Source organism: Chryseobacterium sp. ERMR1:04 (assembly GCF_001297705.1).
Lineage (GTDB): Bacteria > Bacteroidota > Bacteroidia > Flavobacteriales > Weeksellaceae > Chryseobacterium.
Genome location: NZ_LIRF01000007.1, coordinates 288,358 through 403,700 on the forward strand (window position 1 = coordinate 288,358; position 115,343 = coordinate 403,700).

General features: G+C 33.2%; 100 protein-coding genes, 2 tRNA genes and 4 pseudogenes (2 of these 106 only partly in view). 38 read left to right on the forward strand and 68 right to left on the reverse strand.

The genetic code is table 11. From position 1 onward, the window contains the following. The 37 genes and pseudogenes from AMQ68_RS16045 to AMQ68_RS16230 form a co-directional block, all read right to left on the reverse strand. Positions 1-461 carry the 5' portion of a hypothetical protein gene (locus AMQ68_RS16045; protein ID WP_054511627.1) on the reverse strand. Its footprint begins 148 nt before the window's first position, so 461 of the gene's 609 nt are visible here — the first part of the coding sequence; the start codon lies at positions 459-461; its stop codon lies off the left edge, out of view. A gap of 5 nt (positions 462-466) precedes the next feature. Then, positions 467-1,252 carry a hypothetical protein gene (locus AMQ68_RS16050; RefSeq protein WP_054511628.1) on the reverse strand — a complete coding sequence of 262 codons (786 nt, stop codon included), beginning with the start codon at positions 1,250-1,252 and terminating at the stop codon, positions 467-469. A 317-nt stretch (positions 1,253-1,569) separates the two neighbouring features. Beyond that, positions 1,570-2,424, reverse strand: a complete 855-nt coding sequence (locus AMQ68_RS16055) for a sialate O-acetylesterase (protein WP_054511629.1) — start codon at positions 2,422-2,424, stop codon at positions 1,570-1,572. A 24-nt stretch (positions 2,425-2,448) separates the two neighbouring features. Next, entirely contained in the window at positions 2,449-3,060 is a 612-nt protein-coding gene (locus tag AMQ68_RS16060; RefSeq protein ID WP_054511630.1) for a TetR/AcrR family transcriptional regulator, read from the reverse strand. A gap of 156 nt (positions 3,061-3,216) precedes the next feature. Beyond that, positions 3,217-3,987 (reverse strand): hypothetical protein, encoded by a 771-nt coding sequence (locus AMQ68_RS16065; protein WP_054511631.1) that lies wholly within the window; start codon positions 3,985-3,987, stop codon positions 3,217-3,219. 43 nt (positions 3,988-4,030) lie between these two features. After that, positions 4,031-4,405: a VOC family protein gene (locus tag AMQ68_RS16070; RefSeq protein WP_054511632.1), complete on the reverse strand. Its 375-nt coding sequence runs from the start codon at positions 4,403-4,405 to the stop codon at positions 4,031-4,033. Positions 4,406-4,485: 80 nt separating this feature from the next. Next, a complete protein-coding gene (locus AMQ68_RS16075; RefSeq protein ID WP_054511633.1) occupies positions 4,486-5,148 on the reverse strand; it encodes a DUF2461 domain-containing protein in 663 nt (220 codons plus the stop codon). A 55-nt stretch (positions 5,149-5,203) separates the two neighbouring features. After that, positions 5,204-5,692, reverse strand: coding sequence for a GDYXXLXY domain-containing protein (locus AMQ68_RS16080; RefSeq protein ID WP_054511634.1), 489 nt, complete (start codon positions 5,690-5,692; stop codon positions 5,204-5,206). Next, a complete protein-coding gene (locus AMQ68_RS16085) occupies positions 5,679-6,752 on the reverse strand; it encodes a DUF4401 domain-containing protein (protein ID WP_054511635.1) in 1,074 nt (357 codons plus the stop codon). The genes AMQ68_RS16080 and AMQ68_RS16085 overlap by 14 nt, the downstream gene beginning before the upstream one ends. Then, positions 6,742-7,695, reverse strand: a complete 954-nt coding sequence (locus tag AMQ68_RS16090; protein WP_054511636.1) for a DUF2157 domain-containing protein — start codon at positions 7,693-7,695, stop codon at positions 6,742-6,744. Before AMQ68_RS16090 ends, AMQ68_RS16085 begins: the two co-directional genes overlap by 11 nt. A 215-nt stretch (positions 7,696-7,910) precedes the next feature. After that, complete coding sequence (locus AMQ68_RS16095) at positions 7,911-8,948, reverse strand: RNA ligase family protein (RefSeq protein ID WP_054511855.1); 1,038 nt, start codon at positions 8,946-8,948, stop codon at positions 7,911-7,913. A gap of 10 nt (positions 8,949-8,958) precedes the next feature. After that, a complete protein-coding gene (locus tag AMQ68_RS16100) occupies positions 8,959-9,492 on the reverse strand; it encodes a hypothetical protein (RefSeq protein ID WP_054511637.1) in 534 nt (177 codons plus the stop codon). 36 nt (positions 9,493-9,528) lie between these two features. Next, a complete protein-coding gene (locus AMQ68_RS16105; RefSeq protein ID WP_054511638.1) occupies positions 9,529-9,936 on the reverse strand; it encodes a hypothetical protein in 408 nt (135 codons plus the stop codon). Further along, the gene (locus AMQ68_RS16110) at positions 9,933-10,514 is read right to left on the reverse strand and encodes a bifunctional (p)ppGpp synthetase/guanosine-3',5'-bis(diphosphate) 3'-pyrophosphohydrolase (protein WP_082384125.1); all 582 of its coding nucleotides are present in this window, start codon (positions 10,512-10,514) and stop codon (positions 9,933-9,935) included. The genes AMQ68_RS16105 and AMQ68_RS16110 overlap by 4 nt, the downstream gene beginning before the upstream one ends. 37 nt (positions 10,515-10,551) lie before the next feature. Then, positions 10,552-11,061: a hypothetical protein gene (locus tag AMQ68_RS16115; protein WP_054511639.1), complete on the reverse strand. Its 510-nt coding sequence runs from the start codon at positions 11,059-11,061 to the stop codon at positions 10,552-10,554. A gap of 46 nt (positions 11,062-11,107) precedes the next feature. Beyond that, on the reverse strand, positions 11,108-11,956 hold the full coding sequence (locus tag AMQ68_RS16120) for a metallophosphoesterase (RefSeq protein ID WP_054511640.1): 849 nt from the start codon (positions 11,954-11,956) through the stop codon (positions 11,108-11,110). Positions 11,957-12,193: 237 nt separating this feature from the next. Further along, positions 12,194-12,730 carry a hypothetical protein gene (locus AMQ68_RS16125; RefSeq protein ID WP_054511641.1) on the reverse strand — a complete coding sequence of 179 codons (537 nt, stop codon included), beginning with the start codon at positions 12,728-12,730 and terminating at the stop codon, positions 12,194-12,196. Between the two features lie 392 nt (positions 12,731-13,122). After that, the gene (locus AMQ68_RS16130; RefSeq protein WP_054511642.1) at positions 13,123-13,647 is read right to left on the reverse strand and encodes a hypothetical protein; all 525 of its coding nucleotides are present in this window, start codon (positions 13,645-13,647) and stop codon (positions 13,123-13,125) included. A gap of 68 nt (positions 13,648-13,715) precedes the next feature. Further along, positions 13,716-14,879 carry a leucine-rich repeat domain-containing protein gene (locus AMQ68_RS16135; RefSeq protein ID WP_054511643.1) on the reverse strand — a complete coding sequence of 388 codons (1,164 nt, stop codon included), beginning with the start codon at positions 14,877-14,879 and terminating at the stop codon, positions 13,716-13,718. Between the two features lie 57 nt (positions 14,880-14,936). Then, the gene (locus AMQ68_RS16140; RefSeq protein ID WP_054511644.1) at positions 14,937-15,434 is read right to left on the reverse strand and encodes a hypothetical protein; all 498 of its coding nucleotides are present in this window, start codon (positions 15,432-15,434) and stop codon (positions 14,937-14,939) included. Positions 15,435-15,500: 66 nt separating this feature from the next. Then, positions 15,501-16,235, reverse strand: coding sequence for a hypothetical protein (locus tag AMQ68_RS16145; protein ID WP_054511645.1), 735 nt, complete (start codon positions 16,233-16,235; stop codon positions 15,501-15,503). A gap of 302 nt (positions 16,236-16,537) precedes the next feature. Next, a complete protein-coding gene (locus tag AMQ68_RS16150) occupies positions 16,538-17,410 on the reverse strand; it encodes an aldo/keto reductase family oxidoreductase (RefSeq protein WP_054511646.1) in 873 nt (290 codons plus the stop codon). A 44-nt stretch (positions 17,411-17,454) separates the two neighbouring features. Continuing rightward, positions 17,455-18,045 carry a hypothetical protein gene (locus tag AMQ68_RS16155; RefSeq protein ID WP_054511647.1) on the reverse strand — a complete coding sequence of 197 codons (591 nt, stop codon included), beginning with the start codon at positions 18,043-18,045 and terminating at the stop codon, positions 17,455-17,457. Between the two features lie 126 nt (positions 18,046-18,171). After that, positions 18,172-18,939 (reverse strand): DUF2310 family Zn-ribbon-containing protein, encoded by a 768-nt coding sequence (locus tag AMQ68_RS16160; RefSeq protein ID WP_054511648.1) that lies wholly within the window; start codon positions 18,937-18,939, stop codon positions 18,172-18,174. Between the two features lie 90 nt (positions 18,940-19,029). Then, positions 19,030-19,326 carry a DUF2695 domain-containing protein gene (locus tag AMQ68_RS16165; protein ID WP_054511649.1) on the reverse strand — a complete coding sequence of 99 codons (297 nt, stop codon included), beginning with the start codon at positions 19,324-19,326 and terminating at the stop codon, positions 19,030-19,032. A 17-nt stretch (positions 19,327-19,343) separates the two neighbouring features. After that, positions 19,344-19,979, reverse strand: coding sequence for a hypothetical protein (locus tag AMQ68_RS16170; protein WP_241775155.1), 636 nt, complete (start codon positions 19,977-19,979; stop codon positions 19,344-19,346). A gap of 219 nt (positions 19,980-20,198) precedes the next feature. Next, positions 20,199-20,948 (reverse strand): SDR family oxidoreductase, encoded by a 750-nt coding sequence (locus AMQ68_RS16175; protein ID WP_054511651.1) that lies wholly within the window; start codon positions 20,946-20,948, stop codon positions 20,199-20,201. Between the two features lie 105 nt (positions 20,949-21,053). Continuing rightward, on the reverse strand, positions 21,054-21,638 hold the full coding sequence (locus AMQ68_RS16180) for a Crp/Fnr family transcriptional regulator (RefSeq protein ID WP_071254869.1): 585 nt from the start codon (positions 21,636-21,638) through the stop codon (positions 21,054-21,056). Between the two features lie 213 nt (positions 21,639-21,851). Beyond that, positions 21,852-23,294 carry a DUF6794 domain-containing protein gene (locus tag AMQ68_RS16190; protein WP_054511654.1) on the reverse strand — a complete coding sequence of 481 codons (1,443 nt, stop codon included), beginning with the start codon at positions 23,292-23,294 and terminating at the stop codon, positions 21,852-21,854. Positions 23,295-23,319: 25 nt separating this feature from the next. Then, positions 23,320-24,039, reverse strand: a complete 720-nt coding sequence (locus tag AMQ68_RS16195) for a hypothetical protein (RefSeq protein ID WP_123905723.1) — start codon at positions 24,037-24,039, stop codon at positions 23,320-23,322. A 47-nt stretch (positions 24,040-24,086) separates the two neighbouring features. After that, complete coding sequence (locus tag AMQ68_RS16200; protein WP_054511656.1) at positions 24,087-24,758, reverse strand: hypothetical protein; 672 nt, start codon at positions 24,756-24,758, stop codon at positions 24,087-24,089. 15 nt (positions 24,759-24,773) lie between these two features. After that, positions 24,774-25,022 carry a hypothetical protein gene (locus AMQ68_RS16205; protein ID WP_054511657.1) on the reverse strand — a complete coding sequence of 83 codons (249 nt, stop codon included), beginning with the start codon at positions 25,020-25,022 and terminating at the stop codon, positions 24,774-24,776. An 81-nt stretch (positions 25,023-25,103) separates the two neighbouring features. Beyond that, the gene (locus AMQ68_RS16210) at positions 25,104-26,276 is read right to left on the reverse strand and encodes a T9SS C-terminal target domain-containing protein (RefSeq protein ID WP_054511658.1); all 1,173 of its coding nucleotides are present in this window, start codon (positions 26,274-26,276) and stop codon (positions 25,104-25,106) included. A 62-nt stretch (positions 26,277-26,338) separates the two neighbouring features. Then, positions 26,339-26,923 carry a hypothetical protein gene (locus AMQ68_RS16215; protein WP_054511659.1) on the reverse strand — a complete coding sequence of 195 codons (585 nt, stop codon included), beginning with the start codon at positions 26,921-26,923 and terminating at the stop codon, positions 26,339-26,341. 16 nt (positions 26,924-26,939) lie between these two features. After that, positions 26,940-27,178 (reverse strand): annotated as a pseudogene (locus AMQ68_RS16220) (type II toxin-antitoxin system ParD family antitoxin). Between the two features lie 339 nt (positions 27,179-27,517). After that, positions 27,518-28,123 carry a hypothetical protein gene (locus AMQ68_RS16225; RefSeq protein ID WP_123905724.1) on the reverse strand — a complete coding sequence of 202 codons (606 nt, stop codon included), beginning with the start codon at positions 28,121-28,123 and terminating at the stop codon, positions 27,518-27,520. Positions 28,124-28,319: 196 nt separating this feature from the next. Continuing rightward, positions 28,320-29,180 (reverse strand): GLPGLI family protein, encoded by an 861-nt coding sequence (locus AMQ68_RS16230; RefSeq protein WP_054511661.1) that lies wholly within the window; start codon positions 29,178-29,180, stop codon positions 28,320-28,322. A 269-nt stretch (positions 29,181-29,449) separates the two neighbouring features. On the opposite strand from AMQ68_RS16230, the gene AMQ68_RS16235 reads away from it, so the two are divergent. Next, positions 29,450-32,317, forward strand: coding sequence for an SIR2 family protein (locus AMQ68_RS16235; protein WP_054511662.1), 2,868 nt, complete (start codon positions 29,450-29,452; stop codon positions 32,315-32,317). 199 nt (positions 32,318-32,516) lie between these two features. Here the strand turns inward: AMQ68_RS16235 and groL are convergent, their stop codons facing one another. From groL to AMQ68_RS16260, 5 genes are all read right to left on the reverse strand, one after another. Next, positions 32,517-34,142, reverse strand: a complete 1,626-nt coding sequence (gene groL, locus AMQ68_RS16240; protein ID WP_054511663.1) for a chaperonin GroEL — start codon at positions 34,140-34,142, stop codon at positions 32,517-32,519. Between the two features lie 241 nt (positions 34,143-34,383). Next, a complete protein-coding gene (gene groES, locus AMQ68_RS16245) occupies positions 34,384-34,662 on the reverse strand; it encodes a co-chaperone GroES (protein ID WP_034723531.1) in 279 nt (92 codons plus the stop codon). A 922-nt stretch (positions 34,663-35,584) separates the two neighbouring features. Continuing rightward, positions 35,585-36,790, reverse strand: coding sequence for a cation:dicarboxylate symporter family transporter (locus tag AMQ68_RS16250; protein ID WP_054511664.1), 1,206 nt, complete (start codon positions 36,788-36,790; stop codon positions 35,585-35,587). Between the two features lie 71 nt (positions 36,791-36,861). Further along, positions 36,862-38,148 carry a CitMHS family transporter gene (locus tag AMQ68_RS16255; protein ID WP_054511665.1) on the reverse strand — a complete coding sequence of 429 codons (1,287 nt, stop codon included), beginning with the start codon at positions 38,146-38,148 and terminating at the stop codon, positions 36,862-36,864. 22 nt (positions 38,149-38,170) lie between these two features. Beyond that, positions 38,171-38,863, reverse strand: coding sequence for a DUF2490 domain-containing protein (locus AMQ68_RS16260; protein ID WP_054511666.1), 693 nt, complete (start codon positions 38,861-38,863; stop codon positions 38,171-38,173). Positions 38,864-39,013: 150 nt separating this feature from the next. Here AMQ68_RS16260 and AMQ68_RS16265 point away from each other — a divergent pair, with 150 nt between their 5' ends. Together AMQ68_RS16265 and AMQ68_RS16270 are read left to right on the forward strand one after the other, a co-directional pair. Next, on the forward strand, positions 39,014-40,123 hold the full coding sequence (locus tag AMQ68_RS16265; protein ID WP_241775156.1) for a sensor histidine kinase: 1,110 nt from the start codon (positions 39,014-39,016) through the stop codon (positions 40,121-40,123). Next, entirely contained in the window at positions 40,120-40,818 is a 699-nt protein-coding gene (locus tag AMQ68_RS16270) for a LytTR family DNA-binding domain-containing protein (protein ID WP_054511667.1), read from the forward strand. Before AMQ68_RS16265 ends, AMQ68_RS16270 begins: the two co-directional genes overlap by 4 nt. 372 nt (positions 40,819-41,190) lie before the next feature. Here the strand turns inward: AMQ68_RS16270 and AMQ68_RS16275 are convergent, their stop codons facing one another. The 3 genes and pseudogenes from AMQ68_RS16275 to AMQ68_RS16285 form a co-directional block, all read right to left on the reverse strand. Then, on the reverse strand, positions 41,191-43,566 hold the full coding sequence (locus tag AMQ68_RS16275; protein WP_054511668.1) for a M1 family metallopeptidase: 2,376 nt from the start codon (positions 43,564-43,566) through the stop codon (positions 41,191-41,193). A 210-nt stretch (positions 43,567-43,776) separates the two neighbouring features. Beyond that, positions 43,777-46,155, reverse strand: a pseudogene (locus AMQ68_RS16280) (M1 family metallopeptidase). Positions 46,156-46,369: 214 nt separating this feature from the next. Next, on the reverse strand, positions 46,370-46,948 hold the full coding sequence (locus tag AMQ68_RS16285; protein ID WP_054511669.1) for a HupE/UreJ family protein: 579 nt from the start codon (positions 46,946-46,948) through the stop codon (positions 46,370-46,372). A 128-nt stretch (positions 46,949-47,076) separates the two neighbouring features. On the opposite strand from AMQ68_RS16285, the gene AMQ68_RS16290 reads away from it, so the two are divergent. From AMQ68_RS16290 to AMQ68_RS16315, 6 genes are all read left to right on the forward strand, one after another. Next, the gene (locus AMQ68_RS16290) at positions 47,077-50,328 is read left to right on the forward strand and encodes a S8/S53 family peptidase (protein ID WP_054511670.1); all 3,252 of its coding nucleotides are present in this window, start codon (positions 47,077-47,079) and stop codon (positions 50,326-50,328) included. A gap of 147 nt (positions 50,329-50,475) precedes the next feature. Further along, the gene (locus AMQ68_RS16295; protein WP_241775157.1) at positions 50,476-50,934 is read left to right on the forward strand and encodes a DUF6702 family protein; all 459 of its coding nucleotides are present in this window, start codon (positions 50,476-50,478) and stop codon (positions 50,932-50,934) included. A 441-nt stretch (positions 50,935-51,375) separates the two neighbouring features. Next, positions 51,376-52,191, forward strand: a complete 816-nt coding sequence (locus AMQ68_RS16300) for a hypothetical protein (protein ID WP_054511672.1) — start codon at positions 51,376-51,378, stop codon at positions 52,189-52,191. A gap of 644 nt (positions 52,192-52,835) precedes the next feature. Further along, positions 52,836-53,651, forward strand: a complete 816-nt coding sequence (locus AMQ68_RS16305; RefSeq protein ID WP_054511673.1) for a hypothetical protein — start codon at positions 52,836-52,838, stop codon at positions 53,649-53,651. Positions 53,652-54,156: 505 nt separating this feature from the next. After that, positions 54,157-54,345 carry a hypothetical protein gene (locus AMQ68_RS16310; RefSeq protein ID WP_123905725.1) on the forward strand — a complete coding sequence of 63 codons (189 nt, stop codon included), beginning with the start codon at positions 54,157-54,159 and terminating at the stop codon, positions 54,343-54,345. Further along, positions 54,342-55,385 (forward strand): hypothetical protein, encoded by a 1,044-nt coding sequence (locus AMQ68_RS16315; protein WP_054511675.1) that lies wholly within the window; start codon positions 54,342-54,344, stop codon positions 55,383-55,385. Before AMQ68_RS16310 ends, AMQ68_RS16315 begins: the two co-directional genes overlap by 4 nt. 176 nt (positions 55,386-55,561) lie before the next feature. Here AMQ68_RS16315 and AMQ68_RS16320 read toward each other — a convergent pair whose 3' ends face one another. From AMQ68_RS16320 to radA, 3 genes are all read right to left on the reverse strand, one after another. Further along, positions 55,562-56,161, reverse strand: coding sequence for an ACP phosphodiesterase (locus tag AMQ68_RS16320; RefSeq protein ID WP_054511676.1), 600 nt, complete (start codon positions 56,159-56,161; stop codon positions 55,562-55,564). Between the two features lie 85 nt (positions 56,162-56,246). Then, on the reverse strand, positions 56,247-57,794 hold the full coding sequence (locus AMQ68_RS16325; protein WP_054511677.1) for a zinc-dependent metalloprotease: 1,548 nt from the start codon (positions 57,792-57,794) through the stop codon (positions 56,247-56,249). A 75-nt stretch (positions 57,795-57,869) separates the two neighbouring features. Next, positions 57,870-59,219: a DNA repair protein RadA gene (gene radA / locus AMQ68_RS16330; RefSeq protein WP_054511678.1), complete on the reverse strand. Its 1,350-nt coding sequence runs from the start codon at positions 59,217-59,219 to the stop codon at positions 57,870-57,872. A 61-nt stretch (positions 59,220-59,280) separates the two neighbouring features. Here radA and AMQ68_RS16335 point away from each other — a divergent pair, with 61 nt between their 5' ends. The 4 genes from AMQ68_RS16335 to AMQ68_RS16350 all read left to right on the forward strand — a co-directional run bounded on the left by AMQ68_RS16335 (position 59,281) and on the right by AMQ68_RS16350 (position 62,623). Next, entirely contained in the window at positions 59,281-59,688 is a 408-nt protein-coding gene (locus AMQ68_RS16335) for a hypothetical protein (protein ID WP_054511679.1), read from the forward strand. Positions 59,689-59,751: 63 nt separating this feature from the next. Continuing rightward, a complete protein-coding gene (locus AMQ68_RS16340) occupies positions 59,752-60,324 on the forward strand; it encodes a YceI family protein (protein WP_054511680.1) in 573 nt (190 codons plus the stop codon). Between the two features lie 440 nt (positions 60,325-60,764). After that, positions 60,765-61,109, forward strand: a complete 345-nt coding sequence (locus AMQ68_RS16345; RefSeq protein WP_123905726.1) for a hypothetical protein — start codon at positions 60,765-60,767, stop codon at positions 61,107-61,109. 11 nt (positions 61,110-61,120) lie between these two features. After that, positions 61,121-62,623: a hypothetical protein gene (locus AMQ68_RS16350; protein WP_123905727.1), complete on the forward strand. Its 1,503-nt coding sequence runs from the start codon at positions 61,121-61,123 to the stop codon at positions 62,621-62,623. Between the two features lie 172 nt (positions 62,624-62,795). Here AMQ68_RS16350 and AMQ68_RS16355 read toward each other — a convergent pair whose 3' ends face one another. From AMQ68_RS16355 to AMQ68_RS16380, 6 genes and pseudogenes are all read right to left on the reverse strand, one after another. Beyond that, entirely contained in the window at positions 62,796-64,490 is a 1,695-nt protein-coding gene (locus AMQ68_RS16355) for a bifunctional alpha/beta hydrolase/class I SAM-dependent methyltransferase (protein ID WP_054511683.1), read from the reverse strand. Between the two features lie 3 nt (positions 64,491-64,493). After that, entirely contained in the window at positions 64,494-65,795 is a 1,302-nt protein-coding gene (locus AMQ68_RS16360; protein WP_054511684.1) for a phosphatase PAP2 family protein, read from the reverse strand. Beyond that, complete coding sequence (locus tag AMQ68_RS16365) at positions 65,777-66,529, reverse strand: SDR family oxidoreductase (RefSeq protein ID WP_054511685.1); 753 nt, start codon at positions 66,527-66,529, stop codon at positions 65,777-65,779. Before AMQ68_RS16365 ends, AMQ68_RS16360 begins: the two co-directional genes overlap by 19 nt. A gap of 502 nt (positions 66,530-67,031) precedes the next feature. Beyond that, positions 67,032-68,069, reverse strand: coding sequence for a patatin-like phospholipase family protein (locus tag AMQ68_RS16370; protein ID WP_054511686.1), 1,038 nt, complete (start codon positions 68,067-68,069; stop codon positions 67,032-67,034). 3 nt (positions 68,070-68,072) lie between these two features. Then, complete coding sequence (locus AMQ68_RS16375; protein ID WP_054511687.1) at positions 68,073-68,876, reverse strand: phosphatidate cytidylyltransferase; 804 nt, start codon at positions 68,874-68,876, stop codon at positions 68,073-68,075. Continuing rightward, positions 68,866-69,467 (reverse strand): annotated as a pseudogene (locus tag AMQ68_RS16380) (CDP-alcohol phosphatidyltransferase family protein). The gene AMQ68_RS16375 and the pseudogene AMQ68_RS16380 overlap by 11 nt, the downstream one beginning before the upstream one ends. A gap of 152 nt (positions 69,468-69,619) precedes the next feature. On the opposite strand from AMQ68_RS16380, the gene AMQ68_RS16385 reads away from it, so the two are divergent. Then, a complete protein-coding gene (locus AMQ68_RS16385) occupies positions 69,620-71,227 on the forward strand; it encodes a CTP synthase (RefSeq protein WP_054511688.1) in 1,608 nt (535 codons plus the stop codon). A 412-nt stretch (positions 71,228-71,639) separates the two neighbouring features. Next, positions 71,640-73,439, forward strand: a complete 1,800-nt coding sequence (gene yidC, locus AMQ68_RS16390; protein ID WP_054511689.1) for a membrane protein insertase YidC — start codon at positions 71,640-71,642, stop codon at positions 73,437-73,439. A 438-nt stretch (positions 73,440-73,877) separates the two neighbouring features. Here the strand turns inward: yidC and AMQ68_RS16395 are convergent, their stop codons facing one another. Then, positions 73,878-74,462, reverse strand: a complete 585-nt coding sequence (locus tag AMQ68_RS16395) for a ribonuclease HII (protein ID WP_054511690.1) — start codon at positions 74,460-74,462, stop codon at positions 73,878-73,880. Positions 74,463-74,937: 475 nt separating this feature from the next. On the opposite strand from AMQ68_RS16395, the gene AMQ68_RS25675 reads away from it, so the two are divergent. The 7 genes from AMQ68_RS25675 to argS all read left to right on the forward strand — a co-directional run bounded on the left by AMQ68_RS25675 (position 74,938) and on the right by argS (position 86,655). After that, positions 74,938-76,518, forward strand: coding sequence for a TonB-dependent receptor plug domain-containing protein (locus tag AMQ68_RS25675; protein ID WP_241775158.1), 1,581 nt, complete (start codon positions 74,938-74,940; stop codon positions 76,516-76,518). A gap of 119 nt (positions 76,519-76,637) precedes the next feature. Next, on the forward strand, positions 76,638-78,032 hold the full coding sequence (locus AMQ68_RS25680) for a TonB-dependent receptor (RefSeq protein ID WP_241775168.1): 1,395 nt from the start codon (positions 76,638-76,640) through the stop codon (positions 78,030-78,032). Positions 78,033-78,043: 11 nt separating this feature from the next. After that, a complete protein-coding gene (locus AMQ68_RS16405; RefSeq protein WP_054511691.1) occupies positions 78,044-79,471 on the forward strand; it encodes a SusD/RagB family nutrient-binding outer membrane lipoprotein in 1,428 nt (475 codons plus the stop codon). A 281-nt stretch (positions 79,472-79,752) separates the two neighbouring features. Continuing rightward, positions 79,753-82,752, forward strand: coding sequence for a SusC/RagA family TonB-linked outer membrane protein (locus AMQ68_RS16410; protein WP_054511692.1), 3,000 nt, complete (start codon positions 79,753-79,755; stop codon positions 82,750-82,752). A gap of 10 nt (positions 82,753-82,762) precedes the next feature. Beyond that, a complete protein-coding gene (locus AMQ68_RS16415) occupies positions 82,763-84,187 on the forward strand; it encodes a SusD/RagB family nutrient-binding outer membrane lipoprotein (protein WP_054511693.1) in 1,425 nt (474 codons plus the stop codon). Between the two features lie 124 nt (positions 84,188-84,311). After that, the gene (locus tag AMQ68_RS25125) at positions 84,312-84,446 is read left to right on the forward strand and encodes a bacteriocin (RefSeq protein ID WP_123905728.1); all 135 of its coding nucleotides are present in this window, start codon (positions 84,312-84,314) and stop codon (positions 84,444-84,446) included. A 115-nt stretch (positions 84,447-84,561) separates the two neighbouring features. Beyond that, a complete protein-coding gene (argS, locus tag AMQ68_RS24740) occupies positions 84,562-86,655 on the forward strand; it encodes an arginine--tRNA ligase (RefSeq protein WP_071254871.1) in 2,094 nt (697 codons plus the stop codon). 52 nt (positions 86,656-86,707) lie between these two features. Here argS and AMQ68_RS16425 read toward each other — a convergent pair whose 3' ends face one another. The 5 genes from AMQ68_RS16425 to ccoN all read right to left on the reverse strand — a co-directional run bounded on the left by AMQ68_RS16425 (position 86,708) and on the right by ccoN (position 98,506). Beyond that, the gene (locus AMQ68_RS16425) at positions 86,708-87,637 is read right to left on the reverse strand and encodes a YihY/virulence factor BrkB family protein (protein ID WP_054511694.1); all 930 of its coding nucleotides are present in this window, start codon (positions 87,635-87,637) and stop codon (positions 86,708-86,710) included. 40 nt (positions 87,638-87,677) lie between these two features. Beyond that, positions 87,678-90,002 (reverse strand): BamA/TamA family outer membrane protein, encoded by a 2,325-nt coding sequence (locus AMQ68_RS16430; RefSeq protein WP_054511695.1) that lies wholly within the window; start codon positions 90,000-90,002, stop codon positions 87,678-87,680. Then, entirely contained in the window at positions 90,002-95,026 is a 5,025-nt protein-coding gene (locus tag AMQ68_RS16435) for a translocation/assembly module TamB (RefSeq protein WP_082384137.1), read from the reverse strand. Before AMQ68_RS16435 ends, AMQ68_RS16430 begins: the two co-directional genes overlap by 1 nt. 294 nt (positions 95,027-95,320) lie before the next feature. After that, positions 95,321-96,208, reverse strand: a complete 888-nt coding sequence (locus tag AMQ68_RS16440) for a cbb3-type cytochrome c oxidase N-terminal domain-containing protein (RefSeq protein WP_054511697.1) — start codon at positions 96,206-96,208, stop codon at positions 95,321-95,323. A gap of 18 nt (positions 96,209-96,226) precedes the next feature. Then, the gene (gene ccoN, locus AMQ68_RS16445) at positions 96,227-98,506 is read right to left on the reverse strand and encodes a cytochrome-c oxidase, cbb3-type subunit I (RefSeq protein ID WP_054511698.1); all 2,280 of its coding nucleotides are present in this window, start codon (positions 98,504-98,506) and stop codon (positions 96,227-96,229) included. A 190-nt stretch (positions 98,507-98,696) separates the two neighbouring features. Here ccoN and AMQ68_RS16450 point away from each other — a divergent pair, with 190 nt between their 5' ends. After that, positions 98,697-98,993: a helix-turn-helix domain-containing protein gene (locus AMQ68_RS16450; RefSeq protein WP_241775159.1), complete on the forward strand. Its 297-nt coding sequence runs from the start codon at positions 98,697-98,699 to the stop codon at positions 98,991-98,993. Between the two features lie 202 nt (positions 98,994-99,195). After that, positions 99,196-99,834, forward strand: a complete 639-nt coding sequence (locus AMQ68_RS16455) for an HdeD family acid-resistance protein (RefSeq protein WP_054511700.1) — start codon at positions 99,196-99,198, stop codon at positions 99,832-99,834. Positions 99,835-99,957: 123 nt separating this feature from the next. On the opposite strand, the gene AMQ68_RS16460 is transcribed toward AMQ68_RS16455, so the two are convergent. Continuing rightward, entirely contained in the window at positions 99,958-100,683 is a 726-nt protein-coding gene (locus AMQ68_RS16460) for a polysaccharide lyase family 7 protein (protein ID WP_082384128.1), read from the reverse strand. Positions 100,684-100,980: 297 nt separating this feature from the next. Here AMQ68_RS16460 and AMQ68_RS16465 point away from each other — a divergent pair, with 297 nt between their 5' ends. Then, positions 100,981-102,402 (forward strand): amino acid permease, encoded by a 1,422-nt coding sequence (locus AMQ68_RS16465; RefSeq protein WP_054511702.1) that lies wholly within the window; start codon positions 100,981-100,983, stop codon positions 102,400-102,402. Between the two features lie 108 nt (positions 102,403-102,510). On the opposite strand, the gene AMQ68_RS16470 is transcribed toward AMQ68_RS16465, so the two are convergent. Further along, a tRNA-Gln gene (locus tag AMQ68_RS16470) sits at positions 102,511-102,581 on the reverse strand. 663 nt (positions 102,582-103,244) lie between these two features. Here AMQ68_RS16470 and AMQ68_RS16475 point away from each other — a divergent pair. The 6 genes from AMQ68_RS16475 to AMQ68_RS16500 all read left to right on the forward strand — a co-directional run bounded on the left by AMQ68_RS16475 (position 103,245) and on the right by AMQ68_RS16500 (position 107,166). After that, positions 103,245-103,604: an exonuclease domain-containing protein gene (locus AMQ68_RS16475; RefSeq protein ID WP_123905729.1), complete on the forward strand. Its 360-nt coding sequence runs from the start codon at positions 103,245-103,247 to the stop codon at positions 103,602-103,604. After that, positions 103,573-103,812 carry a hypothetical protein gene (locus tag AMQ68_RS16480; protein WP_054511704.1) on the forward strand — a complete coding sequence of 80 codons (240 nt, stop codon included), beginning with the start codon at positions 103,573-103,575 and terminating at the stop codon, positions 103,810-103,812. The genes AMQ68_RS16475 and AMQ68_RS16480 overlap by 32 nt, the downstream gene beginning before the upstream one ends. Before the next feature lie 373 nt (positions 103,813-104,185). Continuing rightward, positions 104,186-105,004 (forward strand): DUF5694 domain-containing protein, encoded by an 819-nt coding sequence (locus AMQ68_RS16485; protein WP_054511705.1) that lies wholly within the window; start codon positions 104,186-104,188, stop codon positions 105,002-105,004. Between the two features lie 36 nt (positions 105,005-105,040). Further along, positions 105,041-105,748, forward strand: a complete 708-nt coding sequence (locus tag AMQ68_RS16490; RefSeq protein WP_054511706.1) for a DUF6090 family protein — start codon at positions 105,041-105,043, stop codon at positions 105,746-105,748. A gap of 91 nt (positions 105,749-105,839) precedes the next feature. Further along, positions 105,840-106,193 (forward strand): hypothetical protein, encoded by a 354-nt coding sequence (locus AMQ68_RS16495; RefSeq protein WP_054509276.1) that lies wholly within the window; start codon positions 105,840-105,842, stop codon positions 106,191-106,193. 28 nt (positions 106,194-106,221) lie between these two features. Continuing rightward, positions 106,222-107,166, forward strand: coding sequence for a transposase (locus AMQ68_RS16500; protein WP_054509277.1), 945 nt, complete (start codon positions 106,222-106,224; stop codon positions 107,164-107,166). A gap of 153 nt (positions 107,167-107,319) precedes the next feature. Here AMQ68_RS16500 and AMQ68_RS16505 read toward each other — a convergent pair. Continuing rightward, a tRNA-Gln gene (locus tag AMQ68_RS16505) sits at positions 107,320-107,390 on the reverse strand. 98 nt (positions 107,391-107,488) lie between these two features. Between AMQ68_RS16505 and AMQ68_RS16510 the strand changes: the two are divergent. The 5 genes and pseudogenes from AMQ68_RS16510 to AMQ68_RS16530 all read left to right on the forward strand — a co-directional run bounded on the left by AMQ68_RS16510 (position 107,489) and on the right by AMQ68_RS16530 (position 111,467). Continuing rightward, positions 107,489-108,510: pseudogene (locus AMQ68_RS16510) on the forward strand (AMP-binding protein). A gap of 39 nt (positions 108,511-108,549) precedes the next feature. After that, complete coding sequence (gene arfB / locus AMQ68_RS16515) at positions 108,550-108,942, forward strand: alternative ribosome rescue aminoacyl-tRNA hydrolase ArfB (RefSeq protein WP_054511707.1); 393 nt, start codon at positions 108,550-108,552, stop codon at positions 108,940-108,942. A 342-nt stretch (positions 108,943-109,284) separates the two neighbouring features. Continuing rightward, positions 109,285-109,665, forward strand: coding sequence for a GreA/GreB family elongation factor (locus AMQ68_RS16520; protein WP_054511708.1), 381 nt, complete (start codon positions 109,285-109,287; stop codon positions 109,663-109,665). A 135-nt stretch (positions 109,666-109,800) separates the two neighbouring features. Continuing rightward, on the forward strand, positions 109,801-110,466 hold the full coding sequence (locus AMQ68_RS16525) for a hypothetical protein (RefSeq protein WP_054511709.1): 666 nt from the start codon (positions 109,801-109,803) through the stop codon (positions 110,464-110,466). 26 nt (positions 110,467-110,492) lie between these two features. Then, entirely contained in the window at positions 110,493-111,467 is a 975-nt protein-coding gene (locus tag AMQ68_RS16530; protein WP_054511710.1) for a deoxyhypusine synthase family protein, read from the forward strand. A gap of 308 nt (positions 111,468-111,775) precedes the next feature. On the opposite strand, the gene AMQ68_RS25435 is transcribed toward AMQ68_RS16530, so the two are convergent. Continuing rightward, the gene (locus tag AMQ68_RS25435; protein WP_185113406.1) at positions 111,776-111,922 is read right to left on the reverse strand and encodes a hypothetical protein; all 147 of its coding nucleotides are present in this window, start codon (positions 111,920-111,922) and stop codon (positions 111,776-111,778) included. Positions 111,923-112,111: 189 nt separating this feature from the next. Between AMQ68_RS25435 and AMQ68_RS16535 the strand changes: the two genes are divergently transcribed. Next, positions 112,112-112,408 (forward strand): MGMT family protein, encoded by a 297-nt coding sequence (locus tag AMQ68_RS16535; protein WP_054511711.1) that lies wholly within the window; start codon positions 112,112-112,114, stop codon positions 112,406-112,408. A 99-nt stretch (positions 112,409-112,507) separates the two neighbouring features. Further along, a complete protein-coding gene (locus AMQ68_RS16540) occupies positions 112,508-113,302 on the forward strand; it encodes an alpha/beta hydrolase (RefSeq protein ID WP_054511712.1) in 795 nt (264 codons plus the stop codon). A gap of 102 nt (positions 113,303-113,404) precedes the next feature. On the opposite strand, the gene AMQ68_RS16545 is transcribed toward AMQ68_RS16540, so the two are convergent. The 4 genes in view from AMQ68_RS16545 to AMQ68_RS16560 are tightly spaced (at most 12 nt apart) and all read right to left on the reverse strand, a layout consistent with a single transcriptional unit that may run on beyond the window. Then, a complete protein-coding gene (locus AMQ68_RS16545; RefSeq protein ID WP_054511713.1) occupies positions 113,405-114,196 on the reverse strand; it encodes a hypothetical protein in 792 nt (263 codons plus the stop codon). Positions 114,197-114,199: 3 nt separating this feature from the next. Further along, a complete protein-coding gene (locus tag AMQ68_RS16550; RefSeq protein ID WP_054511714.1) occupies positions 114,200-114,562 on the reverse strand; it encodes a hypothetical protein in 363 nt (120 codons plus the stop codon). Between the two features lie 6 nt (positions 114,563-114,568). Then, the gene (locus AMQ68_RS16555) at positions 114,569-115,129 is read right to left on the reverse strand and encodes a LemA family protein (RefSeq protein WP_054511715.1); all 561 of its coding nucleotides are present in this window, start codon (positions 115,127-115,129) and stop codon (positions 114,569-114,571) included. Positions 115,130-115,141: 12 nt separating this feature from the next. Beyond that, positions 115,142-115,343, reverse strand: partial view of a hypothetical protein gene (locus tag AMQ68_RS16560; protein WP_054511716.1) — the final stretch only. It continues 878 nt past the right edge of the window; only the last 202 of its 1,080 coding nucleotides appear in the window; the start codon falls outside the window, past its right edge; the stop codon is at positions 115,142-115,144.

Sequence of the window (115,343 nt, forward strand, 5' to 3'; positions counted from 1 at the left end):
GGATTTTGTATCCACTTTGGAGGTTTAGATTGAAACTTAAAAAGTTCTGAATATCGATTTTTAATCAATTGCTTTTGTTCTGATTTTGATAGCGTTTTATCTGACGGTAAAATATATTTCTCAATAAATTCAGAGTCGGCATCAATGTATTTTGGACTTAGCATTGAGATTAAATTATACTCCTCTGCGTATTTATTTGACGGATTCGCTTCAATTCCTGCTTTTTTTAAAAACAATTCTATGGTACCTTGAGCATTTAAAATGCCTGTCGAACTGTTGTAATCTTGCTCTGCCAAATATAAGAATACGGTTGTGCCTTCAAGGTAGGTTCCTTTCCAGTTGATAACCGCTGCGGAAAGAAATGTTTCAAGAATCGGATTGGTAAAAAGTTGTTCTTCAAATTCTTTTGGGGAAAGATTTCCTTCAATAAACTGAGTGAGGATCTGTATTTCTTTTGCCATAAATTCTATTTCTTTTCAATAACAATGTTTTTGAGTTCAAAAGGAATTCTCTGAATAGATTTTTCATTTTCTATCATCAGCTCAATTCGGATTTGGCCTCTTTCGGTTGGAGTCATTTCTTTTTTTAATTTAACAAATTTATAGGTGATTCCGGTCTTTTTATCATCTATTGATAAGTTGTTGTATCCGGGATCCGGATTGTCGTTGATGAAATAGATCAGTTTTTGTTTATCATTATATCGATAAGCATAGATGAGGTCGTAGGATTTAAAATCAATTTTTTTATACTCTTCGTCATCATTTATTGAATAGCTAAAGTCTGGAAAATTTTTATTAATTACGGTGGAATCTACAATACTAAAATAAAGGTCAGGATTTTTTGCGTTTATTTTTTTATCCACAAGATTGGTATTTCGCTTTATTTCATTGAGGGTGCCCAAATCAAAATAGGAGTCATTGTCTTTTGAAGGCTTAAAATATTTCATGACCCCTTTTATATCTACGGTCTTAAATTGATGAGCCGGAATGTAATAGCGTTTTACCTTAGTATCTCCATTATTATAGTTGTAATTAATGGGATATTCTTTATTTTCTTTAAGTACTTTCTGGGTATTATCAGTAACCGTTAAGGTGTCAAAATTAATCAGATCAAATTTACTGGATGGCTTGTCTATATATAAATTGATTTCAATAAAATTATCATATTGATTAGCATAAGAAAGCTCTATTTTATGTTGAGCGAACAACTGAATATAAGCCAATGCGAAAATTACTAGAAATATTTTATTCATTATTATAGATCTTGATCTAAGGTGTGTTTAAAGATCGTTAAATTAATGAATATAAAATAGGAGAAAGGAGTAGGAGGTTTTTAATGTTTATTAAAGTTATCCACAATTGGAATTAATTGTATAAAATTGTGGATAACTTTTCTGGTGTATCAAAATGTTGTATTTAGCTAATGATACTGTGTGGTTTGTTAATCTAGGATAGATACTTCTGTGTTTATAATGGATGTTGAATTGTTAGTAACTTGTTGATAAAAATTTATAAGATATTAATAAGGTGTTAGTAAAATGTTAGTTATTTTAATTAGAATACGGTTGCTTTATGATCTGTTATTAAGTTCTGCAAACTGAATCTGAAATTCATCAGCATTTATCGTTCCCATAGCAAATTGATATTGAAGCAATTCGGATTTTTCACTTTTGGTTAGAAGGCGGTTATTAATTTGTTCTATGATTTGATCTTCATCCTTCACAGTTCCCAGGATATGAGCCTTTTGCTGAAATGCTTTAAAATATCTGATCCCAAATTTTCTCTGAGAAACTGCATCAAAATGAATGTTATCCGGATTAGCTGTTAAACCTTCAGCAGAAGCAAAGTAGCAGTCATCATGATTTTGGGCAAATTCTAATAATGCTTTATTAATTTCATGATGCTCATTAAAATATTGACCATACATTCCGTCTTGTAAAAAGTCACCCAATCCACCAACGATCAGAGGAATATGTGGGACATGCAGTTCTTCTCTTAAGGTTTTTATAAGTAAGGTAAACTTTTCTGTGTAGGATTGATGCTTTTTCCCACTGCTGTCATTTTCTCCCTGATGCCAGAGGATTCCACTTAATGTACTTATTTTTTGTGCTGCTTTTGCCTGAAAAACAGCATTTTGAAATAACGGACCTTCGATACTCCAATCGTCTAAGCTTGTTCCGCCATCAGCACACGGAATTAAGGCAATATCGTCTTCCTGATTATGGAACAAACGCCACGAAGAAGCGAAAGATGCTGCCAGGCTAATTCCAGAAGTAGATCGGTCACAATTAATGGGTTCCGACATTGTTTGCCATCTTCCGTTTCTCAGCATTTTTATCTTTTCGTCATGAATAGGAGAAACTTCCTGTAGAAAGCCACGACCAGCCATATTAGATTGGCCGATCATTAAAAATGAATGTATCATTGTATTTACGTATTATTCTTTTTTTTACTTTTTTAATGCCTTATAAACCTTGGCGAAGGTGCTCCATAGTATTTCATCGGTTAAAACAAAAGGAAGTCCGTTTACATTTTTTCCCTGTTGATGAAAGCGTAATAGAGTATTTAAGGGAGCGAAAGCAATGGACCAGTAAATTTCAAATGGGGCTTCTTCAATTTCTCCACGTTGTACCGTATTGGAAATAAATTCTAAAAGATTATTCTTGAATTTACTCATAAACAATCCCGGCTTTTCATTAAACATTTTTACAAATTGCTGACTGTAATGTGAATTATTAATTTGCTCAAAGAAAGGCATCAGAAGCGGATTTTTGATGGCATAATGATATCTGTTGGTCCATTGCACACGAAGTCCTTCTTCCAACGAAGAGTTTGGGTCGAATCCTTCATTAATAAGTGCTTCCATTTTGTTTCCTTCTTCAATAACCAGTTGAACAATAAGGTCATCCTTGTCTTTATAATATACATAAGGAGTACCGACAGAAATATTACAGGCTTTTGCTAATTTATTGATCGTAAATCCATCCAATCCATCTTTTACAATGATTTCAATGGCCTTTTGTTTTATTATATGTTCTTTGTGTGGATCTCTGTTTCGCATATTCACTTTATTATGAGTATTTTATAATTAAATGAATATTCATTTAATTATAATTGCAAATGTATATTATTTTTGAATATGTACAAAGAAAGTGGGTGTTAAAATATTTTAATAGAAATAATTATGAAACTTATGAGGCAGTAAAAATCAAATATTTTAATAATCTACAATGATGAAATCTGGGTTTTGGGAAACGAAAAAATATCCATCAATATGATCTTCAGTAGGAGGTTGTGCATATTCTTTTTTTAATTGAGCCATTTCTTTTTTTGACATTTTTTTAATGTTTTCTGGTGATAGCTCTGATTTTTTTTGAGCTTCCCAATTTTTAAGATAATTTTTCAGCTCAATTTTATAGTCTTCTGATTTTTTGTATTCTTTGAATTGAGTAAATCTGAACTTCATAAATTCATCTTTATTTAATTCTTTTTCCTTCACAACATTATCTTTATTGATGGTCATTAATTTATACTGAGTAAATAAATATGAATATCCAAAATCTGCAGTTTCTAGCAGATCACCGGTGGGTATGACAAGTATTCCTGAATAGTCAAGAACTATTTTTTGATCTCCGAAAAGCTTTTTGTATACAGAAATATAGTCTTCGCTTTCTGAATTGAGATCCTGAATTTTAATATCAACGACCTTTAAAATATTTTTTTCAATGGTAAATGTTGCAATGTAATCACGGGAATTTGAGGTAGAAAAAGAAAGCATTCTTTCTCCATTGCTGTATTTTTTGAATTCGGAGAGTTTAGGTCCGTAGATGGGATGATATTCAGGGTGGTTCTGGAAATATTTTTCCAGAGGATTATTCAGCAAATCATATTCCTTGTTATTAATAATAATTTTATCAGGTTCCTGACCTGTCGCAAAAATTTTTAGGATTGAAAAAGTGAATAGAAAGATTATTATTTTGAATCTCATTGGGTACTTGATTTTTTCATTGATTTGCTATGATCAATAGATATTATTTTCTGCTTTTTAATTGAAAAACATTTCCTTCAGGATCCGTTCCGTCGCACAGCCAAAAATCGTAATTGTCGAATGTTTTAACCTCTCTCATCTGAATGTTTTTTGACAGGAATTCTTTTCTTGTCAATTCTATATCTACATCAATGGTAAAAACAAGTTTTGTATTATTATCGAAGGTATGGGCAGCTTCTATTTTATCCAAATACTGATCTCCAATTTTATGCAATCCAATATGTACGGTTCCTGCATTCAATAAAACCCAAATAAAATCTTCTTCAATTACTTTTAAATTAAAGTGTTCAACATAGAAATTTTTAAGTAACTCAACGTTTTTAACGTAAAGAATTAGAGTATCAAATGTTGCGTTCATTGGTTTATTTTAAGGAGCGTAAATATAACAAAAAGCTATTCTTAAAATCGAAAGCTTTTCGATAACAGACTATCATAATTTTAAAACAAGGGTTCTCCATTTAAATCCGTTGTCAGTACTTCACTCATATAATCAAAAAAAGGGCGCATTGCTAATAAGGTAAGAATTACTTCTTTTTGAAAACTTCCGGATAAAACTTCCTTATCGGTAAATTTCCTCATGACTACATATTGCTTTTTTCTGATTAAATCTATGGCAGGATGATTTTTATCAAAACCTCGTGGAGCCGTTTTTACAGCATCACCCTCAATGTTTCTGAAGTATTGTATGAAATTTTCGTTGGATATGATCTTTTCTATTGCTGTTGTATTGAGTTCAAATTCTTTTCGGATGCGGAGTAAATCTTTAGTGTCAGGACCCCAAAATCCGCCTCCCACAAAACTGTTGTTGGGTTCTAGCTGAATATAATATCCACCTCTTAACATGGGTTTTGAACGGGAATATCCAACTCCGAAATTGGTTTTATAAGGCTCAGACTGATCTTTGGAAAAACGAAGATCTCTGTAAATTCTGAAGATATGGAGCCCTTTTAGATGATCGTATTCCTGAAGCTCGGTGTAGATTTTGTTAAAAAAAACTTTGTTTTCTTTGACAATCAAATCATATTCTGCCTTATGCTGAGCAAACCATTCCCGATTGTTGTTTTCTTTTAAATTGTTAAGAAATTCAAAGGCTTTTTTCATGTTACTATGTGCGTATTAGAAGTTTTAATTTTTAATAAGTAGGGTATGATGCTCTTTATTTTATATTTTTCAGTTGCTCATCATAAAGACCAACTAGCAAACTGTTTCCATTTTTATCAATTTTTACGCCACCATATCTAGCGTTTTCATATTTTTTGGCTTGCCCTTCCTGAAAAAAGAAAGATTCTGCACCAATATTAACAGTCCATTGGTCTGGTGATGAGTATTCAATGGCGTATTCACCTTTGTTGAGAGGGGTAGTTTCTTTTTGAAATCTTAGTTTGTGGGCAACTCCATTATGATCAAGCCGAACGATGCAATATCCTCTTTTCGGAATATTTTGTGAATATCTGTCTTCTGATATTTCATACAGTAAATTCATGTAATCACCTTGAATTAAAGAACGCGGATCAACCGGAGCAAGTTTCAAAAGAACCAATTGTCCGTTTCTTAGAAGTTCTTCTTTTTTTATCACGGAATAGTTGAAATACACCAACAAAATAATGAGATTCAATACTATAATAATCCATTTATATTTTTTCATTTGATGTCAGTTTTTTGTGAGTTAATAAGTACAGTCCCAGAAATAATATACCGGATGAAAATAATAGGATTGATTTGGTAAGCAATGTAAAATGAAGGTCATAATAATACTGTGAAACAAAATAAATGAATGCAATAATTCCAATCACCAAACTTGTCTTATAATTTACTAAAAAGCTCAACAGAATAATTAAAATAGCTCCAGAGATTGCAGGAGATAAAACAGTAGGAAGCAGTATCAAAATGCTTGCGATATAAATTCCTATTTTTTGTTTCATTTCGGAAATATGTAAAACCTGAAAAAGATGAGAAAGCACATATAGAATGGCCAGAATAATAACGACGGATGGTACCCAAATATAATCTCTGGATACCTTAATAAATTCGTGGTCTAAGAAAATGAAAACGAATGCTGCCAAAAATGAGAAAACTAACCCGATACGAACTGGATTATATAATTTTGAAAATAGGGGATTCAGTGATATTATTTTTGCTTCTTTCAGAAATACGGCAGTGACAATTAAGGCAAGGAAAGAAATATATGCATGAATGAAATCGAAGTTTTTATTTAATGTGATCAGTGTTATAATGGCCCCATTAATAATCAATACAGAAGCAAAAGCAATGATATAGCTCCGAGCAATTATTAATGAAACCGCTGCAATCAAAATACAAATAAGGCTTACTGCTGTTTCGGTCATTTCCATCTTAAACAACGCGAGTACTAAAATAATAAGCCCAATGATATAAGATGAAACGCTTACAGTATCAAAAATGGTTGTATTATATATTGTATTGATGAATATTCCTCCCAAAATTAAAAGGGTGCCCAATATGAATAAAGCTGTGGTAGAATCATATAATCCTGTGATAAAAAGGAAACCTACAAAAGCAAGACTTGCTAAAACACCACCAAAAATGGACAGGATTTTTACCGCTAAAGATTGATGATCATCATTTTTTTGATAAGCAGAAAATATGGCTTCTCCGTCAAATGTCACTTCTTTATTTTCTGTCTGAAAGTGATTCAAAAGTTCTTTTATTTCTTCTTTATTTCTCATTTTTCCATTTATTTTGAAGGTTAACCAACTTCATAATGACCAACGTAACACTTACGATGATAAACAGGCTTACTGGTAAAAGCATTTCTGCTCCTTCAGAGATTCTGAGGATTGAAGCTGAAATCATGATAATAATACTCAATGGAATCACAGAAAGATAGAATCCGCTTTTTGATTTGATTCCATGCCAGATTCCGAGGCCATACATTAATATAACAATTAAAGCTAAGCCAGGAAATATAGATTGATCCTCATCAAGAATCCCGAAACTCACTCCCGCAGTCGCGAATGTAACAGAGCCTAAAGTCAAAATATAGATAAACCATTTGGGGACGCTTTCAATTTTTTTATCCTTTTCCAGAAAAATGAAGGTAAGGAGTATTGCTGTGTTGAATAGAAAAAGTAAGGTTATGACCAATATGGGTGGCCAATCTTTGGCGACTTGCTCTGTATATAAAATGAAGGTGGTATTAATTAAAACAATATACAGTAACCACAACGGTGCAAAGTTGGAAACAACAACCCACAAGGTGATAAAAAGGGTCCAGGCTAAAAAGAAATCATAGGCATCGGCGCCTGTCTGATAAATTTGTCCGAACACCGCAAATAAAACCCCTACCAAAAAAGATGAACCTGTGAGGATAATATTTCGGGTGCTGCTTTTTATTTTTGGAAGTAATACAATGATGGTCGTTGCAATGATGAGAACTTCTGTTAATCCGAGTTTAATAAATTTGTTCAGATCTGCCCAATTATACGCAAAAAAGAAAATAATTCCCGCAGTAGTAAACCCAATACCAAGAGTAATAAAGAACAGGCGAAGGAATTTTTTCCACATTTCTTTATCATTATAAACATTTTCTTTCAGTACTCTTTCAATTGCCTGCTCTGTCAGATTGCTGTGGCGGCTTATTATGTGGATATCTTCTCGCTGGATTTTCATGGTGGTGTTTTTCTTAATTGTACCGAGTTGAAAATGTTTATTTCGTTCGGTTTCAAGAAAACTAAACTACACAAAATAAGTGGAATTTAAAGAGTTGTGTTTTTGAATGTCATGAGTAGGGAAAAAATGGAAAGCCGCTCCGGAAATGGGAGTGGTTTTGGTGCTTCTTACATCTTATGAACGTAACTTTTTAATTTTTCATCACGTGTCACTGATTACGAATCTGCAATATTTGGAGTTATTATTCTATCTATTTCAGAATTAATTCTTTCAATAATCCATTCTTTTTCATCAGGAGATAAATCGTTTAAAAGATTGTTGTTATTTTCATTAAAATCTGTGATGACATCTTCTGAAAATTCTGTTTTAATATCAGAAACTCGAATTTGATTGTTCATATCTAGCTCACCTATTTTAGAGATGGCACTTTTTAATCTGTTTTGAGTGACGTAGTTTCTCAGTTCATCTATGATAAAAGATAAATCTTCTGTTTTAGATGAAATAGTTGGAATGAATGACCATTTTTCTGCTTCATGAAATTTTTCTTCTTCGTCAAATTCAGGATTTTTTAATTTAACGATTGGTCTTGAAAATAATGTATTATCTGTTTGATTGAAAGGTTTTATAACAACGCCTTCAATTAAATTTTCCTGTAGTTCCGGAAGGTTGAATTCTTTAGGAATACTTGAGTTCATTCTAATATTGAAGTTCATGGCTTCAGTAAATTTTCCAATCAATAACGGCTGTGCATGAAATATTCCAAACTGATTAAAATAATTGACAGAACTTTCATAATCCAGATAATATTTAGAATCTGAACCCTTGGTTTCTATGGCAATATCAAAAGCACAAAATTCGATATTGGGCGTATAATACACTCCGGTTTGTATGGCGTGTAAATCCTTTATAGGACTGACTTCGGGATGAGGATATTTACCTCCGAACAACTCACCATATACCATATATTTTTCTCCAGTTATTTCATTGCTTAATTTTTCGAAAAGGCGCAGTATATGATCTTCTAATTTATTTACCACCAATTGAAAACCGAAAAAATCGTCTGTCCAGTTGAGGTATTCTTTCCTTTTAGCAAATTTCAGAGTACTATTTTCATAGACGAAACTAAAGTTGGCACCATGAACTTTTTCTGTAACTACCCATTTTAATTTTTCCATTTGGGAAAAATCATGCTCATTGAGACCTAACTTTTTTAGGTTGTTGGGCATTTTTTCATACCCTGAAAATTGATTCATTGTTTCATTTTTACTCATAAATTCTACCCATTTCTAATAAATCACCCAAAGTTTGCCAGCTTACTTCAAATTCCTCGTCATCTTCTCCACCATGATCTAAAAAACAGCTCATACCACATTCTAAAATAGAGTCTGGATCAAAATTATACCATCTGTTTCCAGTTTCAGAATCAATTCCAAAATATTTCTCCTTATCATCAAGTTGTTTCCCTTTCATTTTATGCAATTCGGCAATCTGAAACTTCAAAACAGCGATTGAATAATAAACTCCAATATCCTCTGAAGAGTCTTTTCTTGTATGGGGAATGTTCTCATATATCGTTTTTTCGTCAGGTGCTTCTACAATCTTGAGCCATTCGCTTTCAAACTCTTTTGGTTCGGAAGTAAATGCATCCAGTAATAGTTTTGATAATAAATCAGCGGTTAAAGGTTGCTTGATTTCTTGTTCCACCAGCTTTAATAACGCTAAGAGATAAGTTTCCAAATCTCTGTTTTCTATATTATTTCTACGATTGATATTGTTGTAAAATTCGTTATACGTCATATTTTAATGTAATATTATTCACTTTATTTCAGGTGGCTAATCCATAAAAAGATTTAAATAATCTTGTAGAGTAGGATCATTGCCTGTTACCTCGTTTGTGAATTTTTTAATTTCTTCTATTAATTCAAATTCATTTGTGTTTTTTTCAATATCTATTAGATTTAATGAAACTTGTAATTGATCATGATGTAAATTGATTTTTATTAATTTCCCATCATTGATCGTTATTGTTGTGGGTATTGATGGCCTGTTGTAAGATTTTTTTATAAGACTTACAATTTCAAAAAGCCTTTCTGTTTCTATGATTTTTCCACTCCAGACTTTGCCATTTTCTTTGAAATATTGTGATTTGGATACAATAATTAATAGAACATAAAAATTTTCGTTTCTTTTAATTTCAATATCAAGTTGTCCGGTAAGAGTGTGTATTTCTAGCTTTATCATTTATCCTTATAAGCTTCAATTTTTTCTGATAACCTTTTTGCTAAATAGTCATTCCCTTCTTTTAAATATTCGTAAATAATTTTGGCTTCCTCCAGATATTTTTCTTTTTTCGAATCGTTCCAATAATAGGGTGGGGCATATAAATTACAAATTCTATCTGCCATTTTAACGGCCCAGACTTCTTTGGGTTGAGCTTTTATTCGTTCTAAGCTATCAATCATTTGAAGTTTCTTTTCAAGGTCTGTGTTTTTTGTCAATGCAAGAACGCCTTCCTTAACTTCTTGTCCATATTCATTTTCAAGATCTTCTATACTGAAATTTGTATCTTCTATGGTATCGTGCAAAAACGCACATTTTACAGCAAGATCTGCATTAAAATCGGAAGTGTTTTTAGAAGCGTTCATGATTTCAAATACCACGCTGCCAATATGATTGATGTATTCAATTTTCTCGTTCTTCTTTTGTCCTCCGTAGGTTTGCCCGTTATGCAAAATACTTACTTTTTGCCATATATTTTGCAAATCATCAATGGTGAAATTGTTGGACTTATCAAGATTAATTTCGGGGATATTTTTCATGAATTTTTAGTTATTATTTTTTGTCTCTAGGAATTTATCAGATTCTGTCCAAATATTGTTTTCTCATCATTTCAATTATCGGATCGAATAAATTGATAGCTTCTGTTGCTGCTTTCCAATAGTAATCAGCATTTTTATTTGCCAAAATGACTCCGAATTTCCATATGGAACCATCTAAAATGATTGCTTTCTCATCACATATACTTTTAGGCAATTCTATTTGTTCCAATTTTACCAGTTGCTCTTTCAGTATTATTGTATCCGTTTCGGAAAGAATTTTTTCGTCTGTGATGATTCTCAGCCTATCCAGATTGTAAATTCCGCGAGTCCATCGTGTGAAGTTGTATGCGGTGTCCCACTGTCTAAATCTTGAATGGATAATTCTATCAGAGTCTTCAATTATAATTATTTTATATGGAAATCCACTAATTGTTGGTAATTCAGAGAAATAAGCAATGATTTTTTCTCCGTTCTTTAAATCAAAGTTTTCTACTTCAATCTCAGCTTCATTCATCAGAGCTTTTATATTGTTTGAAAATCTTTCCATTTTGTCTGGTTAAATATGTAACTACTGCCTTTATTAACAACAGTATTTATGAGATTTTCCAGTTAAATTTTGTCATTTTATTGGTCAGCTTTTGGTCAGCAATTTCTATGCTTAATTCTCCGTTTTCTTTTGTAAGGATGAGCATACAACCTTTTTCTAAAATTCCGGTTTCATTAAATTCCAGTTCCTTTATTTTTATGGATTGGGTTATTCCGTTAGAATCAGTTTCCTGTTTAAATGGTTCTCCCGTATGTCCGTAAAAATGGTAATGAAAAATCACATTGTCCAGCGCCTCTCTGATTTCGGTCATTCCATACCCTTGATGGCCGCTGCCGTCTTTGTCGTGAGTAATTAAGATATCAAAAGGGTCTTTTGTTTTTAGAAGTTTTTTGATTTCCTTTCTTTCGTAATCCTGAATAAACCTTTTTTCTGTTCTTCCTTTTCTGTCGCCGATTCTACCAATACCTACAAAAGTTAACACTTCATTTTGAGTTTCTAGTTTTTGTGGTAAACCCGATTTGCAGACCAATACTCGACCATAAATATCAATAGGAAACAGGCTGTTTTGTGAATTTTCCTTTTCCAAATTGTCTAAAAAATCGTGATCTTCGTGATTTCCACGAACACAAATCATATTGATATTAAGTTGGTCTAAAAATGCCTTGATTTCCTGATTTGTTTTTGTAAAGTCGTCGTGAAACCCAAGTTCATCTCTATCGTATTGTGCATGTTTTATTGTTGCTTTATCCAGGTTTTCGATGATAGGATAAGCTCCCATATCTCCACATTGTAATATGAAATCAATTGTGTTGCCTGTTTCTTTTTGGTATAAATCAACCAGTTTGAAAGGGAGTAGTATTTTGCCGTGGATGTCGGAAAAAAGGGCGATTTTCATGGTTTTATTTGTTTCAGATGGACACTAATACTTCTTGTTTTATCGGGATAGATTTTCGATTAAAAATCAATTTCTTATTAAAATAAATTAAATTTTCGGGGTTATTCGATTTAGCAATGGCTAATCGGCTTGATAAATACAATATTTTGAAAATAATGAGTACGAATATTTACTTACTTTCATCTATTTTGCTTATAACAAACCGATGTTGCAAGAAGTTTTTATGACTTACAGATTTTAAAAAGCTTCTCCAGAATCTTTCTTTGCGGAATTATATTCAATTAAAGTAGTAAAAGCTTTCTTTAATCTTTCAACCAAGGCTTGTTGAGTCGTAAATATGAATGGTGCTCCATAGTCATTGTAATTTGGACCGCTTATTGAGAGGTATTCTTTGTATTCAACATAACCTGGTGCCTCATTATTACAGTGTATAGATGTCATTTGTTTTCCAAAAATATAAAAATCATCAGAATACTCATTGTTCATTCCTGTTATCTTATTAAAGTCATAGCTGGAATCACAATATCCTCCTCCCGCATAATTCCGCCTAAGAACAAAGATTCCGCTTTTGTAAGAAATGGCTACTCTGTTTTGACCCAAATTTTCTTTCCATTTCTCTGCTATCCAATCCATCGTTTCCTGCTTACTTGGTTTTGCAGTTTTACTTTCAGTATTTGGTTTAGCAGCTTTTGCGGGTGCTTTCTTTTGAGCATTCATATTCATGCTTGCAACTGTTATTAATAATACAATTGCTAACTTTAATTTTTTGGTCATTGTTTTTTATTTAAAAAGTGGTTATTAATATTTTAGGGGTTTTATTCTTTCCTTAGGCTAATTTTTTTGATTTTATTTTTACTGAAAGGTTTCAATAAAATTTCTTATGACGGTATAGTCTTTCGATAATAAACGAGTAAATTTTATTATTGTAATTTAATAATTCAAGTGTTATTAGTTTGTTTTTTTTTGAAAATCCACCCAAATATAGGTTATAACTTAGAGATTTCCAAATTTAAGCAAGCATTCACGCTATTAGTAATAGTTTCTTAATAATTCAATTTTCATTTTTTTGTATGTATAAATTATTGGCTTAGGTTAAATGTTTTTCTTTGTTACAGATTATAAATAGGAAGTGAACTGATATAATTTTTAACATTCCAATATTGATATCATTCCTCAATATTAACGGGGAGACTATTTTTTATTATTGAGATAGCTAAATTTTCTTTGTTTAAAATATTTGAACACCAAAACCCTTTTCCCCAAGTTCCTTTACCAACAAACTTCTCGGGATATTGTAAGCTTAAAAGTGTTGATGTTCTACTTTTGAGTCTTGAAACTTTTTGAGTAATTGATTGTATATCGGAAAATATTAATATTTCGACTTTTGATTCATTAATATTCAGTATTTCGATTTCTAGTCCGTCAATAATTCTGTCATTTTTCTCTTGGCAAAGGTCTTCAATATCAGTCTTTAATTGGTTTATCGATTTTTCATTTAATACAAGCCGTTCACTTTTTGAGTTCTTATTTACAGAGCCGATTGGTAGTTCATGTGATAAGTTATAGCTTATACTATGCTTTTGTAATTCAGTATAAATCTCAACAAGCCTTTGCCAATTACCATTTTTATCCCATACAGGATATTCATTATAGGTTGTCCAGATAATATGAAATAATTGTTTTTTACTCATGGTTTGTAAACTTACCGCTGAAGTTTTTTTATTTAAGTATTTGTATACCTTGTCAGCTTTTCGTTTTGTTAAATTTCATCGACACTGTCCCAGATATAAAAAGGGACATCGCTGGCTGGTCTCCATCCTCTATGTAAAAAACGTGCGATTTCAGGTTTTTGCAATTGTTTATCTACGTCTTCCTGAGTAATATTATTTCCTGCAACATTTACTTCTTTCAATTTGGGAAGTTTGTTCAGAACACTTATGTCAGAAATTTTGTTGTCGTATAAATTTAAGTATTCTAAATTCTTCAGGTTTTCTATCCCATCTATATTTTCAATGGTATGATTTTCATAGAGATTTAGTACTTTCAGATTTGAAAGTTTATCCAGATTATTAATTTCAGTAATTTTACATTCATTAAACTCCAATTGCTCTAAATTAGGTAGATTATCAAAAAATTTTGCATTTTCTAATTCAAATCCCCTTGAGCCGATAGATAAAATTTTAAGTTTTTTTAACACTCCTAAATTAATATTATTACATCCTGTAATATTAAGATTCTCTAAATTGGGAAATTGTTCCAAAGAATAGATTGTATAATTATCTTTAAGAGCTTTGATTTCTAATGTTTTAAGAGATTCTAATCTATCTGTTATCTGAAGCTGAATACTTTCTGTCTTTAAATATCTTAAGTTTTTAAATTTGTTTAATTCATCTATGATGCAGTCACATTCTAATGTTAATCTTTCAAGGGTGGTAAGATATTCGGCGCCTTTGAAGACGAACATCTTATCAGTATTCACATTATAACTGTAGAGTCTCAGGCTTTTAATACTTTTAAGCTTTTTAAAATCAAGGATTAAAGTATTTGTCGGTATTGTTTCATAATCAATAATAAGATGTAATTCTTTAATTGTTTCTAATTGCAAAAATGTTTTAATAGTTGTTACACAGCCTGAATTAATAAATATTGTTTCCAATGCAGTAAACTGTTGTATGCCTTTAACAATATTATGTGTATTAGACGTAGTAAATGTACAATCAAAAAATTGTAACTGTTTTACCATATTGAAGACAGGCTGTAAAGCATCAAAATTTTCAAAATGTAAATCTGTTAATTGTAATGAGATAAATTTTTCATCTGTAACATAGTATTGTGTTTCAGCAGCAGATGCTTTACTCCATTCTTTTATGGAAATTTGTAAATTTTTCTCTATAGCATTTATTGCTTGTTCAATAAGATTCATGGATAAATGTGTTTTTAAAATTTTTGGTTTTCAGCTTTCATTTTATGGCGTTCAGTTTTATATTTCCAATATTTTCGTTTCAGTATTTTGATATTTTGCTTTTAAGGTTTTAATTTTCTCTGCAAAGTACTTATGATTCTCTTCAATTTCTCCGGGATAAAAATGAAGCCAACGACTATGATCTCTATAGGCTTTTTGTCCATCAGCAAGTTGTTGTTGTCTTTTGGATTCGTTGGGTACTAAAATATTGTTGATGATTAATTCGTACGGCTTTAACATTTCAGAGATGGTGTCAAAATCTTCAAGACTTGATCCAGTGTTGTAAATTACAATATTATCTTCCGAATTAATAATCTCTTTAGAGAGGTATTCAAGTTTATTCAGCTCGGAATCTTTTGAAGGATGATAATTATTTTTTAGAAGAACGTCAGAAAAATCCACAATTTTAAAATTTGCAAATTCAGAACTTTTTATATCAGATTCATCAATCCTAAAGGTTAAAACTACGTTTATTTTCTTTTTTGATTCTGATAAATTATTTTTTATGAAATTCATGGTTTTGTTTTTTTATTAAATCGACATCCACATTGGCCATCTTTATTGTAAATGAGACAGATCAGTTTATCTTTTCCATATTAATTCAGAGGAATTTTCCAAGGTCCAGATTTCAGGTTTTACGGTCTTATTATTTGGTAGTAATTCCAATATATTTTCTCTCATATCAACACCTGTAATAAAGCCAAGTTGGTTAGTATGTGCTACTTCAAGAAGTAAAAAGAAATCCTCCGCTAATGAGTCATCATCATGTTTTAAATTCTCCTTGTCCAAATAAAGATACTGAAGATCTTCATGGGTCAGCCAATTGGTAATTCCCATTCCATCATAATGAAAAGAAGGGTTCCAATCATCAAGTTCTCCGATGATTGAATAGGAAAGTGTTTCTGGAGATAGTTTAAACTGTCGCATTACACCACCTTTTCCAAGAGGTAAATGTGGAAAAAAATCGGCACAGGTCTTAAAGATATAAAACTCAAAAAACTTACAAAAATCATAATGTATGTCTGATTTATTTAAAAAATTTATCTGATCATTATAATCTCCTATTTTTTGATGTTCGCTATTTATTTTAAAAGTTTTGTCAAATGAGTTTGATATGGAAACAATATTTCCAATAGTTTCATTAACAAGTTTTTCTAATTCCTGTTTAGACAGATGTAAAGTACTTCCGGTAACATGAGACTTTAAGAATTCCTGACAATCGGCGGTTAAGTCTCCTGTTTCTCCTTTTAACGTAGGAACAATTTCTTTATAAAATTTTTTTTCATCAAATAAATGTAGTGTGCACCAATATCCCATTTGTATTGTTATTTTTTGTGTTTGTATGCAAATTCTCAAAATTAGGGATTACGTAAATAAGATATATATTTACACTTATCCTTTTAGAATTGATGTAAAATTATTAAAGAAAAACCGCTCTACAAAAAGTAAAACGGGTTAATGCTGTATTGTCTACAAAGGCTAGCGCGAAGATTCTCGCTCGTATCCGAGTAAACGATCCGTATCTGTTTTTATACACAAGCTTTCAAGCTTGCGCTAGCAGATAGCTAAATAGAAAATTTACAAATTATATCATAATGATAAAAATAAAAGAATCAAAATTACGGAACCGGAACGCCTGCACTTTCTGACCACAACGCAAACCAATCCTGCAATTCCATATCAACGGTTGTTGCTTTCATTAGGTTAGCCATTCTCGCTGGATCAGCGGTACCACAAACGGGTAAAATTCCGGCTGAGTGTTCTAAGATCCATGCCAGAAGAATAATATCAGCGGGAACATCATATTTTGTCGAAAATTGGGCAATCAACTTTTTTAAACGCTGAGTCTGATCATTGTCTTCTTTGAAAACAGTTCCTAGCGGTGACCAACACATGGGTGTGATATTATGAGTTTGCATATGATCTAAACTTCCGTTAGTCATCGCTTCAAAATCGGTAATAGAAAAACTGATTTGGTTGTAATTAACTTTGGTTTGTGTCTCAATCAAATCCGTTTGCAACGGCGTAAAATTGGAAACTCCGAAATCTTTAATTTTTCCGTCTTGTTTTAGTTTGGTGATGGCTTCTGCAATTTCATCAGCTCTCATTAACGGGCTTGGACGATGCAGCAAAAGTAGGTCTAAATAATCTGTTTGCAGGTTTTTTAGTGACTGTTCTACGGACCATATAATATAGGAAGTAGAATAATCATAATGCTTTACGGAGTTATTTCTTTTGCCAGATTCCATTTGAATGCCGCACTTAGAAATAAACTGTATTTTGCTACGGTCAATTTTACTTTCGTTGAAAGCTTTTCCAAAAGCAGCTTCTGTAGTGTAATCTCCATAAATATCTGCATGATCAAATGTTGTGATTTTATTTTCCAGGGAACAGTGCATCAATTCGATCATCTGTTGAGTGTTGCAGTCTTTCCCCCAAACTCCCCATGTCATGGTGCCGGCAATAATCTTTGAAAATGGTGTTGTATTCATGTTTTTATTAAAATTAATAGTGATTTTTTTATCTGAATATAGTTTTAAATCTCCTTTGTAACAATAAAACCATGAGACTGTAAATATTCATCAACGTCTACATCAAAAGGAACGTCATAGCCATTATCTAGGTCAAATAATCCACCTCCGGCATCTGAAGATTCTAAAAATCCGATCATTTTAGACTGTGTTTTTTCTTTTGCATTTCTCCAGCAATTCATTAAGAAATCACTTTCTAAACCAAACTGATTTTCCCAATAATTAGCAAAATCCAATTGGTTGTCTTCGTCAAGATAGGCGGAATAATCAATGTTGTTTTCATCCAAAACCTTTTTGCATAGCTCTTGAACATCAATGGATGAGTAATCTGCAAATGAATGCTCTTTCAAATGCAGCTCTGCGATCTGAATGGTTTTATCAGGAGAATAATATTCATAATTAGGCAAAGCAAATAAAAAGCTTAAAGGACTTGAAGCATAATAATATAAACTGATGACTTCAATTTTCTTATCATCTTCTCTAAATTGATATTTTGAGTTTAAAACATCAACCAAGAAGTTGGTCACTACTTTTTCTCTGGGAAGTAGAAAAGTATTTCTAAAGGCTTCATCAATTTTCAGTTCTATTTTCTTCATGTCTTATTTACTTTTTTGAGATGGTAAAAATAAAGAAAACCAATGTATAAAAATAGTGAGGTCAAATTATTTTGGAAATCTTCCTATCCCTATTCAAATCAATTAATATAAAGGCTATAAGTTGTATTATAGATTAGGTGATACTGTTGAGAGGATTCTGCACTGATCACATTTGAAATCATAAAAATTGTGTAATTTTTTATCGAGTTTCCATTTTTTTTGACAAGTGGGGCATAACCTATTTTCATCACCTTTTTTATGTTTTCTATAATTGTGTAAATAGTAATAGGTAGGAATGTTAGTAAACTCTTTAATTTTTTCACAAATAGTAATTCCTTGTTTTGATAATTGAGATTTTGTTTGCTGCATTTGGTTTAAAGCCCATCGTTCACCAACTTCACAATTCATTTGTAATCTGTCACAGGATTGGTAGTTTGTTTCCCAACTTAAAATAGGCATATACCCAAAATCATAATATTGAGGTAGTCTGTAAAGGGGAATAGATTTATTACATGATCCACAACTTATCGGAGAATCAATGGAAACGTAATTGGTGATAAGAATATAAAATGCCGGACTCTTGCAAGTGCATGGATTTGTGTAGTCAGCATATAATTTTCCAACAGTTTTGATGGAAATTTTTGAGGTGCTCAATTTTTCAATTTTTTCAATTTGGTTTTCAACATACTTGTTATTGTTAACCTTATCGAGTGAATTTTTTTCAAGAGTAAAAGGAAGACAAACAATTGTATTTTTATCAATATACTGAGTTTCAATTCTTCCTTGAGTTTGTCCATTAGCTCTATAAAATTCTAAAAGTAAGCTGAAATCGTCGATAAGCTCATTTTTATTTATTTTGGATTTAATTTCCAATGAAATTTCTTGAATATACATAATAGGTTAGAATAGTTTTTATCTTTTACATTCTAATTTATACAAAGCATAAAATGAGGCATATAAAATTGAGTATTTATCCAATAGATTTTAATTTTCAAATTTTTCTTCAACATTTGTTAAAATTTCACAGTCACAATACCCTCCGTTTTCAGATAGCCAACTTAAAATATTTTCAATATTCATGATGTTATTCTTTTCTAAAAATTCTATTGTCAATTTGTTAGTATCATCACAGCCAAATTTTTCTAATTGATTATCAAGATCGTCAAATAAATTCTCAAAAAGGATTCTGTTCAGGGGTAAACTTTTTTCAAATTCGTTCTGTTGTTTTTTCCTCAACTCATTCCGTATTTGTCTTCTTCGCTCTTTTTCATTTTTATCCATAGGGTTCTCTTCAGTTTTTAATTAAAATTATGTGAATAACCTATTTCGAGAAGATCAGTTTCCAATTGTTCCCAATCTTCTATTTCTTCAACGATGGTCAGTACCATTTCCTTTGTTAGTGTTTCTCCTGTGTAGATTTTTGCTACAGTTTCTAAAGGTATTCCTGTTTCTTTGTAACTATCTTCAAAATATTCTGTAGCCCAATCAATATAGGTTTGAGGATTTCCATTAAAAATACTTAACATTTCTTTGGAATTGTCTTCGTAGCTTTCAAGTGGTCCTGTTTGCCAGTTTTTTTCTTCAATTGTCCATAAGCAAAATGTTGTCCCTATTGAATTGACAGGTTCTCCGAAAATAAATTCATTAAATATTGAAGGTAGGTTTGTTGTTAATTGTTGTTTGCTTTGTTGTGTATATTCGTGAGCAAAACCATTGATAACACATCCGTTTTGTGGAAATAAAATAAGCATTTGATTTCCAGAACCATCCCGCATTTCGAAAAACTCTTCATGGTCTGACCATTTATTGTTGTAGGAATAATAGCGATATTCCCATTCCTGAGAAAGAATAGCATCTAATGCAGAGATTGCTTTACAAATAGTTTGTAAGATTTTTGTGTTGGGTAGGAGAGTTTGATCTTTGGTTGAAATCATGATTTTATTTAAAAAATCTAATTTAAGTATTATTTGAAACTAAAAAGACTTTTTTTATATATTGATCACAGACGATATACCTGCACCAACATATCTTTCAACATTCTTTCCAAGCTTATTCTTCCCGTAATTACATACGATAATCGAACTTCAAGGATACCTAATTATCCGTGAAGTTCGATTATGAAATTTTAAAAAGAATTTATTGTTAAGAATGTTTTATAAGTCTCTTAAGCCGCCATCAATTAGGATTTCAGTACCTAGCATAAAAGCAGACTCGTCAGAAGCTAAATAAACTGCGCCACTAGCAATTTCATCCGGCACGCCTAGTCTTTTTAAAGGAGTAAAGCTTCCCATAGCTGCTGCCATTGCTTCTGCTTCTTCATTCGTGTTTGTAACGGTGTTGAAAACAGGAGTGTCAATTGGCCCGGGCGATATGGTATTGACTCTAATTTTTCTATCTAATAAGTCAGCCGAAAAGCTACGCGCTAATGAGCGTACCGCCGCCTTACTTGCCGAATAAGCTGAATGGTTAGGAATACCTTTTTCGTTTACCGTTGAGGAAATCAATATAACGGAAGCTCCGTCATTCAATACAGGCAATGCTTTTTGAACTGAAAAAAAGGCCCCTTTAAAATTGATATCACTTACTTTATCGAACATTTCTTCAGTAAAATCTGCTAATGGAGCCATGATGTACACTCCGGCATTGACAACCAAGGTGTCCACTTTGCCCAACTGATTTTCTACTTCTTTATAAATTCGTTCAAGGTCATTGAGATTAGAGCTGTCACCCTGAATAGCTATACCCGATGTGCCCAGTTCTTTGAGCGCTTCATCCAATGTTTTTTGACTGCGTCCTGTAATGGCTACTTTTGCCCCTTCTGCCACAAATCTTTTGGCTGTAGCTAACCCAATACCACTACCACCACCTGTGATAACAGCAACTTTGTCTTTTAATTTTTGCATCTTATTTTTAATTTATGCAAACGGCTACTTCCGATTGCGATACAAAGGTCAGACAATAGGCTAAGGAAAAAAATGAAGTAGTTTAGGAAATTTGGTTGATGTAGTTCAACTTTTTTTAGCGACCCTTTTATTTCTTATGCGGGATAAAAATTCTGTGGTCATTCCTAAATAGGATGCCAAAGCATATTGCGGAACCCGCTGGACAATTTGCGGATATTTACGGGCATAGTTTTCATATCTTTCTTCAGCGGACTGTGTTAAGTTTGAAATTATTCTTCGTTGGTGTGAAGCAAGTCCACGCTCTGCCATAATCCTGAAAAACGTTTCAAACTTGTGATTTGATTTTTTTAAATCATGCTCCTTTTCGTGGTCAATTTGTAAAACAGTAGTATTTTCCAAGGCAACGATAAACATGGTAGCGGGTTGCTGAAAAATATAACTGTTATAATCTGTAATCCACCAGTCGTCTATGGCAAAAGTAATTGTGTGATTATGACCTTCATCCGTCACAACATACGCCATAAGGGTACCCTTTAAAACGTAGTATCTGTTTTTGGCTGTGAAATTGGGCTGGACAATAAATTGACGTTTTTTAATATTGACTTCTTTAAACGCATTACTTAGTTGCTCAGCTTCTTCGTCTGTCAGTTTTATAAGGTTATTTGCGTATTCAATTATTTTGCTTGTCATCATCGATTGTCTGTATTTTGAAATGGGATTATAGGTGTTATATACCTTTTCACGGTTTGACGAGTGCTGGTTTTTATGAATCTATTTCAAAGATATGTAAAAATCAATGTAGTAAATTCGGTTTTCCGATTTCTATTGTTATAGCCGATTTAATAGTGATTTTCGAAACAAATGAAGACACTTGCAACAGTGTGGGGAATTTTTTTATGAATGCTATTTTAATTGGGTAGGATTTTGTTTCTCCCATTCTTTCCAGATATTTTTATCGCCTTTTAACCACTGGATATAGTTGTAAATGATAATCCCTGATATAGAATCATTTTCTCCTCTTTTATTGCCGAGATTTCTATCTTTAAAATATTGTAATAATCTCGAGCCTCCGTTGATTCCCCAATTATTTCTTATCCACATTCCTAACCCACCCATATGACCATTAAAATCACTGTATTGTTTTGGGTTTTCTAATTCTAACCTACTTTCATAGTTTAAAGTTTTATCTAATTCAGACATGCATTCTTTCATATTTTTAGGGATGTAAATGCCATCAATTTCTGAAAGCGATAATCTTTTTTTGAAATCGTCCTCGCGCTTTTGCTTCTGTTTTAGGGTAATGTTTTCCGCAATTTTATCGTCGGGATTTCTATAACCTCCAAAAAAATAGTTGAAATAAAATTGATCAACTTCTTTAGGAAGAAAATCTGATTTAAATTTAGTTTGCCTTATATAATGTAAGATTTTGTCTTTATCAAGATGATCATCTATTTTAAAATTCTCAATATCGAAACTGCCGTTTTTTGTCAAGTACCCTGAGATTTCTATTTTATAAAGATGGTATTTGTAAAATTCAGGGGTATTAATAGGCACAAATTTCAATTGGTGAATTTTACTTATGGTTTCAGATAGTTTTTCCCCATTTATTTCACTTTCAAAATCATTAATATATTTATTGGGTGATTTTATACTTGTTATATAGCTGTTTTTATTCTTTCTTAACAATTTAATTTGAGGATAAATATCATCAAAATTTCTTTTTATAGGAGCTAAATTTACATTATTTAGATCATAAATAATCACTTTTTTTCTTGCATCTATAACATATATAGAATCATTTTTATTAAAAATAAAATTATCTATTAGGTAAGAATCTTCATCACTGGTTCCCTGTTTTAGAGTAAGTAAACTTCCATTGGATTTTTTGTAATCTATTAATTGTTGAGTATTGAAAAATAATCCACATTTCTCTTTTTTAGAATCACAATCAGTAAATTCTTCGAAACTATATTTTTTGTGGAGTTGTCCATTTTCATAAATCATTACAGCTTTATCAGTCGACTTATCATCATAATAATTTGTTGAGGAGAAGTAAGCGATTTTCTTTCCATCTTTACTGATAAACAAAAAGAAATTCTTAGAATTTTCATCCAAATCAAATGATCTTGGAATAGTATACAAAAGGCTGTCTTTGCTGTATGAGATGTTGAAGACTTGAGAAAATCCTCTATCCGTAGGAAACTTGTCATCATAAGAATGAGATATTATTTTAAATTCTCCGTTTGATGAATAGGTTGACGAATGGGTGAAAACACTTGAAGAATATTGTCCTTTTGCAGAAAAAGCAAACAGTAATGCTATAAAGTAGTAGTAATTAATTTTCATTAGTTTTTGTAAATATAAAACATGCTTATACTTTCTTTTTCGTCAAAGGCAGTCGTATTAGGTTTTTATTCCCTTTTTTATTGGGGTAAAATAACGATTTTCCGTCGATTAAAAAGAAATCGTCTTTTATGATGTCATCATCATCTTGAATATCTTCTATATCGAATTCAAAAAAATTGGAATCTTTACTGGTTCTTGTAAAAATAATATAATCATTCAGATGATAGGTCATGAATCCTATTTGAGAAAAATCTTTTTGAGAAATTTTTACTGAATTATCGTTATTAAGTATTTTCTGTTTACGTATGATGGGTGCCCAACCACATTGTCTTATAGAAGGGCTTTTGAGGATATTAATATAACGTCCTTTTTTATCAAAATAGACCGTCGCCATTCTGAAATCCTGATTTTTTGAATGATCAGAATTTTCATTACTAGAGATATAGTTGATCTTAATTGTTATAGAATCTGAAGTAATTCTGGATTCTCTCATTTTTATTTTAGGAAATTGTTTCTTGATCTTTGGGTTTAATAATACTTTATTTTGCGAAAGTTCCCAATTTCCGTAATACTTTTTTCCTAAGTAATTATATATAAATGTGGAGTCAGACTTTAGTTCAAGATAATCTCCTTTCGGATTAAATGTTTCCGTTATTTTTTCTCCATAAATTCCTGAAACATCTTTATTTTGTGCATAAAGAGCTGATGTGACAAAAATTAAAATAATTAAAAATAGCTTTTTCATTGATGATTTTTTTTGGAGTAGGGTAGCGTGCATATTCTTTCATCGTATTACTTCTTTTCATACTTTTTAATAAGCTCGTAATCATAGGGAATCATGATCGATAAATTTTTAGCTTCCCAAATATCTCCTTCAGAGGGTTGATAGAAATCGTAAGAATTATCCAGAAAATTATCACCATCGGGTGCTTCCTGCCAGTCTTTTTTATCTCTGTTGTAAAGCAGAATCATGCAGCTTACGCAATTGTAGTTTCCTTCTGTATTTGGGTTTTCATAACATTGTCCTACTTTTATATTCAATTTCTGATTAATGATCACATCCGTGAGGCGACCTTGAGTTAATCTAATCAGAGCAGCCTGAACATCTTCATCAGAAGGTTTATTTTTTGCTGGGATTAATTTTTCAAAATGCGCATCTTTTATTCTTTTTAATTCCTCTGTCTTTTCATTTCCTGTGAAGAAACCAATGTTATAGGGATGAAAATCTGTCACGGCGGCGCTAGCTACAGATGTCTGAGCGACTTCAGTAGGAGTATTTTCAAGATATTTCTCGTTTGTTTCATAATTTTTCCAGTCTTCTTTACTGTACGTTACATATTGCTGCATTTTATAAAGAAGATTTTCCCTTTCGTTGAGCCAGATAAAATTGCTTGCTATTAGAAATAATAGAATAAGTCCGAAAATGATTCCTGTCCATTTAAATATCTTTTTTGTGTTCATCATAGTTTATTTTAGTTTTTATTGAAGCTGTAGTCTTATCCAATTAAGGATAAAAAGTGAAAATAGTACTCCTGCAATATAGAACTGAATTTTATTGACCTTGCTGGCTCCAAATTTCCAGACACAAATTCTGTCTAGAATCATGATAATGATAACAGGAATTAATCCAAATAATGCATACATTCCGGCTAAACCATCTTGTGCAGAAACACTATTAAATGCAATAATAGAGAAAATAATTATGACAAGAATAGATAATAAACCCAAAATGAAAAAGAAGGTAAGTGTGTTGGTGATTTTATTTGAAGTAGAGTTTTTTATGGTTGGGGTATTTTTACTAATGAAATCTTATCTTATAATTTTAATCTGTTGTAAAAGTCCTTTCTCGTTTTTATACGTAAAAATATACGTTCCACGCGGTACTTTTGACAAATCTATATTTTTGTTGTAATAAGCAAAACTTTTTCCGACTTCTTTTCCATCCATTGTGTAAACAGTGTATTCAAACTGATTGCTGTTATTTTTATTGCTGATGACGAAACCGTCTCTTTGGGCATTCGTATAAACTTTTGATTTAAATACATCTTCATTGGTATTTTCATTGGAAAGTGCCCCTTCGCTAATATCCGCAACTTGAATACTTTTAATGGCTGATTTGGTTAAAGATGTTGTACTTCCACCGATGATGTATAATTTATTGTTATAAATTTCCGCAGCAGCATGTCTTCGCGGGATCATGTTTGAAGATAACTGATGCAATTTATTGGTTTCTGTATCGAAATAGGCTAAAAAAGTTTGATTATTATAACCACCTGCAATAAAAATCTTATTACCGGATACCGCTAATGAATGACCAGATATCCCAGCAGGCATCGTATATTGCTCAGTCCAAAGATTTTTGTTGAGATCGTAAACATTGACCAAACGGGATGATGTACCGTTAAAACCACCAATGACATACAACTTATCATTCACAATTTTGCCCTTTGCTTCTCTGGCTGTGGGCATATTGGGTAATGGATTCCATGTATTTGAAGCAATATCATAATACTGGAATTTATTAGAAAATACAGTGGTTGAGGCACCGTTTAGCCCACTTCCGCCGAACACATATATTTTGCCATTATAGATTGCAGAACCTGCATTGCCTGTATAGGAATGATTAACAGCTCCCTTCGTTATTGTATTGGTGGCAAGGTCTACAATTTCAAGATGGCTATTTCCCCAACCGTTAAAAATATAAATTTTATTATTGTAAGTCTCCGAATTAGCAAATCTTTTGGTAAGTAGATTAGAATTAAAAACACTCCAACGGTTATCTTTAATACTGTATTTCTCCATAAAGTTGGCATTACCATCAGTGTCTTTATATCCATTGCTTACATAGATATTATCATCTACAATGACACTGCTTATAGCTCCTCTACCCATAGACATATCCGCAAGATGTTTAAAATTTAAGGTTTGTGCATTCGCAAAGAATAAGCCCAAAAATGAAAGGAGGAATAATTTTGTTTTCAATGGTGGTGGGATTTGGATTTAAAGATAGGGAAAAAATGATGAGTGTAAATCTGCGATAATTTTTACGTATTAAATTTTGAGCTTTCAAATGCTTTAATAAGCTGCTCTAATTCTGAACTTTGAGAAATATAAAAAATTGTAAAATTAGCTTCAAATCCATTTAATAACGTACGGTATATAATAAAATTATGGAATATATTATTCCCGATATTTTCTTTCAAAACCGTTTTATAGAAATTAACTCCGTCAATTTTTTCTTCGGTAATTTTACTCTCAAATTGAGCTTCATTTTTACCTTTTTTTAGTGACTCAATTAATTCATTATTGTGTTTTTTTATATCAGACTCAGAGAATTGAGTGTTTTTGGAATCATTTTTTTTGAAAAATATCAAAAAGTAAGTGTAGTTTTTTCCCTGAAAGTGAACTTCCTCTGCTATTTCTTTTGTAATATTAGATTTCTCCGTTGTTTGCTTATTTTTTGTTTCTACTACATGAACTTTTTTTGTCTCTTTATTCAGAGTGGTAAAGCTATCTGGAATATTAATAGTCCAACCCAGTTTTTCAATGTTATATAAATTTGATTGTTGTGCCTGACAAAAAGAATTTGTTATGACGAGAGTGATGAAGCTTATAATTTTTATTTTCATGAATATGAGCATTTTTTTACATCTTGGATTTTAATGCTTCCAGATGTTCTGTTGAATTAAAATCTTTTGCGATTCCACTATCAATTCCTTCCTGAATGGCATTTTTCAGAAGCTGAATTTTATTTTCTTCTTCTTCCAATAATCTTAAACCCGCACGAATTACTTCGCTTGCATTCTTATATCTTCCCTCAGAAACTCTATTATCTACAAAGTTTTCAAAGTAGCACCCAAAGAAACTGATGTATTTCGTCCCATTTTAAAAATTTTATTGAAGTTACCAAAAATTGGTAATTATGGCAAGTGGTAATTTTTTTATGAATGTAAATCTATACTATACATTATAGATTTTGTTTTGGAATGGAAAAAATCGGGTGGCTTTATATTTATTGATACGAATACCATCTTGGGATAATATAAAACTACATCGTAGAAAAGTGAAATGATATCCCCGCGCTACCGCACGAATGCTTTCGTGTGGTATTATAAATTAAACATTCCAATAATATAATTTAAAGGCCAAAGCCACACGATACAATCGTGCGGCAGCGAGGGTATTAGTTTAATGGTTGTAAATTTAAATAAAAAATAGGCTTTTTAATTTGCTGATTGATAGCGTTGGGTAATCTTAGTTCTGAAATAACCAGTTGCATTTATTCTTTCTTTATTTTTTTCCATTTTTAAATTTAGATAGCCATAAATTGAATCATTCAGTTGATATTTTTTTTTATTTAGTTTGAGGCTGCTCTCAAATATCTTTATACGATCTCTTTTCTTAGTATTTATAATCATATCACTAGATTGTAAGTATTCAAGTTTAAAATAATTTTTATAAATTTTTAGTGTTATTCCTTCTCCTGAATAACCGTTAAAATTGTCAATTAATACAATAATTGTATCCGTTCTTTTATTGTCAAAGTGAGTATAAAAGAATGATTCTGAATTAAATTCATCATAATGATTTTTAATTCCCCCCAATTCTGTTGTGATTTTAAGATTATTAGATCTTTTTTGATTTTTTTTAATTTTTCTAAAATCATAACCAAAATCAAATTCTTGGGTTTTATTTAGATTTTCGAATATCTTATTGTTTTGGATATTTTCATCAATTTCGTATCGATCAAATCCTTGAATATTTTCATTTTTTGTACAAGAAGATAGGACAGCTAACATTGATAATATTATGAAAATTACTTTTAACATGAATTTTGATAAATACGGTGGATAATAATTAAATCGATGCATTACACTCATATGATGTCTAAATATAATTATTCTTTTTGCTTTAAAATATAAACTTATAGGCAAAAGTAGAACGGATTTATTGTATTTGAAATGAAGGTTTCTTGGGTTTTATAATGAAATACAAGTGAGAAGCGTAAATGTTGGGAACCATAGTTTATTTATAAAGTTCTCTTTCTATATAATTATTATATTTTTTAAAATGTTCTTGTGCTCGCTGTTCTTTTCCTTTAATTAAATCTTGTTTTGTTAGCGGGCTTTTGGTATTTGAATCAAAAAATATTGTATCCGACATTTCTGAAGAATTATGAATGATTTTTATATTTTTTGCAGGATCTTTTTTATATTCATTCCAGAGTTTATTGAATTTTTCATTCGTTATAAAAATTTCTTTCATGTGTGAATCAAGCAATACTATTTGGTCATTGAGTTTTTGACTTCCCACTAAGTTGAAAATATGATCCCCTTTATCGTCTTCGATATATACAATTAAACCGGGGAGACCACAAAATTTATAAGGTCCGTCCTGTATTTGAATTTCATTCGTGAACCAGGCAAGCCAATTTCTTCCGCCAAAAGTAGTGGTTGCTTTTTGAACTTTAAAACCTTCAATATTTTTTGTTTCGGGGGAAATAGTCCAATTTATTTTATGCTGTTCTTTTAAAGCGATCTTACTACCACTGATAGAAGTATGATAAACCGTTTCTAAATTGGGATAGTCCTTAGAAACCTGAAAATTAACTTTTGCCTGTTTAATTTTTCTCATATCAAGAACTATAGATTGCGAAATTTTTCCTTTTGCTATTTCTGTATTAATAAGTGAATCTCTGGTTAGCAATAAAGTACTGTAGAAGTTGGAACCCTCTTTTGTAAGGTCAAGGTTCATCATTTCTTTTTCAATATTTTCTTTGTGTAAAGAATCCATTTTAAAAGAATATTCATAAGTAAATCTTTGATTTTGAGCAAAAAATAAAGAAGATGCGAAAATGAAAATTAAAAGAATATTGAATTTTCTCATTGGCTTAAAAGTAGTTTTGTTGGAATTATGGTTGATATTCAAATTTACACATTACGCTAATTATATTTTGAAATAAAGGCTTTTTTTGATTTTTAATAGAGAACAAGAGGTTTACTCATAGTAGCTTTGGTTAGTTGTTGCTGATTTTTTTACTTTATTCTATTAAAGAGAGAAATTTTGTAGAATGTTATATAAGAATTGATTTATATTGATACAATAATGTTTAAATTTATTATTTTTGTTAAAATGTGATTAAATAATTATAACTAATGATCGATGAAAATTTAAAGAAAGCTATTAGAGATAATAAGCTTGTTCTCTTTATTGGCGCAGGGACTTCAATACCTTTATTATATCCCTCTTGGGGAAAATTAGTTTCTGGAATACTAAATAATCTTGATGAGCAGTTTGGAGAAACTTCAGATTTAAATTTTACTAATCTAAAACGTTCTTTAGAAAATGGTAGTAAAAGTCCTTTAGAAATTTTAAATAAAATTGAAAAAGACTCTGGTAATGGAGAAAATTATAAAATTAAAGCTAAAGAATATATTTATAAGATTTTTGATGAAATTAATATAAATAACTCCTTGGATTCTGATTTGCACAAATTACTTTGGGAGGTTTCATCAAAAATTATTACAACTAACTATGATCAAATTTTAGAAGGTAATAAACCTATAGATCCTACAATAAATATTTTTGCAAATGAGAATGAATTTATGGCGCGAAAATCGCAAAAGGATGAAACAAAATTTTTGTATAAAATACATGGGGATTTTAAAAATCCAAAAACTTTAGTATTATTTGATAGTGATTATAAGGCTATTTATTCTAACCAGAACGCAAACCAAGATGCATTAGGTGACTTTTTTAAAAATAAAACTTTTCTTTTTTTAGGTTTTAGTCTTTCTGATCCTTTTGTGAATGATTTATTTGCTAAAATTAAAAGTTTATATAATAATTATACTGTTGGAGATCATTATATATTATCTACTAATCAAAATAATGATTTTTCTAAATATGATGTTAAAAACATTAAAATTGATAATTGGGACGATTCTCTTAAAAATTATTTAGGGGCCTTAATTGAAGAAAAAAATAAATTAGAAGGTATTTCTGAAATTGTAAAAGAAATTGTTGTTGATAAAGGTCTTGAAAATTTGTTAGAAGAAAGTGCGGATAGTCTTTTTGTTTTAGTGAAAAGTAAAATGGAAGAACTAATAAAAAATCCAAGCAATAAAAATTTAGCTTCTGAAATACATGATATACAATCTAAAATTAATCAACTAATTTATGGTCCTTTAAATTTTTTAAAGACTTTTGATAATGAATACAGAAATACTCATCTCAAAATGCTTTTTGAAACTATTTATGGAAATGAAAAACTCGATCAGGAAACAATTAATGAAATCAATAGAATCAGAACTGATTATGAAAATCATAAATGGTATGAAAGATGTCAATTGGTAAGTGCAGTTACATGTAGTTTATTTATTTTTAATAAAGCAGATGACAAAAAAATTTCATTATTAGTAGATTTTATAAATGATAATGAAGATAAGACATGGGAGAGAGCTCTCACTTATTTAGTTATGGTATTAAATCATTTAGGAAATAAATGGTTGAGGTTTGAGCCTATCAAGAAGAAAGTAAAGTCTTTAACATTAAATGCTAAAGTACAGGATGCGTGTCAAGAAATAGTTGAATATATTCTTGTGTTTGGTATTGGAAGATATAATTTTTCAGAAAAAGTTTTTGAAAATCCTTATTTTCGTGAAGACCCATATAATTATTTCTTGCCTTTTTTTAAAGAAAATAACCCAATGTTTGATACTATATATGATAATTATGATGGAGAAAACATTGAACGATTTATCGAAGTATTAGATAAATCTCCTTATCCAGACTCTTTAAAGTATATAGTATGTAATACCAAATCTCAAGAAATTGAAACTAAAGATAACAATGATGATTCTCACTTTATAAAAAATCACCTTAATATTAATGTTACTTATTATCCTTTTGCTGCCTATATTCAAGAATTTGTTAGTTTTATCAATAGTTTTCCTCCATTACAACATAAAAAACTTATTGATACACAATTAAGAATAACATCTACTCCTTTGAAAGATTATCTTCTAAGTGAAAAAGAGAAATTTCGTATTTTAGGAATTCATTTTCATAAAGATAAAAATTGGGGACAAGCAATTATTAATTTTGAAAAATATATTTATATACAACCAAATGATTTAACAATCTTAGACAACTTAGCAAATTGTTACCTTAATCATAATAATAAAGATAAGGCAAAAGAAGTCTCAATTCGTATTTGTGAAATGTTTCCTCAACAGAAATATAATTTATGGCGTTTAGCAGAAATTTATTCATCTGAAAATAATCATGACTTAGCTTTAGAAGTACTTGAAAAGTATCTTATTATAGATTCAAAAAATTCTGCTGCATATTTGAAAAAATCTCTTGTATTATTAGATTTAAAAAAATATGAAGACGCTTTACTTGCAATTCAAAAAGTAGATGAATCATTTGATGATAAAGCTTATGTATATAATGTGTATGGTATGATATATAAAAGTTTATTAAGACATGATGAATCTCTAAAATCATTTGATAAAGCGATTTCTTTAGATGGAAAAAGATCAGAATTTTATTACTATAAAGCAGAATTGTATAAGGATATGGAAGATTATGAGAAAGCTATCGAGGTAATTGATAACGCATTAATCCTTGAGCATTCGGATAATTATTATTATGCTAAGACCTACTATTTATTAGGCATGAATAGATTAGAAGAATCTTATTTAGTTTTATCCAAAGTAAAAAATCAGGGCGAAGAATATTTTAATGCCCTTGCTAATTATTATAGGCTAAAAGGAGACTATAAACTTGCGCTAACTACTATTGAAAAACTAATCAGTATATCTGATGACAAAAGATTTGTGGGAACAAAAGCTGCTATATATGCATCAATGGGAGATAATGATAATTTTTATAAGTTTTTAGAAGAAATATTACTAGCAGGTATAGAAGTTAAAATGTTTCTCTCTGATGTGAAAAATAAGTATAAAAAAGAAGATCAATTTATTAAGATTTTAGAAAAGTATAATCAAGCTTTATAAAAAATAATTTATTAATCAAAATAATGAATGAAATTTCTATAAGATTATTTATAAATAATCTTATAGAAATATGTTGAATATCGGATGTTTTTTTATTCGATCATTTTTAAAGGAATTATTAACTAGTTCTAATCACATAAAATAAAAAACCGCTCCACAAAAAGCAGAACGGTTTAAATTTATTTATAAGCTTACGCTACTACATCATTCCTGGCATTCCACCTCCCATTGGCATAGCAGGTTCTGCGCTTTTCACTTCTGTGATTACACATTCAGTTGTTAGTAACATTCCAGAAACAGAAGCTGCATTTTCAAGGGCAACTCTAGTTACTTTAGTTGGGTCAATGATTCCTGCTTCAAGCATGTTTACATACTCGTCAGTTTTAGCATTGTATCCGAAGTCTCCGCTGCCTTCAGCAACTTTAGCAACGATTACAGAACCTTCACCTCCTGCGTTAGCAACGATTTGTCTTAATGGCTCTTCAATCGCTCTTTTTACAATTTTGATCCCAGTAGTTTCGTCAGCATTAATCCCTTGAAGGTTTTCTAAAGCTGAGATTGCTCTTACAAAAGCAACACCACCACCTGCAACGATACCTTCTTCAACAGCTGCTCTGGTAGCGTTCAATGCATCGTCAACTCTGTCTTTTTTCTCTTTCATTTCAACTTCAGAAGCTGCACCTACATACAATACGGCAACACCACCAGCTAATTTAGCCAATCTCTCCTGTAGTTTTTCTCTGTCGTAGTCAGAAGTTGTAGTTTCCATTTGAGCTTTGATCTGGCTTACTCTACCTTTGATCTTGCTTTCGTCACCACCACCGTTTACAACTGTTGTGTTGTCTTTATCGATAGATACTTTCTCAGCAGTTCCCAACATATCTAGAGATACGTTTTCCATTGTGAAACCTTGCTCTTCAGAAATAACCTGTCCACCAGTTAAGATAGCGATATCTTCCAACATTGCTTTTCTTCTGTCACCAAATCCTGGAGCTTTTACAGCAGCAATTTTAAGAGAACCTCTTAATTTGTTTACTACTAAAGTTGCCAAAGCTTCACCTTCAACTTCTTCAGAAATAATTAATAAAGATTTTCCGCTTTGTGCGATTGGTTCAAGAACTGGAAGTAATTCTTTCATTGAAGAGATTTTTTTCTCAACTAAAAGAATGTATGGGTTTTCTAGTTCAACTAACATTTTTTCAGGGTTAGTCACGAAATATGGCGACTGGTATCCTCTGTCAAACTGCATACCTTCTACAACATCTACTGTTGTATCGATACCTTTAGCTTCTTCTACTGTGATAACTCCTTCTTTACCTACTTTTCCGAAAGCTTCAGCGATCAAAGATCCGATTGTTTCGTCATTGTTAGCAGAAACAGAAGCTACTTGCTTCACCATTTCTGTAGAATCACCAACTTGCTTAGATTGCTCTTTAAGGTTAGCCACAACAGCAGTTACTGCTTTGTCGATTCCTCTTTTCAAGTCCATTGGGTTTGCACCTGCAGCTACATTCTTAAGACCTTCTCTTACGATAGCCTGTGCTAAAACAGTAGCGGTAGTAGTACCATCTCCTGCGATATCATTAGTTTTGGAAGCAACTTCTTTTACCATTTGCGCTCCCATATTTTCTACTCTGTCTTCAAGTTCTATCTCTTTTGCAACAGACACCCCGTCTTTAGTTACGTGAGGTGCACCGAAAGATTTCTCAATAACAACGTTTCTTCCTTTTGGTCCTAACGTTACTTTTACTGCATTAGCCAATGCATCAACCCCTCTTTTTAAAGCGTCTCTTGATTCAATATCGAATTTTATTTCTTTTGCCATTGTTTTAAGCTTTTGACGATTTGCTTTTAGTTTTACAAATCGTGAGTTTATTTTAACTATTAATTATTGGATAATATAAGATCCCTAATATTATATGTTCCTGCAATTTGCATATTACCAAAGTCTGGATACCAGCAAGTAGCAAATCCATTTTTTATTTTCAAAACAGACATTATACCTTTCTGTATATCTATTTGTGGATCTTTATGTCTAACTCTGGAACCTTTTGTAATCATTATTATTAACCTATTACTCCTAAAAGATCTCCTTCTTTTACGATTAAGAAGTCTTTTCCGTCTAATTTTAATTCAGAACCTGAATATTTTCCATAAAGAACTTTGTCACCTACCTGAACAGTTGTAGGCTCATCTTTTTTCCCTGGACCTACTGCTACTACTGTACCTTCTTGTGGTTTTTCTTTTGCGGTGTCTGGAATAATAATACCTGAAGCTGTTTTAGTTTCTGCAGCGATTGGCTCGATCAAAACTCTGTCTGCTAATGGTTTAAAGTTTACTGACATAATATGTTTAATTTTTAATTATTTCTGTGTTGTAAATCTCTAAATACGTGCCAAGCGACGGAAAGGAGATTTTTGGCAGACTTTTGTTGGGAGAATTGTGAAATTTTGCAGAAAATTTGATTTAGAGAGTATCTGAATCAGTAGATAATAAAGGAGATTTTTGGCAGACTTTTGTTGGGAGATGTGAAATTTTGGCAGAAAAATTTCAGCTCTTTTTTTGAAAATTGTACGAATCGTCTGATGGTAAAATATCAATACAGAAGAAGGGGTAATTCAGGTGAATTAAATAAAGGTAAAATAGGTAAAAGTTTTTAAACACGTAAGATCACTTAAGTTTTAAGAATCGAAAACGTTGAAAATAATAAAGTTCACATAAGGCGAAAATCAAAGATTTTCAATACAGTTTAAGTGTTCTTATCAGCGATCATCTAAATTAACTTTAGTGAACTTAAGTGTAAAGATATTTTGTGGTTAAGAGCCTATTTAAATTTCACTCAAGAATCATTATGTGTTTTGTTATCAGTTGTTTTTTTTGTTGACAAGACTCAATAGGTCATGTTTTAAATTATTTTTTGATTAAAAAGATTAACGCAAAGTTGATGAATAATTTTGCTTTATTCTAAGTGGGCAAAGTAATGCGACTTCGTCGCTGATGAAGCTGTATGCTTATCCATACGCTTCGACGAATCAACGAAGTTGATTCTATCCTTTGCTCCCTTAAAATATATATGATAAATCTAAAGCTTTGCGTTAGAAAAATAGGTCATCAGTACATTATCTTTTAAATCAGAAAAATCCTTAAAAAATGTGATTTAGATAAAGATTTGAATGGTATACAAAAAAATCAAATTTAGAAATTTAAACAGGCTCTAAAATAAAAAGGTTGAACAAGTCTGTTATTAAATATCCTGATCACAGACTCTTAACTTTTTTGATGTTGATTGAGTTTCGAAATCACCGCACCGGCAACAGCAATGCCGATAAAATTGGTAACAGATCTGGCTTCATTCATAAATCGATCTACACTGTAAAGTAAAGCAATATCGGTTAAAGGAATTTTCCCGAATCGGTTTAATGTAAAAATAAGCGCCAGAAAACCTGATCCCGGAACTCCTGAAGCGGTCTTTGAAGTAATAGAAATAATGATGAAAAGCCAAATGTAATCATTGATGCTTAAAGAAATATTATAGAATTGAATCAGGAAACAACAGGCTACCGAAAGATAAATACACGCCCCTGCAAGATTAAAATTATACCCCAACGGAATGATAAATCTTAAAATTTTTCTGCTGTATCCTTCACTTTCCATTTTTTCAAAAATAATGGGAAAGGCTGTTTTTGAAGAAGAGGTGGTAATGACCAAAATAATTTCTTCCTTGATATTGAGAAGGAATTTCCAAAGATTAAATTTAAATATATAAGAAACAAAACCCAACACTCCGAAAATAAAAACAATATCCGCAAGATAAACGGTTGCTACCACTTTGCTAAGCGGTAAAAGGGTATTGATTCCATACACTGAAATTCCAAAAGCGATATTACAGAAAATAATAAACGGAAGAATCATGTACAGATATTTAATGACGGTATAGAAAGCTCCCAATCCATAATCCAATCCCTTTAGAAAACGTTCTCTTCCTTTAGATAAGTTTAAAGTAACTCCGATAATAATTGATGCAACAAGAAAAATAGCATGTCGGTTGAGATAGATAACAGAGGCTAGAGAATTGTCATTTATTTCAAACGTTTTAGGAAGGGCCGTATTTATTTTACTGATATCGATTCCTGTATCGGCACCAGGCTTTACCGCAAAACCAAAAATAAAACCTAATATAATGGCAGCAGAAGTTGTTAAAATAAAATAGAGCCCGGTTTGCCAGATGATTCTGTCTGCATTTTTAATTTCCGCTAAATGACAGATTCCATAAATAATAGCCATGAAAATAATTGGCAGAATAAGGGTTTCCAGCACCATAAAAAAATACTGACTTACCACACCGAGTTTCATGCTTAATTCAGGGAAATAATGTCCCATAAGCACTCCGCCGATAATGGCGGCAAATACATAAAGCGTAAGATTCTTTAAGTACTTGCCTGTAAATGTCTTTTTTGTATGGAAAAGGTTCATTTCAAAAACTATTTGTCAGGGCAAAAATAAAATTATATTCTGACCTGAATAAAGGTATCAATTAATTTACATTAAATAATTCCAAGAAGCAACGCAGCCAACAGCATCACAACAGAAGATCCGAGAGCCCATTTTAAAGTATATTTTAAATGATCTGAAAATTCTACGCCTGCAAGGGAAACCAATAAATATGTGGAAGGAACCAACGGGCTCAAAAGATGTGACCCTTGCCCAATAAGGCTTGCTCTTCCCAATATCTCTGGAGAAATTCCCAGCTGATGTCCTGTAGCGACAATGATGGGTAATATTCCAAAATAATAAGCATCATTCGATAAGAAAAAAGTAAACGGAATACTGAAAATAGCGGTAACGATATTCAGATAGCCACCCCAGCTTTTAGGGACTATTTCTATCATACTGTTTCCCATCGCATGCATAATGCCTGAACCATTCAGGATTCCTGTGAAAATTCCTGCTCCGAAGATCATTCCTGCAACCGATAAAGCATTACCCGCATGTTTGGAAATAATCTTCTGCTGATCTTTTAATTTTGGATAATTAATAATGGAAGCAATACAGAAAGCAATCATAAACGCAATGCCCAAAGGAACAATATCAAGGATCATGACAACCAAAAGGGTGATGGTAAGCGCAAGATTAATAAGAATCAGTTTTGGACGACGAAGGGTAAGATCTACTTCACCAATAATATCATTTGTGTTGTAATTGGTGTATTTTCCGTGTTTGGCAATTCTTATTTTTTCTCTTCTTCCTAAAATGTAAGCAACAAATATTACCCACGCAATGCCTATGGCCATAATAGGAATCATCGGAACAAAAATATCTGTATGCCCAAGTTTTAGGGAACTCATTACCCTTGCCGTAGGACCGCCCCAAGGAAGAATATTCATAATTTGCCCTGCAAGCATAATGATACAGGTAAGAACCAACGGGTTCATCCCTTGTTTTTTATATAGAGGAAGCATAGCGGCAACCACAATTAAATAGGTGGAAGAACCATCACCATCCAATGATACCAACGCTGTAAGAACAGCTGTTCCTATGGTTGTTTTAATGGGATTGTCGCCAACAGTTTTCAGAATAATATTTACTAAAGGCTCAAATAAACCTGTGTCGATCATTAAACTAAAATAAAGAATGGCAAAGATCAACATTACTCCTGTAAGCGCTATTTCTTTAACCCCGTTTTTCATCATATCTCCTAGTTCAGGACCGAATCCTGCACAAAGAGCAATGACTACAGGCACGATAACCAAGGCTGTAATCGGGGTCATTTTTTTGTTCATAATGAGCACCATAAAGATGATGATCATTAAAAATCCAAGGAATGTAAGCATAACTAAATGTATTTTGGGTTATCTATTTTTTTTCTTTTTTGCGCCAATCGAAATTGTTTCTAAATCCGACATATCCATAATTGCTGGTGGATCCGGTTTCGAGCTGATTGATAAAGGCGACTTCTATAGCAGAATTTTTTCCGGTTTTAATTCCTATTCCAGCAGTAAGACGATTGCTGTCGAATGGGTCTTCTTTCACCACATTCATTCTGATCTCATTTTTCAGAATTCCGTAGAACTTTTCTTTTTCTCCGGCTTTGTTAAAGGGAATCCTCAAAGAAATAAGGTAACGAAGTCTTACAATAAATTCGTCCGGATTGGTGATAAAACGTTCTTCCACACGGAAACGATGAGAGATGGAAGTTCTTCCGATATTCCCTCCTAAACTCACCTGTTGAAAAGGACGTTTTTCATATCTTTCCTTTTTGCTGTTATCAGATCTATAAGAATCCAACACAAGAAACATAAATCCTGCAGCGGGTTTTACGTCATTGGCCACTTCATAATCTACATACGCCGAGACCAAAAAAAGACGTGTATCATAAGCCAGATCAAAAGAACGGTATTGCGAAAGCGCTGTTAATGTACTTTTATCTGTTAATCTTGCAGACATCAAATACTGAAACCACATATTGTAATTATCACGACTTTGCGCAATTGCTGAGGTGCAAAAACCGAGGAGTAAAATGATAATTAATTTTAATTTAATCTTCATGTAATGTTTAATTAATATCTATCTTCTCAAATATATCCAGAAGAAGAAATCGCCGATTAATTTTTCAATCAATGACAGTTTTTATCAGTAAACTGCATGTCGGGCTCAAAAAGATGTTATATTTGGAAGACCGAAAATTCTAATTTTTAGATGTTTTTACTTGTAAATATTGTAGTTATACTGTTGGTTTTTAGAGTTTTGTTTAATGATAAGATTCTTAAAATACTGATGAAATACCGTTGGAGCTTTTTATTGAAGTTTCAGCATGTTTTCTTCTTTTTTGTTTTCATTTTGATCACTTTTTTCACCGAAAACTACTTTCTTGATGCTCCGGAATTAATTTGGTGCGTATTATTTGTAATTATTTTCAATATCGGATTGTATTATTTGGTGTACTATTATCTGGTTCCGCAATTTTATTTATCCAACAAGTATCCGCAGTTTATTTTGTATGCTTTGATCTGTTTTTTAGTATCCAGCCTTTTTAGAATTTTATTGGAGCCCGCAGTTTTTAGAATGAACTTTAATGAAACACTTTCCAATACCAAATTTTTATACAATGTGTATACGGAGCAGGGAATTGTGATCCTTGTAGCTTCATTTTTAGGAATTACGAAAGATAAATTTTTAATAGAACAGGATTTTCAGGAGCTGGGAGAAGAAAAAGATCAGTTGCATTTGGATCTGCTTAAATCTAAACTAAATCCTCACTTTCTGCTGAATACGTTGAATAACATTTATTCAAAAAGTTTTCATTCATCAGAAAATACCTCAGAATCTATTTTGCAGCTTAGTAAACTGCTTCAATATGTAATTTATGATACCAATAAAGAAAAGATCAACATCGCGCAGGAATTTTCTTCCATTCAGTCTCTTACCGGATTGTATCAATTAAAATACAATAACCGACTGGATATTTCTTTTGATATTCAGGATGAAGAAACACTGGATTTAATTGAAATTCCGCCTTCTATTTTTCTTACCTTATTTGAAAATGCCCTGAAACATTCTGCCATCGGAATTGAAACCGACAGTTTTATAAAAGTGCATTACAAAATAGAAAATCAGGAGATTTATTTTGAAATTATAAATACCATTGCCAAAAAGAAAATCCGTGTGAATGACGAAGATAATGGCGGATTGGGGAATGAAGCCGTAATGAGTATCTTAGAGAAAAATTATTCAGGAATGTTTACTTTTCTTTCCACAGAAGGAGATAATAACGAATATAAGACCGTTTTAAAAATTAAATTATCATGACCAATTTGACAATAGTAAGTGTAGATGATGAATATCCTGCGTTGCAGCTTATCGAGCAGTACTGTGATCAAATAGAAGGAATCGACCTTTTAAAAGGATTTCAAAATCCGGAAGAAGCGTTGGAATACCTTCGAAACAATAAGGTAGATCTGGTGATTCTGGATATCAATATGCCTTATATGAATGGAATTGAACTATTGCAGCAGCTTCCGTACAAACCACTCTGTATATTTCTCACGCTGGAAACCCAATATGCAGTAAAAGCTTTTGAGTTGGATGTCGTGCATTATCTTGTGAAGCCTGTAGATTTTGAAACATTTAAAAAGGCGGTGAATAAGGCCAAAGATTTTTTACAGTTTAAAAATTCAGCAGAGAATAAAAAGCAGGAAGATTTTATCATGTTTAAATCCAATTATATAATGAATAAAGTTTTGCTGGAAGATATCAAATGGATTCAGGGTTTTGGAGAATACATCATCCTTATTACGCCGCTCAAAAAATACATGATTCTGGAGCGAATGTCTAATTTTGAAGAAAAATTTCAAGACTTAGGATTTATCAGAATTCATAAGTCATATATTGTTTTGTCTTCTCATATCAGTTCTTATGATACCAGCAATGTGTATCTTAAAGATGGAGATAAACTTCCGCTTGGGAGAACATATAAGAATTTCTTGAAAACGCATTTGAATTAGAAGGTTACTTACAAATAAGAGTATTATATTTTTTTCTTTTGTCTTAACACAAAAAGAAACAAAAAGTCAAGACTGGAAACTTTCACTAAAAATAAACTTTGTTCTCTAAAAAATCTAAAACTTGCGCGAATTCAACATTTGTTATTCGATGCTAAATTTGTCTCGCGCTTCAAACAGTAGATTTTTTTTAACGTTCACAAAGTCTATTTTATTAACGCTTAAGTTTCCTAGGTCATATAATGAAACCCCTTCCTCACCTGAACTCAATCATTAGATAAAAAGTGGTTTAAAACTATTACAAATTTTGATTTCTAATGAGAGATAAATCTAAAAAAAAGTATCCAGAGTCTGAATACTTTTTATTAATTATTTTTATTTCTTTCCGGCGGCCTGCATCGGGTTTATTTTTCCATTAGAACCTCCTCTTACCGCTTGTTGCTGCTTTTGTTTAAATACCTGGAATTTTGAAATTTCAGAAGTACTTCCGTCATTGCTCCAGAAATTATTGGAAGTATCAATATCTGCGGTTTCTTTCATAGGATCCAGCTGGATAGATTTTAATTTCTTTTCAAAATAATACGTCTTTGAAACTTTTTGTTCATTTAACCTCCAGATTTGTGCTGAAGATTTATCGTATAATTTGGTGCCGTCGTCAAAAGTAAACTCAAGAATTACCGGCATTACCAATCCGCCTTTGTTTACAAAATCAATTTGATAAGCCGTAATATTTTTAAATTTTTCTTTGTCTTTATTGTCAAGAGTAGCCATATTATCTGCTTTTACAGCATATTCTTTATTGTTGTCTACCTTTTCTTCACCTCTGTCATATCGGTAATAGAAATCCTGAAGTTCTTTATCTTTATCTACAAAGAAGGTAATGCTTTTGTCTTCTTTATTTCTGATTTTAGAAAGGTCTTCAAAACTATTCACTAAAGGTTTTTCTACTTTGTATGTTGTTTCATTAGCCTGTGGTACCGAATTGAGATCAGGAGTGGCAATGGTTACTTTATCAATGGCAATATCTACAGGATCTGTTCCGTAGAACCAACCTCTCCAGAACCAATCTAAATCTTCACCGCTTGCATCTTCCATTGTTCTGAAAAAATCTGCAGGTTCAGGGTGTTTAAAAGCCCATCTTTTAGCATACGTTTTAAAAGCTTTATCGAAAAGTTCTCTTCCCATAATGGTTTCACGAAGAATATTTAATCCTGTTGCCGGTTTTGAGTAGGCATTCGGACCAAACTGAACAATATTCTCAGAATTCGACATGATAGGTTCTAACTGATCTTTAGGAAGTTTCATATAATCAACAATCGTCCATGCCGGACCACGTTTTGAAGGAAATTTATTATCCCATTTTTCTTCTGTAAGATATTCTGTGAAAGTATTTAATCCTTCATCCATCCAGGTCCATTGTCTTTCATCTGAATTAATGATCATTGGGAAAAAGTTATGTCCCACTTCATGAATCACGACTCCGATCATTCCGTTTTTTGTTCCTTCAGAATAGGTTCCGTCTTTTTCTGTTCTTCCGAAGTTGAAACAGATCATTGGGTATTCCATTCCGTTGGCTGCTTCCACAGATTGGGCCACAGGATATGGATAAGGAATTGTGAATTCTGAATAGGTCTTAATTGTGTGGGCAACAGCTTTTGTTGAATATTTTCTATATAAAGCATAGGCTTCTTTTGGATAGAAACTCATGGCCATTACTTTATTATTGTTTTCAGGAATAACAACGCGCATTCCGTCCCAAACAAATTTTCTTGATGAGGTCCAGGCAAAATCTCTTACATCATTTGCTTCAAAATTCCATGTTTTTCTTTGTTTAGCATGGTTTTTCTCTGCTTTTTTAGCGTCATCCAACGTAACGATTTCTATCGGTTCATTGGCACTTTCTGCTTTTCTGTATCTAGCTAATTGGTCTGATGTTAAAACCTGTTCGTAGTTTTTACATTCTCCAGTTCCTCCTACGATATGATCTGCAGGAACATTCATCGAAACTTTAAAGTTTCCGAAAACTAAGGCAAATTCACCTCTTCCTGTAAACTGATGATTCTGCCACCCATGGAAATCACTGTAGACACACATTCTGGGATACCATTGCGTTATGGTATAAAGATCGTTTCCATCTTCCGCAAAATTTTCATAGCCGCCACGGCCTCCCATTTTTATTCTGTCTGGGATATTGTAGTTCCAATCTACTTTAAAAACCAGTTTTTCTCCTTTTTTCAGCGCCTTCGGTAAATCAATACGCATCATGGTTTGGTTTACGGTATATTTCAACGGAGTTCCGGATAGATCGGTTACTTTTTCAAGAACGACTCCATATCCATTATCTTTTGCAGGCAGATCGGTTATTTTAAGCTTCTGATCAGTGGTAGATTTAGGAAGGGTAGAAGAGGCTGGGAAGTCCGCTTTTTTTACAGTAGACTGTTCATTTTCATCTAACTGAAGCCAGATATATTCCAAGTCATCAGGAGAATTATTGTAATACGTAATCGTTTCAGAACCTTTCAAATTCCTTTTATCTTCATCCAGATAAGCTGTGATGTCGTAGTCGGCTTTGTTTTGCCAATATCCATGTCCCGGTGCTCCGGAAGCAGTTCTGTAAATATTAGGAGTAGGAAGAATGGTTCCTAGTTGCTCAAATCTGTTTCCGTGATTGCTTCCCGGATTATTTTGAATATTTTGAGCAGATAGACCCGTATATAAAAATACTGAAAGTACAGTTACTTTTAGTTTCATGACAGAATAATTTAAGAATCATCAAATATAATAATAAGTAGTTGAAAATTTCAATATGTTTCTTTCTTAATTAAACTCTGTCATTTTTAGGTTTCTTGTTGCTCTTTTAAGGTTGATAATTACAGTAATTATTTACCAATTTTTATCATGATTTTTGATTTTACCTTGATGTTTGTTGCTGAAGATTATGGATGTTTTTTATCAATATTTTTATTTCTTTCCGGCGGCTTGCATTGGGTTTATTTTTCCATTGGAACCTCCTCTTACAGCTTGTTGCTGCTTTTGTTTAAATACCTGGAACTTTGAAATTTCAGAAGTGCTTCCGTCATTGCTCCAGAAATTATTGGAAGTGTCAATATCTGCGGTTTCTTTCATAGGATCCAGCTGGATAGATTTTAATTTCTTATCAAAATAATACGTCTTGGAAACTTTCTGCTCATTCAGTCTCCAGATCTGCGCCGAAGATTTATCGTATAATTTGGTGCCATCCTCAAAAGTAAATTCAAGAATGATAGGCATTACTAATCCGCCTTTGTTCACAAAATCAATTTGATAGGCTGTGATTTTTTTTAATTTTTCTTTGTCTTTATTGTCAAGGGATGTAATATTATCTACCTTTTCAGTGTATTCTTTATTGTTGTCTATCTTTTCTTCACCTCTGTCATATCGGTAATAGAAATCCTGAAGCTTTTTGTCTTTATCTACAAAGAATGTGATGTTTTTATCTTCTCTGTTTCTGATTTTAGAAATATCTTGAAATTCGTTTTGTAAAGGTTTCTCGATAGTATATATTTCTTCTTTTGTTGTTGGAATGGCGTCTAAATCCGGAGCAGCAATGGTTACTTTATCAATAGCAATATCTACGGGATCTGTTCCGTAGAACCAGCCTCTCCAGAACCAATCTAGGTCTTCACCGCTTGCATCTTCTATTGTTCTGAAAAAATCTGCAGGCTCCGGAGTTTTGAAAGCCCATCTTTTGGCATAGGTTTTAATCGCTTTATCGAAAAGTGCTCTTCCCATAATGGTTTCCCTTAGAATATTCAATGCTGTTGCCGGTTTGGCATATGCATTGGGGCCAAAATGTTCAATATTTTCAGAATTGGTCATAATGGGTTCCAACTGGTCTTTTGGAAGCTTCATATAATCTACAATTGCCCAGGCCGGGCCACGCTTTGAAGGAAACTTGTTATCCCATCTTTCTTCAGTAAGATATTCTATAAAGGTATTAAGGCCTTCGTCCATCCAGGTCCATTGTCTTTCGTCTGAATTGATGATCATGGGAAAGAAGTTGTGTCCAACTTCATGAATAATTATTCCAACCATTTCATTTTTCGTTGCTTCAGAATAGGTTCCGTCTTTTTCTGTCCTTCCTTTGTTGAAGCAAATCATCGGGTATTCCATTGCATTGTTAGCGTCTATAGATTGTGCTACGGGATAAGGATACGGTGTTGTAAATTCAGAATATGTTTTTAGAGTATGGGCAATTGTTTTTGTAGAATATTTTCCAAATAATCCGTAAGCTTCTTTCGGATAAAAGCTCATAGCCATTACTTTATTATTGTTTTCAGGAATAACAACGCGCATTCCGTCCCAGACAAATTTTCTGGATGAGGTCTATGCGAAATCCCTGACATCATTTGCTTCAAAAATCCATGTCTTTCTTTGTTTAGCATGATTTTTTTCTGCTTTTTTAGCCTCATTTAATGTTGCAATTTCAACGGGCTCACTAGAGGTTTCTGCTTTTTTGTATCTTTCTAATTGATCTGGTGTTAAAACCTGTTCGTAGTTTTTGCATTCTCCTGTACCACCCACTAAATGATCCGAAGGAACATTAATAGACACTTTAAAATTTCCGAAAGCCAAAGCAAATTCTCCTACTCCTGCAAATTGATGATTTTGCCATCCTTTAAAATCATTGTAGACACACATTCTTGGATACCACTGGGCCATGGTGTAAAGGTCATTTCCGTCTTCTGGAAAGTTTTCGTAACCTCCACGCGCTCCTGGTGTTATTGCTCTTTCGGGGATGTTATAGTTCCAATTTACCTTAAAAATAAATTTTTCTCCTTTTTTTAAAACCTTTGATAAGTCAATACGCATCATTGTTTTATTCACAGTATAGGTAAGGGGAGCGCCCAGCAGATCAGTTACTTTTTCAAGCCGTACACCATATCCATTATCTTTTATGGGTAATTCGGTGGATCTTATATTTTGTTCGGTTGTAATTTGTGGGATGGTAGAAGAAAATCCATAATCTGCATTATTAATACTGGAATGCTCATTTTCATCTAATTGAAGCCATATGTATTCCAAATCATCAGGAGAATTGTTGTAATAGGTAATGGTTTCAGAACCTTTTAGATTTCTTTTATCTTCATCTAAATAGGCAGCAATATCATAGTCTGCTCTGCTTTGCCAATATCCATGACCTGGAGCACCGGAAGCAGTTCTATATATATTAGGAGTAGGGAGTGTAGTCCCTAGTTGTTCAAATTTATTTCCGTGATTACTCTGGGGATTATTTTGAATATTTTGTGCGGCTAAGCCTATGCAGGTAAATACGGAAAGTAGGGTTAGGTTTGATTTCATAAGCAAAAAATTAAAATTGTCAAGCATGTATTACTTATTGTGAATTAATAGATTTTAGTGTTTTTTTACACCAAATCGACTATTAAATGGAAATAAAATATTTGATATAGTAAATTCATTTTATTTTCATATTTAAAATTAATTCACTAAGTATACGCTCCTTTTTCAAATATAATGATAAGAATTTAAAACTAATGATAAGAATGGTTGAATATTAAAAAGGAATTCTTTCTAATGTCATTTTTAAGGCTAATGCAAAGACACCGGAAGAAACAAATAGGATCCAATCTTTCTTATTCACCTTAAAGATTTTAAGGGCAATAAATAATACAATTAATATAACGAATACAATAATAATCTGTCCGAGTTCTAAGCCAATGTTAAACCCTAAAAGCGGAAAGAAAATATTTTGACTTTTGGCTATCATTACTCTTGCGGTATTGGCAAATCCCATCCCATGAATAAGTCCAAAAATTAAGGCTAAATAATAGTTAGCACGCATCAAGGTCTGTTTTTGATTTTTCATGATAATATTGTCCAGTGAAGTGAGAACAATAGTCAGCGGAATTAAAAATTCTACCCAAGCTGAAGGAACTCTGAAAACATCAAGAATACTTAACGCCAAAGTAATGGAATGGCCAATGGTAAATGCAGTGACCAAGATTAGAATTTTCTTCCAGTCATTATAAGAGTACACAGCAATTAAGGCCAAAACAAAAAGCTGATGGTCTAAAGCGTCCAATGAAATGATATGTTCCCAGCCTAATTGTAAATAGAATAAAAAGTCCTGCATAAGTGTCTTGGTTTATAATAGATTAAAGAGTTTTTTTAGGTTAAATATCTTTGGGGTTTAATAATGTATGTTAATCTTCTGTTGAATGAATAAAAATTGTATAATTGTATTGTTAAAAATTGCACAATATGAATTTCAGAAAATTATTATTTACAAAAGTAAACATTCCAGCTACAGGAAGGAATACTTTAAGAAATGTAGCCGCTGTTTTTTTAGGACTTTCCTCCTACGGAATGTTTGGTCAGGTTCAAAAATTAGACTCTCGATTTGAAACGTTGTTAAAAAATAAAGACAAATTATCAAAAGGAGTTGAGATTAAAGAAATGGCTCGTCCGGAAATGCAGCTGGACCAACATTTGGTTGTCACCTCCAAAGGAGCACAAACCATGTATTCTTGTATTATTTATACAAAAAGTCCAGAAAAATTAAAATCAGAAGGGATTTTAGTTCAAAGTGTCCTTCCTAATTTCGCTACTGCACTAGTAGGAATAGAGGATATTCAAAAACTGACTCAGCTTCCTTATGTAACCTCGGTAATGGCACCTACTTTTGATGTTCTTCATAATGATGTGAGCAGGGCACAATCTGGGGCAAGCCTTTTACAGGATGGAGTTTTTAATAACACTTCATATGTAGGAACCGGAGTCTTGGTTGGCGTTTATGATACGGGAATCGATTGGAAGCACCCAGATTTCAGAGGGGCTACAGATCAGACGAAAAGTAGAATTTATTCAATTTGGGATCAAACCTTAACGCCTCAGGGAGCAGAAACTTCACCAGCAGGATTTTCCACAGGAGTAGAATATACAAGAGCTCAGATTGAAGACGAATTGGATGGATCACCAACCAATTTTGTTCGTGAGACGGATACCAACGGTCACGGAACACACGTTTCGGGGACTGCAGCTGGAAACGGATCTGCCTTTGCCGATAAAAGACACAAAGGATTTGCTCCCGGGGCAGATATTGTTTTCGTAAAAGGAGGGAATGGATCTTTTCCAACAACAAATACCATCAATGCTTTAACCTATTTTAGAAACGTGGCAACAGCTTTAAATAAGCCTATTGTTGTGAACATGAGTATTGGAGGTCAAGGGTCGGCCCATGACGGTACAGCAAGTAATGAGGTAGCGGTAAATAACTTTACAGCTTCAGGTCCTGGTAGAGTAGTGGTTATTTCTGCTGGTAATGATTATGGTGGAAATATCCATAGAACAGTTGATATTGCACCCAATGCAGCACAAACCTATGCGTTTACTGTAGGAAGCAACACATCTACAGCAGCTATATTTTCTTTTGTGATGTATGCTAATGACGACAGTCCGGTTACGGCTAAATTAACAACACCGGATGGGCAACAATATACTCAGAATATTTCTACAGATACGGCACACAGTATTTTAGGAGGTGGGCTAACGGCTACCATGGCTAATTATTGGGGAACTGATAATAATAAAAGATATGTACAATTAATTGTGAGCCGTCCTACAGGATCTACAACCAATGCACAAGGAAATTATACATTAGAGATTACCAATAACGGAGCGCAACAAATCAATACCCATGGTTGGTTATACAGTCAAGGGGTTGCTACCACTTTAACGGGTGGAAATAACGAATACATTGTAGGTTCACCAGGAAATGCATCCAGTGCGATAACAGTTGCAGCATATGCAGGAAGAACAACTTATCTTAATGTTCCGGTAGGTTCTTATTATTGGACAGGTGATACGGCGGAAGGTATTGCTTCATTCAGTTCTCAGGGACCTAGGGTAGATGGTTTTCAAAAACCTGAAATTACAGCATCGGGAGAATTTGTAATATCAGCGTTGTCATCGAGTAGTAGCCCGGCTACAAATCCTGCAGATACCGGACACGTTGATGGTACTTATTATTACAAAAATCAGGGAACAAGTATGTCTTCTCCAGGAGTTGCAGGAGCTGTTGCTTTATTATTGCAGGCAAATCCTACTTTAACCGCAGCAACTGTAAAAAATAGACTGACTGCAAATGCCAGAAAAGATGCAGCTACAGGAAATGTTCCAAACACGAGGTGGGGATTTGGAAAACTGGATATTTATAAAGCTGTTACTAATGAATTAGGATGTGTTACTTCTGAGTTTGAAACGATTAATTATGATACTCAGTTTTATCAGCAATCCAGTGTAGGTAATAATATTTATGACAATAATATTTTTGCAGTACGATATACACCTACGAAAATAGGAAAATTAGGAGGAGTAAGCTTTATGGTTGGAACTTCCGGTACAATGTCTGATGTACCTTTTAATATTGAAATCAGAAAAGTAGATTCGAACGGCAATCCAGGAGCAGTGATTGCTACAAAGACATTCAGCTCTATTAAAAATAAATTTTATAGAGATGGCTGGAATTATATTGATTTTTCTGATTTAAATGTACAGATTACAACGAAACAAGATTTCTATGTTGTATTGGATACAAGAAATGGAAGAATGAGCTTATGGAGAGATAATACAGTTGCAGATGGAAGAAGTAAGTTATCATCAGACGGTACAGCATGGTCAGTTTCAACGGCAGGGAATTATAGAATCAGAGCTACGGTGTATGAGAATATAGCTGAGGTAAAAGTATTAGCAACAGCTAATCAAACTAAATTAGCTCCGGTTGCAACGGGATATAATTATTTCGTCAACAACTGTCAGTTAATTTCAAGATTGGAAAAAGAAGCAGCAAGTACAGTAACAGGAAATGTTACTTCTAAAGTTTGGGTAGATAATGCGCAGCCAAATTATGTTTCAAGAAGGTTTGAACTAAATCCTGAAAACAATGCTACGACAACTACAGGAAAGGTAACGTTGTATTTCAAGCAGTCAGAATTTGATGCTTATAACCTTACAAATACGGTTAAATTACCTACATCAAGCACAGATAATGGAAACAAAGCCAACCTTATTATTGAAAAATATACAGGAACGAGTATCGCGAATACAGGAACAGTAGCTTCTTACGGAAGTGCAGCTTCTACGATTACGCCGAATGTGGCTGATATTGTTTGGAATGATACCTACCAATACTGGGAAGTGAGCTTCCAGACTACAGGATTTGGAGGGTATTTTGTGAAAACCAATTCTAATACGTTAGGAGTGAATGACACCAAAGGAAACGATGGGATTAATATTTATCCTAATCCTGCGAAGAGTGTTGTAAACGTTAATTTGGGTAAAGTCTCTAAAGCGGTAGTTGCTATACACGATATTTCAGGGAAACTGATTAGAAATGTAGATATTACGTCTACTTCTAATAAAATCAATGTTTCTGATTTGGTAAAAGGAACGTATGTATTTACTATTACTTTAGATAATAATACTAAAATTGTGAAAAAGGTGATTAAAGAATAATTTCATCATACTTTTTATAAGCAATAGAGTGGCAGCTAATAACTGTCACTTTTTTTATATTTGTCCAAATAATTATTGTCCATGTTTTTGAAGCTAAATATATTGCTGGTCGCACTTTGTCTGCTTATTCCTTTTACATTTCAAAATGTGAAGACTACAGAAGCATTTCATCCCTATCATGTAGGCTCTGTGGAAATAAATTATAATTCAAAATCAAAAAGCTTTGAAATTACCGGACGTTTTTTTCTGGATGATCTGGAAAATGGACTGACAAAAAAATATGGAAAACCTTTTCATTTTAGCGATGAAAAATACAAGGCCCAATTAAATGAAGCATTAAAAAATTATAGTACAGAATATTTCAAACTAAAAGGAGATAACCGATTTTTAAAAGTTAATTATGTGGGGTATGAAGAAGATAATGAGTCTGTAAATGTTTTTTTAGAGTCTGAACCCTTAAATGTTCCTAAAAAAGTGGAAGCAGCAGTCAGTTTTCTCTATAATCTCTATGATGATCAGATCAATATTATTCACATTATTGTGAATGGAAATCGAAAAAGTGAAAAACTTACCTATCCTAATAGATACCTGTATCAGACCTTTTGATGAATTTATTTTTGTTTTAACTCCACTTTTAGAAAAATTTTAAAATGTTAAATTTTTAGAAAATTTAAAGTTTTTATTTTTTTATTTGAAAATTATATTAGATTTGTACCAGAAAAAATAAACGTTTAACCACGTATTTATTTCTCTGAAAAACACATTTTTAATAAACACAAATAATGAAAAATAAAACACAAATACTAACGGTATTTGCTATAGATAAATATAGCAATTTCACTTTCGCCCAAGTTGGCATATCTACTCAAAATTTTTACGAAATCAAATAATTTTATTATAGTCTAAGACTTTAGTAAAGATGATCTATGTATACAGCAGAGGAAACTTTGCAGGCTATACGCTGTACTTTTTACTGAAATTTTTTTTGATGATTTCTTTTTTATACTACCTAACTAAACCTTTAAAAAAACATAAAACCTAAACGTAATGAAAAAAATTAAATTCTCTTCACTATTGGCATTATTGTCAATGAGTACTATTTCTTATGCCCAAGTAGGGATAAATACAGCCAATCCACAAGGTGTTTTTAATATTGATGGAGCAAAAGATAACCCTGCCACAGGCATGCCCACAGCCGCTCAACAAGCCAATGATGTGGTAGTAACTTCACAAGGTAAACTAGGGGTGGGAACCGTTTCTCCTGCTAATGCATTACATATAAAAGCTACAGCAGATCCTCTGAAGCTTGAAGGAGTTGCCGTAGGTAATACAACAACGGACCGTTTGGTGGTTATAGATGCTAATGGAGTCATCAAAAGTATTAATACATTGGGCGGTTTGTCTATTCCCAATCCAGCCGTATTCAGATTAGAAACAGCTCAGAATAATTTCTTAAGTGCAGTAAGCGCCGGAGGAAGTCAGGTAGTTCCCATGTCTATTGTGAAAAATACGATTCCTGGATTGTCTTACAATGCGTCCACAAGTACCATAACCTTCCCTGCAGGTACTTATGAGATCATGTTTGTATATGAAGGAACTCATAATGCAACAGACTGTACAATAAGTTCTTATTTTGTAGATTTTCCGTTAAATAATTCTACCCAAAGAATTCATAGTACGGCTTCACACGTTGCTGGTTACACCTCTAATCATGGTGGTTCTATTACTTATGCTACAACAATTCCAGCAGGGAAAACTTGGCAAATTACTTTAGGTAGAGGCGTATCCGGAAACTGTAGTGGTAATGGGATGAGCTTAAGGGATAGCTCTACTCAATTATTGGTCTTTAGGGTAGGAGATTAACCTTTTTAAGAATAATTAACTTTTATAAAAGCATTGGCCTATGGCGAGTGCTTTTTTCTTTTGATGGAAACTTAAACATAGAATTTTTTTAGTAAAATACTATTCGAAGCATTACAGTTCTTTATTCATAGTTAATATAGAATGTAAAATAATACACACAGGTGAGATTTGTGGGATTTATAGTGAATTATTTTTTGGATTTAAATTGTTTTCAAGTTCATTTAAAGATGTTAAACTTTTGATAAACAGGTGTTTTTCTTTTTTATACATAAAAAATATGATAGATTTGCACCGAAAGTAACAAGCAAATAATTGATTTTTACTTTTTTATAAACACAATCTTAACACACACAAATAATGGAAAAACAAACACAAATACAAGAAGTATTTGCTATAATAAAAATAGCACAAATATACTTTAGCCCAAGTTGGCATACTACGCCCCCCCAATATTTATAAGCTCCAATACATTGAACTAAAATTTTAAATTTTAGTGATAATTATTTACATGTAGCAGAGAATACTCTGCCGGTTATATCTTATGTTTTTTTTTGAAAAAAATGATAAAATATAATAAAGATTGCATGCTTAAAATAGAGTGACAAACCTTATAAAACATATAAACAACACAAAAAATTCACATTATGAGAAAAACTAAATTCTATTCGTTATTGGCTGTATTGTCAGTAAGTACTATTGCTTACGCTCAAGTTGGGATAAGCACATCTAATCCCCAAGCTACTTTCCATGTAGATGGGGCAAAAGATAATGCAGCAACAGGTACACCTACAGCAGCTCAACAGGCTAATGATGTGGTAGTGACCTCGCAAGGAAGATTGGGGGTAGGAACCATAACCCCTGCTAATGCTCTTCACGTAAAAGCCTCAGCAGATCCTGTGAAGCTAGAAGGAGTGGGAAATGGTGATACCACTACAGATCGTCTGTTGGTATTAGATCCTACTGGTGTGGTTAAAAGTATTAAAACCTTAGGAGGATTATCTATTCCAAACCCTGCGGTATTCAGATTAGAGACTTCGCAGAATAACTTTTTAACTGGTGCAGGTGGTGGTGCTTCGCAAATAGTTCCAATGTCCTTGGTGAAAAATACCATTCCTGGATTAACCTATAATAGCAGCAGCAGTACAATTACTTTTCCTGCAGGTACCTATGAACTGATGTTTGTTTATGAAGGTACCCATAATGCATCAGGCTGTACGGTAAGCTCTTATTTTGTAGATTTTCCTCTAGATAGTTCTACCCAAAGAATTCATAGTACAGCAGCACATTCTTCAGGGAGTAATTCTCAGCATGGAGGTTCTATTGCCTATGCAACATCAATTCCAGCAGGTAAAACATGGACAATCAGTTTAGGTAGAGGGTCTTCTGGTAACTGTTGGGATGCTGGTATGACTTTAAGATCAGTTTCAACACAATTTCTTGTATTTAGAATTGGTGATTAAGAGCCTTTAGTATATTTAATTTTTGTAAGAGCATTTGCCTATGGTGAATGCTTTTTTTATAAACTAAAGTGTTAACACTAAAAAACGTTAATTGTATTAACCAGAGATCTATCCTTTTTTAAGATTAAAATCTCATTATTGTCATTATCAAAGGGTCTATTATATAGTAATACCCATTTGAGAGAATTAAATTAATGAGCTTTATTTCCTCTTCATCATTATCAATAATCTTATTAAATTCTAACTACAGTGATTTATAACACCTTAATTGATTAATAATTAATATTTGTTAATAATCTTTGGATTATAAATAAAAAATATTATATTTGTTTTAACATAAAGCGATTAATTTTATATAAAATTTAACATTTTGCATAAAATTAAATGTTTTTTTCTTACACCATGAAATCACTATAAGTACATACTATTCATTTAGTAAGTAGTACTCAGAAAAAAATTAACTTTAAATAAACTAACCATGAGAATGAAACAATTTTACCCCATAGTGGCACTACTATCGTTTAGTAGTGCTTCATACGCTCAAGTAGGGATAAATACAGCCAATCCTACTTCCACTTTAGAAGTTGTTGCTAAAAATACTACCGGCTCTGCCACTAATGTTGATGGCTTTTTAGCTCCCCGTGTAGACAGACTAAGGGCTCAAAGTATGACCACAGTTCCTACCTCTAAATGATTTATGTTAATAATATTGTAACAGGGGCAGCAGCAGGAACAGCCATCAATATAGATGCTGTAGGGTATTATTATTTTAACGGAACCGTATGGGTTAAGCTTCATAACCCTAATAATACAATACTTTCTGGTCTTAATATTTATAATGCTGATGGCTCGCTTACCGGAACCAGATTGGTAACTCAGGGAGCAAATACGCTTTCTTTTTTAGCAACTGCTGTTAATGCATTTTCTGTAGATGGAACTACATTTTCTGTAGATGCAGCAAACCATAGATTGGGTTTAGGTACTGCAGCTCCTGCTACTAAATTAGATGTGACCACAGTAACAAACTCATATGGGTTTCAACATACGGATGGAACGGTAAGATTGCGATCCTACCTAGGGACTGGTGCTACCAACGGCAGTACTGTTGCAGGATGGTTTGGAACAAATTCTAATCACCCATTAGATTTAATGACCAATGACAATTTTCGTATGAGAATTGATATCAATGGGAATGTTGGAATAGGGGTCACTGCTCCTAGTAATAAACTGCATGTAACTGCAACAGCAGATCCTTTACGTTTGGAGGGGACTACTGCGGGAAACCCTAATACAGATAGACCCGTTGTAATAGATGCTAACGGGGTAATTAAATCAATTAACACATTAAGTGTCTTGGGGATTCCCAATCCTGCCATTTTTAGATTGGAAACTGCACAAACGAATTTTTTGGGTGGGCAAGGTATTGGAGGATCGCAAGTCGTTCCAATGTCTGTGGTTAAAAATACCATTGATGGGATGAGCTATAATGCGACGACAAGTACGATTACCTTTCCTGCAGGAACGTATCAAATGACATTTGTGTACGAAGGAAATCATAATGCTACAGGGTGTACTATAAGTTCTTATTATGTAGATTTTCCTTTGAATACAGGGAGCACAAGAATTCATAATACAGCAGCCCATCTTGAAGGAGGATCATCTAATCATGGAGGTACTATTACTTATGCTACAACTATTCCTGCTAGGACTTGGCAAATCATTTTAGGAAGATGACAGTCCGGAAATTGTTTAGGTAATGGGATGAATCTGGCAGCAAACTCTACTCAATTACTAGTATTCAGAATTGGAGATTAATTTTTTTCAGGCACAAATTATTCTATAAACACAAAACATCATAAATGTTCCCAAACATTGAAAACACTTACTTCCTCAGTAAGTGTTTTTTTATATTAAAATGGGTTTTCTATTTCCAACAAAGCATTAACCTCTTTTGTATGTGCCAACAGAGCAGGAAAAAAGTTGTCATAGCATTCCTGGAGAATATCTTTATTTTGAAGAAACAATTCGAACACAGGAAGATCCTTATCTAAATATTTTGCTTTGTTGAGAACGTTCTGAATACTGAATTTAATGCCCCAGTCTTCACGGTAATTATAAAGCCAGTCATCATGTTCCATTTTGATCAGCATTTTCTTGAAATTTTCAGGAAGCCATTTTTCATTTTCGTTAAGAACCCGATATACCCGTAAAGAATGTTGTTTCCAATCGTGAAGCGAGTTCAATTTTAGATCATTGGCTACAAAATAATCCATCGCAACATCTACAAAGGCTCCTGAATATAATCTTACCAACGGGCTGAAAACTTTCTTTGCCTCATGCAATGCAGGATGTGCATCGGTGAAAGTATCAATTGCTCTGTGTAAAGTAATTCCATCCTGAATGTCTTTAGGAAAAGAAAAACGATCTCTATTTCGGATAAAATCTTCCAGAAACTGACCTACAATTTGTCCGTCCGAAAAAGTAAGGAAAGAATGTGCTAGATAATTCATACGACAAGGTAAGGGTTAATATTGAAAATCCCCTGAATAAAATTAAAATATTCAGAGGATTTTGATTCTTTATAGCGTTAAAAAACTATTGAACGATGAATTTTTTACTTCCAATGAATGCGCCTTTATCATCATAAATATTTAGAAAATAGCCTCCGGAGCTGTATCCTTTTAAAGGGATGCTTCTTTCAGTGGTTGTTTCAATAAGCTGTCCTGCCATATTAACTATTTTAAATGAATATCTTTCGCTGTCACTTAGTGAAATAGTGATCATATCTTTAGCCGGATTGGGATATAAAGTAAATTCTTTTGTGTTAGGAAGAATTTCAGAGGTAGATAAAACGTCTGCTGAAGCGGTCGGCATAAAATTAGAAACCACACACGCAAAGCGGGAGAATCCGTAAGCTTCGTTAGATGGGTTGGTATTTCCAATAGCAATTCCTGTAGGCTCCGAATTATAATTGATACCTGGGTTTGCCCAACGGTTGATTCTTGTACAGTTAAATCCTGCCGCCGAACATTCGTCATTATAAGCCATAATGGTTCTCCATCGCTGAGAAGAGGTACTCGCTGTCCCTGAATTAATAGCCGTTCTGTTTACATATCCATGATGATGACTGCATGGGGAAGTACTTGTACTCACATACCAATCATGTTGTAATCCCATATTGTGTCCTAATTCATGCGCTAAAGAATAGTTGGAAACGGCACAATTATAAAGACTTACACAAAATCCGTTGGCACCGCTGTAATTGGTTGGGCTGGTGTTCACATAGCCTAATCCACAAGTATTGGTTGGTGTTCCGGTAACCAAAGCCACCAAATCTGCTCCGTATGTTGTTCTTAGGGTATGAACATTGTCCATATAACCGTCATTATTCGTTCTTAGCCTCGAAAGGTCGGTACTGATATTTCCAGGTTCTGTATAGTCGATCTCTCCTGAATAGACCAAGTTGATGGTCACATTAGAAACCCCTGAATTGGTTAAAGAGGTATTAAAATTAGTAATGGCTGTTGCGATAAAAGAATTACTTTGTGCAACACCTCCCCAGGCAGTTCTTGCTGCAGAGGTATATACCACCATCACATCAACACGGGATGCTGCACAAACCGGAGTTGTATCCAGACAGACATTGGAGTTGACTTTTCCAAATCCGGGAAGGGTAGAATCTAAAATAGAATCATCTTTAGAATCCTGATCCAGAATTTTCTGATCGCTTACCGTTGACAACGCGAAAATATCTCCGTTTGTTTGATGGAACATCACTTTTTCTCCGCTAGCGGGAGCATACATTCCGGTTACAATGTGATCGTATGTTGAAAATACCAAATCAGATTGTGGTTCGTTTTCAATGGTATACACATAAGATTGGCTTTTGTTACTGTACGTTAAAACCCGATCAAATTTTGCGGTGATCTGTTTATTGTTGGGTAAATTAATTTTAAGATCAGACTTTAAATTAAAACCATTCTGTTGATAATATTTTGTTGAAATATAACTAGAAGCGAGCTCTTTGGTGATCTTTTGACTTTCAGATAAGCTTCCTTCCTGAATAGGATTTTGAAAAACACTGATCTGTGCCGACAATACATTGGCACAGCAAACAAGTAGAATAATAAAATTTGTTTTCATGTGTGATACGTTTTTAAGATTATGGATACCTAAATATAAACATAATATTTCAACACAAGGTGACTTTTTTAATTATTAGAAAAGTCTTTCATGAAAATCCTCAATTTTACTTACTTCTTCTATTTTTATTCCGTGTTTTCTTTTGGCAATTTTATTAAGATTAGAAACAAAAATGGTCTCATAACCTAATTTTTCAGCTTCGGTAATTCTCTGTTCAACCTGTGCTACCGGACGAATCTCACCACTCAACCCAATTTCTCCCGCAAAACAAAAATGTTCTGAGATGGCAATATCTTCATTGGAGGAAAGGATAGAAGCAATCACCGCTAAATCTAAAGCAGGATCGTCGGTTTTTATTCCTCCTGTAATATTTAAGAAAACGTCTTTTGAACCCAACTGAAAACCTGCGCGTTTTTCGAGAACTGCCAATAGCATATTCAGTCTTTTAGCATCAAAACCGGTACAACTTCTTTGTGGCGTTCCATACACAGCAGTACTTACCAATGCCTGAATTTCCAACAACATCGGTCGGTTTCCTTCTAACGTTACGGCAACAGAATTTCCGGAAAGCTCCTCGAATTTTTTGGTAATTAAAATTTCGGATGGATTTTTAATTTCTTTTAACCCTTGAGAAACCATTTCATAGATCCCGATTTCAGCAGTAGATCCAAAACGGTTTTTGTTCGCTCTTAATAATCTGAAAAGGTGATTTCTATCGCCGTCAAAATTCAAAACAACATCTACCATATGTTCCAGGACTTTTGGCCCTGCAATTTGTCCGTCTTTTGTAATGTGGCCAACTAAGAAAACAGGAACATTATTTTCTTTAGCATATTTAATGATCTCATTTGAACATTCTCTGATCTGAGAAACCGTTCCGGGCGAACTTTCAATGAGTTGAGATTGCAGCGTCTGAATAGAATCAATAATCACAAAATCGGGTTGTAGCTTTTTAGCTTCATGAAGGATCTTCTCTAATGAAGTTTCTGTGTAAAGAAAACATTTAGGATTTTGAACTTCCGTTAATCTGTCGGCTCTCATTTTGATCTGAGAAGCACTTTCTTCCCCTGAAACATAGAAAACGGTTTTCTTCATTTTCAGAGCAAGCTGTAAAAGCAACGTAGATTTCCCAATTCCGGGCTCACCCCCGATTAAGGTAACGGAACCCAGAACAATTCCGCCTCCCAACACGCGATTCAATTCTTCGGAAGGAGTTTTTATACGGGGTTCTTCTATTGCTTCCACTTCAACAATATTGATAACGTGTTGCTTTGACTTTGAAAAAGGGGGTGTTTTAGATGAGGTTTTTTCTACGACTTCTTCCACCAAAGTATTCCATTCTCCACAGTTTTTACATTGCCCCATCCATTGAGAATACTGTGATCCGCAGCTTTGACAGAAATATGCTGTTTTTAATTTTGCCATACCGCGAAGTTCTTGATTTTTTTTTGAATTTTTCTTCCGAAATTTTGGTTAATTTTCAAACATGAAAAATATTCTGAAAAGTTTGATGATTTTTGTAGTGATGAGTCTTTTAAATACTCAGTGTACAGATTGGTCGGTGAAATTTTTAAATCTGCCTGGTGGAGATTTTGGAATGTTCTCATTATTCATTCTCATTTTTTGTTCAGTTATTACAGGAATTGGATTGGTAACTGTAATTATTTTTAGAAAAAGCTATCATTCAATACTAAGGATTGCGATTTTATATGAAGCTATTTATTTGTGTATGTTCATCATTTCTGGAAAAAATCCGTTCTCCTATTTTTCAAATCCAACAAATGAAAATATCTTGTGGATATTGATGTATGGAAATTCTCTTGTCATATTGCTTTTAATGTTTCTTATTCATTTATTGTATTCAAAAATAGTTTCATCTAAAATTAAAAACTAACATAGGTCAACGTCACGATCTGTTTCTTCCTCTACCTTTGTCGGATAATATAAATATTTCACTATGAAAAAAGTATTTTTAACTTTTGTGTTGGCGTTGGTAAGTGTTGTAGGTTTTGCGCAGACAACCTGGACGGTAGATCCTATGCATTCATCTGTAAATTTCAATATCAAACATATGGGGATCAGCTTTGTACAAGGTAGATTCGATAAGTTTAGCGGAAAAGTAGTAACTCCGGGTAAAGAAGCAGGTTTAGAGAATGCAGAATTTAGTTTCTTTGTGAATACAGGTTCTGTAAACACAGGGGTTGAAATGAGAGATAAGCATTTGCAAAGTGCAGATTTCTTTGATGCAGAGAATTTCCAAAAGATGACTTTTGAGAGCGGTTCTATTGTGAAGGATAAAAACAATACGTACACGTTGAAAGGGAAATTAACGATTAAAGATGTTACCAAAGAAATTTCTGTTCCGGTAACATTCGGTGGAATTACGAAAAACCAGCAAGGAAAAGAAGTAATGGGTTTCCAAACAAAATTTACGGTTAACCGTTTAGATTATAACATTAAATATGACCCAACGGGTGCTGGTGTAGCTAAAGACGTTGACGTTAACTTATATTTTGAGTTAACTAGATAGTTTTTCATATAAATTTGGTGTAAGAAAAGGCTTCTCAATATTCTTGAGAAGCCTTTTTTGTATGGATTTGGCCTTCAAGATAAAATCATGAATTTGTAGATGAGAAAAATCTAAACCTGTTGTACATTTTGAAAATAAATTCCATTATTTGATTATTAGAAGTTTTTTGTTCCCACAATAGTGATTTTCTGAACCTGAGAAAGGATTATTTTATAAATAATGTATTCGGAACTCAACTGCGTTTATACTGCATTTATACTTAATTAAAACGGTAAGGTGTTGTAAATTAAAGTGGTAGTAGGTGTGTAGTAGCTTGAAAATATTTTTTTCTCAATATGTTTGTAATAAGAATTCTCCGGTTTATGAAAAAACTGATTATTTTCTAAAGTTACGATGATATACCTATTAAGGATAGAAAAGTTTTAACAAAAAAAATACAAATGGAGAAATTTTTTACGACAATGATACTGAGTGTTGGTTTTATGTCATACGGGCAAGTTGGGATGAATATAAAGGATCCTCGGGGCGCACTTGATATCAATAATAATGATACAACCAATACAATGGGATTGGTACTGCCTACCAATTCAGATGTTACTACGTTAATCAATCCGCAAGGAGGGAATGTGGTTCCTGGAACTATTGTTTATGATAGTACACAAGATTGTGTAAAGTATTACAGGAAAACGGAGCAATGGAGTAACTGTATTAGATTTTCTACTTCCAACATTAGGAAAATTACGGACAATAATTTTTCACAAAAAGATTCAAAATCTCAACAATAAACACACAAAAGATGAAAAAAACAATATTACTAACTTTGCTGTTGAGTAAAATAATACTCTACGGGCAAATTGGAATTGGAACAGCAATTCCAAGAGGGGCTTTAGATATTAATCGTCCTACAACCAATACAATGGGATTAGTACTTCCCACCAATGCCAATGTCAATAATATCATTAATCCTTTAGGAACCAGCGTAGTACCTGGTACTATTATTTATGACAGTACCAATGATTGTGTGAGGCTGTATCAGGGGACTAATAAGTGGAGTAATTGTCTGAGTGATTCATCTTGTGCTACTATCGTATTAGACTGTTCAGGAGCTACCCATACTGGAATGTTAACGAGTGGAACTGCGGCTTCTGCAAATGTATTTACCATTATATCTTATACAGGAGGTGATGGCAGCTCTTATAATGCACAATCAATAGGTTCTACAGGGGTAACCGGATTAACCGCAACTTTACCTGCCGGTACTTTGGCTAACGGAAATGGAAGCCTTACATATACTATTACAGGAACTCCTTCTTCGGCAGGAACTGCTTCTTTTGCGATCAATATCGGAGGACAAACTTGTACTATAACTAGAAATGTAGTAAGTGGTGCAGGAAGCATAAGCACATTAGACTGTGTTGGTGCCAACCATATTGGTACATTAACCAGCCAAATTGCAGCATCGGGAGTTTCATCTGTGATCTCCTATACAGGAGGAAATGGTGGAAGCCATAACGGACAAACCATAATGTCTACAGGTGTAACGGGATTAACTGCTACCTTGGCAGCCGGTAATTTTGCCATCGGAACAGGTACTGTTATTTACAATATTACTGGAACTCCTTCTTCAGCTGGTACCGCAAGTTTTGCAATTAATATTGGTGGTCAAACCTGTATTATTACAAGGAATATAGTGGCTAACCCTAATCCGCCGCAGCCAGATTTAACCACCAACTGTAAAGGGATATTACTAGACAGTAAGCCAGTAGGAAGTGTTATCAATACAACAATAAATGGTGTGGCTGTTACGGGTACTTATCTCCAAAATGATTTTTACAAAAACGATTCCTACACTACACCATCTACGGCTTGTGGTGTCGGTGCTAATCTTATTCCGTCTAATACCCCTGGCTATACAACTCACTTGTTTGCGGCTCGTGGTCAAGCTTCGATAACCGGTACAATAAGAATAAAATTTAATAATCCTGTAACTAACCTGAAAGCCTATGAATTTCTTGATTCTCCGGGAAGTTCTGTACAATATACCTTTAGAAAAGATGGAGTTATTGTATATCCTACAATACAATATACTTCTACAGGTTGCCCAACCAGCTATACTGTCACCAATGGAAGTTCAATTTTAGTGAGAACTAACTCCGGAGTCTCAAGATATGGTGCAGGGATGGTATTCAATATGGGAGGAGTTTGGTTTGATGATATAACTATTGTAAAGACCAGTGCAGGGACTGTTGGTTTAGAATATCAAAATTATCTTGCGATGTGCCTTGGGGATGTTAAGTAAACGGATATAATTTTAATAAATACAATTTCTTCATTAATTAAAATACATACGTAGTAGTTTAGTGTTTGTGTTAGTAATTCGCTCTGTATATTTTGCAGAGCGAATTCGTTTTTTATCAACCAAGAAAAATAATATCTTTTATACTTTTTTCTTGAAATTTCTATGTTTTAACTCAAGCATTAACCTTTCCGGAAGACACCGTAAAAATTCCAAAATCATCAATCAACATATTTTCTTTCTGAATATTATTGAAAATCATCATTCTGTCCAATTCTTTTTGCGAACGTCTTCTCATAATCCAGTCCTTATTTTGATGATTGTTCAATACATAAGCAATCATTTTCAATTGCGGATGCCAAGGTTGTCCCGTATAAACAATGAATGAATTTTTTTCTGAAATAGAATTGACTCCCTGAATGGCTTTACTTGCCATTTCATTATCTCCGAAAAGTTCCAGAATTCCCGAAACGATGGTGATATTAGGTTCGAAATTTAATTTTTTATAGGTTTCAGGATCAAAGCAATCAAAGTTGGTAAATCTTATATTTTGATATTTCTTGTCCTGAATTACTTTTTCTCCAATTTCAATATTGGCCTTTACAAATTCATTCACCACAATTTCAACTACAGGATATTTTTCTTTGATATCGAATAAATAATTTCCTGTTCCGCCAGCAATATCAAGAATTTTCACCTTTCTTCCTTCCTGTTGAAGGCTTTTAATTTTTTGTTCTAAAAATTGAATTAAATGTTGCTTTCTGATTCGAATTCCTGTCCAGCCAATTGCCTCGAGATAATTTTTATCCATCATTTTCCCAAAACCTAATTTCCCTTGGGGCTGATTGTGATAAACGTAATCCAAAGAAGCGCCAGAATCAAAACCGTGTTTCAATCCGATCTCCATTCCTTTACTGATCTTTCCGATGGTATTCAAAGACCATTTTTGAAATTTAAAGTTGAGATTATTACCTACATTATTTTGAAGATCCTGGTATTCTTTTAGAGAAAATTTGTCAGGTGAAAGAGATGCTTTTTTATGAGTTTGACTAAAACATTTTTCAGCAAAATCTTTAATTTTATCATACACCAATTCTTTTCCGGTATCAAATAAAATTCCGTGGAAAAAGTTAGGAAGGACTTCGTAGTGTTTTAAATGAGTATCTAATTGATCATGAAAAATTTTCTGATCTTTATTGAAAACAACATGGTCTTTTTCGGCAGATAAAATAAGAGTAGGCGTATCAATTGCGGCTGCATCTTCTACCAACCGTTTTCCTGCTTTAGCCAGATCGATGAGTAATTCTGCATCAATAGATCGTGTGATCAAAGGATCTGTATCGTAAGCTTTTTGTTGTTCAGGATCATGCGTCAACATGGTTGATTTTACATAACTTTTAATGATTAGTCCTTTCTTCAATTTTGTACCCAAAGTGATCATTTCATTCGCCAAAGGAACAATAAGATTAATTCTAAAAGCAGGTGCCAAAAGAGCCATTCCTGCAATATTAGGAGCGAAATCATGTGCCCAGGCAGAGGCAACTACGCCTCCAATACTATTGGCAAGTACAAATATATCCTGAATTTTTATAGTATACTTGGATTGTAAGAATTTTGAAAAAGAATCAAGATCACGTACATAATCCATAAAAATAGAAGAAGTTGGCGTCTTCGTATGTCCATGTCCGCGAAGGTCGAATGCAAAAATATTGTAGTTTGAAAATTGTGGCGATTGTGCAATATCGTTCAGTCTTTCGGAGTGTTCATGACCACGATGAATGATGATGATACTCTTTTGTTGAGGTTGATAATTCCATTCACGATAAAAGATCTCGCTTTCATCAAAACTTTTAAAATTTCCGCTATTCATATATTAATTTTTTTTCAGAAAATCGAGGAGGTAAGAATGAATGATCGCATTCTTATTCAGGACTTTCATATTGGTTATTGCTTGGTTTAGAGGTAAAGATAGAATATTTTTCATTACTAAAATTCCGATGACAGAACTTCTGGTATAACCCATCGTACAATGAATGAGTATTTTCCCGTCTTTGGGTAACTGATGATAATTTTCTACAATTTCTGTAACGAGTTTTTTCGTTTGATGGATATCTAAGGTTCCAATGTCTAAAAAAGGAACAGAGAAGTACATTGATTTTTCTTTTATCATCTCACTTTCTTCCATTTCTGCTGCCAAATCGTAAACGAAAGTATTTTTATTAATCTCAAAATAGTTGATATCTTCTTTACTGAGCTTTGATGAAATATAAATGTTAGTTACAATTTCTAATGGTCTTTTATTCTTTCTTAAAAACTTCCAAAATATCCAATACATTAATAAATAAGGAAAGTAAAAAAGCTTTTTGTAAAAAGGAATATAGCCGTTGTTATCTTTTAAAAAGTAGATATTATTTTTTTGATATTGATAACCCACGATGAGCATAACGAAAGCGGGCCATAACAAAAACAACCAAGATTCATCTGAAAATTTATACAGTAATAAAGAGGTTACAACAAAGATCCATCCAACCAAAAAATAGAAATTAGCTACTTGGAAATTTCTGTATGAAAAATTATTCTTTTGCTCAGGAAAAATGAGAAAACTCATATGAGCAAGGATAGTTCCTGTGATAATATCAATGAAGTGATGTTGATAAGTCGTTAAGGTAGAAATACCCAAAGCGATTAGCCAAAATAGCATAAGCATCCTCCATTTTTTTAAATCTTTAAAAACGGTCCAGAAAATAAAAGCGTACGCAATATGTAGGGAAGGCGCTTGGTTAAAAGGCGAATCAAAAGTTGTTAAAAACTGAAAAGAATATCCAAAAATAGAGTGAGTGATCTCAGGTCTTTGTAGAGAAAATTTCAAGGGAAATAATAAAAAACAAATTCCTGCAACAATCGTTACCAACAGCATTCTTTGAGTCAGAACTTTGAGCTGCTCTTTTGTGCGACAAAAGAAAAAAACAGAACAGAAAAATAGTCCGCTGGTCATGTAAGGGATGATTGTCCAAGGGAGAAACGGAATGTATTTTTCAAAATCAAAAATAAAAGAAGGAACTTTTTCAAGGGTTGAAGCATGCCAGGCTGAATAATTGTAAACAATCATGAATACAACGGAACACAATAATAGGGCATAGATTTTCTGCTTTACATCTAATCGTTTTTCATCCATTTTGCTTTTTTAAACATGATGATATTTAATAATGAAGAGGGGAGAAGAGATAAAGATTTCATCATCCATTTCATTTTTACAGGGAAAATAATTATTTTTTTTTGCGTTTCAATAGCATCCGAAATGATAGCTGTTGCCGTTTCAAGATCAGTAAGAAAGGGTTTCTTGCTTAAATCGTTGTCATTAAGCTGTCTTAATTTCAATGTATCCACATATCCCGGAGCGATTGTCGTTACAGAAATTCCAAACGGTTTCAAAGCTCGGCGATAAGCATCCGCAATCTGAATGACTGAACGTTTAGTTTTGGTATACAAACTCGAATTTCCATAGTCCATAATTCCTGAAACTGAAGCAATTACAGCAATGCTTCCTTTGTCCTGACCTTTCATCACTTTTCTGGCAACTTCAAAACAATTCACAGTTCCTAAAATATTTGTTTGCAACATTTCTTCGGCTTCTTTATAAGAAATATTTCCGGCTACATCTTCTGCGTAACTTCCAGCACAATTGATGAAAATATCAAGATCCTTATTTTGTAGAAAATCATGTACGGCTGAAAAGATTGAATTCATATCACAAACATCGGCTTGAAATACTTTTAAATTTTCTAAACTATTTTCAGGGATTTTAGTTAAATCTCTTCCGCAAATCCCAACGCAATATCCTTTTGAAAGATAATGCTGAGCCAAAGAATAACCAATTCCTGAAGTCCCGCCTGCGATAAAAATATTCATGAGCGTGTTGTGATTTTCAATTTTAGGTAAAAATAGATTTTATTTAATAATGAAAAGGGTAAAAGTTTTTTTTGCATCTTTTGTTTTTTTATTTTAACCGCAAAAGAGGCAAAAGGTTAGCAGATTAGTATTTTAAGTTTTATTATTAAAGAATAAATAAAAGCACATAAGTTTTGAAAAATCTTTGATTTTTAATCTTTCGAGAACTTTTGCTTTCTAAAATTAAATAATGATTAGCTATCTAAATAGCTTTTGTAGTAAATATTCAAATAAGCATAGGGTCCTTATCAATAGAAACGGGTTTTAACCCGTTTAAATAAAAAAATAGAAAACGAATTGGCTTTAGCCAAAATTTAAAGCAATTAATAATTTTATTAAATTTTTATTTTAACTACAAAAGAGGCAAGAGATTAACATATTAGTATTTGAGAACCATGTCAAGGTTTAAACCTTAACATGGTTGTTGAGTGCGGGCTTTAGCCAAAAATTATCTGTTTTGAAATTATATTTTTACACTTTTCATCGTCTGATCAAAGCCATATTGCCACTGCATTTCCATATCTTTTATAAACTGTTGATGACTTGTAGGCAAAGAAAGTGCGATCTCAAATTTTCTCCAATTGATGCTTTTTTTGATGTAATGTCCTTCCAGTTTTTGCTTGATATTATTCGTGTCAATTTGAAAATCGGGCAACTGTTTTTCAATTTCTTCTAATCTTTTATTTCCGCTGTACCCTAAAACGGCACGTACAAAAGCTTCTTCGATAGGCGTGTAAGATTGTTTTTTTTCAATAATAACTTCTTCCGCAAGATTCTTGGCAAGCTCAATGGGGATTAAATCAATAGCGCCCCCTGCAAAATATTTCCCCTGAAATGAAGCGGGAGCAACATAAAACATATCAGAAACAGAAATTCTAGTGCTTGTTAATAAAGAAACATCTGTTCTTATGTTGGGAATTTCTTCAACGGCACTCTGCTTTAAATTTTCAGAAGTGATGATGATGTGCTGCGGAATTATTTTCTTCGCTGTTTCAGGATCGGTGAAAATTGTTTTTTGATATAATTTTCGATCATTTCGTTTTTGTCCAATTTCTGTTGGATTAAAATTGAGCTCTGAACCAATAATTAAAGTCGGAATTTCCTGAGAAAAAGAAGTGCTTTTCAACGAGGGGAAATCTTCTGATAGATCTTGATTCATTTCAACTAAATATCGATTAAAAACGTCCTCAATATAAGGAGCATTCCTTTTATTAAATAGTTTTTTTAAAGAGAAAAATCCAATTTCAGAAAGCTTTTTATGTTTTGTTAATGCTGTTTGAGATACAAACTGAAAATATTCTTCTGATTGTAAATATTTCTTTCGCGATAAATTATCAGGAAAAGCATTGATGACGGTTGCTGCAAAAGCACCGCCACATGAAGCGATGAGAACATCGGGTTTCATTTCTAATTCTTCCAACGCTGCAAATATTCCGAGGTAGATCATTAATCGTGTTCCGCCTCCTGAAAATAATAATGCTCTTTTGAATTTTTCGCTCATTTTTTACAGATTTAAAAGAAACGGAAGCATCCAGAAAAAAATCGGAGCATTGAAAGTCAAACTGTCCATTCGGTCTAATAAACCGCCATGTCCGGGAAGTAAATTTCCGGTGTCTTTTATATTGTTTTTTCTTTTTAAATAAGACATAAAAACATCTCCACAAAATCCTGAAATTCCTAAGATTAATCCTAAAATTGTATTGGTGAGAATAGTAGAATGTAATAAAAAGAAACCTAAAATATTACTCAATATCATCGTAAGAAATACGCCTCCTATAAAGCCTTCCAATGTTTTATTGGGACTGATTTTTGGAACGATTTTATGTTTTCCGAAGAATTTGCCCATTAGATATTGAAAAACATCATTCAGTTCAGTGACAACGACAACAAAAATAATAGCATACATTCCTGACGTATTTTCTCTGATAAAAGCTAAATGTGGAAAAGAAAAAAGACAAATTAGTAAAGCTGTTAGAATTCCCAATACTTGTTTTCCGGATGATTTTAAGATTGAAAAATATAATAATACAATAATTGATAGGCCTAAACTGTAAAGAAAATAATTCTCAGTACCTGAAAAATATAATAAAAAGAATTGTGAAACTCCAATAAAGATAGAAGGGTAGATGCGATTGGTATTCACTTTAAACATTCTCAAAAATTCAAAAAAGCATTGAAAACTGATCCATGAAACAAAAATCTTCATCGCCAAAGGATGTGAAATTCCGAGAGCAAAAACGAGGATAATATAAATCCATGTTTTTACCCGTAAAGGAACATCTGCAAATTTATTTTCTTCAGGCTTCATGGAGTGATTTTTTAAGTCGGGTATATGTACTGATCAAAAGCAATAAAATAATGAGGCCAAAAATATATGGAGAGTAATGAGAAATATCGACTCCAAAAAATACAATCAAACCATATAATCCCAAGATCAAAGCGCGATCACTTTTCCCCATCGGCCCATCGTAGCGGCGTTCTTTTCCTACAACTTTTCCCAGCAATCCTGCGAATTCATTAATGATGCTTAAAATAATGAAGACGATAATTAAATATAAACTTTCGGGCTGAAATTTTAACAAAGGAAAAAAATAATCACATCTGAAACAATATCGCCGACTTCATTTAAGACTTCACCTAACTTACTCGTTTGATTGAACTTTCTTGCCATCATTCCGTCCAGCGCATTCAAAGCCATTCTTATCAATAATCCGATGGGTAAGCTCAGGAAAAGCCATCTTGAAACATCGGCATTCCAAAATAAAATTCCAATAATCACAGATAATAAAACGGAACTGATCGTAATTTGATTGGCAGTAATTTTCTTTTTATGTAAGAATAATAGAATAGGAGTGAGCAGCTGCTGGAATTTTGGTTTTAATTTATATACCGAAATCATTATGGTTATGGCTTTTTGTGTTTGGTGAGATCAAATATAGATAATTTTTTTTATCAGTATTTATAAATGATAGAAAGGTGTTTTTCAATTTCATAAAGGTAAAAAATTGGTTTGCGTTTCTTTTTCCCCTAACTTTGCACAAACCTAATCTAATGAGTAAAAAGAATACAAAGTACATCTTTGTGACAGGAGGTGTAACTTCATCTTTGGGAAAGGGAATCGTTTCTGCTTCTCTGGGACTTCTACTAAAATCACGCGGCTTTAATGTAACGATCCAAAAACTAGATCCTTATATCAACATCGACCCAGGAACACTGAATCCTTATGAGCATGGAGAATGCTATGTAACCGAAGATGGTGCGGAGACGGATCTGGATTTAGGTCACTATGAGCGTTATTTGGACGCTCCTACTTCTCAAAATAACAACGTTACGACAGGAAAAATTTACCAAACTGTAATTGATAAAGAAAGAAAAGGAGATTTCCTTGGAAAAACAGTGCAGGTAATTCCTCATATCACAAACGAAATTAAGCGTAGAATTAAAATTTTATCTAAGCAGAACTACGATATCATCATTACGGAGATCGGAGGAACGGTTGGAGATATTGAATCTTTACCATACATTGAAACTGTTCGTCAGTTGAAGTGGGAATTGGGAGAGAAGAATTCTATGGTGATTCACTTAACTTTATTGCCATATTTGGCTTCAAGTGGAGAATTAAAAACAAAACCATCTCAGCATTCTGTACGTCAATTGATGGAAAGCGGAATTATGGCAGATGTTTTAGTGTGTAGAACCGAACATACTATTCCAAAAGAGCAGAGAGCAAAATTGGCTCAGTTCTGTAATGTTTCTTTAGATAATGTGATTGAATGTAAAGATTTGGAAACGATCTATGAAGTTCCAATGTACCTTCAGAAACAAAATTTTGATGATGTAGTTTTAAAAGAATTAGATCTTAAAAATGATAAAGAAGCTGATCTTAAAGATTGGAAAACTTTCTTAAAGAAATTCAAAAACCCTAAAAGAACAGTAGAAATTGCCTTAGTAGGAAAATATATTTCTCTACAGGATTCTTATATTTCTATTGCTGAAGCTTTCAAACATGCAGGAGCAAGTCTTGAAACTGAAGTAAAAGTAAGATGGGTATACAGTGGAGATATTACTGCTGAAAATATTAAAGAAACTTTACAAGGTGTTGATGGAATTCTTGTTGCCCCAGGTTTTGGTGACAGAGGAATTGAAGGTAAAGTTCTTACAGCTCAGTATGCAAGAGAAAATAAAGTTCCAATGTTGGGAATTTGTTTAGGAATGCAGATCATGACGATTGAATTTGCAAGAAATGTTCTTGGACATGCGAAAGCAAACTCAATGGAATTTGATACATCTACCCCAGATCCTGTAATTTCAATCATGGAAGAGCAGAAAAATGTAGTAGATAAAGGAGGTACAATGCGTCTTGGTGCTTGGAAATGTTCATTGAAAAATGCTTCTAAGTTATATGATATTTATGGAGCTAAAAATATTTCTGAAAGACACCGTCACCGTTATGAATTCAACAGTGATTATCTTCAGGAATTCGAAAAGAATGGTTTCTTAGCTACAGGTACAAACCCAGAAACAGGATTGGTAGAAGCATTAGAAATGCCAGATCACCCGTTCTATGTTGGGGTACAGTATCACCCGGAATACAAGAGTACGGTTGCAACACCGCATCCTTTATTCAAAGCTTTTATTAAGGCTTGCGAACAGAAATAAGGTAATTGTTTAATTACAAACGTCATATATAAACTCAGGTTGATTATTATCAGCTTGAGTTTATTATATAGTAACGGAGTAAAAGATAGAGTTTTGATAAAAAAACAGTATTTTTGTCGACTCGAATTATGTATAGTGTATACACACACTTTACGTATTGGTTTAAAATTTATAACAACAAAAGAAACAAAAGCGTTGGGCTAAGAAACACAAAAGTATTTTAAGTTTAATGTTTTGAAAATAAAAAGTCCATATAAGAGGAAAATCAAAGATTTTCAAAAAACTTAAGTGTTCTTTTATAAGGATTAATGTGATCTTTAAATTAACTTAAGTGTTAAGTGAAACTTTTGTGCCTTTTGTGGTTAAGATTTTATGAAAAGTTTAAATAGGTAAAAAATTTAATTAAAATAAAATGCAACAGAACAACGGACTCGATAAAAGTCAAATGATTAGTTTTGCGGTTTTATGTTTGGTACTCTTCGGTTTTATGTTTTATTTCCAAAACAAACAATCGAAAGAGGAAGAGGTAAAGGCTCAGCAACAAAAAACTGAACAAGTTAAAAATGCTGTAAAACAAACTCAGGCAAGCAATATCAATCCAAATGTAACTCCTAATGCAATTCAGACTGCAAATTTGGCAAACAATGAATTGAAATTGGAATTTTCAAGTTTAGGAGGGCAAGTTTCTAAAGTAGAACTTTTAAAATATAAAGCTTACGATCATAAAAATGACAGAGCTGATCTTCCTCTTTATCTGATTACTAAAAATAACTCAAACTACGGTTTCCAGTTTAAAGATAAAACAGGTAAAGTAATCAATACTAAAGATTTAGTTTTCTCTCCGACAGTGAACGGAAATGCTGTTACATTGACAGCTAACTATAACGGTGCTGTTATTCAGTTTATTTATACCTTATTAGATAAATACACGGTAGATTTCAAAGTAAGATCTCAAGGTCTTGCTAAAGTTACTTCTGATACTAAAGCAGATTTCATCTGGGATTACAGTGTAAGAAACTTAGAAAAAGGTAGAGCTCAGGAACAGTCTCACTCAGAATTCTCATATGCTTTCAATAATTATAAAGATTATGATTATGACGGAAGAACAACAATGGAGGAGGAAAAAGAAACCCTTAACTGGATTGGTGTAAAACAACAGTTCTTCTCTTCAGTAATTGAAGCTAAAAACGGATTTACACACAGTAAAGGAAATCAGGAATCAATTGAAGAGGGAGAATATTTGAAAAAACTGAACTATGAAGGTTTTGTTCAAATGACTGGAAGCGAATTGAATCAAGACTTTACTTGGTATTTCTTACCTTTAGATTTACCGTTGTTAAAATCATACGATAAAAACTTTGACGAGATCTTACCATTAGGATGGTCATTAATAGGCTGGATGAATCGTGGATTCTTCATGCCAATGTATAATCTAATTGCCTCTTGGGGAATTGCAGCAGGTTGGGTCATTTTCTTCATGACTATTATCGTTAAGTTAATTCTATCCCCAATCATGTATAAGCAGCATAAGCTGAGTGCGATGATGAAAGTGATTCGCCCTGAGATTGATGAAGCGAATGCGAAATTCAAGGATGCAGATCCTATGAAAAAGCAACAGGCTACGATGGAAATTTATCGAAAAGCTGGAGTGAATCAGATGGCTGGATGTTTACCTGCATTGGTGCAGATTCCGATTTTCTACGCCCTATTCCGTTTCTTCCCGAACTTTATTGATTTGAGAGGACAAGGATTCTGGTTTGCAAAAGATTTAACGGCTTATGATGATTTAATTAAATTGCCATTTAAAATTCCTTTCTTAGGAGATCATTTAAGTGTATTTGCTTTAGCGTGTACAGTGGTAATTTTAATCTATACCGTAATGACTTCAGGAAATATGCAACAGCCACAACAAGAAGGTATGCCTAATATGAAAGTGTTAATGTATATTTTCCCTGTTACGTTCTTGTTCTTCTTGAATACTTCGGCGTCTGGTCTTTCTTGGTATTATTTTATATCGAATGCGATCAACATCTTAATTATTTTAGTCATTAAGTATGTAATCTTGGATGAAAAGAAAATTCATGCACAGATTCAGGCTAATAAGGAAAAACCAAAAACAGAAGGTAAGTTCCAAAAGAAAATGAGAGAAATGATGGATAAAGCTCAGCAACAACAAAGTGTAGCAGAGCAGCAGAAAAATAAAAAGAAATAATAACAACAATTTATTATAACAAAAAGAGAAGCAATTATTGCTTCTCTTTTTTCTTGGAATGAAAACTTTTAATTACAAGGTTTTGGAGGGGGTTGATTCATGTCTGGACATGGCGTACCACAAGCACAAATTCGTCCACCCATAATTTGCTTTAACTGATTTCTGTTAATTAACTTAACATTTGTAAATTTTGCGATGTTTTTCATATTTTTATTTTTTGGAAGGTTAAGATTGTTTTTTTAGATTTCGTTGGAAATTCAAAAAATATAGAATCTTTATAATTCAAATATAAATAAAAATATCTATTTCAAGTATTTTGTTAATGTTTATTGTGAAATATTTAAAATTTACAATAAAATAACATGTTTTATATAGCTTGATGGGTGTTTTTGTAGGAAAGGTTAATTTGAAGGTTTCCGTCTCTTATACGGTTATTCTTTAATCGTATTTAAGTCTAAAAGATTGTCTGTGATGCTTTGTGGGACCATGTTTTATCAGGGCTTCCTGATGTTTCTTAGTAGCATAGCCAAAGTTGGTATTCCATCCATATTCAGGATACTCTTCATGCAGTTCAATCATCAATCGATCCCTATAATTCTTTGCTAAAATAGACGCTGCTGCAATAGACAATATTTTTGAATCTCCTTTTATGATACATTGATGAGGAATGTAATTGTAGGGATGAAATTTGTTTCCATCTACTAAAATAAGCTCAGGCCTTATCGTTAACTGATCCAATGCTCTGTGCATTGCATGAATACTAGCATTCAGTATATTATGTTGATCTATGAACTCTGGTGATAATTCTGCAATAGCGTAATTTTTTACATTGTCTTTAATATAGCTGTCAAGCTCCATTCTGGTTTTGAAATTTAACTTTTTAGAGTCATTTACTAAATTTTGCTTAAAATTATCATCCAAAATGACAGCCGCTGCTACTACTGGTCCACATAAACAACCTCTTCCTACTTCATCGCACCCTGCTTCTATATAAGAGTTTGACCAGCTTTTTAATAAATCCATGAAAATAATACATTAAATATTGAGGTATAAAATTAAATAAAAAAAGCTTTACGGGATTTATATATAAGCAGATTTGATTTAAAGCTAAGTTTAATTTTTAAACGCTTCTCTCTATTCGGAGGTTTTTATTTGATGGTTTTTGTAGATATAAAATGTATGCGTGTCATTCATTATTTTTAGAAATATATTTTAGAATTGCTTTTTAATTATATTAATGTGTTGATTTTGAAGTTTTAATGAGCTTTTTAGAATTTATATGTATAGATAATATCAATAATAATTATTGTTATTATATTTCAAACAAAAGTGACTTTTGAGTATTCTATTTTTGTTAAAATTCATTTTTTTAACAAAAATTAATATTTTTAATCATGTTTTTATTGATAATATTTGAATAGTTAATATTTTTTTAACATTTTTCTTTGTGTTGTTAATAAAGTTTTACAAATTTGTAGGGTACAAAAAATAATTTGATATGAAGAAATTAACAGCAAGTGTACTTATCTTAGTATTATCTTCATCTCTAGCTGTAGCTAATGCTCAGCAAAAGAAGAAAGATACTATAAGAACACAAGAAATTGAGGGTGTTGTGGTGACCGCTCTTGGTATTAAAAGGGAGAAAAAAGCTCTCGGATATGCATCTCAAGAGATAAAAGGAGATGTACTGAGAGAAGGTGCTAATACCGGAAATTTATCTACTCAAATGGCTGGTAAAGCAGCAGGGGTTCAAGTAGTCAGCAGTTCAAACTTTGGAGGAGCTTCGAGTGTGGTAATTCGAGGGATGAAATCGATAGGAGGTAATAATCAAGCACTTTTTGTTGTAGATGGTGTTCCAATTAGTAATAATAATAGCACTATTTCTTCAAGCTATACGATTTTTGATGGAGGAAATTCAATATCAGATTTAAATCCGAATGATATAGAAAGTATTAATGTATTGAAAGGTGCTGCTGCTTCTGCATTATATGGGGAGAGAGCTTCTTCTGGAGTGGTGGTAATTACAACGAAAAAAGGGAAATCTAGAAAGAATAATGAATGGGGTGTAACACTTTCAACGGAATATCAATACGGAGAAATTGATAAATCAACATTTGCAAAATATCAAAATAAGTATGGAGCAGGATATGGAGGCTCTAGCTTCCTAAGTAGGGATATTGATGGAGATGGAATTAAGGATTTAGTGGTAGGTACAAATAATGATGCATCAGTAGGAACAGCTTTCGATCCTAACCTAATGGTCTATCAATGGTATTCTTTATATCCAAATTTACCAGGATATCATCAGGCAACTCCTTGGGTGGCAGCAAAACATACACCTGTTGATTTTTTTCAGGCTGCCCAGACTACTTCCAATTCTGTTACTATAGAAAAAGGGAATGAAAATTCAAGTGTTTTAATTAATTATAATAACTTCTTAACTACTGGGGTTCTTCCTAATTCTGATCAGAAGAAAAATACTATTTCCGCAAAGTTTGATTATAAAGTAACAGATAAACTTACTGCTACAGTTTATTCTTCACTAACTATGCAGAATACGGTAGGTAGGAATGCTACAGGATATAATGATAATATTATTGGAGGTTTTAGACAGTGGTGGCAAACGAATGTAGATATGTATCAGTTAAGAGATGCATATTTCAATACAGGTGGTCAAAATATTTCATGGAACCCTTATGGCTACAGCGATCCGGATAATTTCTTGGCGCCAGCATTTTGGAATAACCCTTACTTTGATAGATATCAAAACTACCAGAGTGACAGGCGAACTCGTTTTTTTGGATACGGAATGTTGAATTATAAGCTCTCAAATTCTGTTAGTGTAACAGGAAGAGTTTCATCAGATTTCTCCAATCAGAAAACAGAGGTTAGAAAGGCTGTTGGAAGTCATCCAGAATCATTTGGAATCGTTCCAGGATTACCTACAGCATTAAATCCACAGCCTAATGCTTCATCAGGGTATTATTTAAGTAATCTGTATAGCAATGAACTCAACTTTGATTTATTTGCTAATTACAATAAGAAATTTGATAATGAAATCAGTTTAGGGGGGTATTAGGAACTTCAGTAAGAAGAAATACTCTAGAGACTACAGATGCTTCTACTCAACCAGATGGGACAGGAGCAGGATTAATTGTTCCAGGGCTGTATGCTATAAGAAATTCTGCGGGGCAGGTTATCCCTACTCAAGAATATACAGGTAGTCTTACATTACCTAGAGCTTATGGTCAGGTATCGTTAGGGTACAAGGATACTTATTTCTTAGAAGGTACAGCAAGTGTTGATAAATCTTCAAACCTACCAAGTGGTAATAATGTTTATTTTTACCCATCTGTTTCAGGTTCAGTGGTATTATCTAACCTTGTTAAGCAAGATTGGCTTTCTTTCTTGAAAGTAAGAGGAAACTGGGCTCAGGTTGGTAAGACTACGGATAACTTCAGATTATTAGATACTTATAATATTAGAGGCCTTTATGGTACAACGCCCATTGTAGATCCTAATAGTTTTAAAAATAATCCAGGTTTAAAACCAGAAAGATCAACGGAAGTAGAAGTGGGTATGGAGGCCAGATTCTTAAACAATAGGGTAGGTTTTGATGTTAGTTTATATAAAACAAATTCCAAAGATCAGATTTTATTGGTTCCGGTATCAGGATCTTCAGGTTATACTACCAAATGGTATAATGCAGGAGAACTAGAAAACAAAGGAATAGAAGTACAGCTTAACTTGGTGCCGCTTAAAAGTTCAACCTTCAAATGGGATATGAACTGGAACTGGGCGATTAATAAAAATAAAGTATTAAGCCTTAATGAGGGAATGAAAAATCTTCAGTTAGGAAGAGGAGTTAATGATGTAACATTTAATGCACCTGTTGGAGAAGCCTATGGACAGATTTGGGGGACAGATTTTATTTATTCTCCTGATGGGCAGAAAGTAATTGATCCGGATACAGGTAATTATATGATGACAGCATCTAAAACCAATGTTATTGGGAATATTATGCCTCAATATACATGGAGTGTTAGAAATAGCTTTTCCTACAAGGCATTTACCTTTACGTTCCTGATTGATGGACAACAGGGAGGGAGTGTATTCTCGGCAGATATGTTGTATGGAACAGATACCGGAATCTATCCTGAAACATTGGCGATTAGAGAGCCAGGGGTAGTGCTGCCAGGTGTGGTAATGCACAATGGGCAATATATTCAAAATAATGTCCCATTGTCTGCAGATAATCTTCCATCAGAAACAGGTTCTATATTAGCTTCAGGAAATTATCCTGCGAAACAATTTGTATATGATGCATCATTTATAAAATTAAGGGAAGCTGCTATATATTTTGATATTCCAAAAAGTTTATTTGCCAATACATTTATTACTGGGATGAAGTTTGGAATATTTGGTAGAAACTTATGGATTATTCATAAGAACCTACCTTATGCAGATCCTGAAGCAGGATATACAGGAGGATCAGCTGTAGGGGTACAGGGTGCTAACTTATCCAGAGGATATTCTATAGGGGCAATGCCGACTACTAGAACCTATGGAGCTAATTTTACCATTAATTTTTAAAAGAAGTCAACATGAAAAAAATAGTATTTAGTCTTTTTATTGCCAGTATGGCTTTAACTTCATGCGGAAGAGACATAACATCATTAAATAGTGATGAAAAAAATCCAGAGAATGTAAATCCAGATTTCTTATTTGCTTCTTCAGAATTGGGATTGGTAACCCAAATGACAACTCCAAGTGTAAATCTTAATATTTTTAGATTTTTCACACAACAATGGACAGAAACTCAATATATCGATGAATCTGTTTATAATCTTCCAAAACGAAGAGTTCCTGACAATCATTGGAATATTTTATATGCTCAGTTGCTAAAGTTAGAACTGGTAAGAACTGCTACCAATTCTATTGCAGATTCTTCTGTTAAAGCAAGTAAAATAGCAACAATTGAAGCATTGGAGATTTATATTTATAGTGTTTTATTAGATACATATGGGGATATTCCTTATTCTCAGGCAGTACAGGTGGACAAGTATCCTAACCCAATCTATGACGATTCAAAAACAATCTATATAGACTTAATCAAAAGAAGTGATGCTGCTCTTGCTTTATTAAGTGGTAATACATCATCAGGTTTTGGATCTGCTGACGCCATTTTTGGTGGAGATCTCAATAAAGTTAAGCTATTTTTAAACAGTACTAAACTGAGAATGGGATTAAACTTAGCTGATGTAGATAATGCGTTGGCGAAGACTACCGTAGAAAGTGCAGCGAGCAGTGGTGTTATACTTACCAACTCTCAGAATTTAGGACTTCGATTTACTGCGACAGGCCAGTTTACAAGTCCTCTTTTTATAGAAATGGTATCAAGTGGGAGAAATGATTTTGTACCTGCCAATACATTGGTTGATATTATGAACCCTAAGTCTGATCCTAGACGTGCAAGTTATTTTACAACAGCACCTTCTGGACTATATGTTGGGGGATTATATGGGAAACAAAATGTATATGCAAACTTTTCTCACGTAAATAGCAATATTGTCAAACCGGATAACTATGCCTACTTATTTGATGCCTCTGAAGTTAATTTTATGTTGGCTGAAGCATCTGAAAGAAGTTTCAATGTTGGAGGTACTGCAGCTGTTTATTTTCAGAATGCTATCAAGGCGTCCATGGATTTTTGGGGAGTGGCGCCTGCTGATCGTGATGCTTATATTTTAGCGAATAATTATGCAACACTACCGGGAACTTGGAAGCAAAAAATAGGAACAGAGGCATGGATTGCTACATATAATAGAGGTTTCGAAGCATGGGAGTTCTCCAGAAGATTAGATTTCAAAGTATTTGAAAAGCCAGGATCTAGGGAGGTTCCTACAAGAATTTATTATCCAATCAATGAAGGAAGTGTAAATGGGGCAAATCGATCAAATGCAGCTATAAAACAATGGGGTTCAGTTGATGGAGATGTACAAGCATCTAAGATATTCTGGGATATCAATTAATATCAAACAAATTTTAATATTTTAACATTCATACTAAAACCACCTTCGGGTGGTTTTTTTTATTTTCTTAAATTCAATATTTTAGGATGAATAGAATACATTATATTTACTTTTTCCCATGAATCCACTATTATTTTTTACATTAAAATAGAGTTAATTAACGTTTTTTATTAATTTTTAAGGGTTTAAAATGAGTGATTAGTTAATATGTGTTAATTTTTGTGCGTTATTTTTTGTGTTTTTTAGTAAGGTTTTACAACTTTGCTTCTTAGCACAAAAAAATGAAAAAAATAACAACTGGTGTTCTCATCTTGGTATTATCATCGTCTTTTGCAATTGTCAATGCTCAGGAAAAAAAGAAAGATACAATTAAGACAAAAGAAATTGAAGGGGTCGTAGTTACTGCATTGGGTATTAAAAGAGAGAAAAAATCTTTAGGATATGCTTCTCAGGAAATAAAAGCAAGTGCTCTTTCCGAGGGTACAACTAATACAGGTAACATTGCAGCGCAATTATCAGGTAAAGTAGCAGGTCTTAATGTTACCACAAGTAATAACTTTGGAGGATCTTCCAATCTGCTAATTAGAGGGGTGAAATCATTAGGAGGAGGTAATCCACTTATTGTTATTGATGGATCACCTGTAAACAATACCTATACTCAGGAAAAAAATATAGATTATGGAAATGCCTTATCTGATATTAATCAGGAAGACATAGAATCTGTTAATGTATTAAAAGGAGCAGCAGCGTCTGCATTGTATGGGGAAAGAGGTTTAAATGGTGTTATTGTTATTACAACCAAAAATGGTAAAGGTAAAGATGATGGCTCATGGGGAGTTACTTTATCTTCTTCGGTACAAGTAGGTTTTATAGATAAATCTACCTTTCCCGAATATCAAACAAGATATGGAGCGGGCAATTCTCAGAAGTTTGGATCAACAGGAGCAAATGGAATTTATAATGCAAACTTTTCTAACGATGCTTCTTGGGGACCTAAATTTGATCCTAACTTACTCGTATATCAATGGGATGCCTATGATCCAACCTCTCCAAATTACCAAAAAGCAACACCTTGGGTAGCTGCTAAAAACGGGCCCATTACTTTTTTTAATAATCCTACGACCTATACGAATAGTGTCACTTTAGAAAAAGGACAAAAAGGTAAAAATATTAGTTTTACCTATGATAATATGATGTCAGATGGTTTAATGCCTAATTCTCATATTAATAAAAATAACTTTTCACTCAAAGTAAATTACGATCTGACACCTAAATTACATACTTCTTTTTATTCTACAATGACATTACAGGATACCAAAGGGCGTAGTATAACAGGCTACTCAGGTAATCAAATAGGAGCGTTTAGACAATGGTGGCAAACCAATGTAGATTTAAAAGAACAGGAAAGAGCATATTTTGCTAATAGTAATCCTGATGTTGCGAGTGCTGCCAATAATTATGGGAATGTTTCATGGAATAGAAAATCTGCGACTAACGGAGAGGGAGCATACTGGAATAATCCTTATTTCCAAGCGTATCAAAATTATACAACAGATAAACGATTTAGAAATTTTACGTATGCGCAAGTTACTTATGATTTGCTAGATAATATTTCGGTAACAGGTAAGGTTTCCTATGATAGATCAAATTTGTTTGCCGAAGAAAGGCTTGCAGCAGGGTCTGTGAATCAGGGTTTTGGAAGGTCAGGAAATAAAGTGTCCTCCGGATATGCCAGACGAGATATAACGAGAACGGAAACGAACTATGATTTAATGGCTAATTATAAATTTGATATTACGGATAATATTAATGTCTCTGGAGTTGTAGGGGGGAATATAAGAAGAAACTATCTTAATTCTGTGTATGCTTCTACGGAAGGCGGATTGGTCGTGCCGGGAATATATGCTTTATCTAATTCTTTGAAATCGCCATTAGCACCAGACGAAGATGAATCGATAATACAAACTAATTCAGGATATGTAACTGCTTCATTTGATTTCTATAAGATGTTCTATTTAGATGGAACTTGGAGGGTGGATCAAAGTTCTACTCTACCTGCTGCAAACAATGTTTACAATTATCCTTCAATTACGGGATCTTTAATTCTTTCTGAGATTTTAAAAACTAAAAATTGGATGAATTTTTGGAAGCTAAGAGCAAATTATGCAGAAGTGGGAGGTACAGCAGATCCATATCAATTAGCTAATATTTATAGATCAGCAGGAGTATTGTCTGGAACAGGAATTTATGATCCTATTTTAATCGAAGCAGATCCAAATTTAAAACCTCAACGCTCTAAAGAGTTTGAAGTAGGCACAGAAATACACTTTTTGAAAGATAGAATCACATTAGATTTTGCTTATTATAAGACTAAAACCATTAATCAGATCATAAAACTTCCCGTTTCTTCTGGGGTAGGATATACCAATAAAGTAATTAATGCCGGTAGAATAGATAATACAGGCTATGAAGTTCAGCTAGGTTTAGTTCCTGTAAAGTCTAAAGATTTTTCTTGGAATATCAATGTAAACTGGTCTAAAAATACAAACAAAGTTATTGCGCTTTATCCAGGAATTACCAATCTTTTATTAAATAGTTTTCAAGGAGGAGTTTCTTTAAATGCTAGAGTAGGAGAAGCTTGGGGTACTTTAATTGGATCCGATTATACCTATTTGAATGGACAAAGAGTTATTGATCCCAATACAGGTAAATACTTGCAAAATAGTAATCAAATTATTGGTAATACTACTCCGGATTGGATTGGCGGAATAAGAAATAGTATTAATTATAAAGGATTTTCATTAAGCTTCCTAATAGATATTCGTAAGGGTGGAGATGTATTTTCTACTGATATGTATTATGGTATGGCTACAGGTCTTTATAAAGAAACAGCAATAGGAGATTATAGAGATAAACCTGTTATTATTCCAGGGGTATTACCAAACGGAACACCTAATAATATTCCATTATCACAAATTGAAAAAGGAAATAATTATGGATATCAAACTCAGCCTTCTAGTGAGTTCGTTTACGACGGTTCTTTTGTTAAGTTAAGAGAAGCGAGCATAGGATATACTTTACCAAAATCAGTATTGAATGGAACTAAAATACATGACGTAAAGTTTTCTATTGTGGCCAGAAATTTATGGATAATTCATAAAAACCTTCCTTATGCAGATCCGGAGGCAATGGTCGGCGGAGGTATCAATTCATATGGATGGTCTATCGGTTCAATGCCTACAACAAGGGATATCGGAGCAAATGTAACATTTAAATTTTAATACAATAAAGATGAAAAATATATTAAAAACAAGTTTAGCAATTCTATTTATTGGTTTGGGCTTAACGTCATGCCAAAGCGATATAACATCATTGAATGAAGATCCTAAGCATCCTTCAACTCTTCCGTCTCAAAATCTATTGGCAACGGCCTTGTTCCAATCATCTTATTATATGGATACTCCAAATGTAGGTTTTAACAATTATAGATTTTTCACTCAGCAATGGGCAGAAACGGAATATCCAGATGAAACTCAATATAACTTGGTAACTCGTAACCAACCAAGAAATCATTTTAACAGGATGTATGTTTATAGTCTTAATAATATTAAGCAGGCAAAAATTAATTTACCAAATGAAATTAATACAAATGATGAGAAGGTTAATAAATTAGCAACGTTGGAAATTGAAGAAATTTTCATCTGGGAAAATCTGGTGGATACTTTTGGTGATATACCTTATTCTGAGGCTTTTAAATCCAATGAAATTTTAACACCAAAGTATGATGATGCTAAAACAATCTATCTTGATTTAATTAAAAGAATAAATGAGGTAGTTGCAACTATAAAACCTGCTTCGAAAGGATATAAATCTGGTGACTTGGTGTACTCAGGAGATATGACAAAATGGATGAAGTTTGCTAATTCTATTAAATTAAGACTAGCAATGAATCTAGCGGATGAAGATCCCGTATTGTCTAAAGCTACGGCAGAATCAGCAATCGCAGCGGGTGTTATTTCTTCAGAAGCGGAGGCGTATAAATTTGCATACGATGGAAATACATTTTCCAATCCTGTTTTTGATAATTTAGAAACAGGTAGAAATGATTTTATACCTAGTGAATTGGCCGTTAATACAATGAGTAGTTTATCAGACCCTAGAATGGAAGTCTGGTTCACTAAAGTTAATGGGGTATATAAAGGAGGTGTTTTTGGAAAATTAAATGATCCCTATACAGACTATTCTCAATTAAGTACTTATTTTAGGTCTTCAACTAAAGCATCTAATTTATTAAGTTATGCAGAGGTTGCTTTTCTAAAAGCCGAAGCAGCTGCTAGAGAATATTCAGCAGGGGGAACAGCAGTTACTCTTTATAATACTGCTATTACAGCATCAATGAATGAGAATGGGGTGAGCACTAGCAACACAGTTGCCTATTTAGCTGCGCATCCTTATAATGCTGCTAATTGGAAACAGTCTATTGGAACACAAGCATGGATAGCCCTATTTAATAAAGGTTTTGCAAGTTGGAATTTTACAAGACGTTTAGATAATCCAACGCTTGTTAACCCACCAACATCTAATCTACCTTCGGTACCTTATAGAATGCCTTATTCTGATCAGGAATATGTATTGAATGGAGCTAATGTAAATGCAGCTGCAACAAAAATTGGAGGCGATAAAGCAACAATAAAACTGTTCTGGGATAAAAACTAAATAATTTTTAAATCTTATCATATAAACCGCCTTCGGGCGGTTTTTTACAATCATTTACCAACTAATTATTACATTTATAAAATGTTTTTATTATATTTGGTTAACCACTAATAACAAAATATTTATGAAAAATTTAAAAGCACTTTCTAAAAAAGACCTTAAAAAAATTCAAGGTGGGCAGGCTCCTTTATGTTGCTTAAGCTGGGACCCTATATTGAAAGATTGCAGAAGATGGGACGGCAATTGTCTTAATCCTTAACAACTTTTAAAAGACTTCGTTTACGAAGTCTTTTTTATTTCACTAAATTTGTACTTCAAAATTTTGAGACGAAATACGGCTATTTTATACAGCCATGAAAAAATAAATAGGACACATGAATATTAAAGATATAATAGAAGGGAAACTTTCAGAGATTATTTTAAATGTATATCAGTTAAAAGACATCAAGCTGGAAGTTCAGGAAAATAAAACTGAATTTGAAGGCGATTTTACAATTGTTACTTTTCCATTGGTAAAGCAGTTGAAGAAAAATCCTGAAAGTATTGGTGTTGAGCTGGGGGATGCTTTAACAACACAAACAGAATTATTGGAAAGTTTTAATGTGGTTAAAGGGTTCCTTAATGTTAAAGTTAAAAATCAATTCTTTGTAGATCAATTTAGATCGGTAACAGAAGGTTTCTCAACAATAGAAAAGAAGGATGCTACGGTAATGGTAGAATATTCTTCTCCAAATACCAATAAGCCTTTGCACTTAGGGCACGTAAGAAATAATTTATTAGGTTTTTCTGTTGCTCAGATTCTTAAGGAAGCTGGATATGATGTGATTAAGTCTCAAATTATCAACGATAGAGGAATTCATATTTGTAAGTCGATGTTGGCTTGGGAGAAGTTTGGTAAGGGAGAGACTCCTGAGGCTACCCATACAAAAGGCGATCATTTTGTTGGAAAATATTATGTGGAATTTGATAAGGAATTAAAAAGACAGACAAATATTATTTTTAATGATTTTAGAATAAATAAGTTTGACAATTTTGATACAAGTAAAAAAGCAGAAGTTCAAGCTTTAAATGAAAAAATTGATCTTCTTGATAGTAAGAAAAAGGAATTGCTTAATACTGTAAATTTTGAGGAGCTATCAATATTACATGAGCAATTTAAAAATCAACTTGAAATCAGCTTAGATGATAATTTATTAATTGCTGGAGTTCCAAAAAGAGTAGAGGAAAATATTTCAGATGAAGCCGAATTGGAATTAGTAAAAAAAGAATCAAAAATATTTATCAATTTATTTAAAGATGTATTAGATGTTGAAGATAAGCTTGAGATCGAAAAATCAAATCTAAAAGAAATTTGTAAACCAGCTTCTGAAATTATGAAAGAAGCTCAGCAAATGCTTTTAGATTGGGAGAAAGGCGATGAAAAGGTAAGAAATCTTTGGAATGAAATGAACTCTTGGGTGTATGAAGGTTTTAGTGAAACATACAAAAGATTAGGCGTTGATTTCGATCAGGTTCAGTATGAAAGCAATACCTATATTTTAGGGAAAGACCTTATTCAGGATGGTTTGGAAAAAGGAGTATTGTACCAAAAAGAAGATGGTTCTGTTTGGTGTGATTTGACGGATGAAGGGTTAGATCATAAACTATTGTTGCGTTCAGACGGAACCTCGGTGTATATGACACAGGATTTAGGAACGGCAGTAGAACGTTTCAAACAAAATAATATCCAGAAATTAATTTATACCGTAGGAAACGAGCAGGATTATCACTTCCAAGTTTTATTTAAGGTGTTAGGTAAACTAGGATTTGCTTGGGCAGACCAATTATTTCACCTGTCTTACGGAATGGTGGAACTTCCCAATGGAAAAATGAAATCTCGTGAAGGAACGGTTGTAGATGCAGATGAGTTAATGCAGGAAATGTATGACACAGCAGAAGCAAAAGCAAAAGAAATTGGAAGACTTGAAGAGCTTGCAGAAGAAGAGAGAAAAGCTTCTTATGAAACCATAGGGATGGGCGCGTTGAAATATTTCATGCTTAAGGTTGATCCTAAAAAGAAGATGTTATTTAATCCGGAAGAAAGTATCGAGTTTAACGGAAATACAGGACCGTTTATTCAATATACTTATGCGCGTATTCAGTCTTTATTGGCAAAAGCGAACTATGAATATCAAGAAGTTGTTGCTGTAGATGCCAACCAATTTGAAAAAGAATTGATTGTATTATTGGCTAACTATAAAAACATAGTAGAAAAAGCAGCGGAGGCATTAAGCCCTGCATTGGTTGCTAATTATGTATATGATTTGGTGAAATCTTATAATTCATTCTATCAAAATCAAAGCACTCCGATTTTAAAACTGGAGGATGAAAATCTAAGACAATTCCGTTTGAATCTATCAGATTTATCGGCAAAAACAATACAAAAATCATTAGGATTACTGGGAATAGGAACGGTAAACAGAATGTAAAAAATGAAAGCCTCTTGAAAATATCAAGAGGCTTTTTTATAGATTTAAAAAATCAGACTTCAGGATTCTGATCTTTATTTTTTTCTTCATAGAGTTTTGCGGCACTCCATTTGGCATGTTTTGAAGGAATAATTTTATATCCTTTCTTATAAGTATATACCTTGGTAAATTCGGCTCCGAAGAAGACAAGCATACAGGAATAATTAATCCACATCATAATTAATATTACGGTTCCTGCGGTTCCAAAAGCGGAAGTAGGTTTGAAGTTTCCGAAATAAAGACTCAATAAAAATTTACCTAATGTAAATAATAGGGTGGTTAAAAAAGCACCTTTCCAAACAGGTCTCCAGCTGATTTGTACATCAGGAAGAAATTTAAACATTAATGCAAACAACAGCATGACAAGCCCAAAACCGATTCCAAAATTCACCAACTCTACGAGTAAATAAGTTTCAAATCCGAAATATTTAGTAATGATCCCATTGAAAACACTGATCAATGAAGATAAGATCATGGTGATCATTAATAAAAAGCCGATCATAAGAATCATTCCTAATGAATTGGCTCTGTCTAATAAAAATTTAATTAACGCTTTTTTAGGAGCAGACTGTACGTCCCAAAGGCTGTTCAGGGAATGTTGAAGTTGGAAAAATAGGGTAGTGGAACCAAAAACCAAAGATCCTATTCCCACAATTTTCATGAAAATATTTTGTTTGTCGATCAAAGCTCCGGCAATCATACTTTCTACACTCTTGGAGACTTCAGCTCCCATGATGCCGCTGATTTGATGACTAATCTCTCCACGAATAGCTTCTTCACCGAAAAAATTACCTGCGATCCAAATAATAATAATCAATAAACCTGGAATGGAAAATATAGCATAATAGGCAAGACTCGCAGAATCTCTTGATGCGTTGGAGCTACTCCATTCATTGAAAGTTTCTTTTAAAACTTCCCAGAAAAATTTTGCGTTTTTTACCATACAATTGTGTTTAAATAAATCAATATTAAAAATCAGAAATTTAAAAAGGATATCCGATTGCTATATTCAGAATAAGATTGTCTTTTCTCCAAGCTGCATTTCCGAAATCGATTTCGTTAAATGTCCATCGGTCTCCTTTTGGATAATAAGGAATTCTCAATGGCATAGCCAGATCTAATCTTAAAATCAGAATAGAGAAATCAAGTCTTAGACCAACTCCGGCTCCCACAGCAATTTCGTTTAAGAAATTTTTTGAGAATTTAGCTCCCGGTCTATCGGGATCATCGTGCATTAGCCAGACATTTCCGGCATCAACAAAAGCGGCTACATTCAAAAATTTATAAAGATTAGCACGGTATTCAGCATTTAATTCTAACTTAATATCTCCTGATTGATCAAGTATGAAATTAGGATCTTGAGTTCGAGGATCATAACTTCCTGGACCGAATGTTCTGGCACGAAAAGCACGAATACTATTACTTCCTCCTGAGAAAAACTGTTTAGAAAAAGGGATAAATTCTGAATTTCCATACGGATAGGCAACGCCTCCAATAAATCTAGTTGCAAATGAACTTTTCTCAGTGAATTTATGGTAGAATCTTACGTCATTTTCAATTTTAGCATATTGACTGAATGGAATTCCGAAAATTTCTTTTTGCTTATCTTTTTTGGCATTAGCACCGGTTACCAAACCAGTAATATTTCCTGCCAGATCCAAGGTACCTTTATAGTAAAATGTATTGGTTCTCGGAAGCATGGTATTGGTGTAGGTATAGCTATAAGTAGGTCCGAAAATAAGTTGTTCCTCAACTACTCTTAGTGCAGCAGGAGTTGTCGCTTGTGCATAAAATGCCTCGGTCACATTCGCAGGAGAAACTAAAGTAATATCCATTACCTTTAGCTCATGTTCTTTTTTGGCATTCTCTTTCCAGACATATCCGAATGATGCATTAAAATTATTGAGTTTATAATATTCTGTACGGTTCAGTAATTCGTATCCCAATGTTATATTCGTTCGTGGAACAAAGGCACTTGAAGAATTGAAACGGAAAGGCGCTACAATTCTTGGGATAGAAAGTTGCACATTGGCTCCCGCACGGAAAATATTTTTTGCATTTTCCTGACCTCCCATTTGTACGTCAAAGGCACCGTACACAGCTGCTTTAAACTGCTCAGCTCCTTTAAAGAAGTTTCTATGCGTCCAGTTGAGGTTCAATTCACTACCTGCGTAATTTGCAGAGTTGGTTCTTCCTAAAGCTTCCAGTCTTAGAGATTGAATTTGCCTTGGGGTCAGTAAATAATAGGCATCAAATTTATGATTTAAAGAGTCTGAAAGAACAAATTCATTTTTTACAAATTTGAAAACACCCAAACTAATCAATCGGTTTAGAGATAAATTGTGATTGGAACGGTTGTACAGATCTCCTTTCTTAAAGTATAATGCTCTGTCGAAAATCTTTTGCTTAAATTTATGTTGAGGATCGATGACGTAGATATTGTCATAGGCATATTTTGAAAGTGAATCTACATCCATTGGAACTTTATATTTCCCTTGCTTTACATCCTGAATATTGTAAGTAGGGAAAACAATAACATTATTAATGGTGAATTGTTCGGTCGCAAGATCTGGCGTGTCTTCTTTTAGTTTTACATTCAATTCAACTTTATGCCCTTTGCTCACGGTACTGTCTGCCTGAACAATAATATTATCCGGACTGAAATAATAAAAACCTCTTTCTTTTAAGCCCGTATCAATACGGTCTCTTTCACTTTTAATAACATCAAGATCAAATGGATTTCCAGATTTTAAGAATGTTTTATCCGTAAAAGTTTGAATTTCTTTATTGATAAGAGAAGAATCTTTTTGAAACTTTACATTGCTGATTAAATATCTTGCGCCCGGTCTCAGCTTATAAATTACCTGTGCTTTTTTATTTTTAGAAACGGTATCGTATGTTGCTTTTGCATTAAAATATCCTTTGTTTTCAGAATAATTTTCAATGATTTTTTTGTTGAATTCACGATCTACATCTCCTAATAAAACAGGTTTTTCGCCTATCTTATATTTCAACCAATAATTAAAACCTTTGTCTTTTTTTGGTTCTTTGGCTATGTTATAAAAATATAATTTGGGACGTAATCCTAAGATGGTTGAGTTAGGTTTAGGAACCAAATTCTCTTCCAAAGCAGCTTGAAGTTCATTTTTATCTTTTTTGGAGATCGTATCATTTTCTATTTTTACTGCTCCGCCGGTGTAAAGCATTTGCCCTTCCTTCAGAAACTTTGTATTACTACACGAAAGAGTAACCGCAGCAAATCCCGAAGCGAGCAAATATTTATAATATCTATTCAATTTACTTTTCATTATTTAAATTCTACCACTAGGTTATTCTTGTTTTCTTTTTTACGTCTTTCCTTTTGATTTTTTTGGAAGATCTCACGGAATTTATCATAGTCTAAAGTGATCACAAAACCGACTCCTGTTTCTATAATCTGCCCTTGAAGGGTTACCTGATATTCATCTTTACGATAGGCACGAAGCATATATCTTCCGTCTTTTGAAAGGCTGTAATCTACCGTCACATTTCCTGCAATATTGGTAGTGTTTTCATTTTCACGGGCCTGACCTTCCAATGCGAAATTACTTCCCACCGAAACTTTTAGACGGTCATTCAGTAATCTTTTACTAACCCCTACATTAAGATCTGTTCTTGTATTTTTTTGTCCGCTTGAATAATCTTCAGATGAATTAAGTCCCAAATCGATATCAACTCCTTTGATTAAACCTGAGGCAAGATTGTTTAATTGTTGAGACAAAAGGCTACTCACACTCTGTCTTGCCATTGTTTCACCTGATACTCCTGCACTTGATTTAAAAGGATTTTCTCCAATGAAACGATTAAGAAGAAGAAGGGCAAAAACTTGTTTATTTAATTCAGATTCTTCAGTTCTAAGCTGAGTAAGTTTTGCATTTACTAAATCTGTTACCGTTGATGATACTGCATTATTTTTATCATCCGTAGTAATGTCAAAACTAATCTGGGGTTTTAAAAGTTCACCTTTCATTACTAATAGCGTATTGAAAGGTATTTTCTGTTTATATAGATTTATTTCGCTATCACTCGTTATCTGTTGCTCAACAAGATCAATAGGGGCTGCACTTGTTTTATAAACGGCCGTAATATCCATAATTCCTGAGGTAGGCTCTCCTGTCCAGGTAATCGTACTTCCTTTTTGGATGTCGAATTTACGTTTCAGAAGACTTACAGAAAGTTCATAAGCTCCTTTTTCTACTTCATAAACGCCGACAAGCGTCATTTTTCCTGATGGATCAACTCCTCCTGTTAATTCTGCCTCTCCCTGAAGTTTTACAAAATCACCATTCGCTTTATCAATGATAATCGACATTTTAGCTTCTTTGCTTACTTCAATATTCACACTTACATCCATCCCTTTGATGCGGTTTTGGGCTTTCAGAGAATCTGTTTTTATGGTTTTGTTTAAGACCACCTGATCCTGATCAATAAACTCTACAATCCCATCTCTTTCCTGTAATGACGGACTGGTTTGCGGAAGAACAAAAGAGAAATCGGTATTATCAGAAACGGCTAATGTTCCGTCTACTTTTGGAAGGTCTAAGTTTCCTCTAATATGTAATGCAGCATCAATCGCCAGAATTCCATACATCATGGCATCATTGGATTTTTCTGAGTTTACTACTTTGAATTTCTTCGCATTTAAATCAAGATTGAAGGCATAATCTTTATAATTTTGAGTAAGAACTTCTCCGTTAATCACAAGAGCATTTCCGTCCTTATCATTTATTTTAAACTTATCAAATTCAATTCCTCTGCTCGTAAAGTCGATCTGATCATTTAATTTTCTGAAATCACTTCCTGTTTTTGCAATCTCTAAACCAACGTCATTGAATTTTACTTTTCCTAAAATATTAGGTTTGTCTGTATTTCCTGTAATTTTCAGATTTCCTGAAAGGTATCCTTCAGTATTGGTAATGGAATTCATAGAGAATCCTTGTACAGATTTCATTTGAAGCTTATTGATGGCCATATTCAGATCAAATGTGCTTGAAGACGTATTGTAGTCTCCCAAGATGGTCACATCGTTATTATTTCCGGAAAGGGCAATGTCAGCATTTAAAAGATTCGGTGAGGTATTGTTGACTTTCACTGCAAGATTTCCAATCGCATTTCCGTACACAAACAAATCTGAAACAGTAAGATCTGACGTGAAGGTCATATTTTTTGTGAGATCTCGAAGCTGAGCCGTTCCATTGATGGTTCCTTTTGCTAAAACGGAATCTTTTTTAATGATCTCAGTAATGGTTTCTATTTTGAAATCTTTCAATGAAACATTTAAAGGACTGTTCGGAGATTGGGTTTCCGATTGCAGTAAAATTTCACTTCCTTTATGGGAAAGTCTGAAATTATCTGCTAAAATCCCTTTATCACTTATTTGAATCTTATTGCCTTCTCCAACGGTCCAGTCGCTGTAATTTAATTTTAAACCATTCGAGTTTAAGGACACTTCTGTAATGTCATTCAATGATTTTGCATTTCCGGCGATCAGGAACTGGGTGACATCTTTTTCGTCTTTTGTAGTGATGTTATAGTTGATGATATTGTTGGCAACATCTCCGTTGATATTCACTTTGTTTAAGGCTAAACTTGAACTTTTTAAAGCAGCTACACTGAAATCATATTGCAAAGCCTGATTTTCATTGGTCACTTTTAATGCAGCATTTTCAATGGTATTTTCACCATACAGCAATTGTGGAATTTGTCCGTTGATTTCAATTTTTTGAGAATCAGCATCATAATTTCCAACTAAGTTGATCGTTTCAAAGCTTTTTAGATCCGGAACAAATTTTCTGATCAGATCATCATTTTTAATTTTAGCATTAAATGTAAAGTGTTGTCCTGCATCAATTTTTTGAGTCTTATCCGGTTTCTGAAACTGATAATATTGATTAATAGTTTGCGCTAAAGATCCAAAGATCTGGGTAAGTTTATATTTTCCGTTTAATTCAACATCAGCAATCTGTGAGTTGAACATAATTTTTGTAGAATCATTGCTTGAAGAAGCTTTTAAATTAACTTCCTGAAGAGGGTATACTTCTTTTGTATCAGAGAAAGCAAAGTTTTGAAGATTTAAATATCCATTTAAATTATCAGGATCAAGACTGGTGAAATCTCCATCAATTTTTCCTCCGATGATCATTTGTTTATCATAGAAACCAAGCTTGTTTAAGTCTAGCTTAATAATCTCTCCGTTTACTTTTACCGTAGGATTTTTCTCATCGTATACTCCGGATGCAGTTAGTTGTAGATTGGCATTCGGATCTTTCGAGTTTAAAACGATATTATAAGCTCCACGGTTGATCTTTCCTGTAAGATCCATGTTTTGATAGCGGTATCCTTTATAAGTAGCCGATGCAACGTGACCTTTTAAATCAGCATTTGCATTTTTGAAATCGAAGCTTTCTCCTTTTGCAGAAATCTGAGCAGTGATAGATCCGATATCTTTATTCTGAATGAGCTTCCCAATCTGTAAACCTTGAAGATTAGCTTTTACATCATAAAGTTCATGATTTTTTCTTCGCATATCCACCTTCGCAATAATTGCGGCATTTCCAAGGGTAGAATACAAATTGAGGTTGGTGTCTACGACTGTTGTAGAACCTTTTGCCGTCCCTTTTATACTGAAATTAGAAGGCAAAGAAATATTTGAAGGAATGGTATTCTTCGGAACTAAATTAAAGATTGTTTTTGCGGATGAAGAAAACTCTGCAATTTTTAAATCATAATACAAATTGTTAGGATTCATTGCATTTTTAATTCTTCCAGATGCGGCAACGCGTAATTGATCTAGTCCTGAAACTTTCATATCTTTGATCAATAAATCATTTACAATTCCTTTTACATTGGCATTTACACTCAATATCGCATTTGGATATTTATTGAATGGAACCGTATTTTTTAAAGTAGGAACCAAATTAAGGATATCAGAAAATCCAATTTTAGAATCTTTAATATTCGCTGAAATTTGTATTGCTCCAGGGTTTGAACTTAATTGTTCGATGGAGTTATAATTTAAAATAACCTCATCTCTAATCAATGTTTTCGGAGTTTGTAAATAAAGATCTTTCAGGTAAGCTTCTTTTTCTCCATATACAAAATCGGTATTGAATTTTTGAATATCCAATCCTCTTGCTTCCTGAATTTCTGCTGAATTTACAGTTCCTGCAAAAGTATTATTCTCCATCTTAAAGCTTCGGACTTCTACATTCATTTTTGAAAAATTCATGTGGTTGAAATCCATTCCCTGTTTTGTAGGAGCGATGGCGGTGTTGTTGTAGGCTACTTTTACGTCATTCAATACCAGTTTTCCTAAAAGCAGTTTCATTGCTTTTTCTTTGTCGGAATTGGTTGAAGGTTCGGATTCTTTAGTGTTTTTTGGATTGGCATTTTGTGCCGGAAGATATAAATTGGCATTAACGTCAGCTCCGGAAAGGAATACATTTCCTACATTATAAGCATTGTTCTCTAGATCAAGCTTGTTGACTTTTGTGCTTAATTCTTTAAATAAAACTTTTGCAAATGTTTTGGTATTATCATCTCCGTAGTCAATGTCGAAATTGGTTAGCTTAATTCCTCTTAAACCAATGTTCATCGGTTTTTGATTGTTGAGAGAATCCACTTTTTTCTCTACTTTTTTGGCAACTTCTTTTACAAGATCCTGCTTAAGTTTTAACTTTAATCCGTCAAGATTAATGTCATTAACGGCGTATGTATTTTTAGTTAAATCAAAAGTTTTAACCCTTGTGTCAAAAGATTTGAAATAAAGTTTAATATCATTTCTCGATTGTTGATCATTAAAAGTAACTCCAATATCTTTTAAATTGATTTTATCAAGAGAAATAATAAACGGTTTAGACGGGCTTTCTTCTTTATCTGTTGTTGCAAAAGCATCAATAATATAATCGAAGTTGAATTTTCCATCCGGTTTTCTTACCACATTTGCGCGAACGCCTTCCAGATCTACAGATGTAATATCTGCGGTGGAATTGATAAGTTTAAGCATATTTAAACCTACATCCAGTTTTTTTACGGCAAGAAGGGTATCGATATTCTGGCCTTTTAAATACAAATTTTCCATAACAAGACTGTTTGGAAACCCTATATAAACCTTTTCGAGGCTCACTTTTGTTTTGATTTTTTTCTCAAGATAGACGACCAGTTTGTCTTTGATAAAGTTCTGGACGGCTGGTAGCCTTAAGCTGAATATAAGCAGAGTGAGCAAAACCAATATTGAAATAAAGGTTATTGCAATACGCTTTAGGATCTTTTTTGTATTAAATTTTTGTTTCAAATGTGGAGTGATTTTGTAACAAAGATAATAAATCATTTTTCAATGAATATTAAATTTCTATGTTGTGGTACCACTTTCAGAGTGCAAAAATCCTGCCTTGACTGCCTATTATGGAATTTAGTCTAGTTAGCGAAGTGAATTAGTTGATAAGAACAGCCAAAGCGTGGATTTGAGTTGATTTTTAAAAGCCCCCTTTTTTCTCATTGTTTACTTTTGAAAAGGTTGTGCAAAAATGAATATCAAATTAGGTTTCAAAAGGGGGCATACCTTAAGGCAGGTTTGAGATAATAAATTTTATTCGTTTGTATTTTCCCATTTTACTTCTTCTCCCTGAGGTGAGGCGCCTCCCTGAGCTTCCGTAATGGGGGTTGTTTCCTGATTAATATGGTAAACATAGGCTGCAATTTTTTCGGCATCTCTTCCTGTGATGGTTCCTTCTTTAATGAAAGGCCTCATGGTAGGATTGTTGGGAGATCCGTTTTCAAGCATCCAGAATACGTTTTTAAATAAACTTTTTTCTTTAATGTTGATCCAGTGGCTGTCGGTAAGATTAGGCCCGATTCCTCCTTTTCCACCTTCTGAATGGCAGGTTACGCAGTTGGTTTTAAACAGTTGTTCTCCTTCTGCAATGTTGTCTGCACTGTATTTTGCGGTTTCCAAAGTGATTTGTGGAGCTGTTTTTTCATATTCGGTGATGGATGCCAACATGGTTTTGGTCTCTTTGTTTAGTTCAGCTTCTGGGTGTGCATAATCTGTGAAAGCAAAAGCAAATAAATAGACGACGCAGAAAACACATCCGAACCAGAATAAACCGATCCACCATTTGGGTAAAGAATTATCAAGCTCTGTGATGCCATCAAAACCATGGTCTATCAAAATATCTTTTTCTTCGGTTGCAGATTGCTTTTTAAAGGCCGAATTCCAAAGCTTCTGATAATAAGGAATACTCTTTTCACGCAAATATTCTCTTTTCTCTTCTGCAGATAATCTGCTGAATCTTTCATTTTCCACCAGATCTCCAACGGAATTCATGATGAGAAGTAAAATCGTCGTGATCAATATCAACGCCCAGAAAAAAGGTGAGGTAAGGTATTCTGAATCTTGAGCAAACATTTCGAATGCCATGATCGTTAATCCAATTGTTGCAGCAATGTATATTGAAATGGGGGTTCTCGTTTTCATTGTAATAAAATTTAATGATTACTCTATGCTTGCCGTTTTGATCTCTGTGGTCTTGATATCGGTTCCTAATCTTTGCAGATAGGCGATCATAGCTATAATTTCTCGCTGTTCAAGCGGAACAAATGAAGTTCCCTTGAGTGCTTGATCTTTTTCTACCTGATCTCTTACATCAGTAGCTTCAGAATAAATTCTTTTAACAATAGCTTTGGATTGGTTATTGGCCCATTTTCCTGCAGAATCTATTTGAGCTTTTGTATACGGAACATCAAAACTGTTTTTCATTAATTTCATTTTATCCACCATTTGAGAACGATCAAGCTTATTGGTGATCAGCCAAGGGAAACGCGGCATAATAGAACCTGCAGAAGTAATTCTTGGGTTATACATGTGTTTAAAGTGCCATGAATCCGGATTTCTTTCTCCTTCTCTGTGTAAATCGGGTCCGGTTCTTTTTGATCCCCATAAAAATGGTCGGTCATAAACGAATTCTCCGGCTTTTGAATATTGCCCGTTTTTACCGTCAAACCTCATCACTTCATCACGGAAAGGTCTTATCATTTGTGAGTGACATGAGTTACAACCTTCACGGATGTACAAGTCTCTTCCTTCCAACTCTAAAGGTGAATAAGGTTTTACGGCGGTAATTTCCGGAACGCTTTGTTTAAGAGATAGAGTAGGGACTATTTCTATCAATCCTCCAATTGAAATCACTACAAAAGCTAGTATAGATAATAATTTTGGTGTTCTTTCCAGCCAAAGATGCGCGCCTTCGCCTTCTTTTCTGCTGCTGCCGATATGGGCTAAAGCAGGTGCTTCTGCAGGTACATTTTTTTGGAACGAGCCGGCTTTAATTGTTTTAATAACATTCACAACCATTAAGATGGCTCCTGAAAGATAAAGCAGTCCTCCTACAAATCTCATTTTAAAGTAAGGAATAATGGCGGTGACAGTATCCAACCAGTTTTTCCATAATAAGGTTCCGTCCGGGTTGAATTGTTTCCACATTAATCCTTGCGTAAATCCTGAAATATACATCGGGACAGCGTAGAAAATAATTCCTAACGTTCCCAACCAAAAGTGCCAGTTGGCTAATTTTTTAGACCAAAGTTGGGTTCTCCACATTACTGGAATCAAATAATAGATTACTCCGAAGGCCATAAAACCATTCCATCCAAGGGCGCCTAAGTGAACGTGACCAATAACCCAGTCTGTATAATGTCCTATTTTATTTAATGATTTGGTTGCTAAAAGTGGACCTTCAAAAGTGGCCATCCCATAACAGGTAACGGCTACAACGAAGAACTTAAGGATAGGATTTTCTCTTACTTTATCCCACGCGCCTCTTAAAGTTAAAAGTCCGTTCAGCATTCCTCCCCAGGATGGAGCAATCAGCATGATAGAGAAACCTGTTCCCACCGCCTGAGCCCAAGCCGGTAAAGCGGTATATTGAAGGTGATGCGGACCTGCCCATAAATACACAAAGATCAACGACCAAAAGTGGATAATAGACAGTTTATATGAGAAAACAGGTCTTTCGGCAGCTTTCGGCATAAAATAATACATCAAACCTAAAACCGGAGTCGTTAATACGAATGCAACCGCATTGTGACCATACCACCACTGAACCAAGGCATCTTTTACTCCTGCATACACAGAATATGATTTCCAGCTTGTGAAGGATAACGGAACTTCAAGATTATTAAATATATGGAGCATTGCCACGGCAATCCAGGTTGCAATATAGAACCAAATGGCAACATACAAATGTCTTACTCTTCTTTTCGCAATCGTTCCAAACATGTTGATCCCGAAGATGATCCATGAGAAGGCGATTAATATATCAATAGGCCATTCGTGTTCTGCATATTCTTTAGAAGTATTAATTCCCATTAAAAAGGTAATCACCACCGCTACGATCATTATTTGCCAAGACCAGAAATGTAACCAAGATAGGGTATCGCTGTACATTCTTGTTTTTAATAATCTTTGCATGCTGTAATACGCTCCACAAAAGAATGAGTTACAGACAAAAGCAAAGATCACAGCACTGGTATGCAGCATTCTTATTCTTCCAAATCCCATGGCACCTTGTGTATTAATCAAGCCTTGAATATTTCCTGAAGCCAAACTTTTAATAGTGGTATCATCTGTTCCGAATAAGAACTCAGGTAATTCTGGGTAGAAAAGCATTAAAGCGGCAGTAAGACCGAGTAAAAATCCGACCAAACCAAATACAATAGTAGCATACAAGAATGCTCTGACAATATTATTGTCATAATTAAATCTTTGCGTCTCCATAATTCCAATTGTGTGTACTGAAGTGATATTTTTTCTTTCTTATGGTTTTATTGAGTGAATTTTTAAACCAAATTTTATGATGAAATAAATATCATATAGCGTGAATAATGTTTTGCCAAAGGTATTTATTAACTTTGTTTGAGGCTATTAGATAAACTTCTAAAATATACCGAAAACTACTAAAACAGAAATGATGAAGATATGTGGACAAAACATTAGAAAGATTAGAAGGAGTAAAGATTTTACTCAAGAATACATGGCTTTTGAAATGGGGATTTCGCAAAAAGCCTATTCCGATATTGAAAATTCTAAAGTGAAGATCAATCTTGATATTTTAAACAAAATTTCAGGTATTTTAGACATAAAACCTTCTGATATCTGTAGTATTTCTCACAAATGCGGAACAGGTGATTTTGAAGATAAATACCACGAGCTTCTACAATATATGAAGCAAAATAATATTTCTATTCCAGAAGAGCATTTATAATGGAGGAAAAATAGATGAGTTTTGTACATCTTTATATTATTCATTTGATATTTTGATTATTTTTTCTGGTATTTTCTGTAAATTGGTAACGGTACATATTTCATGTATTCGTGAAAATTACAGATCTGGTCTGTTTGATATTTCAGCGGACAAGCCGAAAACCGCATAACAAAGTAGGCATCATTAAAAAAATCAAATTAGTATGTCAAATTTATTTCAATCCCTTACAAACACGGTTAAACACTGGTATATTCCATTAATCTTTGGAATTATTTTCCTTCTGTGTGGTGTATATGTGTTTACGGTTCCTCTTGCTGTTTATGTAACGCTATCTTTTATTTTCAGTATTTCATTTTTAATTTCAGGAATTACAGAAATTTTCTTTTCACTGCAGAACAGGAAATCTCTGCAAGGATGGGGTTGGTTCTTGGTGAGCGGATTGCTTACCGCAGCAATTGGATTGTATTTGGTGGGTAATCCTCAGATTTCAATGGTTGTTTTACCTTTTGTGATAGGAATTACGTTGCTTTTTCGTTCGTTGCAGTTATTAGGGTTTGCTTTTGATTTAAGAAGTCACAAAATAGCAAGTTGGGGAAATGTAGCATTAACGAGTGCTGGAGGTATTATATTTTCTTTATTGCTTTTGTTTAACCCGATATTCACAGGCTTTTCTTTGGTTACATTAACGGGTATTTCTTTTATCTTCATTGGTGTTTCTTCCATATTGTTGGCGTTTGATTTGAGAAAATTGAAAAATTTCCCGGCGAAGGTAAGTGATGAGTTAAAAGCTAAAATAAAATTATTGCAGGACGAAATTGATGATTTGAGAAAAAGCAAATAAGCATTCTTTAATCAAATGATATATAAAAAGAAGCCTCTGAACTAGAGGTTTCTTTTGTTTTTTAAGGGTAAAAATAGATTGAATCAATACTTTGATTGTAAATCTACTATCTGCTTATCTTTTCTATTTAATCGTAACACTATGCACTGCTACAAGCCCGGAGGTTACAGGTTTTGAATTATCCTGTAAATAATTACCCACTTTAAAATATACAGGTTCAGGATTCCAGCTGTCTCCAAAAGTAAATGTCTGAGATTGATCATTGACTGTAACAGTTACCATATGATCAGATTGTGAAATCGTGTAGCTAAAAACTTGGTTCAAGGGTACATTTTTCAATAATGTAAAGCGTTGCTCTTTGTCATTCACTTCTTTTTTGAAACCTATTTGTAGATCTCCATTATTCCACCATAATTTAGCGGCTTCAGTTCCTTTGGTATGCCCATGTATTTGTCCGATAATGATTTTTCCGGTGCTGGGTTGTTGCAATACCGCTAGTTTTACAGACATTTCATGCTGTCCGGCGAAATGCCATTCATTGATTTCACGCAATTCCGTTCTTGGAAAGTGAGAACCTTTGGTAGTTGTTCCATCCGATGTACAAAATAGATGCATGCTTTGGTCTTTGGGATCCAGGTAGAAATAATTGGAACTGTACTTGGCTAGTTCTTCTCCTTTCTTTTGCGTGATGCTGTTATTTTGCGCAAGAGGAAGTTGGAGCGTAAAGGGCGTTAAATTGAATTTAGTTCCTGGTGCGGTATATTTTTCCTGAGCCTTTACTGCGTTTGTCATCCCTATTAACAGAAGTAAAAGGAATATTGATAGGTAATTTTTAATAATTGTTTTCATAAGATACTACATAATTATGATTTGATCTAAGTGATTGTTAAACAGTGTTTTTTTTTTACTAATTAATAAAAAAAGTTTTAAATGTGCTGTATTTCTTAGCCCATCTATTTTTTATGATTACGCTTTATAAAAATAAGATTTTACTTGAATTTATACAGTATAAAATAAAACTATGATTTATTTTATGAGGGCAAAATATTCATCTCGTATCAATAATACCTACAAGAATCATTCAACTTTGTTTTAGAGAGGGTGGATTCTTGAAGTTTTTATATATTTAGGCAATTAAATTATTCTATGAGCGACGAGCAGAAAACCGAGCAAAACGGGACCTTGGTTAGAGGACTAACCAATCGACACATTCAATTAATTGCCCTTGGAGGCGCTATAGGGACAGGATTGTTTCTTGGAATTGGTCCGGCAGCCGTTTTAGCGGGCCCATCCGTGATTTTAGGATATGCGTTGGCAGGAATTATTGCCTTCTTTATTATGCGCCAATTGGGAGAAATGGTTGTTCAGGAACCTGTTTCGGGTAGTTTTAGTTATTTCGCTTATAAGTATTGGGGTAAATTTCCGGGATTTGCATCCGGTTGGAATTATTGGATTCTTTATATCTTGGTAAGTATGGCCGAGCTTACCGCCATTGGGCATTACATTCATTTTTGGTGGCCTGATATCCCACTTTGGGTTTCGAGTTTATTCTTTTTTATCTTAATTAATGCTTTGAATCTAGCTTCAGTAAAAGTATATGGGGAAACCGAATTCTGGTTTTCAATTATAAAGGTAGTTGCTATTATTGCGATGATCATCTTCGGTATTTACTTATTGATAAGTGGAACTGGAGGGAGTAGTGCAAGTGTGACGAATTTATGGAATGATGGTGGTTTTTTCCCAAAAGGATTATTCAATCACAGTGAAAAAGGATATTCAGGACTCTTTGCAGCAATGGCGATGATCATGTTTTCTTTTGGTGGATTAGAATTGATCGGAATTACGGCTGCAGAAGCTAAAAGTCCTGAGAAAACAATTCCTAAAGCGACGAATCAGGTAATTTATAGAATCTTGATTTTCTATGTAGGAGCGTTGATTATTTTATTCTCATTGAGTCCGTGGAGAGAGATTACAGAAGGGTCAAGTCCGTTTGTAATGGTTTTCCAAAACCTGAACGGGTTGGAGTTTACGATGTTTGGAAAAGTAATTCAATTTAATATACTGATTGCTAATATTCTTAATATAATTGTATTAACAGCGGCTTTATCTGTATATAACAGCAGTGTTTACAGTAATAGCAGAATGCTTTTCGGATTGGCACAACAAGGAAATGCACCGAAGTTTTTACAGAAATTAAATAAAAACCACGTACCTATTAACGCGATTCTTATTTCTTCTTGCTTTGCGGGAATCTGTATTTTAATAAATAAATTTGCTCCGGAAAAAGCATTTGAATATTTAATGGCTTTAGTGGTTTCTACGTTAATTATCAATTGGCTAATGATCTGCTATACCCATTTAATGTTCAGAAGAAGTAAAATTGCAGCAGGAGAGAAAACAAAATTTCCTTCTATATTCTATCCAATATCCAATTATATCTGTATTCTGTTTTTAGTGGCTATTTTGGTATTGATGAGTATTACAGGAATGGAAATTCAGGTGATTTTAATTCCAATATGGGTAGCCTTTCTGTTTGTGATGTATATGTTGTATAAACCTAAAAATTAGGAACTCTCAAATAGAGTAGCTTAAGATTATATAAAGGATGGATTTTTATCTATCCTTTTTTTTGTACCTTTTTTAAACAAAAAAACCACCCTTAAAAAGGATGGTTTGTAGACCCACAGGGATTCGAACCCCAACTGATGGTACCAAAAACCAGAGTGCTACCGTTACACCATGGGTCTGTTTTATTTTGGTGATGCAAATTTACAGCTTTTTTCTTTATCTACAAGGGATTTGATAAAAAAATGCAATATTATTTTAAATAAAACGATAAGTATTTGTTTTTAAGAGTATTAAAATAATGGGGTGTAAAGCTGAAAAATACCTTTAAAAAGGATAGTATAAAGCTATTTTGCCCATTATCGATTATTGGACAATTTGGAAATAGGTAGTTTTACTGTACTTCCTTTGAAAATTCATTTTCGTTTCACATACAATCAAATTCCGATATATTTGATTCAAATGAGTCAACTATAAATTATTCGGTCTGTTTACAAATATCCTACCTAGGCTCTAAACGAAATTTCTAAACCACTTGGATTGGCCAGGCAGCATATTAGCGATATGCTAAAATTCTTGACAATCATACAGATGAAGAAAAAAAATGATAATTAAAAGTATAATAAGATACGCCAATAGATTGCGTAGTAAGAGTATATTTTTGAATATTATAAATATTAAAATAAAAAAAGAAATTATAATCGTTTAATAATCAAATCGTAAAAATAAATTTTAAACTAGCGGCAGAAATAGCTTTACGAAAGTTATATATATATCGGATTGACGTAATGCATTAATTTGAAAAGTTAGTGGCAAGCAAACTTAAAACACCTAAAAACTATAATATGAAATTTTCAAGTGATTTAGTAATTTATGATTTAGAAGGAAGTTGCAAAACTTTTGGAAAAAATGAAATAAATGAAACTAATATAATAGAAATAGGGGCTGTAAAATTAGACAAGAAAACTTTTGAAATAAAAAGCGAATTCTCAATTTTAATAAAACCAAAACATTTTCCAATTCTACCTGAAATCACGGATATTACAAACATTACAAATGAAATGGTTGAAAATGAGAAGTATTTTGATGAAGCAATTCTTCTGTTTTTAGATTGGTACGGAGAAAAAAAAATCTACTTTAGCAGGTTGGGGATTGTACTACGACTTGCCGCTTTTGAGAAAAGAATTTACAGAATTTGGATTTAATTATAATCAATATTTTGTTGGTGGAGGTTTTGACATCAGAGCATTGGGTGTTTATTGGTTAGCAAAAAACAACATCTCTACATCTGGAATTTCATTAGAAAGAGTTTTAGAAAAAATGAATGTAAAAGAAGATTTTAAATTTCATAGGGCATTAGACGATGCAAAAGCAACAGCATTGATATTACAACAAATTCTTAATGAAAAATAATTGCTGTTACTAGCCTTTTTGTGATGAATTGAAAATACGATAATTAAATAGTGCTGCAACAAATTAATCTATTTACGTATGTTGGGCCGAATGTAAAAAAGATTAAAAATTCTGACCCAAAAGCATAATTTCAAATTAATAAAAACCTTCTACCAAAAGCCGTTTCAAGCATTTGCGAATTTTGTAAAGAATTCATCTTTACGTTTCGCAATAAGTTTTATCTTTAGCCAAAAATAAAAACCTTCGAAGTTTGCAACTGTGTGAAGCTCCGAAACGTTGTGTGTCACTATCAAACGATAGAAATAATTGATCAATATCTAGCGGTAATTTGGGAGAACGACAACAATAAAAAACTAATAAACAATCTAAAACAATGACTTTTATTAAAACAATTTCTATCTTTTTAATTACACTTTTATCAATAACAACAATTTTTGGACAAGAATCTAAACATAAAACTAAGATCTTACTGATCGGGACCATTCACTTTGAAACGCCTCATTTAGATAAATATGAATTAAAAACTGACAATTTTTTAGCTCCGAAAAGACAGAAGGAGCTGGAAGAATTGATTGGGTTTTTAAAACGAACGAATGCTGATAAAGTGATGATAGAAAAACCATTTAATCAACAAAAGCAAACTGATAGTTTGTATAATGCATATTCCCAAAACAGGTATACATTAACAGTTTCTGAAAGAGAACAAATTGGTTTTAGATTAGCTAAAAAATTAAATTTAAAAAAGATCAATTGTGTAGATGAATTTTACGGAATGAAACATGATAGTTTAGTTTCTGTAACTGCTAAAGAAAAAAATCAGCTATATATATTAAATGAATTAAGTAGTACCGCGAATAACTTTATGCTTGAAATAGATAATGTAACAAAGCGAAATTCAATTACAGAAATACTAAAGTATATTAACACAAAAGAACTTTTGCAGAAAAACTTATCATTGTACTTAAAATATTATGCAAAAATTGGTGCTGGAGAGAATTATATTGGTGCGGAATCAGTTTCTGATTGGTATTTGAGAAATTTAGCAATTTATTCTAATGTAATAACACAAATAGATGCAAAAGATAAATACGTTATCCTGATATTTGGACAAGGACATATTCCTATATTAAAACACCTGCTAGAAAATAATGACGACTTTGAAGTCGTTGAAGTAAATAGCGTACTAAAATAAACTGCCACCAATAGCTAGAGTTAAAATTACAAAACTATGCAAGACGAAATCATAAAACACTCAAAAAAAATACAATCTGCTATGAACAATAAAGAACATTCATTTAAAGAAAAAATAAAAGAAGTACTTACTGAAATTTTCATTATTGTATTTGCTGTAACCCTTTCAATTTGGTTACACAGTTGGAGTGAACACAGGCATCAACAAGAAGAAGCATCCGTGTTTCTTGGTAATTTAAAGAATGATTTAAAGAATGATATTAAAAATATCGACATTGAAAAGAAAGCATACCAAGATTCAAACATAGGGTATGAGAAAATTTTATCATTAACCGCTCCCCAACTTGACAGTATTTATAAGTCTAAAAATAAAGTTGATTTCCCAATTTATTCACATGGACCAAAAATGAATATTGGTAATTATGAAGGTTTTAAGTCAAGTGGTAAAATTGGCTACATTGAAGACGAAAAATTAAAACAGAACATCTTAAATTATTACCAAATATTTGTACCGGCTGTTAGCGAAGTTGATAAAATGTACAATGATTTTTTGTTTAAGAGTTTTGATAAAATGATAGAAAATGCAGATAAACCAGAAGAAAAATTATATTCAGACCCAAAATTTAAGAAGACAGTCGAATTTCTTGTCAAATTAGGTAAGAATAATATAAGGGTTTATGACCAAAATACAAAACCTAGAGCAACTGAACTCATTAAAGCAATTGAAAAAGAGATGAATAAATAAAATGGCACACAACCGCCGTTTGCCAATGTGGTGGGTTTAGAGGATCAGTTCCAAAACTTGGGGAGAAAATAAAAAATGATATTTTTGTAGTATGTTAAATGATGCCGAACTGCTTAAATTATTTTTACCTGAACTCTTGATTGAATATTTTGAGATTGTAAAATTTGAAGAGGAAAACAAAATTCTACATATTTACTTTGAAGAAAAAAATACAGTTCCAAAAGAATTTTCTTCGCTCATATTACAGTCAAAAGGTTTTGTTCCTGAAATTATGGTAGATGATTTTCCTCTCCGCGGAAAAACAGTGAAGCTCCACATCAGACGTAGAAGGTGGACTGATACTAAAACAGGAAACATCATTCAAAGAGATTGGAATCTTATTGCCAAAGGAACCCGCATGACACAAGATTTTGCAGAGTTCTTAAAAAAAATCAGCAGATACTAAAGCGCTTCCCTGTAAAACCATTGGTGAGATGTACGGCGTAGATGGTAGAAAATTCCAAAGACAGTACAAACAAAGCATCAGTAATTTTAAAGATTGGGAACAAAAATCGCATGCAGAAGATTGGATTCTCTACCCTGAAAACCTCTCCGAGCAGCTTTCCTTGGACGAAGTTGCCCTTTCTGATGGAGAACTGTACAGTGTTCTCACTTCCAAAAAAGCAAAAGGCAAAAAAGGTTCTCTTGTAGCTGTAATCAAAGGTACAAAAAGCAATATCATAGCTGAATATATTTTAAAAATCAGCAGAAGGTCGAGAATGAGAGTGAAAGAAATAACACTCGATATGGCTGGTTCTATGAAACTCATCGCCAAAAGATGTTTCCCCAAAGCAATACAGGTTATCGACCGTTTCCATGTTCAGAAATTAGCCATAGAAGCGTTGCAGGACATCAGGGTAAGCCATCGTTGGGAAGCTATTGAACAAGAAAATAATCTTTTGTTGGAAGCAAAGCAAAAGAAAGAAAATCTCCAAATTGAAATTTTCCTAAACGGTGACACTCGAAAGCAACTTTTGGCAAGAAGTAGATATTTACTTTATAAAACCAGAGAAAAGTGGACTCCATCACAAAAACAGAGGGCGAAAATCTTGTTCTCAGAGTATCCAGATTTAGAAAAAGCGTACAATTTATCAGATGGGCTCAGGAAAATCTATAATCAAAACATTGAAAAACCAGTAGCCATGTTAAAGTTAGCCCATTGGTTTAAAGATGTGGAAGAATCCGGATTTAAATCCTTCAATACCTTAACTAGGACAATTATATTAAACTATGATGGTATTCTCAATTATTTTAATGCTCGTAGCACGAATGCTGCAGCTGAGTCTTTCAATGCCAAAATAAAAAACTTCAGATTACAACTTAGAGGTGTGCGAGATAAATCGTTTTTCCTATTTAGATTATCTAAACTTTTTGCCTAGTCCCCAACTTTTGGTATTGATCCGGTTTAGACTTTCTTGATCCGCCACATCGCCATTGATAAAAGTGATCCTATAAAATGGGAACTTGAAACAATGAGCTGCCTCAAAAAGAAAACAGGAGAAACGATAATAATCATTTCTCCTGATAATATGTAGACCCACAGGGATTCGAACCCCAACTGATGGTACCAAAAACCAGAGTGCTACCGTTACACCATGGGTCTGTTATATTTTGGTGATGCAAATTTACAGCTTTTTTCATTATTTGCAAGAACTTTTTAAAGTTTTTTTTAAATTTACATAACTTTTTAAGGCGGTAAACATGGTGATAGACTTCAATAATCTCATAATTAATAATTTACATTCGCGAACGGAATTTGAAAAAAAAGTGATTTTTTTTTAGAGGACTGGTTATCGGATGCTGAAACAGTAAAAGTTCAGACTTCAGGTTCTACAGGGGTTCCGAAGCTTTTTGATATTGAAAAGAAAAAGATGATCAATTCTGCGGTGATGACCTGCAACTTTTTAGATTTAAAAGAAGAGAATACAGCATTGCTATGTCTTCCAGTGGAATATATTTCAGGAAAAATGATGATGGTGCGATCTTTTGAACGTAAAATGAAATTGATAATAGCTGATCCATCTTTAAAACCACTTGAAAATTTAGAAGAAGAAATAGCTTTCTGCGCCATGACTCCTTTACAGGTTGAAAATTCACTGGATAAACTTCATTTCATTAAAAATCTAATCATTGGCGGTGCTTCAGTCTCCGAAAATCTGAAACATAAAATTTTTCAGGCTCTCAAACTTTCAAATGCTCAAACTCAAATCTTTGAAACGTATGGAATGTCGGAGACACTTTCTCATATTGCCCTAAAGCAATTGGTTCCACAAGCAGAAGAGTACTTTACAGCCTTTGAAAATGTTTCTGTTACCAAAGATGAAAGAGGTTGTTTGAGGATATGGGCACCTAATGTAAATGCTGAGATATTGGAAACTAATGACTTAGTTGAGATTAAGGATGGAAATAAGTTTAGGTTTTTAGGGCGAATAGATAATGTAATTAATTCTGGAGGCGCAAAAATTTTCCCTGAAGAATTGGAAGCCTTGGTTAAAAAAGAAATTCCGAATGAAGTTGTATTTTTAGGACTGAATGATGAACGTTTGGGACAAAAATTAGTGTTGGTTATTGAAGGAGAAAAGTTGAAGGGTATCATTGAAAAAATAGGGAATATTTCATTTGATAAAAAATTCCACAAACCGAAAGAAATTATTTTTATAGATACAATTCCAAGAACACCAAACGGAAAAGTGAATAGAACAGAATTAAAAAACATATTGTAAAGTCTTTTATCTTTACCCTTTAATCCAATGATCTTAAAAATGAAAGATTTTTCAAAAGAACTCAATTTTAAAACTTCCCGCAGCAGTGGGGCAGGAGGGCAGAACGTTAATAAAGTTGAAACTGCTGTAACGGTACTTTGGAAAGTTTCGGAATCTGAATTTTTTAATGAAAGGCAAAAAGCATTAATTCAGGAAAAACTAAAAAACAGAATCAATCTGGAAGGATTTTTATTCTTAACCGTATCTGAAAGCAGAACCCAATTAATGAACAAAAATAAAGCGATTGAAAAAATTATAGACATCGTGAATAAAGCTTTAATTGTTCCGAAAACAAGAATCGCGACAAAGCCTTCCCGAGCGAAAAAAGAAAAAAGACTTGATACCAAAAAGAAAATGTCTGAAAAGAAAGAAAACAGAAAGTTCAAATATTAATCAAAGGATAGAAATGGTATTTCTTTGTTTTATAGAAACATATTTGCTATCTTAGTAAAAATTCAAGCAGTAACAATATGACAACAGCAATTTCTCTTTCTACGAAAAGCCATTTTTCCGGGCTTTTGTTGTCGTTACTTTATTTGCATACAGATTCATTTTTAAAAAGTTCTAAGGACTTTATCAATTAAGCCCTGTCAGATCCAAGGCGGGGGAGATTTCCAAGTTTATTTATCGTTTACATGTAATTTTTCATAGGAGAAATGGCAAAATAATTCACACAGTTTTCTATGTTGGATCACTAAAAAATGCATGTTATTTAATCTTGTTAATAAAATAAATATGTCAGATAACATTATTGTAACTACCGGAATATATGATGCTATAAAAGATCATTTAAGAAGAAAAAAAGTAAGTAAGAATGAGGAAAACAGATTGACTGGAGAGCTTAGAAAAGCTAAACAGGTTTTAAGAAGAGATCTGCCTTCCGATGTTGTGACTGTTGATCGAAAAGTGACAATCAAAGACCATACGCAAGATTTCGAACACGAATATGTTTTTGTATCAACAACCAAAGCTAAACCTAAAAAAAATAAATATTCTATCCTTTCCGATATTGCATTAGCAACAGTTGGATATAAAGTGGGAGATGTAATTGAGTGGCCTTTTAAAGAAGGCGAAAGAAAAATTGAAATTCTAAAAGTAGAAACTTTCAAAGAATAATTTTAGTGATACCTTGTTGGATTAAAGAAAAGTACAGCCCTATAAGCTGTACTTTTTGAATGTTTTAAAGCCACTGAAACGATCTGTAGTAGCGGTTTTTAAATAAAAATGGTACTTTTGCAAAAAATTAAAATAATGATTAAAAAACTAATAACGCTAGGAGTGTTTTCAATTTCTTTACTTTCTTTTGCTCAACAAACAGAAAATAAAGCACCAAAAATAACAATTATTCCTTCTGTAGGATATGCATGGAGAACGGCTAAAACAGCGTCAGGATTATCAAAAGCAGAGCAGGATTATGTAAAAGGATTGAAAAGCGGAGTTAATTTCGATATTTCAGCTTATTATCATTTAAAAAATATCGTAGCCATTGGAGTAAAATATTCTAATTACAGTGCATCAAGTGACGGTTTTCTTTTAGGATATGGACAAAACGGAATGCCTATGTCTATTCCTGTTACTACGAAAGACCACATCTCTTTCTTTGGTCCTGCGGTAATGATCTCTAACTTTAGCGAGGCAACGAGACACAAAATGTATTTGGATATGGGATTGGGAGTAATTTCATACACCACAAAAACAGGAAATGTAAAAGGAACAGGTTCTAACCTGGGAGCAGAAATTAATTTTGCCTACCAATACCAGGTTTCCAAAAACTTTTTAATTGGTCCAAAATTGGGAATGACAGCTGGAACACTAAACAAAATGAAGATTGACGGAAGAACAATTGAGTTTGGTGATGATCAAAAAGAAGGCTTGCACAGAGTTTCTTTAAGTGCTGCCGCTACATTCCGTTTTTAAGTTTTATCTTTGCAAAAATCAAAATAATGAGCAAACCGATTACTGAATTTATAGAGAAATATTACCTGCACTTCAATGCAGCTGCATTGGTAGACGCATCTAAAGGGTATGTTGCACATCTTAAAGATGGTGGAAAAATGATGATTACTTTGGCGGGGGCAATGTCAACTGCTGAATTAGGGAAGATTCTTGCTGAAATGATCCGTCAGGGAAAAGTAGATTTTATCTCTTGTACCGGGGCGAATCTTGAAGAAGATCTAATGAATTTGGTGGCACATTCTCACTACGAAAGAGTTCCGCATTACAGAGATCTTACTGCTCAGGACGAGTGGGCTCTTTTAGAAAGAGGTCTAAACAGAGTTACAGATACTTGTATTCCTGAAGAAGAAGCTTTCAGAAGATTGCAGAAACACATCGTTGAGATCTGGAAAGATGCTGAAGCGAAAGGAGAAAGATATTTCCCGCATGAATATATGTATAAAATGATCCTTTCAGGAGTGTTGGAGCAGTATTACGAAATCCCTAGAGAAAACTCTTGGATGATCGCTGCTGCAGAAGCAAATTTACCAATTGTAGTTCCGGGATGGGAAGATTCAACAATGGGTAACATCTTCACTTCTTATTGTATCAAAGGAGAATTACAGTTTTCTACAATGAAATCAGGTATTGAATATATGGCTTATTTGGCTGATTGGTACACTAAAAACTCAGGTGGAAAAGGAGTAGGATTCTTCCAAATTGGTGGAGGTATCGCAGGAGATTTCCCAATCTGTGTGGTTCCAATGTTGTATCAGGATATGGAAATGCACGACATTCCGTTCTGGTCTTATTTCTGTCAGATTTCTGATTCTACGACGTCTTACGGTTCGTACTCAGGAGCTGTTCCAAATGAGAAAATCACTTGGGGTAAATTAGATATCACAACACCGAAATATATCGTTGAAAGTGATGCAACTATTTGTGCACCATTGATGTTCTCTTACATCTTAGAGAATTCTTAAGAAATAATTCATCCATTTGTCAGTCTGGCGAAGGAAGAATCTCATATATAAACGCTTCAATTTTTTGGAGCGTTTTTTTATTTTTATTAACCTCAGATTTTCACGAATTACACAAATATTTGTGTAATTCGTGAAAAATTATTTGTGAAATTTGTGTTTAAATAAACAGCATCAAAGGAAAAATATGGGCGTGCCCCTCTCCAAAGCTAAACCCAAATCTCGGGTCGGGCTTCTCCGGGCTCCACTTCGTTTCGGTACTTTGCACTGCTCGCTTCGTTCGCACCCTCCATATCCCTCACGCAAAACTGTCAGTCCAAAGAATTAGTCAGCACGAAATAACGATACGCCAAAATCCCTTTCTGAACTTTAGTCAATGTATTCGGATCTTTATCACTCAATTTCGGTAAAACAGCTTTATTGATTTTGTTTACGAGTTTAAAAAATGATTTTTTCATAACTTTATATTTTAATGAGAAACACCATTGAAGCAAGTGAAGTTCAAAAATGATGCAAAACAAGATCATTTAGTGAATTTTGCTAAGTGAAACACCTTTGCGAACGAAAAATATTTTCAAACATTTCAAAAAAAACTTTGCGATCTTTGCGTTAAAAATAGGTAAGCGTTTTAAAATAAAAACAAAAAAATGGACGAAATATTCAAACAACAAGTCTGGGAAATAACCAAACTGGTTCCCAAAGGAAGAGTAACAAGCTACGGAGCGATTGCAAAAGCAGTCGGTTACCCTAATCATTCCCGCCATGTAGGAAAGGCAATGGGAGGTTGTCCTAAGGATGTTCCTGCGCATCGGGTAATTTCAAGTTCAGGAGCTTTATCCGTTCCGGAATTTCAAGTCAAATTAGAAGCAGAAGGAATCGAGGTGGAGAATTTCAGAATTAAAAATTTCAAGAAACTTTTTTGGAATCCTTTGGATGAATTATAGGATTCCTACCGTTCAGTACATAAAAAATACAGCTGAGTCGCTTTTTTTGGTAAGGCTTATTCGAAGGGTTTAGTTTTGTCTCATAAAATTAATTAAACCATGAAAACAAAACTGTTATTTACTGTACTTTTCTTACTTACAGTTTGCTTATCTAAAGCTCAAATGGACGATAAATTTTACCAGCCGAGTAAAGAAATGAAGCTGTTAGAATTTTCAAATCCAACATTTATTGCGTTTCCTGTAGATAATGATACGATTACCGCAGTAGTCGTAAAGCCTCAAACTAATAATATAAAGAAGACGATTCTGTTTTTTCACGGGGCCAATGGAAATATTTCAACCTATCAATATATTACAAAGCCTTTAGTGGATAATGGTTTTCAAGTGGTAATGATAGATTTTAGAGGATATGGGAAATCAACAGGAAAACCTACTCATGTGAATGTAGCTGCAGATGGACAAAAGATATTTGACTTCTTACTAAGCAAACCAGAGATCAAGAACACTAAAGTATATATTTACGGAGCTTCACTGGGTTCTCAGATTGCTACTCATTTGGCAAGAGAAAATAAAGATAAAATATCAGGATTAATCATAGATGGTGGAATGTCATCTTTTGCAGACATTGCGGCAGTTCATGCTCCGCAGTACAAAGATTTTATCAACCAGATGTTACAAAACGTGTACGCTGCAAAAGAAGATGTGAAATTTACACAAGGCCTTCCTAAGCTATTTATCTATAGTAAGAATGATACCACAATTCCTTTTTCTCAAGGACAGGAATTTTTTAAAAATGCTTCAGAACCTAAACTTTTTCTTGAAAATAAGGCTGAGCATATTCAAGGTTTAAAAGATGAGCCCAAGGAAATTCTAAAAGCGATTGACAATTTATAGAAATCGAGTAGTATAAAAATTTGAAGGCGGCTTTTAGTCGTCTTTATCTATTGGATAATATCAACTAGATTGAGAATTCAAAAGAGCTGATTTCACCATATTTTATTTTGGATTCTTCTTGCTGAACTTTAAGATTCTTGTTTTGATGACCTTGGATCTTCTGTTACTTTGCATGAAATCTTCTTTTTCGAAAAGTGTTTTGCAATATCCTATCAAGGCCGGAATAAGAAGGGTGACAAATAAACTACAGATTCCTAACGCCCAAATGGGCATATCGTCTTTTCTTCCCTGGAAATATTCCCACATTACCCAAGAAAGTATGATGATGAAAAATAGCATAGCCCCGGGAAAAACAACATATATTACAAACCCCATAATAATCGCTCCGATAAATGAAATGTCACGATTGAGAGCATACATTGTAATTCCAATAATGGCAATCGTGAAGATGAAAAAGAAGATAAGAACCAGCGATACAATGAGTTTTTGCTCCCAGAAACTCATGTTTTTGATGTATTTATCCCCTTCTTTATAAGAGACTTTTATGGTTTTTCCAATTTCTATAGGATGGCTTGCTCCGTAGCCAATTGATTTTTGAATGGTTTGGTTTTGGTCATTTTTAAACTCTACAATAGCAATAGGTACCGGATCTGATTCTGAATCTCCATCGGTATATTCATATCTTACGACCTTAGCATCATATTTTTTCTCAAAGAAATAAGCGTAGGTTGATTGACCAACAATTCCGGCTAAGAAAAAGAACATTCCTGAAATAAAAAGGATCGCAAGGGTGGGCAAAATAAGTCCGGTTATCGAAATACTTGCTCCTTTTTTTTTCTTTTTGATGACAAGCAGAATGATAATAATGGCCGTAAAAATTAAAGTATACCACATCGTTTAAGATTTATTAGCATTAAAATTTTTCATTTTTGAAACTTCTTTCATAAAATTGATGCATTCCCGTTGGTTAAGTAGCGTAAATATTGAAACGAAAAATAGGATAATAAGGTAAATAAGTGCGAGTTTCAGCTTTTCGGTTTCCAGAAATGCAGAGAAAAATAGGATGGGCATAAATAGTAAAATCGACAGTCCGTAAGTCAAAAAAACATATTGCACAATGTTTTTTAAGAACGTAATTTTCCTAACAATACTGTATAAAACAAAAAGTCCGATCGTAACCACTGGAAAACCAATAGCCATTGTTCCCCAAAATTTTCGGGAGTTTACGAAGTCTCCTATAATGCCTAAATCTATGACCATGTTTATTTAATTGTAAAGTTTAACACCGTTATATTCTATTTCTTTCTCTGAAAACTCCAGCATTTTCATTTTTTGATACCTCATTATTTTTGCAAACAATACATCCGGAAAAACTTGAATTCCGGTATTGTATAAATTGATTGAATCGTTAAAATATTCACGACGGTCAGCGATCATATTTTCCAGATCACTTAATCTTTTCTGGAGCTCCAAATAAGATTGTGACGCTTTTATTTCAGGATAACTTTCGATAGAAATTAGAAGAGATTTGATTCCTCCGTTAATGCCTTGTGCAATTTTTATTTTATTGTCTGTATTTTCTGATTGTAGATATTGACTCCGAAGGGCAACAAGCTCCTTCAGGGTTGTGTTTTCATACAGTGCAGTTGCTTTTACAACACGAACCAAATTGGGAACTTCATCTGCCCGCTGTTTCAGCATAACATCAATATTGGAGAATGCTTTGTCTACGTTGTTTCTAAGGATTACAATCTGGTTATAAGATTTTACCAGAAACGAAACAACAGCAACAATCACAATGATGAAAATAAGTAATGGAATAAGCATTGTTTATTAGTTTTATTTAAAGATATCAAAAGGGTTTTTAGAAAAGTTTTCTTTCCAGTTTACTGATTCGAAAATAAGTTTAGTTCCACTGGCTTTTACAGGAATCAATATAATAAAAGCTGAAAAAAGAGCAATGCATAATAAAGTAGCGACGGCTTTTAATTTTAAAGGCCTCCATTTATTAGCAAAATTAACCCATTGTAAAGGAGCCATC

Excerpts from the sequence above, each read along its gene's own strand:
- AMQ68_RS16440 (WP_054511697.1), bottom strand. The coding sequence starts at position 96,208 with ATGAAAACGAGAACCCCCATTTCAATATACATTGCTGCAACAATTGGA.
- AMQ68_RS16250 (WP_054511664.1), bottom strand. The coding sequence starts at position 36,790 with ATGAACCTTTTCCATACAAAAAAGACATTTACAGGCAAGTACTTAAAG.
- yidC (WP_054511689.1), top strand. The coding sequence starts at position 71,640 with ATGCAACAGAACAACGGACTCGATAAAAGTCAAATGATTAGTTTTGCG.
- AMQ68_RS16350 (WP_123905727.1), top strand. The coding sequence starts at position 61,121 with ATGAAAAAAACAATATTACTAACTTTGCTGTTGAGTAAAATAATACTC.
- AMQ68_RS16155 (WP_054511647.1), bottom strand. The coding sequence starts at position 18,045 with ATGAAGAAAATAGAACTGAAAATTGATGAAGCCTTTAGAAATACTTTT.
- AMQ68_RS16315 (WP_054511675.1), top strand. The coding sequence starts at position 54,342 with ATGATTTATGTTAATAATATTGTAACAGGGGCAGCAGCAGGAACAGCC.
- AMQ68_RS16235 (WP_054511662.1), top strand. The coding sequence starts at position 29,450 with ATGATCGATGAAAATTTAAAGAAAGCTATTAGAGATAATAAGCTTGTT.
- AMQ68_RS16160 (WP_054511648.1), bottom strand. The coding sequence starts at position 18,939 with ATGTATATTCAAGAAATTTCATTGGAAATTAAATCCAAAATAAATAAA.
- AMQ68_RS16405 (WP_054511691.1), top strand. The coding sequence starts at position 78,044 with ATGAAAAAAATAGTATTTAGTCTTTTTATTGCCAGTATGGCTTTAACT.
- AMQ68_RS16370 (WP_054511686.1), bottom strand. The coding sequence starts at position 68,069 with ATGAGCGAAAAATTCAAAAGAGCATTATTATTTTCAGGAGGCGGAACA.
- AMQ68_RS16070 (WP_054511632.1), bottom strand. The coding sequence starts at position 4,405 with ATGAACGCAACATTTGATACTCTAATTCTTTACGTTAAAAACGTTGAG.
- AMQ68_RS16065 (WP_054511631.1), bottom strand. The coding sequence starts at position 3,987 with ATGAGATTCAAAATAATAATCTTTCTATTCACTTTTTCAATCCTAAAA.
- AMQ68_RS16475 (WP_123905729.1), top strand. The coding sequence starts at position 103,245 with ATGAAATTTTCAAGTGATTTAGTAATTTATGATTTAGAAGGAAGTTGC.
- AMQ68_RS16095 (WP_054511855.1), bottom strand. The coding sequence starts at position 8,948 with ATGAATCAATTTTCAGGGTATGAAAAAATGCCCAACAACCTAAAAAAG.
- AMQ68_RS16225 (WP_123905724.1), bottom strand. The coding sequence starts at position 28,123 with ATGTTAAAAGTAATTTTCATAATATTATCAATGTTAGCTGTCCTATCT.
- AMQ68_RS16130 (WP_054511642.1), bottom strand. The coding sequence starts at position 13,647 with ATGAGTAAAAAACAATTATTTCATATTATCTGGACAACCTATAATGAA.
- AMQ68_RS16415 (WP_054511693.1), top strand. The coding sequence starts at position 82,763 with ATGAAAAATATATTAAAAACAAGTTTAGCAATTCTATTTATTGGTTTG.
- AMQ68_RS16535 (WP_054511711.1), top strand. The coding sequence starts at position 112,112 with ATGGACGAAATATTCAAACAACAAGTCTGGGAAATAACCAAACTGGTT.
- AMQ68_RS16450 (WP_241775159.1), top strand. The coding sequence starts at position 98,697 with ATGATGAAGATATGTGGACAAAACATTAGAAAGATTAGAAGGAGTAAA.
- AMQ68_RS16460 (WP_082384128.1), bottom strand. The coding sequence starts at position 100,683 with ATGAAAACAATTATTAAAAATTACCTATCAATATTCCTTTTACTTCTG.
- AMQ68_RS16200 (WP_054511656.1), bottom strand. The coding sequence starts at position 24,758 with ATGATGAACACAAAAAAGATATTTAAATGGACAGGAATCATTTTCGGA.
- AMQ68_RS16140 (WP_054511644.1), bottom strand. The coding sequence starts at position 15,434 with ATGAATTTCATAAAAAATAATTTATCAGAATCAAAAAAGAAAATAAAC.
- AMQ68_RS16270 (WP_054511667.1), top strand. The coding sequence starts at position 40,120 with ATGACCAATTTGACAATAGTAAGTGTAGATGATGAATATCCTGCGTTG.
- AMQ68_RS16105 (WP_054511638.1), bottom strand. The coding sequence starts at position 9,936 with ATGATAAAGCTAGAAATACACACTCTTACCGGACAACTTGATATTGAA.
- AMQ68_RS16125 (WP_054511641.1), bottom strand. The coding sequence starts at position 12,730 with ATGACCAAAAAATTAAAGTTAGCAATTGTATTATTAATAACAGTTGCA.
- AMQ68_RS16355 (WP_054511683.1), bottom strand. The coding sequence starts at position 64,490 with ATGAATAGCGGAAATTTTAAAAGTTTTGATGAAAGCGAGATCTTTTAT.
- AMQ68_RS16055 (WP_054511629.1), bottom strand. The coding sequence starts at position 2,424 with ATGATACATTCATTTTTAATGATCGGCCAATCTAATATGGCTGGTCGT.
- AMQ68_RS16135 (WP_054511643.1), bottom strand. The coding sequence starts at position 14,879 with ATGAATCTTATTGAACAAGCAATAAATGCTATAGAGAAAAATTTACAA.
- radA (WP_054511678.1), bottom strand. The coding sequence starts at position 59,219 with ATGGCAAAATTAAAAACAGCATATTTCTGTCAAAGCTGCGGATCACAG.
- AMQ68_RS16425 (WP_054511694.1), bottom strand. The coding sequence starts at position 87,637 with ATGGTAAAAAACGCAAAATTTTTCTGGGAAGTTTTAAAAGAAACTTTC.
- AMQ68_RS16365 (WP_054511685.1), bottom strand. The coding sequence starts at position 66,529 with ATGAATATTTTTATCGCAGGCGGGACTTCAGGAATTGGTTATTCTTTG.
- AMQ68_RS16230 (WP_054511661.1), bottom strand. The coding sequence starts at position 29,180 with ATGAGAAAATTCAATATTCTTTTAATTTTCATTTTCGCATCTTCTTTA.
- AMQ68_RS16325 (WP_054511677.1), bottom strand. The coding sequence starts at position 57,794 with ATGAAAACAAATTTTATTATTCTACTTGTTTGCTGTGCCAATGTATTG.
- AMQ68_RS16300 (WP_054511672.1), top strand. The coding sequence starts at position 51,376 with ATGAAAAAAATTAAATTCTCTTCACTATTGGCATTATTGTCAATGAGT.
- AMQ68_RS16395 (WP_054511690.1), bottom strand. The coding sequence starts at position 74,462 with ATGGATTTATTAAAAAGCTGGTCAAACTCTTATATAGAAGCAGGGTGC.
- ccoN (WP_054511698.1), bottom strand. The coding sequence starts at position 98,506 with ATGGAGACGCAAAGATTTAATTATGACAATAATATTGTCAGAGCATTC.
- AMQ68_RS16410 (WP_054511692.1), top strand. The coding sequence starts at position 79,753 with ATGAAAAAAATAACAACTGGTGTTCTCATCTTGGTATTATCATCGTCT.
- AMQ68_RS16320 (WP_054511676.1), bottom strand. The coding sequence starts at position 56,161 with ATGAATTATCTAGCACATTCTTTCCTTACTTTTTCGGACGGACAAATT.
- AMQ68_RS16530 (WP_054511710.1), top strand. The coding sequence starts at position 110,493 with ATGAGCAAACCGATTACTGAATTTATAGAGAAATATTACCTGCACTTC.
- AMQ68_RS16255 (WP_054511665.1), bottom strand. The coding sequence starts at position 38,148 with ATGCTTACATTCCTTGGATTTTTAATGATCATCATCTTTATGGTGCTC.
- AMQ68_RS16190 (WP_054511654.1), bottom strand. The coding sequence starts at position 23,294 with ATGAAAATTAATTACTACTACTTTATAGCATTACTGTTTGCTTTTTCT.
- AMQ68_RS16485 (WP_054511705.1), top strand. The coding sequence starts at position 104,186 with ATGACTTTTATTAAAACAATTTCTATCTTTTTAATTACACTTTTATCA.
- AMQ68_RS16060 (WP_054511630.1), bottom strand. The coding sequence starts at position 3,060 with ATGCGAAACAGAGATCCACACAAAGAACATATAATAAAACAAAAGGCC.
- groL (WP_054511663.1), bottom strand. The coding sequence starts at position 34,142 with ATGGCAAAAGAAATAAAATTCGATATTGAATCAAGAGACGCTTTAAAA.
- AMQ68_RS16555 (WP_054511715.1), bottom strand. The coding sequence starts at position 115,129 with ATGCTTATTCCATTACTTATTTTCATCATTGTGATTGTTGCTGTTGTT.
- AMQ68_RS16075 (WP_054511633.1), bottom strand. The coding sequence starts at position 5,148 with ATGAAAAAAGCCTTTGAATTTCTTAACAATTTAAAAGAAAACAACAAT.
- AMQ68_RS16545 (WP_054511713.1), bottom strand. The coding sequence starts at position 114,196 with ATGTGGTATACTTTAATTTTTACGGCCATTATTATCATTCTGCTTGTC.
- AMQ68_RS25435 (WP_185113406.1), bottom strand. The coding sequence starts at position 111,922 with ATGAAAAAATCATTTTTTAAACTCGTAAACAAAATCAATAAAGCTGTT.
- AMQ68_RS16520 (WP_054511708.1), top strand. The coding sequence starts at position 109,285 with ATGTCAGATAACATTATTGTAACTACCGGAATATATGATGCTATAAAA.
- AMQ68_RS16285 (WP_054511669.1), bottom strand. The coding sequence starts at position 46,948 with ATGCAGGACTTTTTATTCTATTTACAATTAGGCTGGGAACATATCATT.
- AMQ68_RS16500 (WP_054509277.1), top strand. The coding sequence starts at position 106,222 with ATGTACGGCGTAGATGGTAGAAAATTCCAAAGACAGTACAAACAAAGC.
- AMQ68_RS16265 (WP_241775156.1), top strand. The coding sequence starts at position 39,014 with ATGTTTTTACTTGTAAATATTGTAGTTATACTGTTGGTTTTTAGAGTT.
- AMQ68_RS16150 (WP_054511646.1), bottom strand. The coding sequence starts at position 17,410 with ATGAATACAACACCATTTTCAAAGATTATTGCCGGCACCATGACATGG.
- AMQ68_RS16305 (WP_054511673.1), top strand. The coding sequence starts at position 52,836 with ATGAGAAAAACTAAATTCTATTCGTTATTGGCTGTATTGTCAGTAAGT.
- AMQ68_RS16550 (WP_054511714.1), bottom strand. The coding sequence starts at position 114,562 with ATGGTCATAGATTTAGGCATTATAGGAGACTTCGTAAACTCCCGAAAA.
- arfB (WP_054511707.1), top strand. The coding sequence starts at position 108,550 with ATGAAAGATTTTTCAAAAGAACTCAATTTTAAAACTTCCCGCAGCAGT.
- AMQ68_RS16050 (WP_054511628.1), bottom strand. The coding sequence starts at position 1,252 with ATGAATAAAATATTTCTAGTAATTTTCGCATTGGCTTATATTCAGTTG.
- AMQ68_RS16180 (WP_071254869.1), bottom strand. The coding sequence starts at position 21,638 with ATGACAAGCAAAATAATTGAATACGCAAATAACCTTATAAAACTGACA.
- AMQ68_RS16345 (WP_123905726.1), top strand. The coding sequence starts at position 60,765 with ATGGAGAAATTTTTTACGACAATGATACTGAGTGTTGGTTTTATGTCA.
- AMQ68_RS16455 (WP_054511700.1), top strand. The coding sequence starts at position 99,196 with ATGTCAAATTTATTTCAATCCCTTACAAACACGGTTAAACACTGGTAT.
- AMQ68_RS16085 (WP_054511635.1), bottom strand. The coding sequence starts at position 6,752 with ATGAGAAATAAAGAAGAAATAAAAGAACTTTTGAATCACTTTCAGACA.
- AMQ68_RS16290 (WP_054511670.1), top strand. The coding sequence starts at position 47,077 with ATGAATTTCAGAAAATTATTATTTACAAAAGTAAACATTCCAGCTACA.
- AMQ68_RS16170 (WP_241775155.1), bottom strand. The coding sequence starts at position 19,979 with ATGATTTCAACCAAAGATCAAACTCTCCTACCCAACACAAAAATCTTA.
- AMQ68_RS16120 (WP_054511640.1), bottom strand. The coding sequence starts at position 11,956 with ATGAAAATCGCCCTTTTTTCCGACATCCACGGCAAAATACTACTCCCT.
- AMQ68_RS16215 (WP_054511659.1), bottom strand. The coding sequence starts at position 26,923 with ATGAAAATAAAAATTATAAGCTTCATCACTCTCGTCATAACAAATTCT.
- AMQ68_RS16540 (WP_054511712.1), top strand. The coding sequence starts at position 112,508 with ATGAAAACAAAACTGTTATTTACTGTACTTTTCTTACTTACAGTTTGC.
- AMQ68_RS16195 (WP_123905723.1), bottom strand. The coding sequence starts at position 24,039 with ATGAAAAAGCTATTTTTAATTATTTTAATTTTTGTCACATCAGCTCTT.
- AMQ68_RS25125 (WP_123905728.1), top strand. The coding sequence starts at position 84,312 with ATGAAAAATTTAAAAGCACTTTCTAAAAAAGACCTTAAAAAAATTCAA.
- AMQ68_RS16375 (WP_054511687.1), bottom strand. The coding sequence starts at position 68,876 with ATGAAGCCTGAAGAAAATAAATTTGCAGATGTTCCTTTACGGGTAAAA.
- AMQ68_RS16385 (WP_054511688.1), top strand. The coding sequence starts at position 69,620 with ATGAGTAAAAAGAATACAAAGTACATCTTTGTGACAGGAGGTGTAACT.
- AMQ68_RS16340 (WP_054511680.1), top strand. The coding sequence starts at position 59,752 with ATGAAAAAAGTATTTTTAACTTTTGTGTTGGCGTTGGTAAGTGTTGTA.
- AMQ68_RS16110 (WP_082384125.1), bottom strand. The coding sequence starts at position 10,514 with ATGAAAAATATCCCCGAAATTAATCTTGATAAGTCCAACAATTTCACC.
- AMQ68_RS16360 (WP_054511684.1), bottom strand. The coding sequence starts at position 65,795 with ATGGATGAAAAACGATTAGATGTAAAGCAGAAAATCTATGCCCTATTA.
- AMQ68_RS16165 (WP_054511649.1), bottom strand. The coding sequence starts at position 19,326 with ATGGATAAAAATGAAAAAGAGCGAAGAAGACAAATACGGAATGAGTTG.
- AMQ68_RS16335 (WP_054511679.1), top strand. The coding sequence starts at position 59,281 with ATGAAAAATATTCTGAAAAGTTTGATGATTTTTGTAGTGATGAGTCTT.
- AMQ68_RS16090 (WP_054511636.1), bottom strand. The coding sequence starts at position 7,695 with ATGAAAATCCAGCGAGAAGATATCCACATAATAAGCCGCCACAGCAAT.
- groES (WP_034723531.1), bottom strand. The coding sequence starts at position 34,662 with ATGTCAGTAAACTTTAAACCATTAGCAGACAGAGTTTTGATCGAGCCA.
- AMQ68_RS25675 (WP_241775158.1), top strand. The coding sequence starts at position 74,938 with ATGAAGAAATTAACAGCAAGTGTACTTATCTTAGTATTATCTTCATCT.
- AMQ68_RS16430 (WP_054511695.1), bottom strand. The coding sequence starts at position 90,002 with ATGAAAAGTAAATTGAATAGATATTATAAATATTTGCTCGCTTCGGGA.
- argS (WP_071254871.1), top strand. The coding sequence starts at position 84,562 with ATGAATATTAAAGATATAATAGAAGGGAAACTTTCAGAGATTATTTTA.
- AMQ68_RS16145 (WP_054511645.1), bottom strand. The coding sequence starts at position 16,235 with ATGGGATATTGGTGCACACTACATTTATTTGATGAAAAAAAATTTTAT.
- AMQ68_RS16525 (WP_054511709.1), top strand. The coding sequence starts at position 109,801 with ATGATTAAAAAACTAATAACGCTAGGAGTGTTTTCAATTTCTTTACTT.
- AMQ68_RS16260 (WP_054511666.1), bottom strand. The coding sequence starts at position 38,863 with ATGAAGATTAAATTAAAATTAATTATCATTTTACTCCTCGGTTTTTGC.
- AMQ68_RS16490 (WP_054511706.1), top strand. The coding sequence starts at position 105,041 with ATGCAAGACGAAATCATAAAACACTCAAAAAAAATACAATCTGCTATG.
- AMQ68_RS16100 (WP_054511637.1), bottom strand. The coding sequence starts at position 9,492 with ATGACGTATAACGAATTTTACAACAATATCAATCGTAGAAATAATATA.
- AMQ68_RS16275 (WP_054511668.1), bottom strand. The coding sequence starts at position 43,566 with ATGAAACTAAAAGTAACTGTACTTTCAGTATTTTTATATACGGGTCTA.
- AMQ68_RS16115 (WP_054511639.1), bottom strand. The coding sequence starts at position 11,061 with ATGGAAAGATTTTCAAACAATATAAAAGCTCTGATGAATGAAGCTGAG.
- AMQ68_RS16175 (WP_054511651.1), bottom strand. The coding sequence starts at position 20,948 with ATGCAAAAATTAAAAGACAAAGTTGCTGTTATCACAGGTGGTGGTAGT.
- AMQ68_RS16080 (WP_054511634.1), bottom strand. The coding sequence starts at position 5,692 with ATGAAAAAATATAAATGGATTATTATAGTATTGAATCTCATTATTTTG.
- AMQ68_RS16465 (WP_054511702.1), top strand. The coding sequence starts at position 100,981 with ATGAGCGACGAGCAGAAAACCGAGCAAAACGGGACCTTGGTTAGAGGA.
- AMQ68_RS16495 (WP_054509276.1), top strand. The coding sequence starts at position 105,840 with ATGTTAAATGATGCCGAACTGCTTAAATTATTTTTACCTGAACTCTTG.